The organism is Hymenobacter gummosus, assembly GCF_003970915.1.
Taxonomy (GTDB): domain Bacteria; phylum Bacteroidota; class Bacteroidia; order Cytophagales; family Hymenobacteraceae; genus Solirubrum; species Solirubrum gummosum.
In genome coordinates this window covers 1-111,111 of sequence record NZ_RXOF01000018.1, presented here as the reverse complement: position 1 = coordinate 111,111, position 111,111 = coordinate 1, and the positions used below count along the sequence as shown (strand labels likewise).

Below are 111,111 nucleotides of genomic sequence, written 5' to 3'. Positions count from 1 at the left end.
CCAGCTCGGCGGTGGCGTCGGCGGTGGGCAGGTTATCGGTGGGCAGGCTGTTGTTCGGCAGGTTGGTGCCGGCAAACACCATTCCGCCGACCAGGGCGGCGCCGGCTACCAGGCTGGTGGCCCGGCGGCGGAAGCGCAGCGGCTCGGCCTGAATGTGCAGAATCTGGCGGCGTACCCAGCTCGGGGCGGCCTCTTCGGCCTCGTTCTGAATTTGGTGCCAGCGCGTGAGCGTGTCGTGAGCCTGGTCGGCGTCGCGGCGCAGGTACTCCTCCACGGCGCGGGCCGAGGCTTTGCTCAGGTCGCCGCGCAGGTAAGCGTCGCGGTACACGGGCAGCAGCTCGCCCGTCTGCGGGTCAAAGGGGGAAGCGGTAAGTTTCATACGGGAAGTATTGAGGTGGAAAAGGGTAGATTCAGACTCTGTGGTGTTGGGTCGACAGCCCTCCGCCGCTCCCGTACGGGTGACGCCTCAGGCTTCGCAGGTGCGCAGCACTTCCCGGGCCATGCCCAGGTTGGTGTCGCGGCAGTCGGCGGCCACGTACAGCAGGTGCCGGCCATCGGCCAGCACGCGCAGCAGGTGCAGTTGGGTGCGCAGCGTGATGAGAATGTCTTCCAGGGCTTCGTCGGATTGGCGCAGGGCCGCCAGGGCTTGGCGCTGCTGCTTCACCACTTCGGCGTTGAAAGCCGCCACCTTTTCGGGGTTCAGCTCGCGCGCGGTGGTGTAGCTGGCCAGCACCTGCCCCGTGTCGATGCGCACGACGGCCGCCGCCAGCAGCTCGGGCAGGCCCGCCAGCACGCGGTGCAGCACGCGCTCGGCCACCGCCCGCTCGGCGCCCGCCGGCCCCAGGCCCACCACCTTGTGGAGGGCCGGACCAGTCAGCTTTTGGAGGAAGGGAATGTTCATGGTGGCAGGAGCGGCCCCCCGGCCGGGGAGCTGGGGCCGATGCGCGTACGCAGGGCTGGGTAGCCCGCAACGGCCTTGCAAGCCTTCTGCGGACTACCCAAGCTGCGCCGACGAGCGGCAGAGTATGTGAGCGGTAGTAGGGATAAGCGGAGCGGGTGGAGCATCGCCGGCCAGCCCTGCGCTGGTACCGGCCGACGAGTCCGTAAGCGGGTAGGCGGATTAGTTCAGGCTGGCCGAGTGGCTGCGCAGCACTTCCCGGGCAATGGCCAGGTTGGTGTCGCGCTGGTTCACCACCAGGTAGATGAACTTGGTGCCGCTGCTGTTCAGCTTGAGCAGGTGCAGCTGGTTCGACAGGGTGATGAGGATGTCCTCGATGGTTTCGCCGGTCAGTTTCAGGGCCGACATAGCCTTCTGCTTCTGCTTCACCACTTCGGTGTTGTAGGCAGCGGCGGTGTCGGGGTTGATGTTGGGCGAGTTGGTGTGCGAAGCCAGCGACATGCCCGAGGTAACGTCCACCACGGCAACAGCCATCAGGGTGGGCAGCTCGTCGATGACGTTTTGGACAATCTTACCAGCGGGGTTGTTTACAGAGTAAGCCATGGTGGTGGGGCCTGTGTGTTTATGTGAGGGTTTGTGAAGAAAATTTTTGTCCAATTTTTCAGACCAGTCAAACCAAGTAATTAACCCGCTTCGTATCTGGTCGTAGCCGCTTAGCAGGGCAAGGCGGTCATCTTTTCTGAAACAGCTATTTATCAGCTGTTTTGATAGTTCAAAGTTCAGTGTTTACCGTAGCTAAAAAAATGACGCTCATCAATTTCAGACTTGATTCTCATCAAAACAGCGCGACACCTTAAACTTTAATAATACAATTATCGTAGCGCCAATTCATCCCAAAAAGAGACGCCTATATCCCAAATTGAGACGCAACCACTCAATAGGATTATCGTCAGCGTTTTGCCTTTCCCAAGTTGAAAAAGCAGTGATTCACCCACGGCCATCAGCCCAGAAGCATACTGGAGGCGGACCGGGAATTTTCTTCGGGCGGCTGCCTCAGCCATTGGAGCTAAACCCTGAATTGATGCCGAAAAAGTGAAGACCCGCAGGCCGGCGCGCTGACTACGCCCCGGCCTGCGGGTCTTCTTCGCAGCGAATACGCTGGCCGGCTTAATCGTACTGCGTAGAAATCTGCGTGAGCGTGGCGGCGTTCAGGATGGTGATTTTGCTGCCTTTCGTGGCAATCAACCCTTCTTCCTTGAACTCCGACACCAGCCGGCTGGCCGTTTCAGTAGCCGTGCCAATCAGCGACGCCAGATCCTCGCGCGAAATCGGGATGCTGCAGTTCGAGCCATCCTGGCAGAACGTGCGGTGCAGCAGCAGCAGGGCCCCGGCCAGCCGCTCGCGCACGGGCTTGTAGGTCATGTGCAGCATGCGCGTCTCCGTGTCGTTGAGCGAGTCGGTGAGCTGCCGCAACAGGGCGCGGGTAAACTGGGGGTTGCTTTCTATCAGGCTCAGCACATCGGGGCGCGGCACGGTGCACACCACGCATTCTTCCAGGGCCACGGCCGAGCAGGCGTAGGGCGCATCGCTCATCAGGGCGCGGTAGCCCATGGTGTCGCCTTCGCGCGTGAAGCGCATAATCTGGGCTTTGCCGTCACCGCCGGTTTTGGTCATCTTCACCTTGCCCTGGAAGATGCAGTACAGGTTGTTGACGCGGCTGCCCTCGTGAAAGATAACCTGGCCCTTCTGGTAGACTTGAAAGCTCTTGCTATCCGAAATCAGGTTCAGCTCCCCTAATTGGCAGCAGCCCAGCAAGGAATTCTGGCGCCGGGGGCAGTTTTGGCAGTTGGAAGGTGCAAGCGTAGGCGTGTTTCTCATAGAATGACGGATGCCGGGCAGCTAGCAAGTGCCACTTCCCGGCGGATGATACAATTGAATCAGCTTACCGGATTCGGGTTGAACGAGCAGCTGACGGGCCCGACGTTACAATTTTGCAGCCGCAGAAACTGACCAATGTCAAAAACTTTCACCCTCCGTATAAACGCCCCTGATTATCTGCCGCTTAACCTGTCATGTTCCGTAAAAAATCTTATTTCATGAACCCTGTATAAGATATTTCCAATGCTTCACTTTCCCATATCGGTATAAATACCGGCTTTTGATTTCCCAAAAACGGACAAAACCACCCGGCTTGAGCAAGGCCTAACTTACGATTCTACTCCTGTATATAATACTACTGCATAGCGCCGACCCAAAATCCGGGCGGGCAGGACTGCTTCTTGCCTAAATAACAAAAGCCGCGCCCCCGAAACCGGAGACGCGGCTTTTGCGCAGCGTATGAAGCTCACTTACACGCCCAGCAGCAGGCGGGTCGGGTCTTCAAGCAGCTCCTTCACGCGCACCAGGAACGACACCGACTCGCGGCCGTCGATGATGCGGTGGTCGTAGCTCAGGGCCAGGTACATCATCGGGCGAATAACCACCTGCCCGTTCTCGGCAATGGGACGCTGCACGATATTGTGCATGCCCAGGATGGCCGACTGCGGCGCATTGATGATGGGCGTGCTCATCATCGAGCCGAACACGCCGCCGTTGGTGATGGTAAACGTGCCGCCGGTCATCTGCTCGATAGTCAGCTTGTTGTCGCGGGCCAGCGTGGCGAGGCGGACAATTTCCTTCTCGATGCCGTCGAACGACAGTTGCTCGGCGTTGCGAATCACCGGCACCACTAGCCCTTTCGGGGCCGATACGGCGATGCTGATGTCGCAGAAGTCGTTGTACACGATGTCGGTGCCGTCGATTTGGGCATTCACGGCCGGCCACTCCTGCAGGGCCACGCACACAGCTTTGGTGAAGAACGACATGAAGCCCAGGCCCACGCCCTTCTTCTCCTTAAACTTGTCCTTGAACTTGTTGCGCAGGTCCATGATGGGCTGCATGTTCACCTCGTTGAAAGTGGTGAGCATGGCCGTTTCATTCTTCACCGCCACCAGGCGGCGCGACACCGTCTTGCGCAGGTTCGACATCCGCTCGCGGCGCTGGTTGCGGTTGCCGCTGGCAGCCGGGGCTTCGGCCGGAGCAGCAGCAGGCGCTGCGGCCGGCTTGGCAGCCGGAGCCGCCTGCGGGGCCGGAGCGGCTTGCTGCTGGGCCTTCAGCGCGTCTTCTTTGGTGATACGCCCGTCGCGGCCCGTGCCCTGCACCCCAGCGGCGTTGATGCCTTTCTCGTCGAGAATCTTGCCGGCCGCCGGCGAAGGCGTGCCCGAAGCGTAGGTATTCGCGCTGCTGGTAGCTGCCTGCGCAGCCGGAGCGGCAGCAGCGGCCGGGGCCGGCGCCGCGGCGGGGGCAGCTGCCGGAGCACCCGCGCCAGCCCCTTCGATGCGGGCAATAACGGCGCCGATGCCGATGGTTTCGCCTTCTTTAGCCACGTGACGCAGCACGCCAGCCGCTTCTGAGGGCAGCTCAAACGTCGCCTTGTCCGATTCCAGCTCGGCAATGACCTCGTCCTGGGCTACCGTAGCGCCGTCGGGCTTCAGCCACTTGGCCACGGTCACCTCGGTGATGGACTCACCTACGGCCGGAATCTTCATTTCTTTGGTTTCGCCGCTGCCGCCGCCAGCCGCCGGAGCTGCTGCCGCGGGAGGAGTACCAGCCGCCGCGCCACCAGCGGGCGTGCCGCCGTAGCCGGCCTGGTCGCTGGCCGTGGGGTTTTCTTCGCCTTTGCTGACGGGGTCCGCCTTGGGAGCTTCCGCGGCCGGAGCAGCCGCAGGAGCTGCCGGCGCCGCAGCCGCTGCGCCGTCGCCACCGATTTCGGCAATGACGGTACCGATGCCGATGGTTTCGCCCTCGGCCACGCGGATTTTCAGCGTGCCGTCGCCCTCGGCGGGCAGTTCAAACGTAGCCTTATCCGACTCAAGCTCGGCAATGACTTCGTCGCGCTTGACGGCCTCGCCGTCTTTCTTGAGCCACTTGGCGATGGTGACTTCGGTGATGGATTCGCCGACGGCGGGTATTTTGATTTCCAGAGCCATGTACTAGCTGGTGGGAATGATGTCGATGGTGGGAAGTTAGAAAGCCGGAGCGGAATGTAGCCGCGCCGCCCGCGTCGTCGCGCGAACGGCGCGGACTCGTTTAGTCCTGCTTCTTGGCTACTTCGGCCGTAGTCTTGATGTTCTTATCGGCCACAGCGGCAGTGGGCAGCTCAAAGGCGCGGGCCACGATTTGCTTCTGCTCCTGCACGTGCACTTTGTTGTAGCCGGTAGCGGGCGAGGCGGAGGGCTTGCGCGCCACCACGTCGGCCAGCTCGCGGCGCATGAAGCGCAGCATGTAGTTCCAGTAGCCCATGTTTTCGGGCTCTTCCTGCACCCAGATCAGCTCGGCTTTCGGGTACTTCTTCAGCTCCTCGGCCAGTTGCACCTGCGGGAAGGGGTGCAGCTGCTCCAGGCGCACGATGGCCACGTCCTTGCGCTCCGACTTGGTCTGCTCTTCGAGCAAATCGAAGTACACCTTGCCCGAGCACAGCAGCACGCGCTTCACCTTTTTCGGGTCGGCGTAGGTGTCGCCGAGCACTTCGCGGAAGCCGCCGGAGGTGAATTCCTCCACCGGCGACACGCACAGCGGGTGACGCAGCAGCGACTTGGGCGACATCACCACGCAGGGCTTGCGGAACGACCACGCCAGCTGACGACGCAGCAGGTGGAAGAAGTTCGCGGGCGTAGTGATGTTGGCCACCACCATGTTCAGCTCGGCCGAGAGCTGCAGGAAACGCTCGGGGCGGGCGTTGGAGTGCTCCGGGCCCTGACCTTCGTAGCCGTGGGGCAGCTGCATCACCAGGCCGTTCATGCGCTGCCACTTGCTTTCCGACGACGAAATGAACTGGTCAATCATCGTCTGGGCGCCGTTGGCGAAGTCGCCGAACTGGGCTTCCCAGATAACCAGCGCCGTGGGGTTGGCCATGGCGTAGCCGAATTCGAAGCCCAGCACGCCGTACTCGCTCAGCAGCGAGTTGTAGATGTGCAGCTGCTCGGTGGCGCCTTCCAGGTGATTCAGCGGCGTGTACGGCGCCGACGTCACCGCGTCGTGTAATACGGCGTGGCGGTGCGAGAAGGTGCCGCGCTGCACGTCCTGGCCGCTGACGCGCACGATGTGGTTTTCGAGCAACAAGGAGCCGTAGGCCAGCTGTTCACCGGCGGCCCAGTTGAGCACCCGCGTCTCGAAGAACATCTTGTTGCGCTCCTTCAGCAGGTTCTCAATCTGCTTGATGGGCTTGAAGCCTTCCGGAATCGTGGTCAGGGCCTTGGCCACTTTCTGCACCACTTCCTCGCTCACGCCCGTCTCCGGCGACTTATTAAAGTCCTCGGCCGTGGCGCGGCGCAGGCTGCGCCACTCGTTTTCCAAGGGCTGGTACTTGTAGGGCAGCGGCTGCTGCTTCACCATGTCGAGGCGGGCCTGCAGCAGGTCGCGGAACTCGCGGTCCATCTGGTTGGCCAGCTCCTTGTCCACGTCGCCGCGCTGCACCAGCGTGGCGTTGTACACCTCGCGCGGGTTCTGGTGCTTCGAGATGATGTTGTAGAGGGCCGGCTGGGTGAATTTCGGCTCGTCCGACTCGTTGTGACCGTGGCGGCGGTAGCACACCATATCAATGAAGATATCGGCGTGAAACTGCTGGCGGTACTCGGTCGCCAGCTGCACCGCAAACACGACGGCCTCGGGGTCGTCGCCGTTCACGTGCACCACCGGCGCATCGATGATCTTGGCCAGGTCCGTCGAGTAAATCGACGAGCGGGCGTCCTCGAAGTCGGTGGTGAAGCCCACCTGGTTGTTGATGACGAAGTGCAGGGTGCCGCCCGACTTATAGCCTTCCAGCTGCGACATCTGCGTCACCTCAAAACCGATGCCCTGGCCAGCCACGGCGGCGTCGCCGTGAATCAGGATGGGCATTACCTTCTTGTAGTCGCCGCCGTACTGGTGGTCCAGCTTGGCGCGCACGAAGCCTTCGACCACCGGGTTTACCGCCTCCAGGTGGGAGGGGTTGGGGGCCAGCTTCAGGTTCACTTTCTTGCCACCGGCCGCGTCCACTTCCGAGGAGTAGCCCATGTGATACTTCACGTCGCCGTCGCCCATGGTCAGGTCCGGTACGGCCGTCCCCTCGAATTCCGAGAAAATCTGCTCGTAGGTTTTGCCCATGATGTTGGCCAGCACGTTGAGGCGGCCGCGGTGGGCCATGCCAATCATGACTTCCTCCACGCCCAGCTCGGCACCCTTTTGAATGATGGCGTCCAGCGCGGGAATGGTGGTTTCGCCGCCTTCCAGCGAGAAGCGCTTCTGGCCCAGAAACTTCGTGTGCAGGAAGTTCTCGAACACCACCGCCTCGTTGAGCTTGCTCAGGATGCGCTTCTTATACTCCACGCCGGGGTTGAAGCTCAGCGAGTCGCGCTCCACTTTGTTGCGGAACCAGTCGAGCACCTGCGGGTCGCGGATGTACATATACTCGAACCCGATGGTCCGAGTGTATATCTTCTGCAGCGCGTCGATGATGTCGCGCAGCTTGGCGCCGCTGCCGAGGCCCAGCAGCTCACCGTTCTTAAAGGTCGTGTCGAGGTCGGCTTCGCTCAGACCAAAATCCGAGAGGTTGAGCCGCGCCTTCCGGTCTTTCCGCTCGCGCACCGGGTTGGTGCGGGCCACGAGGTGGCCACGGCTGCGGTAGGCGTGAATAAGGTTGCGCACCGCCGTTTCCTTGTCGGCCGAAACCGAATCGGAGGGGGCAATGGCGGTGGTGCCCAGCGTGGAGGCCGATTTGGTCAGCACGCCGGTGCCGGTGGCTTGCTCCGCGCCGTCTTCCGGGTAGGTCTGCGAGAAATCGAAGCCCTCGAAGAACTTGCGCCAGCCGAAGTCTACCGATTCCGGGTCAGCCTTGTAGGCCTGGTAGAGCTGGTCAATGTAGTCGCCATGCGCGTTGGCGATATAGGAGTATGCGTCCATGTAAACGGCTATGGTGGGAAAGCAAATGTAAGGTGTATTCCGCCAGGCACAAATTCATATTCGCATACACGAATAAGCCTGTCTATCAAACACAACAACTAACAACCAACTTCTGTTGTTGCTCACCACGCCCATACCGCTGATAATTCGCAAGAAAAGAATTTTCCTAACGCAGCGGCCTGCCCAAAGTTGGGCAGGCCGTTAGGATTCCTACCAAGGCCGTTGTTGCTACTGCGGCAGGGCCATTTTAAGGACGCGGTAAGGCTGGTCCTTTTTGCTGACGCCCTTGTTCCAAGTCGGCGTTTTGTGGATGGCCGAGGTCGTCACATACAGTTGCTTATCAGGCGTGATGAAGTAGGTATCCGGCCATTGCAGGCGCGGGTCTTTCACCACCTCCTCAATTTTGCCGTCGGGCGTGCGGCGCACCAGCGCGTTCTGCTCGAAGGCTGTGATGTACACGTTGCCGGCCTGGTCGATTTCCATGCCGTCGGTGGCGGGCGTCCGGCCCAGGTTTTCCACTTGCTGGCCCAATTGCGCCTCGCTCAGCGCCGGGTTGCGCAGGGCGGCCGTCGGGATGCGGTAGAGGGTGTGGCCGGTGAGGGCGTGGTAGTAGAGGAACTGGTTATCATGGCTCAGGGCAATACCGTCGGAGGCAATGCGCATGGGCTTGCCCTGCGGGTCGGTCATCCGGTTGCCTTCCACCACCAGCTGAATGTCCTCGGGCTTCACCGAGGGGTGGTTGGCCAGCAGCCGGCGGGCCTTCTGCGTCTTGAGGTCAACCACCACAATACCGCCCTGCGCCGATTCGGTAATGTAGGCGTAGTTGTGCTCGTTGTCGATACGCACGTCGTTGAGGTAGGACTTCTCGGGCGCGGCTTGCTTATCGAACACGATGGTTTGCACCACCTTGTTGGTCTTGGGGTCAATCTTGACCAGCTTCACGCCGCCGTTGACCACCGTTTTCAGGCCGGGCGCGGCCGGGTCGAGCACCCACAATATGCCGGTTTTATCGACGGTGGCGGCCTGCGGGCAAATCCAGTGCTTGGCCGGCTCGTTTTTCACCGAGTCGTTCCACATGCACCAGCGGGCATCGGGGTAGGGCTGCACGGTATTGTTGGGCCCCAGGATGGCAATGGGGTTGACGGGGTTATCGTCCCAGCGCGGCGACACGATGAGCACCCGCTGGTCGGGCAGCACGGCCACGCCCACGAACTGCGGTTCCTGCAGTTCGCCAACGACTTGCAGCGGCGAGTTAGCCGGCGCGGCGGGGCTTGCCGCCGGGGTGGCGGTGGAGTCGGCCGGCGCGTTTGCGCCAGAAGCCGTACCTTTGTCGCCCCCGGAGTTGCAGGCGCCCAGCGCGGCGGTGAAGAGCACGGGCCCTATCAAGGCCCGTGCGGAAGTAGCGAAGCAGCGCATATGCAATGTGGTGTTTTGGGGCAGGAAAAAGTAGGTTGCAGCGGCCACCAGCTACTGGCAGCCAACCCTACTACGGGTGTTTTTTCTCCACGTTGGACTATTTGCGCGGGTGGTCGGCCCACCACGTTAGCTCGGCACTAACCTTTCAACCAATGGGTCGTTTAACGACTTCTTTCCTGGCTTTGTCTACGCCAGAAGCTTATTTATATAACTTATACAACAATTAATATTGCATTAATAAAACAATCCACTACCTTAACCAACTCTGAACCCGGCAAGTCAGGCCAAACGGGCCTCCTTCACTCATATGATTTCCCGACCGCGTGACGGCCGGACCTTAACCGCCCCAGGTGAAAGTGGGCGTGCACGAACCTAAACGTCATGTCTATAGCCCTTTTTCTGCTGTACCTGTTCCTCCCCACCCCCACTCCTTCCGTTCCCCGGCACTTGCCCACCGCGCACCTGGCGCCGCGCGTGGTAGCAGTGAATCCCGCGCCAGCTCCGGCGGTAGCTTATCATCCACCCCAAAAGCTGCCCACTTACCGCGTCACGGCCACCATTTATATGGCCGACGCCCGCCAAACCGACGACGAGCCGCTCGTCACGGCGGACAATTCCCGCATCCCCGCCCACGCTTCAAGTAAAATCCGCTGGATTGCCCTTTCGCGCGACCTGCTGGAGAAGTGGGGTGGCCCCTTCGCCTTCGGCGACTCCGTTCAGGTTAGCGGCATTTCGGCTGAGCTGGACGGCACTTACATTATCCACGATACGATGAACCGCCGCTTCAAGCACGGCATCGATTTGCTCGTGGGCAAGCACGAAGATTTTTACGGACGTTGGACCGACGTCCGCATTCGGCCTGTGCCTGAGCGCCCAGCGCCCGCGCCGGAGTGGCAGGCAGGCTAAGCGTATCCTCCTTTCAGTACGGGCACTTTTCACCGGCAATAAACGGCTGGCTACTACCTAATTTCCGGGCCGTTACCGCCCGACCGCCCCACCACGGGCTGGTTGGCAGGGGTATGGTCTGCCGAAAAGCATTCGGCCCTGCGGCCGCGGCGTATTGCCGCAGCTGCAGGGCCGAGCCCTTAAGGGGGCTGACTGGCCGCTTAGGCTACCGGAAACTCCGCGATGGTACGGGGGTAGCCGTCAGCATCGTAGAGGTAGCTCAGCGGCTCGCGGGGGTTCTGCAGGATGGTACGCAGGTCGATTTTCCAGGGCAGCCACAGCTCCTCCAGCGTCTGGGCGTAGGCCATATTGTCCCAGGGGTTAAACACCGAGCCGGTCACGTCGTCGAGGAAGGTATCCATCACCAGCACTTGGTCGCCGGGCTTCACGGGGCGGGGGAAGAACTCCGGGATGGCGCTGATGAGGTAGGCGCCGTAGTACACCCGGGCCTTAAACTCGGCCAGCTGCACCGGGTGCAGGGGCCGGGCACGGGCATCTTCGTACACGCGCTGCATCACGTGGCGCAGCATGTCGTTGTCGAGCAAGCAGCTGATGATGGCCACGCGGCCCAGCCGGATGCTGAACACCATGGTGGCCAGGTCGTCGTCGTAGGCAAACTCGGGTTCGTCGGGGCCCAAGTTCACGTCGAGAATGAACACGGAGCCGGGCGTGAAGTCGTCGTACTCCATGCGCACGCGCAGAGCCTGCAGCACCTGGAAAAACGAGCGGAAGCGACTGAACAGCTGGCGGTTTTCAGCCAGCGGGTAGCGCGGCTTAATCAGCGGCTCCTGCTCCCGCACCAGCTCACTCACGAAGATGCCGTAGAACATCTTGCCCAGCCACAAGAACATCGTTTGCTCATCAAGCTGGCGCAGGCCGGCGGGGTCGTCGGCGGTGGCGGCCTCCACCCGGTCTTCCAGGGCGCCGACGTGCTGCTGGTGGCAGCGCGGGCAGCAGGGAATCATCAGCTCGCCGAAAGTGGTCGTGCTTTGGTCGAGCAGGCGAATTTCCTTGTCGGCCAGGCCGTAACGCTCCAGCAGCCAGGGCGCGAAGACCGGCACGTTGTCGCGGGCCGGGTCGACGGGAGTGCCGCAGAGGAAGCACACCGGCGCCAGCAGTTGCATGCGGGCGAAGGGGTCGTAGAGGGTGAGGTCGGGCGAGGAAGAAGCGGCCATAGAATGCAAAAATACGCTGCCCGCCGCACCCGAACGGCAAGTTCGGCAGCGGCGGGCAGCGTATAACCGGCGGCGGGCCGGGTGGTTTCGGGGGCTAGCGCGAGAGCGAGGAGCCCAGCTTGATGAGCAGCTTGCCGAGCTGGGCCAAGGGCGGCCCGTAGCCGGCGCTGGCTTCGGAGGCCACCTTGCCGGTTTCGGCGCCCAGCGTGGCCAGGATTTCGGCAATGCCGTGGGCGTCGGCGTCGGGGCTGGTGAGCTGCTCGCGCAGATTGCGCAGCTCCTGAATAATCTTGGCCAGGCCCGGCTTTTCGCTGGCTTCGAGCACGGCAGCCCACCGGTCGATTTCAGTCAGGCCGTACTGGTTGGCCTGGGTAGGTACGCCTTCGTTCAGCAAAGCCAGGGTATCGTCGATCAGGGCCGAATGCTGGCCGTCAGTAACTTCCATGGGCACCTGAAAATCGGGCGTGTGGGCGGGAGTGGGCGTAAGCGAATCCATGGGTCCGGGGAGGAAAAAAGCAGGTTGAACAAGGGCGGCGGCTGCCTGCATATACTTTGGGTGCTGCCAAAAAGTTGAGGTCCGCGGCACCGCCTGCGCTTTTTGTTCCAAGCCCGCTGGCCGTGACCGTTTGCGCCCTTCGGTGGCCGCCCAGCTTGTTTCTTTTGCGGCCGCTCACTGCAGCCGCTTCGCTCTCACCGGCGCCGCGCAGACGTTGACGGGTTACCTCCGGCACCTGGGCGGTATCAAGGGCCATTCAAGCCACCAAAACAACCGACAACGATGAAAATGACCTTCAAAACCCTGCTGACCGTAGCCGCTTTCGCCGCTTTTGCTACCACCTCCTGCAGCGAGAAAACCCAGGATAACGCCGAAGCCACCGCTGAAAGCGCCGCCAACGACGCCGCCGCCAACGTGGACGCCGCTGGTAACGCCGTAGAAGGCGCCGCTGACAACGCCGCTGCCGAAATCAAGCAGGAAGCCAACGAAGCCACTACCCCCGAGAAAGGCGACACCGCCGTGGTGAAAAACCAGCCCGCCAACGGCGTAGTAGAAGAAACCCCGAAGCAGTAGTCGTAAGGACTCAGCTTAGTCCAAGCATAAAAAAGTCCGTTCCTGAGCTCAGGAACGGACTTTTTTGCTTTCGGACCGTGCTACACTGCCGCCGGCACGGCCGGCGCCACCGGGGCGGCGGCTACTTCCATCAGCACGTCGTAGTAAGGCCGGTTCATCATGCGGGCGCGCAGCCAGGCGTAGAAGCTCATGGCCTGCAAATCCTCGCGCTCCAGGGGCAGAAAGCGCGGCATTTCGGCCACACGGGCAGCAAAGGCCGGGCGGTTGGCGGCGGCCGGGTCGTCGAGGATGTCGCGCACCAGGGCCAGGTAGCTGAGCACGTAGCGGTAGTTGCCGCCGTCGTTGCCGAACCGGTCGCGCACGAGGCGCTCCACGGCGCGCAGGCGGTGAGTGGCCACGTCGGCGTTGCCCATTTCCAGCTGGGTCAGCAGCTCGCCCAGGTTTTTGTTGAGCAGCCACTCCACGCCCATTTTCTCCTCGCACCAGTGGTCGGAGCGGCCGATGGCCAGCAGCGTCTGGGCAGTACGCTGGTACTGGCCTTCGGCGAAGTAGTGGAAGCCCAGGCCCAGGCGGCCGGTCAGCTGGTCGCGGGGGTTGAGGTTGTGGGTGCGCAGCAGCTCCTCGAGCAGGCGGATGCTTTCGGTGTTGCGGCGCTGGAAGGCCAGGTTGGCGGCCAGCAGGAAGATGTAGCGCGGGTAAAACTCGTTGTGGAAGGAGCGCGGGCCGCTGTCAATCAGCCCCCGCAGCTGCTCCAGGTACTCCACCGACTCGGTGAAGCGGCGGTTGCGGTACAGGGCGTGGGCAATCATGTAGAGCAAACCAAGCTGGTACTCGCGGTGGGCCGCCTGGAAGCCGTGGCGCTTTTCCATCAGGTGGTAGCAGCGCCGCACGAAGGGCTCGAAGGAGGCAAAGTCGCGGCGCACGAGCATGGCCGAGCGGGCAATGGACAGCAGGCGGTAGAGCAGGGACGGGCGGCGGGCAAAGGCTTCCTGCAGGTCGTACTCGCGCAGGATGTCCTGCATAATCTGGTCGAAGGAGGCCCCGCCGGAGCGGCCTTGGGTGCGGGCCTGGCGCAGGCGGGCACGCATAAGGCTGTAGGCAATGGCGGCCCGCTCTTCCTCCTCGGCCGCGGGCTTGTTGCGGTTGCGGCGCCGAATGATTTCGTCCAGCGGCTCGGCGTGTTCCCCGTGGGCGTGCTCGATTTGGAGGTTGTACACCGTGTTGAGCAGCTCGTACTGCTCGTTTTGCTGGGCCAGCTTTTCGGCCTTGCGCAGGGTAGCCCAGGCCAGGCGCGGAATGTCGGCGTCGAACAGGTACTGGGCCAGGCTGAGCTGCCCACGCACGGTGCTGGCGGCGGTGAGGTCCCGGTCGCGCTGCTTCAGCAGCAGAAAATCCGTCACCTGGCGCAGCAGGCGCTTGCGCAGGGCGTAGTAGGCGGTGGCGTTGGGGTCGTCGGGCGGATAGAGGCGGGCCAGCAGCTCGGCCGTGCTGTAATCTTCCCGGTGCCAGAGCAGCTCGCAGAGCTGGGCGTCCTTGCGGCCCTTCTCCTTGCGGCGCTGCCGCTGCAGAAAGCGCAGGAACTCCTTCCGGTCGTCGGGCGAGAATGTAGCGAGGGTAGTACGTAAGTCATCCATAGTGCTGCTAAGCTACGGCGCCGGACCTGGGTTTGCCAGTACCGGCCGCCAGAGGCTGATGTCCTTGTCCTCACATGAAAATGTGAGCCGACCAACCAATAACGAGTATTTCTGCTCTGCTCGTAAAGTCAGAATGTATGGTATTTCGTCCCGACGGGACTGGATTCGTACGGCAACTTTGCTGCTGACTTCACCTGCCTCCCTCCTGCCATGAAAAACGCCCTGCTCGCTCTGCTCCTCGCCCTCCCCACCCTGGCCGGCGCCCAGCAGCTGCCCGACTCCACCCTAGCCGCCGCATCCCTTCCGCCAATGCTGGCCGCTGATTCTACCCTATCTGCCCTGGCTGAAGCTGCACGGCCCGCAGACACGCTGCGCACCGATACGCTGACGCTGCGCGCAGCCGCCCCCGATACTTCCTTGTCGGCGCTGCGCGGCCTGTCGGCTACCGAGCGGCGGCGCCTGGGCCGCGACGACGCCAAGCGCCACTACCGCCCGGGCAAGGGCGTGTTCTGGATGGGCGTGGGCGCGGGTACGGTGGCCCCCATTACCCTAATGCCCTTCACTGGCGTGCTCGGCTTTGTGGCCGGGGCCGGTGGAGCCGTGGCGGTGGGCGCTACCAAGGCCAACCAGGAACGGCTGCACGCCACGGCCCCGCAGCCGGCCCTGCTGCGCGACGCCGATTACCGTCGCGGCTACACTCAGAAAGCCCAGGGCAAGCGCATGGGCAAGGCGGCCCTGGGCTGGGGCGTGGGCACCGTCGCCACATTCGGCACGCTGATAGCGGTGCTGGCGGTACTGCTCAGCGGCTTCAGCGCAGGTTAGGCGGCAGCCCGAAGCTGCGGACCACAACCCCAAGCTCGGCAGTACGTACAAGCTCCACACTACCACCCAAAACACCTTTTCACTCATGGACCTGAATAACAATAACATCGACGACAGCACCGAACTGCGGGCCCGTAGCAACTGGAACGAAATCAAAGGCCAGACCAAGCAGAAGTGGGGCCAGCTCACCGACGACGACCTGACCTACGAGGAAGGCCGCCAGGACGAGTGGTTCGGGCGTTTGCAGGAAAAAACCGGCGAAACCATCGACGATATCAAGAACTGGTTCCGCCGCACGTTCTAGCAGAACTGCATCAGCATCAATATTTTCCAAAACCGTCCTACATTCAGTTGTAGGACGGTTTTTTTATGGTAATCTGCGGTCGGTACTGCCCCCGTCCGCTCCCCGTACCGGTTATGTATACCAATCCGCAAGAGCTATACACCCTGGGTAATAAGGCGCTGCTGCGCTTACCCAAAACGGCCTTTTTCTGCTCGCGCAACTACCCGCCGGACATCGAGCGGCCCACGTTTTTGTGGGCCATGGAGCAGCGTTACCGCGGTCAGTGCGTGCTGTCGGGCTTTCATTCCAAGCTGGAGCAGCACGTGCTGCGCTTTTTGCTGCAGGGCGACTGGCAGCCGATCATCCAGGTGCTGGGCCGGGGCATTCAGCCCAGCACCCGCTTCGAGTACGAAGTGCCGGTGACGGCCGGGCGGCTGCTGTTTGTCACGCCCTTCGAGCCGGCCGTGCAAACCGTCACCCAGGACACAGCCGACATCCGCAACCTGCTGATAGCCGATTTGGCCGACCGGTTTTTTATTCCCTTTCTCACGCCCGGCGGCAACCTCGACCGGCTGCTGCGCCAGGAGCAGTTGCTCAACAAGCCCATCCTGACGCTGGATTTGCCCGAGAATCAGCCCTTGCTGGACTTAGGAGCCCGAGTATTCTCCCCCCGCTTGGCTCTGGGGCACGGCGGCCATCCGGCTTAGGAGTCCTCGGGGCTGGTAGCGCGCCTGTTGGCCGGCGCATCCTCCTCCGATTCCGGGTAGCGGTGGCAGGGTATTGTTGCAGGCGCGCCGGGGAATATGCGCTTAGGGCTATGCGCTCCGGCGGCCCCCGGCCTAACCTTTCAGCCGATGAGCTGCGTATGCCGCTGATACCAACCTAGCACCGACCTCATTATGGCAACTCTTTCTTCTCACATTCCGGCGCACCTGCCCACCTCGCCGTCGGAGGGCATCCGCACGCTGGCCCGCTTCGGCTTCGCGGCCAAGGGCGTGGTGTACTGCATCCTGGGCGTGCTGGCCGTCATGGCCGCCACCGGCCTGAGCGGCGGCCGCACTGCCGACAAGCAACAAGTGCTGCAAACCGTGCAGGACATGCCCCTGGGCCGCTGGCTGCTGGGCCTGGTGGCCTTCGGGCTGGCCGGCTACGTGGTGTGGCGCTTCGTGCAGGCCATCCGCGACACCGAAGGCAAGGGCAATGACGCCAAGGGCATTGTGACGCGCATTGGCTACGCGAGTTCGGCCCTGGGCTACGCGGTGCTGGCCTACGTGGCCGGCAAAGCGGCCCTGGAAAACACCACGGCCGGCGCGGGCGGCGGCAACACCCGTCAGTCGTTTATTGCCACGCTGCTGGCCCAGGACTACGGCGCCTGGCTGGTGGGCGCCATTGGCCTCACGGTTATCGGCATCGGCGCGTACCAGCTGATTCGGGCTTACTCGGGCTCGTTTGCCAAGCACGTCAACCACAGCCAGCTGCCGGCCGGGCAGCAGCGCCTGGTGTACCGCATGGGGCAGCTGGGCTACACGGCCCGGGGCATCGTCTGGGGCATCGTGGGCTACTTCCTGGTACAGGCCGCCCGCCACTCCAACGCCGCCGAAGCCCAGGACACCGAAGGCGCCTTCGACCTGCTGGCCGCTATGGGCCGCGGCCCGCTGCTCATCGTGGCGCTGGGCATGGTGGCCTACGGGCTGTACATGCTGGTGCGCGCCAAGTACCCGATTCTGAAAGGAGTCTAGCTTTAGGGTAAGAGTTTGAGAGGGCGGGAGATTAGGAGTTGATAATTCCTAATCTCCCGCCCGCATTGCTTTACGCACGAGTCCGGTTTACTGCAGGATATGCTCCCGAACCAGCGTCCAGGTCTGAACGCCGATTGAACGGTATTGGCGCTGCTGTACCACTCCTAGCCCTTTGGCCCACCAATAGCGCGTAAGGAAACCAGCTCGCGTAGCTAGGTCACCGTCCCGAGTTGTTACTGACACCACCTGCTCGAATGTGCGGCCGCCACTGAGCCGTTGCGGCAGTCGGTAACGGTAAGCAGCGCCGTTCAACTCCGGCTGCCCTACCCGTAGCGCATAAGCAAACACCACAGCGGAGGCGGTTGCGAAATCATTGGCGCGGTGTTGGTGTATCAGCCAGCAGGGAACAATGTCATTATCGCTGCCGCTAAATGTGCTTGAATCAGGAATACCTATACAGGTACGCTGAGACGTGTACGTAATCTTAGCAGTCGAGGAGCTAGAAGCCATTTGTACTTCCAGCTCTTCATTACGACCGTACACGCGGTTGCGGTCTTTGGTGCTATGCACCCAAGTGCGGGCGCTGGTGACCCACACACTATCGAGCTGGCCGCTGGCCGAATCGCGGTAGATCCAGTAGGTACCAGGCAGAAAGTAGGCGTACGCTTGTAGCCCGGCTGGCAGCGGCGTGACGGCCGCCTCTTCCTCCTTGCGACACTGCACTGCCAACAGCGGTAGCAGAGCCAAGTACCATAATTGTCTCATCGGATAGGCTCTTTGCAGCTACTCCAGTAACGGTAGCAGGGGATGATTTCTACCCGTAAGAGCCTACTTTGGGCTACGAGGTTGCCAGCACATCCGCGCCCACGTAGTCGCGCAGGTACTCGTAGCGGGGCGTGAGCTGGCCGGCGCGGGCAATGGTGGCCCGCTCGATGATGCCGTCGGGGTCGGGACCGAACAGGTGGGGGAAGACGTTGTCGATAAGCTGGCGGCCGAAGTCCCGGCTGGCGTTACGCGGCAGCTCGCAGGGCAGATTGTCGACGGCCATGACGGTCAGGTTCAGCGGGTGCGAGTAGGCCTCGGCCAGCTCCCCGGTGGTTGGGTTGTAGTCGAAAGCCGGCTCGGGGATGCTGCTGCTGCGCTTGGTCACGGGGATGCTCCCGTCGATGTCGCAGGTCACGTCGGCAATGGTGTTGATGCGGAAGTTGGGCTGGCAGGTGTCTTCTTCGCTGAACAGGCGCGGGGCTTTCGGGTCCCAGTAGGCGCAGGCAATGAGCAGGTCCGTCACCGGCAAGAACTTGCCAAACGTCGACAGGTACTCTTCTGGGTGCTGGTGGAAATCGGGCGTATCCCACACGCGGCCGTCCTGGCGGGCGTTGTAATCGGAGGAGCGCAGCTGGGTGTACACCGGCTCGGCGAAGTCGAGGTAGAGGTAATCGTACACGCTCACCCGCCGGATGCCCATCTTGTCGAGCACCTGGATGGCCCCCTGTGCCACGCGGCCCGAGCCCGTCACGGCAATCTTGATGGGCGGCAGGGCTTTTACCTTGAAGTATTCCTCCTGCATGTCGTCGAGGTCGGTGCAGAGGTAGGCGGGCTTCAGCTGGTACAGGCCGTGCTTGCGGCCGTAGGTGAGCAGGCCGTTGTAGGCGCCCACCACGCCGGCCCAGTAGCCAAACGCCACAATCCGCTCACCCTTGGCATTGGTCAGTACCTCGTAGTCGATGAGCGTGATGTTTTTCTGCAGCACGGCCCGCAGCAGCTTACGGTTGGCCGGCTGCTTTTTGATGGTGTGGGAGAAGAACAGGTAAGTCTTGCTGGGAATCAGCTGCTCCACAGGCACTTCCTTCACGCCCAGCAGGATGTCGCAGTCCGTCACGTCGGCCTGCACCGCAATGCCCAGATCCTGGTACTCCTTATCCGAGTAGCTGCGGATGTCGCTGCTTTGCACCACCATCTGCACCTGGGGCCAGGTTTGCTGCACTTCCACGCACTTTTTGGGCGTGAGCGGCACGCGGCGGTCAACGGGAATTTTGCCTTCGCGGATAAGGCCAAGCTTGAGGGTAGTCATGGGGGAATGCAGAGTCAGGTGGGGAAAAGGCAAAACTAGAATTTTTGCCCGGAGCGACTCCGCAGCCCCGCCCGGCTTAACCGAATGGTAGCAACGCAAACGGCCCCGCCGGGTCGGGCGGGGCCGTTGAAGTCATCTACTACAATAGAACGTCATGTCGAGCGAAGTCGAGACATCTCGCTCGGAGACTAATCTTTTCGTTGAACGAGTCGAATGCTATCCGACGTCAGCACGCGAGATGTCTCGACAAGCTCGACATGACGTTCTAGACAAACCAGCCGTCCTACGTCGGCTGGACGAAGCGCTTGATGTCGCCGCTGGCAATGTAGGACTTGCCGTCCGGCGCGGTGTTCACGTGGTCGACCACGTAGAGCGTGTTTTCCTGGCGGATGTCGCGGGGGAAGCGCATGTTCCAGTCCGGCTCAAAACCGTCGCTGACCACGCGGGCGCGCAGCTTGCTCTTGTCCTTCACCACCTGCACCAGGATGCCGTTGCCCACGGTGTCGGTTTCCTGCAGATCAGCCAGCGTCTTGGGCGTACGCGCTACCGAAGTCGATGCGCTGCTACTAGAGCGGCTGCGGCCACTGCCACCGGCCGAGCGGCCGGCCAGCGGGTCGGTTTCGCCGGGGCGCACGAGGCGGGTGATGGTGCCCTTGGCCCGGTAGAAGGTGCCGTCCTGGCTGGTTTCCAGCGCCTCCACCAGGTAGTGGGCGCCCTCGGCGCGCAGGTCGCGGGGGAACTGCACGTTCAGGTCGGCGTACCCGTCGCTGATGACTTTCATGCGCAGCTTGCCGCCCTCGCGGAAGCAGGCCAGCTCCACGCCGCCCGCCGCGGCGTCCTGCACCACCGGCAGCGCGTAGGCCGCCGCGTCCACGCTCACGCCGCGGCCCGACAGACTCTGGCGCGCCTGCCGGCCCTGGAAAGCCTGGTCGCGCAGCTCCTTGCGGCTGGCGTTGTCGAGGTGGCGCTTGGCAATGCGCTCGGCGTAGTGGGTAATCTGGTCGATTTCCTCGGCTATTTCGAAGTGCTCGTGCAGGCCGGCGGCCGTCAGGTCCTTCACCACTTGCCGCAGCAGGGCTTCGGCCTCGGCGTGCTGGCCGGCGTCGGCCAGGTCCACGGCCCGCTCCTTGTCGCGCCCGATGCGCAGCAGGGCCAGATCCAGCGTCACACGAGTGTCGGCCGCGGCGGCCACGGCCTCGATGGCGCCGGCCGTTACCGTCACCGTGTACTCGCCGCTGACGGCTTCCACGGCGCCGTTGCGAATGGCGTCGGCCCGGAAGCTGACCTTGAGCAACTCGTGCGGGCCGGCTTTCAGGGCCGGAATGCTCAATTGGATACCCAGCAGCTTGTCCTCATTCTCGAACACGTCGCCGAGGCGCACCAGCAGCTGGCCGCCGGCCTGGGGCTCGGTGCGGGCCAGGCTCAGCACATCCTCCACCTTCACCCCGGCTACGGGCGTCAGGGTCACGGTCAGGTTTTGGGCGGCCACGGCCTTGAGGCTGTCCAGCTCGGCGGCAAACACCTCGGCCGCGTCGTCGGGCGACTGGATGAAGTAGAAGTTGCCCCCGGCGGCGCGGGCCATACCGATCAGCAAATCCTCCTCGAAATGCTCCCCGAAGCCCAGCGTGGTGGTCGAAATACCTTCCTCGGCCTTTTTCGACGCCGTGCTGATGAGCACCTTCGACTGGGTGATGCCCGCGTTGGCCTGCCCGTCGGTGAGCAGCAGCACGCGGTTTACCTGGCTGTCCTTGATATTTTTGGCCACCAGCTCGCAGCCGCGCAGCCAGCCGCCGCTCAGGTTGGTGAGGCCCCCGGCCCGGATGCCGCCGATGATGCGCTTGATGGCGTCCTTGTCGGTGACGAGTTGAGCGTCGAGCAGGGTATCTACCTGGTCGTCGTACACCACGATGCTCAGCCGGTCCTCGGGCTGCAGCCGGTCGACGAAGTTGGCGGCGGCCTGCTGGGCGTAGCGCAGGGGCACGCCGGCCATCGAGCCGCTGCGGTCCAGCACGATGGCCACGTTCAGGGGGCGGCGCTGGGGGTTGGGCACGTCTTCGCGGAAGCTCAGCAGCAGGCTGGTGGTGTCGGCCGTGTTTTCGAGCAGCACGGCCTGGGCAGGTTGCTGGGTAATCTGCATGGGCAAGGTGTTGGGGTGGAAAAGAGACGTAGCCGTTTCGGGCAGAAACGGTTCAGTTTTGAGGTACGAACGGCCGGGCCGGGAGTTAAACCCGACCGTAGCGCGGCCAAGAACGGTATTTCGGAGGAAATAGAGCTATTACTATATAACCAAGTGAGAGGCCCACAACTGTAGCGCGGGCTTGGCTTCGCCTTCCTGCGGTTTAGCCCGCGTTTGCCAGATAGTACCTTTCTTCGTCCGAACGATTATCCTTCAACGATTTCGGCCAAGCGGACGCGGGCTTAAGCCCGCGCTACACCCACGGCTCAGGTTTCGATAATCGGGCGGTAGTCCTGCTCGTTGTCGAAGCCGGCCAGCCAGGCGGCCGCGCGGCGGCAGGTGCGGATGTGCGGGGGCACCCGCAGCACGTAATTATGGCCCGTGGAGGGGCAAATCACCTTCAGGGCGTGAATGGGTTCGTCGTCGGTGAGGGGCACGCTCAGCAGCTGCCGCTCCCCGCCCGCGTCCCGGTCCCGGTCGAGTACCAGGCCGCCCAGCTCCTGCACGAAGCGCTCCAGGCCCATGCGGTCGATGAGCACGCGGCGGTGCGTGACGTTGCGCACCTGCAGCAAGTCGATGGCGCGCAGCTCGTCGGGGCGGAAGGCAGTGCGCTCGTCCACCGACGTGCCCTGCCAGCGCAGGGGCACGCGCAGGCCGGCGGGCAGGCCGCTGAGGCCGCTGCCGGCCACTTCCAGCCAGTGCGTGAGGTGCAGGCCGGCGGGCAGCTGCCGCAGCTGCGGGCAGTTGCTCACGTCGAGGGAGCGGGTGGTAAGGCGCTCCGGCAGCCGGTTCAGGCGCGGGTTGTTGCTCAAATCCAGGTGTTCCCGCACCAGCCAGTCGCCCGATACTTCGCGCACGGCCGTACCGGAGGCGCGCACGTTCACGGCCCGCAGGCGGTCGGGCAGCAGCTCCAGGTTCGGACAGTCACGCACGTCGAGCTGGGTGCATTCCAGCGAAGTGGGCAGCTCCCGCAGCCGCGTTTCGCCGCGCAGCCGCACCGGGCCAGTTACCACCAGCGCCGCCGGCACCCGCCCCGCCAGCAGCAAGGCCCGCACCTGGTCGGGCGCCACCGTCAGCACCGCGCCAGCGGGCAGCGCAGCGGCCGGGCGCAGGTACGCCGGCAGCGGCTCCTGAGCCAGGGGCGCGGCGGGCTGCGGCTCGGCGGCGGGTGGCGCGGACGTCGTCGGGGTGGCGGGGCGGGCCGGATGGCGGCCGCGGGCGTTGATGCGGAACATGGCGCGGGCGTTTGGGTTAGTCGACCACCGTGCGGATGGCCTCGGGCGAATACTCGCGCTGCTGCCAGACGCGGTACACCCCCATCGGCAGGGTGATGGGCCGGTGCTCCTCGTGTACGAGCGTGGCCGCGGGCGCGGTGACCTGCAAGTAAATCATCCGGCCGTGATTAAAGAGCCGGGCGGCCCCGGCTTCGCGGATGCGGTGGGTGTGGCCGGTGACTTCGCCGTGGGCGAGGATGAGCCCGGCCTGGGGCACGGCGCCGGCGGGCAGCGCGGCCACGGCCCCGATCAGGACGTCGCCGTGGCGGTAGAGCGGAGTGTTCATTGCTAAAACAGTTAGGTGACAAATCCGAGCACAGCCACTCGCAAGGCGCTTACCAGTGGCTGATTGCTATGCTAATATACTAAATTATTTAGCAAAATGTTCTGCGTTACCAGCCTTTGTTCGCACCTAGCCAGCAAGGCCCTGTTTCTCAAAGAGCTAGCAGAACAGTCGACTTCCGGCAACACCCGGCGCATTGGGGCCGGCAGCACTGCCGCGGAAGGCGGGCCCAGGCAGCAGGCGGCCCGGCACTTTTTCGCGGCGGAATGGTTTAAGCGTGAAGCCTTTTCGGGCTACCTTTGTTAGGGCCTAAACCCAGGGCCTATTTCCCGCCAACCATCCGTTTCCCGTATGAAGTTGTCTTTCAAGCCCGCCGACGTATTCGTTGACCGCCACAACGGTCCCGACGCCGCCGCCGTGGCCGAGATGCTGCACACCATCGGCGTAGAGTCGGTCGACCAGCTCATCAATGAAACCGTGCCGGCCCGCATCCGCCTCAAGCACGAGCTGAACCTGCCTGCCGCCCTCACCGAGCGGCAGTTTTTGCATCGGTTCAAGCAGATTGCCGGCCAGAACAAGGTGTTCCGCTCCTTTATCGGCCTGGGCTACCACGATACCTGGCTGCCCCCGGTGATTCTGCGCAACATCATGGAGAATCCCGGCTGGTACACCGCTTACACGCCCTACCAGGCCGAAATTGCCCAGGGCCGCCTCGAAGCCCTGATCAACTACCAGACCATGGTCATCGACCTGACCGGGCTGGAAATTGCCAACGCCAGCCTGCTCGACGAGGGCACCGCCGCCGCCGAGGCCCTGCACATGTTCCACGGCCTGACCAAGAAGAAGAACGCCACCAAGTTCTTCGTCTCGGAGCAGGTGCTGCCCCAGACCATCGACGTGCTGCGCACCCGCGCCACGCCGCTGGGCATCGACCTCGTTGTCGGTGACCACCGCACGGCCGACCTCTCGGACGAGGCCGTGTTCGGCGCCATCGTGCAGTACCCCGCCGCCGACGGCGAGGTGTTCGACTACACCGATTTCATCAGCCAGGCCCACACCAACGGCATCCTCGTGGCCGTAGCCGCCGACCTGCTGGCCCTCACCCTGCTCAAGGCGCCCGGCGAAATGGGTGCCGACGCCGTGGTGGGCAACTCGCAGCGCTTCGGCGTGCCGCTGGGCTACGGCGGCCCGCACGCCGGCTTCCTGGCCACCAAGGACGCCTACAAGCGCGTGATTCCCGGCCGCATCATCGGCCAGAGCGTGGACGCTACCGGCAACAAGGCCTACCGCATGGCCCTGCAGACCCGGGAGCAGCACATCCGCCGCGAAAAAGCTACTTCGAACATCTGCACCGCGCAGGTGCTCTTGTCGGTTATTGCCGGCATGTACGCCGTGTACCACGGCCCCGAGCGCCTGAAGCAGATTGCCGCCAACGTGCACCTGCTCACCCGCCAGCTGGCCGCTGGCCTGCAGGAGCTGGGCCTCACGCTGAACGTCGAGAACTACTTCGACACCATCAGCCTGACGCTGGAAAGCCCGGAGCTGCAGCAGGCCCTCAAAGCCGAGCTGGAAGCCCAGGGCATCAACCTGCGCTACTTCGCGGAGGCCAACGTGGGCATCTCGCTGCACGAAAAGGCTGAAGCCGCCGACGTGGCCGACATCCTGCGCGCCTTCGCCAAAGTACTGGGCAAGCCCGCAGCCACGGCTGCCGAAGTAGTAGAAGCCCCGGCCGACCTGGAGCTGACCTGGCCCACGGAGCTGATCCGCACCTCGGAGTTCCTGACGCACCCGGTGTTCAACACCCACCACGCCGAGCACGAGCTGCTGCGCTACATGAAGCAGCTGGAGAACAAGGACCTGAGCCTCGCGCACTCGATGATTTCGCTGGGCTCCTGCACTATGAAGCTCAACGCCACGGCCGAGATGATTCCGGTAACCTGGCCCGAAATCGGTCAGCTCCACCCCTTCGCCCCGCGCGAGCAGGCTCAGGGCTACGCCGAAATCTTCCGCGACCTGGAAGCCTGGCTGTGCGAAGTCACTGGTTTCGACGCCGTCTCGCTGCAGCCCAACTCGGGCGCCCAGGGCGAGTACGCCGGTCTGCTGGTTATCAAGGCCTACCACGAAGCCCGCGGCGACCATCACCGCAACGTGGCCCTGATTCCGGCCTCGGCCCATGGCACCAACCCCGCGTCGGCGGCCATGTGCGGCATGAACATCGTGGTGGTGAAGAGCACCGAGCAGGGTGAAATCGACCTGCAGGACCTCAAGGAAAAAGCCGAAAAGCACTCGGCCAACCTGAGCTGCCTGATGGTGACTTACCCCTCGACGCACGGCGTGTACGAGGAAAGCATCATCGACATCTGCAACCTGATTCACGAGCACGGCGGCCGCGTGTACATGGACGGCGCCAACATGAACGCCCAGGTGGGCCTCACCTCGCCGGCCAACATCGGCGCCGACGTGTGCCACCTGAACCTGCACAAGACCTTCTGCATCCCGCACGGCGGCGGCGGCCCCGGCGTGGGCCCCATCGGCGTGGTGAAGGACCTGGCCCCCTACCTGCCCGGCCACGTGGTCGTCGACGCCGACGGCCGCTCGGGCGGCGCCGTGTCGGCTGCGCCCTGGGGCTCGGCCAGCATCCTGCCGATCAGCTACGCCTACATTGCCATGATGGGCGGTGAAGGGCTGAAGGCGGCCACGCAGACGGCTATTCTGAACGCCAACTACCTCAAGGCCCGCCTGGAGGAGCACTACCCGGTGCTCTACACCGGCGCCCAGGGCCGCGTGGCCCACGAGATGATTCTGGAGTGCCGCCACTTCAAAAAGGCCGGCATCGAGGTGGAAGACATTGCCAAGCGCCTGATGGACTACGGCTTCCACGCACCCACCGTGTCGTTCCCGGTAGCGGGCACGCTGATGGTGGAGCCGACGGAATCGGAGAGCAAGGAGGAGCTGGACCGCTTCGTGGAGGCCATGATCAAGATCCGCCAGGAAATCCGCGAAGTGGAAGAAGGCCGCGCCGACGCCAAGGACAACCTGCTGAAGCACGCCCCGCACACCGCCGCCGTGCTGCTGCACGAGGAGTGGACGCGCCCCTACTCGCGCGAGCAGGCCGCCTACCCCACCGACTTCGCCCGCCGCTACAAGTTCTGGCCCTCGGTGTCGCGCATCGACTCGGCTTTCGGCGACCGGAACCTGATTTGCGCCTGCACGCCCATCGAAGCCTACGCCGACCAGGAAGAGCACTTGGTGCCGACGGACAAAGGCCCCTCGTACTAAGCAGCGGCTAACCCGCTTAGGCAAACGGCCCGGAACCAGTAGGTTCCGGGCCGTTGTCGTTTCAGGTGTTGGGGACTGATGACGGCAGCTACCGCTTGCCCTTGAAGCAGGTGCGGTACATGTAGCCGGTTTCGGTTTTGCCGGCGTTGGTAGCGCGTACTTTCACGAAGTACTGGTCGACGGTGTCCATGACCTGTACTTCGGTGCCCGAAGTAATGACCATGAGCTGCGCCGATTCTTTTTTCATGCCGTCGTAGAGGGTGCAGTCGACCACGGTGTTGTGGGCTACCGGGGCCTTGTTGCTGCGGCTGGCCGAGCCGTCGTCTTTGGCGGCGCTGCAAGCGGCCAGCAAAAGCAGCGAAACGAAGAGTACAGGTTTGTTCATAGAGGGTGGATTACGTCGGGAATATAGCAAAATACAGACGCGCCACCTACCCTTTCCCCTTGAGACAATGGGGCAAATAATTTTTCTAAGGTGTGGCCAGGCAGGCCCGGAACAGGTAACCCGACACGGTCTTGCCGTTTTTGCTGAACACGGCCCGCACAAAATGCGCCTTACTGCTCGAATCCACCACCTGCACCAGCGTGCCGGGCGGCACCACCGTAAGCATAGGCGCCTGGGAGCTGGGGCGGGCGTACAGGCCGCAGGTAGTGCCGGTGGTACGCTCTACGGGCGGCTGGGCCAGGGGCGGAATCTGGCCACGGGCCGGTCCAAAGCCAGCGGCGCCCAGCAACAGGGCGGTAGTAAGCAACAGGTGAAGCATGGGTGGGAAGGCAGCGGGGCGGATAGGACTCCTAATATGGACATTAGCTGCACTATATCAAAATAAAATTGGCTTTCTATGCTGCCATGCCCGCCGCAGAATGCAATAAAAAGGGAACGAGCCAGGGGGCGGCATTGTTGATAAAACAGCCCCGCAAACCGCCCTCCGGCGGCCTGCGCAGCGGGCTTTTCCAATCCGCCTTACTGACATGAAACGCTTCACTCAATTGTTTTCCCGCCCGGTAGCCCTGGCGGCGCTGGGCCTGAGCCTGGTGCTGGGTGCCACCGGCTGCGCCTCCGTACCCCGCGTGGGCGTTAGCACCGATTTCGACCACGCCGTGAACTTCCGGGCCTACAAGACCTGGGCCTGGTACCCCGGGCAGCCCGCCGACGCCGAGGGCGGCCCGGCCAAAGGCTACAACTCCTTTTTCGACCAGCGCATGCGCCGCTCCCTGGAAGCCGAGCTGACCCGCAAGGGCCTAAGCAAGGTGGACAAGAACCCCGACGTGTACGTGGCCTACTCGGCCCGCGTGGAAGATAAGCAGCGCACCGCCACGCCTTACTACGGCCCTTACGGCTACCCCTACTGGTACGGCTGGGGCCGCGGCCCTTACCAGACCGTGCAGGACTACAAAGCCGGCAACGTCATTATCGACTTCGTGGATGCCAAGCGCAAGGAGCTGGTGTGGCGCGGCTACGGCCAGAGCCAGGTCGACCAGCAGACCCTGACGGAGCCCGAAGTGGACCGCCTGGTGACGGGCGTGCTGGGCAGCTTCCCGCCCAATGAAAATACCGCCCGCCGCTAAGCCGCGGGGGTGGTTTTACTCCGAAAGCCTCGTCCTGCCGGGACGAGGCTTTTTTATGCGCCGCATTGCCGCCGCGGCCACCTACCTTGCCGGCAAAATCTCTGCACCTATGCTCCCGTCCGGCAGACTCACGCTCTTTCTCACCCCGTTGCTGAGTGCCGGCCTAGCTGGTTGTAGCGCCCTCTACGGCCTGCGCCGCACGCCCGAAACCGTCGATTTTGCCCTGGTGCGGCAGTATGCCCAGGATTACGGCGTTGGGCTCAGTCCGGCAACGAGCCTCGCCCTCGATACCAGTTACTACACTTTCCTGCGCCGCCAGCCCACCCCGCAGGCCCCAACGCTGCAGCTTCACGCCCAGCCGCTGCAGGTACTGTACTTTGATCGGACTGGCCGGCTGGTATCGTACTTCGTCAACTGCAACGCCGGTGGCTTTCCCAACCTGAACTGGAACCACGACAACGCCCAGGCCAATTTCCCACCCGCCTCGCAGACGCCGCCCGACAGCCTCGTGTCGTTTGCGCGGCTGGCCTCGTTTTTCCGCACCATGGGCGGCAGCCGCCTGCAAGGCCTTGAAACCACCGCCGATTATACTGTGGTGGTGTTCTGGAGTCACCGCATGGGCCGGCAGAGTAGGCGGCTACTGGCCACCGTACGGCAGAACCTGCAGCTAGTGCCCGCCGGTCAGCGCGCCCTGCTGCTCTACGTCAACAACGACGCCTACCTGAAGCGCATTGGCATGTAAGCCCACGAAAAAGCCCGCTTCCGGTCGTCGGAAGCGGGCTTTTCTATGCGGGAAGCCAGGGCTTAAATCGGCACGTTTACGTGCCGCTCGGCGTGGTAGGAGCTGCGCACCAGCGGGCCGCTTTCCACGTACTTCAGGCCGCGGCGCAGGCCTTCTTCCCTGTAGTGCGCAAAAAGGTCGGGGTGGATAAACTCGGCTACCTCGATATGGCGCTTGGTGGGCTGCAGGTACTGGCCCAGCGTGAGGATGTCGAGGCCGTTTTCAACCAGGTCGTCCATGGCCTTGTACACCTCATCCTTCTGCTCACCCAGACCCAGCATGATGCCCGACTTGGTGCGGTGGCCGGCTTCCTTGGTGCGGCGAATCTGCTCCAGGCTGCGGTCGTACTTGGCCTGCGGGCGCACGAGGCGGTAGAGGCTGCCCACCGTCTCCATGTTGTGCGACACCACTTCCTGCCCGCCGGCAATCATCGTGTCCAGCGCGGCCCAGTTGGCCTTCACGTCCGGAATCAGCGTTTCGATGGTCGTCGTGGGCGAGAGTTGCTTGGTCTGCACCACCGTCTCGTACCAGATGCTGGCGCCGCGGTCCTTCAGCTCGTCGCGGTTGACGGAGGTAATGACGGCGTGCTTCACCTTCATCAGCATGATGGCCTCGGCCACGCGGCGGGGCTCGTCGAGGTCGTACTCGTTGGGGCGGCCGGTGGCCACGGCGCAGAACGAGCAGGAGCGCGTGCACACGTTGCCCAGGATCATGAAGGTGGCCGTGCCGGCGCCCCAACACTCGCCCATGTTCGGGCAGTTGCCCGATTCGCAGATGGTGTGCAGCTTATGTTCGTCCACCAGCTTGCGCACGTTGGCGTAGGCTGGGCCCACGGGCAGCTTCACGCGCAGCCAGTCGGGCTTGCGGGGCTTGGCCGGCGCAGCCGCTTCGGGCTGAATGACGGGTAAGGTCAGGAGAGTATCCATCCTACAAAGGTAGTTGGTAGCGAGTTGTGGCGCGGCAGATAATTGCCGGCCGGTGCCGCCTTAACAGCGTAGCCCGCCGGGTAGTTGCAAATGCGGCCGGCCCGGGTCCGAAAAGCCGCGCCGGCCGCCCGGAAGCAAGGTTCCAGGCGGCCGGCGCGGGTGGGTATTGAGGGTGAAGCAGCGGCTTATTTGCGCGAACCGATGTACAGCGTCACGTACACCGAGGTGAAGACGTTGTTGTTGAGCTTGTCGGTGGGCGTGGGGGGCACTTCCAGCGTCACCAGGCGCTTGGTATAGGCTTCCACCAGCATGCCGGCTTCCACGCCCGCCACGGCGTCGCGGTAGCGGCCGTACTCGAAGTTCAGTGCCCCGCGCAGGTGCGCCCCGATGTTGGGCTTCACATCGCCGATGCCCGAGAAGATGGGTGCCCGGTCGTATATCCGGCTAACGTCGGCGTGCTTCACCGGGTCGTACTGCTCCGGCCGGATGTCCTCGCGCGGGTTAGGGTTGGTCTGCGGATCGGGCTTGGGCGTGTAGTCGAAGTAGATGTAATAAGGTAGCAGCAGGGCAATGGACGGACCCGCGCCCAGCATGCCATCCACCTCCACCCCCGACTCGGCCGCCTTGCGGAAGATGGTACGCTGCACGCCCACGGTGGGGCGCAGGGCGAAGAGGTAGTTGGTCTTGCCGCGCACGTACACCCCGCCGATGTTGTTCTGCACGCGCTGCTCCTTGCGGGTTTTCACCTCCACGCCCTCCAGAATCCAGAACCGGGCCCAGTCGTCGGTGATGCGGCGGGTGGAGCGCACGGCTACCCCGCCGATAAGGCCGGCGTTGGTGTTCAGGTTGATGCCGTAGGTGAATTCCTTCTGGTAGCCGGGGGTGTCCTGCGCCTCCTGGGCCTGGGCGGCCGTAGTGGAGGCCAGCAGGGCGGCCGTGAGCAGGAAGGCAGAGTATAGAAAGGGGCGCACGGCAACTGAAGCGGGCAGAATGGGAAGGAAACGCGCGGCCGGCCGCAGGGGGCGGGCCTGTTCGAAAGTACGTAAATTTGGGCGCATCCGACTGTAGTTTTTCTGAATTTATGAGCACTGCCACCGCCCGGTACGCCGGCCAGCTGCGCACCGAAGCCACGCATACGGCCTCGGGCACCACCATCCACACCGACGCGCCGGTGGACAACCACGGCCGCGGCGAGGCGTTTTCGCCCACCGACCTGGTCAGCGCCGCCCTCGGCTCCTGCATGATGACCATCATGGGCATCGTGGCGGAGCGCCAGGGGCTAGACCTGACCGGCGTGACGTGGAGCGTCACCAAGCACATGGCTGCGGACCCGCGCCGGATCAGCGAAATCGAGGTGGCATTCCAGATGCCCGCCGCGCTTTCGCCTAAAGAACGCACCACGCTGGAAAACGCGGCGCGCACCTGCCCGGTGGCCCTTAGCCTGAACCCGGAAATCCGGCAATCGGTTCAGTTCTCCTACGAAGCCTAACCCGCTTCGTTACAGCCGGGTTCGGCAACCCCGCCCCCGCTTGCAATAGGCCCCACGGTCGAGCCGCGGGCAGGCTCAGCTACGCGTTGAATCTGCCCGCGGCTCCTCTTATAACAGGACCTTGGATTGATCCGCCGGGCTGACCTGGCAGCGGCCTCAGCGCGTAGACTTGTTAGCTGTTTCCACCGGCCATATGCCTGGCCGATGTGGCTTGTCCTGGCGCCGGGCTTTCTTGGTAAAGCGGGCTGGCGGACAGGCCAAACACGTCGCGCAGGGCGCGGCGGGCGGCGTGGTAGCCGCACATGCCGTGCACGCCACCGCCCGGCGGGGTGGCCGAGGAGCACAGGTACAAGCCGGGCTTGGATGTGCGGTAGGGCGAGGCGCGCAAGGCCGGCCGGGTAAACAGCTGCGTCAGATCCAGCCGGCCGCCGTTGATGTCGCCGCCGACGTAATTAGGGTTGTAGGTTTCGAGCTCCGCAGTGTCGAAAGTGTGCCGGCCGATGATTCGCTCCCGAAAGCCCGGCGCAAACCGCTCCACCTGCCGCTCAATGGCCGCGGTCATGTCCACCTTCGAGCCGTTGGGCACGTGGCAGTAGCCCCAGGCCGTGTGCTGCCCCGCCGGGGCGCGGGTGTCATCGAATAAGCTTTGCTGGGCCAGCAGCACGAAGGGCCGCTCGGGGTGCCGGCCACGGGCAGCGTCTCTTTCACCCGCCGCAATTTCCGCCAGCGTGCCGCCCAGGTGCACCGTGCCGGCCTGCCGGCACTCGGGGGCCGTCCACGGCACCGGCTCGGCCAGCGCCCAGTCGACTTTGAACACGCCCATGCCGTAGCGGTAGCGGCGTAGCTGCCATTGGTACACGTCGGAGAGGCTGTGGCCAGCAATGCGCAGCAGCTGGGCCGGCGTCACGTCGAAGAGCACGGCCCGGGCGACGGGCAGCTGCTGCAGCGAGTTGACGTAGGTGCCCGTCTCAATTTTGCCGCCCAGGGCCACGAAGTGCGCGGCCAGCGCGTCGGCAATGCTCTGGGAGCCGCCTCGGGGCAGCGGCCAGCCCTGCCGGTGGGCCGCAATCAGCAGCACCAAGCCGATGGCCGCGGTAGTCAGGTTTTCGAGCGGCTGAATGGCGTGGGCGGCCATGCCCGCAAACAGCCCCTTGGCCGCCTCCGCCCGGAAGCGCCGGGCCAGCAGCGTGGCGGGCTGTAGGGCCGCCAGGCCAAACCGCGCCAGGTCCAATGGGTGCTGCGGCACCTGCAGCGGCCCCAGCACATCGGCCCCGATGCGGGGCCAGCGGGCTACCAACGGCGCCAGCAACTGCCGGTAGACCTGCTCGTCGGGGCCCAGGCGGCGGGCAGTGTCCTCCAGCGAATTCATTACCGCCGCGGCCCGCCCGTCATCGAAGGGGTGGGCGGCCGCTACCGGCGGCGTGAGGTACTGCAGGCCGTAACGCGCCAGCGGCAAGGTCTGGAAGAAGGGTGAGCCGGCGGCCAGCGGGTGAATGGCCGAGCAAACGTCGTGGCGGAAGCCAGGCAGCGTCAGCTCGGCCGTGCGCAGGCCGCCGCCGATTTGCTTGTGGCCTTCGATGAGCAGCACCGCGAGGCCGGCCTGCTGCAGCACAATGGCCGCCGCCAGCCCGTTCGGGCCGGAGCCCACCACCACCGCGTCGTAGTCAGATGTGTGCATGTTGCCGGGGCTCGTGTTGAAATTACGCTCTACGAAGGTCGCCGAGCCCGCAGCCTGATATTCTTTCCGCCCCTCGCTTTCGTCGCTGCCGTTGTGGAAAGCAACCTGCCTGGCTTTGGCAGGACCTGAAAACAAAAATACCCGCCGATTGGCGGGTATTTCATTGCTGCGCTCCCTCCTGGGTGCGCAATAACCGCTTATAGCGGCTAATAACGCAGTTTTATCAAATTTTGTCCCGGTTTGTGTCCCATTGCTGGTGGCTATTAGGCAGGGCCCCGTTAATGATAAATTTTTTTGAGTTGTTCGTCTGTGGTGAAGTCGTGTTGAAACTTGTTGTCCCATCGCAAAGTCCCCTCAAACTCGCCTCTGGCACGCAGGTACTCCCTGTGTTCATTGTATGAGCCAACCCGTGCCCACACATCAACTGTGACCTTGCCATTGTCGAGAAGGTATTTTACCTCCGTTACATAGCAGCGACCTTCCAGAAATACACCGACGAAAGGCAGGCCTAGTTCCTCCCCAACTCGTGGTGTAACCGGAAGCTGGCAGTTGAACGACACAGAATCGTTGTACCCCTTCACATAGAAGTGGTGTTCTACCAGTGGAAACTGCAACAACGTCGCATCTTCCCGAATGCCTGTTGTAAAGTCTTCGTGTAACTCGTCTATTAGCTTCTTCAGCCGGCCAGAACTTAGGCCTAAGCGTTGCTGCAGGTCTTTACTTGCCGGGTACGGGTCTTCCTCCCCGAGATTCAGCAGTACATCGATTAGTTCATCGTACAGTTTCCCCTTACCTTTTAGCTTGGCCAGGGCCGGGCGGGCACTACTCAAGTCTCGGAAAATGTCGCGGGCGTAGTACGTCTTCTTCTCAGGCTCTCTGTAGCGCATAGGGATAGAATTGAGCAGCTTTTATATCACGTCGGCGTAAAAAATCCGCACCACCTTCCACACGTAGCGGATATCCTTAGCCGCTACGGGCAGGCTACCGGCGTTGGGGTTGTCGGCGTGCAGTACTAGGACGCCCCGCTCCAGGATGTCGTTGCTCTTGACCCGCTTAATCGTTAGCTGGTTGCCGAACGCCACCACGTACACGCCGCTGGTCATGTACTTCACATTTTCCAGCGCCACCCAGGTACCTACTACTTTCATACCCGTGCGAAGCTGCGGCTCCATCGAGTCGCCGTCAATCTCGAAGCCGAGCGTACCATATTTCAGCATCTCCGGAGTAGGGTCGTAGATGCGCGCAATGTCCAGGCTCTCGAACTGCTCGATGCCCCCGCCGTCGTCCATCAGGTCGAGAAAGCTACCCCGCACCTTCACGCTCACCAGCGGAATGTCCAAGAAGGTAGCGCCTTCCAGGTCGCGAATCACTTTGACGTTGCTACCCATGCTGGCGTGCTCTTCCATCGGGCCGGTTCCGAACCAAAGCCAGTTACGGCTGATGCCCAGCTCCCGCACGATGCTTTCCAGCACCTCGGCGCTGGGCTGGTGCCGTTCGCTTTCCAGCTGAGCCACGGTTGCCCGGGCAATACCCGTTACATCGGCCAGCTGCTGCTGCGTGAGGCCCCGCGCCCGGCGCACATGCTTCAGCCGCTCGCCCATTTTCAGGTCGGCCGCCGGCGACAGCGGAATGTTTTTTTTGGTTTCTATTGTAGTCATTTTGCTACTTTTAGTAGGTAATACCTACATTTGGGCTGTGCAACTGCACCCGAAGGTAACAGAATAAAGTCGAAATGCAACCACCTGAAACCACGCCTACGCCGAATGACCTGCGGACGTTGCTGCCGCACGGTGCAATTTCAAACATCGCCCGTACGCTGCGCCTGTCGCACACGGCCGTTGCCAAAGCCCTGCAGAAGGCCAAGCCTTCCCACCCCGCCGTGGCCGAGGCCGTGCGCCTCATCAAAGAGTCCGGCAGCCAGAACGTGCAGGAGGACCTTAACCAGCTGCTGAAATCCAATGGTTGAGTTGTCCACTACCACCGCCGAAGGGCTGGAAGTCACAGTACGCCTGCCCGACACGCACGAGTGGGTGCGCGAGTCGCTAGAACGCGCCTGTGCCGCCGAGGCCCGCCGCCAACTCGACGCGGCGCCCGCTCCCGACCCGGCTTACTCGGTGCCCCGCACCGCCGAGCTGCTGGACCTGCACCCCGAGACGCTGCGCGACTACATGCGCCTGCCCGAGACCCACCAGCGCCGCCTGCACTACCTGCCCGGCGAAAGCAGCCGCGGCGACCGGGTACTGCTCTCCCAGATTCACGACTGGCAGCGCCGCAACCGCACCGACGCGCCGCCCGTGGCGCCTGCCCCGCCGCGCCCGAAGCGCGGCCGGCCCTCCCGCTTCGCGCAGCAGTAGTCCAGTCCCCGCTACTACCAGCTTTTCATCTGTAACCCACTTGCCGCCGTGGCTCCTCGCTCTTTTGGCTTCGCGCCTCAAGCAAACCGGGACCGGGGGTGAGGCTTCCATTCCCACTATGTCGCAGCTACTGCCCGTCGTCGGCCCCGACAGCGCCGAGGCCACCCCGTCCATCATCACCATTCAAAAGGCCAGGCTCAAAGATCAGCATCTGGTATGCGAGTTCACCGAGCAGCGCAGCGAGGAGGCACCGGCCCGCGCCTTCGCCCTGACCTGCCACGAACAGGCCCATCCCGACCTGACCCACCGCTTCAGCCGCCTGGTACCTCACCTGTGCCTGCTCACCGAGCAGTTGACCGAAACGCCCGACTTCTGGCCCGACGCAGCCGAGGAGCTGCCTGCCCGCTTTGAGGCTTTCAGCGTCACGGGCTTCTCGCTGGGCAAGGGCCAGGGCGGCGTTACGCTCATCGGCCAGCGCACCCTGACCGGCGGCAAGGTGCTCTACCTGACCAGCCCCTACATCAGCTTCGACGACGAAACGGAGGCCGCTTACCCCTACGCGCACCTGCTGGAGGCCGAGCTGGGCGAGGCCCTGACCGAAGTAGAGGCCGCCCTGCGCGGCAAATGCGCCGGCTACCGCCAGCTTGACCTGTTCGACACGCCGCCCACCGCCACGGCCGATGTGCCGCTGCTGCCCCTGACTGCCCGCGCATGAAGTCCCCCGCCTTTCTCCTCTACACGGGCGACTTTCTCAGCTCGCCCGACGTGCAGCTGATGGAAGCCCATGAGGTGGGGGCGTATTGCCTGCTGCTGTTCAATTCCTGGCAGTCCGACCGCCCCGGCTACCTGCCCAACGACGAGGGCCGCCTCCGGCGCGTGGCCCGCCTCACCGCCGACCAGTGGGCCGAGAGCCGCCAGCTCCTGCTGGGCAAGTTCCCCGTAGCCCCCGGCGAGCCAACCCTTCGCTACAACCCCCGCCTGGCCGCCGAGGCCGACAAGCAGCAGCAGCACCGCGCGCAGAAGGCCCGCGCCGGCCAGGCTTCGGCCGCGAAGCGTGCCGCGCAGGCAACAGGCGTTGGGCAAAACGCAACACCCGTTGAACACCCGTTGCCCGAAGGCGCAGCACCGGCACCACCTTCTAGGAGCACTTCAACACCCGTTGCCGGTAGTCAAACACCTGTTGCCCCGCCGCCCAACACCCGTTGCTCAACCAGCCAGCAGAAGGGCAACCTTTCATGGTCACTTTCAAAAGACTCTTCACTACGTTCAGAGAGTGGGGCGGCGGCTGCCGCCCGGCCCGCACTCCAACCGGTCAGCTCAGGCAGGAAAATACCCACTCGCCGGCAGGCCGGCGCGCCGCCCACGCTGGCTGAAGTGCAGGCTTACGCCACCGACCAGTACCCCGGCCCCGCCGCCCAGGAGGAGGCCGCCGCCTTCCTCGACCACTTCGAAAGCAACGGCTGGCTGGTGGGCGGCAAGACCCCGATGGTAAGCTGGCGGGCTGCCTTCCGCAACTGGATGCGCCGCCGCCCGCAGTTTCAGGCGGCCCCGTCCGGCTCTCCTCTCCCCCGAAAAGGGGCAGAGGGAGCGGCCACCCCCGCCCGCGCCCGAACCGCCCCCAGGCCCGCCGACCCTACCCGCTGGAGCTAAGCCGCCATGCCAACCACTAACCTCACCCGCCGCGCTGCCACCAGCGCCCCCGCCCCAGGCCACCTGCCGCCCCAGGCCCTCGACCTAGAGGCGGCCGTACTCGGCGCGGCCCTGCTCGAAGCCCCCGCCCAGCGCACTTTGCTGGCCCTGTTGCCCGACGAGCAGGTGTTTTACAGCACCGCCCACCAGCAGGTGTACGCCGCCATCCGCGACCTGAGCGCCGAGGGCCTGGGCGTGGACATGCTCACCGTCACCCGGCAGCTCAGCAAGCGCGGTGTCCTGCAGCGGGTCGGCGGCCCGGCCTTCGTAGCTGGGCTCACCGCCAGAATCAACTCCGCTGCCCACCTCGAAACCCACTGCCGGGTGTTGCAGCAGTACCACGCCCGGCGCGTGCTCATCCGCACCGGCACCGAGCTAAGCAGCTACGGCTACGACGACACCCGCGACCCGCTCACCCTGCTGGCCGACGCCCAGGCCCACCTGACCAGCCTGCACCGCACCCTGGAAACCCGCCCCGGCCAGACCGCCGCTGCGGCCTTCGCCGCCACCTTCGACCGCCTGGCCCAGGCCGTACAGCAGCGCGGGCTAACCGGCGTACCCACCGGCCTTGCCCAGCTCGACGGCCTCACCGGCGGCTGGCAGCCCGGCGACCTGGTAATCCTGGCGGCCCGGCCCGCAATGGGCAAAACCGCCGCCCTGCTGCATTTCGCCCGTACTGCCGCTCTCGACCACGGCCACCACGCCGCTGTTTTCTCCCTGGAAATGCCCACCCTGCAGCTCATGCAGCGCATGGTGGCCAGCGAGGTTCCCGGCTACTCCAACTCCGACCTGCGCCGCGGCAACCTCCCCGGCGGCCTCGACCAGGTAGCCCACATTCAGCGGCAGGCCCAGCGCCTCCACACCCACGGCCACCGCCTGCACCTCGACGACACGCCCGGCCTGAGCATCCAGCAACTGCGCGCCAAGTGCGCCCGCCTCCACGCCCAGCACCCCCTGGGTCTGGTACTGGTCGACTACATCCAGCTTATGCGCGGCGACCAGAAGGGCAACCGGGAGCAGGAGGTAGGCAGCATCAGCCGCGGCCTCAAAGAGCTGGCAAAAGAGCTGAACGCCCCCGTCATTGCCCTCAGCCAGTTGAGCCGTGACGTGGAAAAAAGGGGAGGAGAGAAGCGCCCCCTGCTCAGCGACCTGCGCGAGTCCGGCAGCCTGGAGCAGGACGCCGACTGCATCATCTTCCTCTGGCGCGGCGAATACTACGACATCACGGAATACGACGACGGCAGCCCCACCCGGGACACCGTTTTGTTCGATGTAGCCAAACACCGCAACGGCGCCACCGACGAAGTAATTGCCGCCTGCAACATGCGCCGCGGCACCTTCCACGACCTCACGCCCGCCGGCCCCGCCCGCACCCTGCCCGCCTCCACCTTCTACCAGCCCCCTTTCTGACCCCATGCCAGTAGCTACCCGTCACCAGCAGACCCCACTTGAGTTGGCCCCGCCCACGGCCGGCGAAACCACCAGCGCCATCTTAGCCTACCTTACCCTGCAGGGCTTCGCCGTGTGGCGCCAGAACAACAGCGGCATCTACGACCCCAAAACCGGCCGCTACCGCTTCAATCCCCAGGGCCGCCGCGGCGTCCCCGACATCATCGGCTTCCGCAAGCGCGACGGCGTATTTATCGGCGTGGAAGTCAAAGCCGGCCGCGACCAGCTACGCCCCGAGCAAAAGCAGTTTCTCGATGAGTTGAAAGCCGCCGGTGGCCTGGCCTTTGTCGCCCGCAGCTTCGCGCAGTTTCAGCAGTCGTTTGAGGGGCGGGAGATGTAAATTTATTTCTTAAGATGGATAAACTTATCTGGAAGGCTCAACTTTTCGATGACACATTTATCATAATTTTCAATCAGTGCAACTACCTTGGTCCGGGCTGCCGACACCACCTCAAAAGTCAACTTTATACTTTCGTCTTCAGTAGCCCCCATTTCTGGATAGGTAGTGCAGAAATTTTTATCTGCCTTGCCGTCTGCGTGAACTAATAAGTGGCGCAGTTCCAGATACGGCATTGCTTCCCGCCTTACGACCTCGTCAGCACCCAAATTGAGCTTAGAATCAATAGATTCTAACACGTACAAAGTGCTTTTCTGCGTGTTCTGTATCTTTCTAAACAACTCTTTGCTGAGCAGATGTATTAATCCGTCCCAACTCCCACACTTCAGAATTTCGTTTATATCCAGTGTGACCTTATGCTGCCCTACGAGCCTATCAGGGGCAATATCGGTAGCAGTAACAGCGACAAGTAAATCGATTAAGTACAATTCAACCTCTTCGAACAGATCTTTTATATAAGAACCGTAAACGTTTCTTCTCAGGTGGGAAACCGCTGCTGCTCGGCCGCCAGATGAGGGAGTCCTTTTTGCAAGGGTTTTGTGTTTGTCCGGGTTGACATGCCTTAATATCAACTTGCCATCTTGAGGTGTCAATTCATTCTTGTGAACAGACTGAATAAATACATCAACCAACTCCAAGTCAGCATCATAATGGGCGACGCGGCTCGTAAATCTGTGTAGCGCTTTGGTTATCATTCCTTTTGCTGTTTATTAACTGCTTGTTACCACCAGCACCGGCCCGCACAAAATAGTATCCTCGTCGTCCAGTTCGAACCCAACTCCCGACGCCTCGGCCAACGCTACCATTGCTGCCTGGTTTATCTTCCCCTCGCAGTCGAACACCGAGTAAGCCACGTACTGCGGCCCGCTAGCCAGCACATCAACCAACCCCCGGGGGCATCCCATCAGCGCTGGTACAGGCTCCGGTATCCGTACAAGCCCCGTCGTCGGGTCCGGTAAAGTCAGTCCCTCGACGGACACCGCCCGCGGTGACTGGTGAGGGAGGTAAAGCGTGGCGTTCATAGTGTCGTAGCTGGTGGGCCGCAAAGTTCGCACAGTTTACCTGCTTACTTTTGACCTCCGGCAATATAAGGCCGACACCCGGACTCGCAGCCTATGAAATACCACGAGTTGTATGACAGCATCGTACAGAAGCTAAATCTTACCACCATACACCCGCTACACAAGGCGCTGCTGGAAGAATGCTGCGAAAATGCAGTTGCCAACGAGCAAGGCGTAACAGACCCCGAACAGTTACGGTACGCCGTTTATCTGGCTTTCTCCGCCGCATTACCAGCGTTGAAAGGAGTTTTGCGCGGCTCAATCGAAGCAGCACAGGCCGACCAGGCAACCTTGCAGTACCGGGGCCAGAAATTTGTCATTCCGGCCGATTCTGACTTTCTGAAAGACAGTCTATAATTGCCGCTAATAAAAACGGGCGGACCATGTGGCCCGCCCGTCTTACCCTACCGGCGCTACCACACCCGTACCCAGGCGAACCAGGGAATGACGTAGGTGTCAGTACCGGGCAAGGGTAGCACCCGGAACATATTTATGTTATCGGCACCTGCCTCAATCACGGCGTGAGGCCGGAGGTTTGGGTGAAGATGCCTGACGACATCACTCAATTGGAGTAGTGCGTCAACAGAGCTGTTTGCCCTGAAACGGACCTCTCCCCAATTGATTATTTGGCGTTTTACCATGAGTGGGTTGGGTTGTTTTTATTCCGAGGGGTTCCCTCCGGCGCCCCTTATAGCATCGGCCGAAGCATTAGTTTTCGGCTCACACCTCAAAGTGCGGCCGGTCCCTGAACCCCGGCCAGTCGCCGCCCCACCGCACCCCCGGCGCCCGCTTCATCAGCGCCGCAAACCGCGCCAGCAATTCGGCCGACCAGCTCACCTGCCCGTTGGCGAGCAGAAACGCCACGTCCAGCGCCCGCGCCGGCACCAGATTGTGCTTTGATTCGCCGCCGCGCTTATATGTTACCACCGGCCCCGGCTTCGTCCGGCCTTGCTCGTACAGGGCATCCTGCGCGGCCGGGCTGCGGTAGCCTTCCGTCACAATCGGCCGCCCGAGCCGCGTCAGCTCCGGCTTGCCCAGCCACGCCAGCAGCGCGGCGGCATACGCCGCCCGCAGGTCGGCCCGCACGCCCGCCAGCCGCGCCGCCTGCCGCCCGGCCTGCGCCTCACTCAGCCTTACCATCGGTGCTTACCGAAGTCACGGGCGCCGTTTCTGCTGGTGCGGAAGCCGGAATCTTTACCACTGCCTCGGGCTTCTGCAGCGCCTTCCGCACCGTGGCCCAGATGGTCACGATGGCCACCAGCGCCTGAATTACAAGGTGGCCGTACTGCTCGACGGTGCCGGGGTCGGGCGGGGTCAGCTGGTTGCTGGCTACCTGGCCGAGTAGCGCCGTCAGAATGATGTGGGCCATGTGCCCGGTTTTGGTGCTGCTGAACATGATGTTTGCAAGTGTATCTTGTGGCTGTTACGGTTGCAAATTTACGTTACAAAATCAAACATAGTTCATTGACCGTCCAAACACCGGTATTGTACTTTTGTGGGCGCCCCCTTCGGGCCGGGCTGTACGCCACTCCGCTTCGCTGCGGCCCTTCGGGCAGCCTTCCGTTGGTCGGCTTGGCTCCCATCCCTGGCGCATTCCGCCGATGCCTCAGCTACTCACCGCGACATCTACCCCCCATTCTGTCCCGCCTGTCCACTCTCTCGGCCGCGTTTCAGGCAGTGGCGGCCCCGATGCAGCAAATTCTACACCCTGACGCCAGCCTACACGGGCCCGTCAGGCCGGGGCAGTGCCAGCTGGTCGGCGGGCGGTGGAAAAAGCCAATCCGCGCCACCCACAACCTTTTTTCCACCGCCCGCCGCCCACCTGCCGGCAGCTGTGGAAATGTGCAAAAGACCCCACACCAAGCCGCCCGCGCTTTTACACATTTCCACAACACGACAACCCCGCGCGAGGCTGCAGGGGCGCTGTGAAGGGCGCCCGGCGGCCTCGCTTACCGCCTCCGTTGAAACGACAGTTGCTCCCGATGCAGCCCAAGCGCCTACCCGCCGCACGGCCGGCCACGGCGTAAGCTCCCGCTCCCGCCGCACCACCAGCCCGTCGCGGGGCCCACGCCGCGCCGCCCTGCCCGCCCCCTGACGCCCGCCAGCCGCACCCGCCGCCCCGCAGCCTGGCCTCCCTTTCCACAACCTGCCCACGCCAGGCAGCGCGTCGGCTCCTGCCCAGGCCCACGCCCCGGCGCCGGCTGCCGCCAGCCTCCGCACCATCCCCGCTGCCCGTCAGCCCGCGCCTCGACCTGCCGCACGCCGAGGTGCCTGCGGCGCAGTGTCTACTGGGGGCGGCCCCCCAGACCCCCTGTCCTCATGCCCAGGCTAGCGCCCGGTCATCTGCCTCGGGCCCTTGCACCCAGCCAGCCGCACCGCCCTCATAAGGCGCCCTTCGGGCCGGTCCACTGAGGGCCTCAGCCCGGCCCCCAGACCCCCTGGGCAAGGCATCTAAGGGTTCTGGCGGGGCGGGGCCGGCATGGCAGGTGTTTTAAAATTGTACTTTATATGTAGTGACTGCCTGAAAATATTTTTCAGTCGCGAGCAAAAACGGTTGTACTTTGTTTGATATACAAACATTTTGTTTGTATCTTTAGTAAGTTGTTCGGGAGAGGCCCGGACGCCAGCCCTACCCGGAGGCCTACGGTAAGGGGAACCCCACGGCTAACACATACAGCCATGCAACCCACTCAGCTTCTGCGGCTCGCCGCTGCCGCTTGGCAGGGCCCTGCCCTGTGCCCGTTCCAGGGCATCTACGTTTCACAGTCCGCAGCCACTTACGACCAGGGAGCCGGCCCGCGCTGGTACGTCAGCTTCTCGCTGGCCGAGCGCCCGGAGTGCCAGCCTGCCGGGGGCTTTGCCGGCTCCGGCCGCTGCCCTTTCGAGGCCTTGAAGGGTGCTTTTCGAGCCCTCCGCGCTGCAGCGCCCGCGCACGCCTTCGCTGCTGTGTGGGAGGTAATGAAAGCCGAGGATGAGTACGCCGGCCTTCCCGCTCATGGCTAGGTCATCCGTCGCCACCCCGGCCGCTTCCGCATCGGAGGTGGCCGGGCCCGGGCCGCTCAGCCTGGCCGCCCGCCGGCTGCTGGGCGTCTGCCGCGCCCACCACGGCCGCGCCGTAGGCCTCTCGTTTCTGGCGTTGCGCGCCGGGCTGGGCCGCGGGCATGTGGCTGAGCTGCTGCCGGAGCTGGCCGCCGCGCACCTGGTCCACTACACCAGCTCCGCCGCCCCGCTGTGGGCCCCGCGTGAGCCTTGGCACCCGGCTTTGCGCTTCGCTGCCGGCCCGTGCTCGTGGGGGTTGGTCTGCGAAGTGCCCACCGGCCAGCCGCACTGCTACCAGCAGGTAGCAGGTCCCGGCTGCTTCGCCACCGAAGCTGCGGCCCAGGCCGCCGCCGACGAGCTGAACGAGGTAGCGCCGCCGCGCCTGCGCGCGGCCGACCGCTACGCCGCGCTGCCCGCGCCGGCGTGGGATGAGGCCCCGCACCCCTGGGAGGTAAAATAAGCCGCCGCGTCATGTCCACCTCCACACCCCGCCGCCTGAAAGTCGCTCCGCACTTCAAGCGCCTGCACCCGCGCCCGGCCGTCACGGCTTCGCTTCGCCTGCAAGGCGACTGGCTGCAAGCCGCTGGCTTTGCCCCTGGCACCACGGCACTTGTCCACGTCGAAGCCGGCCGTCTGGTCATCACCCCTGCCACCTGATTCAATCATCGGCCCGCGCCCCGGCGGCGCGGGCCACTTCTGCCCGCCATCATGCCCACAACTGCTACCACTTACCAGCCCCATTTGCTCGACCCGCACAGCGCCGAGCCCCAACCCGTCGCCCCAGCCAACGGCCGCAGTTTCAGGCTGGCCGAGCTGTATCAGCTGCTCGATTGCCAGACCGTCGACGTGGTACGCCTCACCGACGAGCTGATTCTCATCATCGACGACGAAGGCAAGTTTCGCGAGCCGGCCTACCTCAACCTGCTGGCTACCTACCTCTGGCACCAGTACCAGCCCGCCGCCCGCGGCGTCGATTGCATCGTGGGCAAGGCCCTGCTGTGCCACGATAAGCAATTCAGATAACCACCACGGCAAAGGGGGCCGGCCGCCAGTGGCCCCCGCTTTTCTCCTACCTCCTTTCTTCTTCACCTCATGCCTTCCAAAGTAAAAGCCCAGCGCAGCGCCACGGCCGAAGCCCCCGCCGCTACCCTTGAAACCACCCTGCCAGCCCCAACCCGCCCGGCCTACCTGATGGAGAAGCTGGACGATACTACCGGCGAGCTGGTAAGCGTGTCGCGCTTCCGCTACCTGCCCGGCCACCCGCGCCAGGTGCGCTTCGATGCCAAGGCCGGCCAGTTCAACATCGGCGGGACCGTGCCGCTAGGCCCCGCGCTCAGCTTCATTCCGCTGGCGTGGCGCATCTTCCAGGACGACATCCTGAACATGGGCCGCAAGCTGTGGGCCGAGCTGTTCTACGCCGACGAGAAGGGCGCCGTCTGCGCCGTGCTCTTTCACGGCTACTCGGTCGAAAACCTGTACCGCCTCATCGAGCCGCTGTTTTACGACGACCTGACCCTGGCCGACGTGGTGGTGAAGGTACAGGCCAGCAAGAAGGAGACGACCAAGGACGGCAAGAAGGCCACTTACTACATCGCCGAGTTCAGCTACGAGCCGGCTCCGGCCGACGAAGTAGCCGCCCGCCGCGACTATGCCCGCGACCTGCCCATCTGGCGCGCCGAAACCTATACCGGCGCGGCCGATACCCGCATCCAGCACGGCTACACCGTGCCCGACCAGGGCGACGACCCGCACACGCCCGCCGCAGGGGTAGCCGAGCTACCCGCCGCTTAGCCCTGCTCACCGGCCGCCCGTCCCGCTCAGGGCCGGGCGGCCCTGACGGGCCGCGCTTCCTCCTACACCTTTCAGCTCATCTTCTCATGTTTCACGACCTCACCGCCTACCCCGGCCTCACCCAGGAGCAGCACCGCGCCCTGCCTCACGTCTCCAACACCGACCTTTCGGACCTCAAAGCGCAGGTGCTGGGCCAGCTTCGCCGTCCCAACCCGCAGGCGCTGGCCTTCGGCGCCCATTTCCACGCCGCCACCCTGGAGCCGGCCACCTACGCCCGCACCGATGAGCGCGGCATCAGGTGGGCCGACCTTGAAACGCTGGCCCGGCAGGTGCGCCGACAACGCTACTGCCGCGACCTGCTTTACCGCGGCACCGCCGAGCTGACGCACACCGCCACCCACACGGCCACCGGCGTACAGGTCAAAATCCGCCCCGATCTGCTGGTGACGAGCCGCGCCGGCCGCCGAACTACGCTGGTCGACTTCAAGACCACGAGCTGCCCCGATTTCGCCCACTTCCTGACCAGCACTTACCAGTACGACTACGACCGCCAGGCCGCCCTATACCTCGACGCGCTGGGCGCGTCCCGCTTCCTCATCATCGGCGTGCAGAAAAAGGCCCCGCACGAGGTTTGGGTGTTCGACGCCACCGCCTCCCCCGGTTTCATCGAGCAGGGCCGCAAGAAGTATACGGCGCTGCTACGGCGCTATTCCAATAACACACAAGGCGATGCAGCGTAGCTAGGCTGTAAAGGGGGATGCAAAAGGTTGCAGGTGGTCTTGTATGCTCACGCCAGCTCACTTAGCTTTGTAAGTAGCCCAGCTTTGCTAAAATTGCTAGCATAGGCCTAATTGCAAATGCTAACCCGGTAAAGGAGTACAGGAGTGGCTATTAAGTACAGAGTTCCAGAGAGTGGCTATCCAATGCCAAAGTCCCAGGCCGTTACCAAAACGATGCAAGGGAACAAAGGCAAGGATTCTAAGCCCGAGCTGCTGCTGCGCAAAGCCCTTTGGGATGCTGGAGTGAGGGGCTACCGACTTCATCGTAAAGACTTGCCTGGCAAGCCCGATCTAGTATTCCCTGCTAAAAAGCTTGTGGTGTTCGTTCACGGCTGCTATTGGCATAGCTGCCCCATCTGCGCCATCGCGCGTCCTCGACACAACGCCACCTACTGGAACGAAAAGCTAAGCGGCAACAGCCGCCGCGATGCTGCCCACACCGCCAAGCTGGCTGAAGCCGGATGGCGGGTCCACACTGTTTGGGAATGCCAAGTAAAAAGCTCGCTGAGCGAGGCTGTTCAACACATTCAAGACTTACTGGCCGATAACGGCTAAGAGCATAATGCTGACTTTCATCGATTTATTTGCCGGACTAGGCGGTTTTCATGTAGGCTTAGAGCAGCTTGGCATGAAATGCGTTTTCGCCTCAGAGTTGAACAAAGACTTGCAAGAGCTTTATCACACTAACTATGGCCTTGATAGGAGCCTGATTCATGGTGACATCCGAAATGTGAGGGTGGAGGACATCCCACCCCATAGCCTACTTTGCGGCGGCTTCCCTTGCCAACCCTTTTCCAAAGCGGGCGCACAGGAAGGAATGAAGGATAAGGAGCGCGGGAACCTGTTTGACAACATCATGCACATTGTCAGACATCATAAAACTCCTTATGTGCTTCTTGAAAACGTCGCCAATCTGCTCAAGCACGACAACCACAATACTTGGAGGGTTATCAAGTCCACGCTAGAGGCCGAGGGTTACCAGGTCGACTACAAAATTCTTTCGCCTAATCAGTTCGGGGTGCCGCAGCTACGTCAGCGGATGTTCATCGTAGCAGCACGCAAAGACATGGGGGGACTTAGCCATTTTCAATGGCCGGAGGCTGAGTGTCATGCAAATATGACGGTACGCAGCATACTGGAAGAGGAGCCAACCGAAGCTCGGTCATTCACCAAGCGCGAGCTTAAGGCGCTGGCGGTGTGGCAGGAGTTTCTGGACTGCATCCCCGAGAACACCCCACTTCCATCTTTTCCAATTTGGGCAACCGAGTACAAAGCCACCTACCCCTACGAGGCGACAGTACCCAGCCGGCTGAAGAAACAACAGCTTGAAGAGTTCAAGGGAGCATTCGGAGTCAAGCTAGCGGACCTAAGCAGTGTCGAGCAGCTTGAGCACATTCCCACCTACGCGCGTGGAGAGGAACTCTTTCCCGTGTGGAAGCAGCAGTTTATTCGTAACAACCGAGCTTTCTTTAAGACGCATAAGCAGGCGCTAAAGAAGGTGATGAAGAAGATTCGCAAGCTTCCGTTTAGCTGGCAAAAATTCGAGTGGAACTGCAAGGGCGCAGACCGTAAGCTAGATAAGCTAATCATCCAGTTTCGTCCTTCAGGCATTCGTGTTAAGCGCGACAACTTCTTTCCGGCGCTTGTGTCCTCAACCCGTACCCAAGTGCCAGCCATTGGCTGGCTTGGTCGCTACATCACTCCGACTGAAGGTGCGCGCCTACAGTCGCTCGGCAACATTAAGCTACCCACTAACGACACCGCAGCATTCCGGGCCCTTGGCAACGCCGTCAACGCCGAGGTTGTTAAGCAAATTGCTGCCCGCCTTGTTCCTTTGCCCCAGCCCATCCCGAAGTATCAGCCCTCTCAGCAGCGACTGGCCTTAACGGTGGCCCCTAGCCTAGTTGCTGTATGAAAGAAACCATTGGAATTAGCCCTGGCGTAGGCATTCTTTCTGTCTTTCGCTATATCAAATACAAGTCCTGGTACGCTCTAGCCGAATACGTTGACAACGCTATCGATAGCTACCAGAAGAATCGTGCGTTGCTTGAGGCCACCTCACCCGACTACCAATTGCGGATTGAGTTGGAACTCAATCAAGAGGGCAACTTTATTCGCATTTCGGATAATGCCTTCGGTATAAGCAGCACCGATTTGCAGCGGGCGCTGCGCATGGCCGTGCGCCCGCCCGACCGGACTGGACTCTCCGAGCATGGCATGGGGATGAAAGCCGCGAGTTGCTGGTTTTGCCCCAAATGGTCGGTGGAGACGCAGGCGCTTGGCGACAGCGTAAAGCGCAAAGTCACGTTCGATGTTGAGCGAATCGTCAGCGAAGGCGTCGAGACTCTTGAGGTAGAAGTACTGCCCTCGGTGCCCAAAGCTCACTTCACCAATATTCTTCTGCAGGGTGTTTACAGCTTGCCTACTGGACGGGCCGTTGGCAAGATTCGTGACCACTTGACGAGCATCTATCGTGCCTTCTTGCGCGATAAGCAGGTTGAGATAATAGTAAACGGCCAGGCTCTGAAATATAAGGCTCCTACCACCCTAACAGCTCCGCCTTACTCTGACAAGTCTGCGCCGCCTATACTATGGCGTAAGGAAGTCGATTTCGTTTGCGCCGGCGGCCAGCGCGTCACAGGGTTTGCTGCCATCTTCGCAACAGCCTCAACCAAGGAGGCTGGCTTTGCTCTCTTTAGACGCGGGCGAGTAGTCGAAGGCAGCTTTGATGAGGGATACCGCCCAGCCAAGATATTCGTCAATACCAACAGCTATTACTATCAGCGCATCTTCGGAGAGCTTCATATTGACGACTTTACGGCTAGCTTTACCAAGGACGGTATCCAATGGGAAGACACAGAAGAGGATTTTCTCGCCCGGCTTAAAGAAGCAATAAAGGCCCCCGGCTTGGATCTGCTTAAGCAGGCCAATGGTATGCGTGTGCGAGAGGCCGCAGGCGGTAAGGATAACGACCCTCCGGGCGGAGCGCCACCCCCCGGCGGCGCGGGGCCGGCTGGCGGTGGTAGCCCCGGAACTAGCAGCGGGGGCAACGCTCAGCCGGGCAAAGGGGGCACGCCTGCCGGCGGCCAGCCGCCGGGGGGTGGCCTGTTCGGCGGGCCGTCAGGTAACAAGCCCAAGCCGAACGAGACTGGCAAGACGAACACACGGGTACTTTCTGCCATGCTGAACGGGGTAAGCTGGCGTGTCTATATCGAATTGAGCAGCAACCCTGCTCACACCGACTGGCTCTGCATTAGCAAGCTTTGCATACCGGCCGACGCTCAACCAGGCCCCAATGAGCGTCTGCTTGGCGTGCGGGTTTCGATGGCTCACCCCTTCACCCAGCAGTACGACCTGCTCAACAACGAGAGGCTAGAGCCGCTGCTCCGGTTGGGCGCTGCCATCGCACTTGCAAAGACTGTCGCCAGCGAGGGAGGGGCCCATAGCTCCGGCCTGCTGATGGATTACATAAATGAGTTACTGATAAAGCTGTAAGCACTCTTTTACCCATCGAACCAATGGACGCTTCTACCCCCACCTGGACAGTTAAGCAAGACGGAAGCCAAGTTGAGCTTCTCAAGCACCAGCTTAAGCTGCCAGCCGATGCTACTGACAAGCTAATAAAAGATACTGCCGAGATACTAGGGCTTTGCGGCTCGCCGAGCGCCCCCACTAGCGCAGAGACTGGCCTTGCCCTGGGCTATGTACAGAGCGGCAAAACAATGTCTTTTACCACGCTAATTGCAATGGCCCGCGACAACGGGTACCAGGTGATTATCGTCTTGGCCGGTACCCAAAACGCCCTAGTTGACCAGTCAGTAAAGCGTCTAAAAAAAGACCTGCAAATTGATGACGATAATTCTCGTGAGTGGCGCATTCTGCCAAACCCCGATGTTACCAACAGCCTGGATAATATTGGCTCCACCCTCAAAGAGTACAAGCGCGGTAGCGGTTCCCGCCTTAAGCAGCGCACAACTATTGTCGCAGTAACCAAAAACAGAACCCAGCTTGATAAGCTAATCGAGGTTATTGAGCAGCTACGTGATGAGTTTGAGGGGGTGCCGACGCTGATAGTTGACGACGAGGCGGACCAGGCCGGCATGAACACGGAGAACAAGAAGAACCGTGACCGGGACGCCAAGGGACTGACAAGGAAGAAGAGCCCGGTTTACGCCCAGTTGCTGCGCCTGAAAAATGCGCTGCCGCACCACACCTACGTACAGTACACAGCCACGCCCCAAGCGCTGCTTTTTATCGAGCGTCAAGACGACTTATCGCCCAATTTTATTAAGCTGCTCACCCCTGGGGTAGGCTACACAGGCGGTAAGGAGTTTTTTACGCCTCCAATGTTCGACAAGCTGGTGTACCCGATAGCCGACGACGAGGTACACTCTCGGGACCATCATCTTGCATCACCACCTAACTCCCTCAGAGAGGCCCTCTGCGTCTTTTTCCTTGGTGCGGCTGACTACCTAATCACAGGTGCGACAGACCGTAACCGCTCGATGATGGTTCACCCGTCACAGTACAAAGCCATTCACCTCGATTATTACAATTGGGTGAACACCCTGAAAGCTACCTGGGAGCGACTGCTTGAGAAGCCTGCTGATGACGTTGACCGTCAGCAGTTGGTAGAGGAGTTCAGGAAGGTGCACTCGCAGCTGCTAGATGTTAACCCCAAGCTGGCAGCTTTCGAGGAGCACTTGGACGCCCTACATGAGGCCATTTCGGCCACGCAAGTTAAGCTACTCAATACTTCGCCTAACTCGGCACCGTCCATTGAGTGGAAAAGTAACGAGTTTTTCATTCTTGTAGGCGGTCAGGTGCTTTCTCGTGGCTTCACGGTAGAGGGCTTGACAGTTACCTACATGCCGAGGAGCATCGGCACGGGCACTGCTGATACGATGCAGCAGTGGGCTCGTTTCTTCGGGTATAAGCAGCGGTACTTGCACCTATGCCGCATCTACCTTACCGAAGACGTTATTGAGGCCTATGTTGGGTACGTTCGTCATGAAATAGATATGCGCAGCCGCTTAAAGGCTTATGATGCAGGCCGTACTCTAAACCAGTATGAGCGGGTTGTTGAGCTTCCCGTCTCCTTGCGTCACTTGACGCGCGGAACAGTCATTTATGATGAGCTTGAGCGCTACCGCTTCGGCGGGGCCTGGATAACAACCTTAACTGTTCAGGGCACCAAGTTTGAGATTGAGCAGAGCCAAGCCGCTGTACAAGATTTTATTAAGAAACAGGGAGCAAATTGGCATAACGACCCCGGCCACAAGCTTCGCACAGCGACCCAGCGGCACTTAAAGGCAGAGGTGCCTTTGGCCGACATCGCCCAGCTTCTACGCAGCTACAAATACTTTTCGACGGATGACACCCATACATTCGACCTTCTCGCTAACAGCTTGGAGCGGTATATTTCGGCTAATGCTGACGCTAAGGGAGCTGCGTACCAGATGTCGCCTTCAGTAGAGAGAAAGCGTACTGCGAGAGACGGAAAGCTGGGTCAAGGCCCTTTGTTTCAAGGCAGCAACCCAGCCAAGGATGGTGGCGAAGACGTGTATAAAGGTGACCGCAGCATAAAAGAGAATAGCCGTTTCACCGTGCAGATTCATCAGTTGAAGGTTATTAATAAGGACCAGGACGGTAGCAGCACCGAGTTTGACACGCTCGCTTTAGCAGTGTGGGTTCCGCTAGAAGCCGGCGTGGAAATGGTCAAGCTAGCTAACGACTAAGTAGATGCCTCATGCTTCAAGCTCCCGGTTCGCCTCTGAGCAGCTTGCCGAGGGCCAGATTTACACCATCGATGAGTTGCAGCGGCTGCTTCACATTACCGACGCTACAATTGGCCGAGAGGTATTTAGGCCCAGCGGCTACAATTCCGTCTGGCTTTCAATCACTGGCCAGCAGCCAGGCCAGGAGCCCCATAGCCAGCTTATCGATGGCAATACCCTAATATGGCGTGGGCAGCCAGCCGGACGTAACGACCATTATATAATCACCCATGAGCTAAGCGGCTTGGAGTTGCTGGTGTTTTACCGCGAGACGCCAGGCCAATATAGCGGCGGTGGCTACCGCTACTTAGGTCGCTTCGAGTACCATAGCCACAGCGGCGCCCACCCAGCCCTTTTCACGCTAGCGCGCAGCGGCACTATTCCTAGCCTAGCAGAGGTGCAAGCCAGGCAAGATAAGGAGGCCGGATTCAACCCTGCTACCATCCGCGACGGCCGCGAGTGGGTGTTAGCTAGCATCGTTCGTCGTCGCGGCCAGGCGGCCTTTCGCAATAGTCTGCTCGCTGCCTATGACAGCACCTGCCCCGTCACCGGCTGCCAGGTCGAGCCGCTGCTTGAGGCCGCTCACATCATCCCTTACCTAGGCCCTTCAACCAACCACGTTCAAAACGGCCTACCGCTGCGAGCCGACATTCACACGCTCTTTGACTTGCAGCTTCTCGCCATTGACCCTGTAACGCTGAAAGTGGAGCTTTCTCCCTTGCTAGCCGGCTCCGAGTACACTACGCTAGCCGGGCAGCAGCTGCGGCTGCCGGCCTCCGCTGCCAACCACCCTAACCGTGACGCATTGCGGGCTCATCGCATCCGCTGCGCATTTTAACGCGTCCTCCTAAGTCGTCGTTTATCCTTCGATATGATTTGTTTTAATACTGGGAAGAGAGTACGCACGTTTGTGTAGTATTCAAATATCCTTCGGTAGCTGATGCCTCCAGGATCAATACCATGTGCCAATTTGTTGCGTAGGCCGACAATTGAGTTTAGTGCACCCGCTGCCTCTTCGCTGATATTCGCCACGTACTCATCCCGCCAACTCTCGCTAAAGGACAGTAGCAGTTCAACCAGCTTGTCATTGGGCAGGTTTGCTATTCTGTCTGTCTTTCCCTCAACGTATTTTGCCACCTCAGCAGCCGACGTGCTTTTGGCGTACTCCTTTAACAGGTGCTTGACCACCTGCTCCATCAGCCCGGAGGTTCGGATACATAGATACTCAGCTAGCCGGGCTTGCGGCTCATCGGGGGGCATATTGGCCGCCAGTTGAAACAAGTTATCTAGCTGCCGCTCCATTGCTTCAATTCTCATAGCAAGGGCGCACCATAATAGTCCTTATCGAAGTATTCGCGCGCTACCTCAATCCTTGTTTCGATAGAAGCCTTATCCGATGTGCCAGCTCGCACCGCGCCAACATATCTATCGTCTCGTAGCAGTTGACTATATGCCTCGCTTACGTGGCCTGGTGGCATTTCCGGGTCACGCGCCAGGCGCATAGCCAGTGCTATTACAACAGAGTCAAAAACTGCAGCGTTAATGCCGCCGCCTAGTCGGAACGCGCGTCTGCCCAGTACGCTCGCCACACGAGTTAAAGCGGGCAGAAGCAAAGCGTCAAGCTCGGCCCGCGGGTGGAGTTGAAGGTTCCTGTTTTCCGACATAAACTTGTTCAGAAACAAGGACATTGGCTTTTCATAGGCGGACCGATTATAGTACAACGCAAAAAATCGAAGGATTAGCTCTTGGTTGCGGAAGCGGTTTGAGTAGCCGAAAATCTCCACCCAGGCCGGAGCGTTAGTCAGCTCATTCAGGTAGTCGTTAAAAGCACCATAGTACATGCTTGCCCTAATCTCCTGCGCCGTTAGCTTTTGGCCGCCTGTATTTAGGCGCTCAAAAAGCGTGTATACTCCTGCTGAGTCCTCTACTGGGTCGTTCGGCTTGATTATAATTGCGTGAATAGTCTGATTGTCAAGTCGGCTTTGGTCATCTGCTGTGAGATTATTGTATCCTTTCCCCTCCAAGTCAGGAGCTACCCCTTTAAGGGTAAATTTGTCGCCGCGTAACAGCCCGGAGTAAAATGCCCGCAAGCTCAGGAGCCGCTGCTGTCCATCAACAATAATTAGCTTGTCACTGCTGTCATGTGCGAGGACGACGCTAGGCACTGGTAGGCCCAGGATAAGCGACTCGATAAACCGTGAGGCCGTCTCACGAGTCCAAATAAACTGCCGTTGAAAGCTAGGCACATAGATGTTTCCTGTCTCTGGGTTAAGCCTCTTAACCAAAGAGTCAATGGGGTAGTCAACACCGTAGCTTGTTAGGGAGTACCGGCGGCTGCTTGGCTCGTCCTCTCCTAAGTCAACGTAAGTGCCCTGCTCAACCTCACTGTTAAAGTAGCCGGCATGAATAGCATCGTGATTCTTTAGGTAGGTCAGCGCACTCTCTTTGCTGAACACTACAACCTGCTCGGCGTTTTCCTTCCCTTTAACGGTTATGCCTTCTATTACTGCCTCATGAAGTGCCTCCTCGCGGACTTGCAGCGAGACAGACGTTCCAAGTGGAGCATCGTGCTTTTTGAAGTCGTAGGCAACAAATAGTTCAAGAGGGGCCCAATAACCAAGTATCAGCGTTGTCTCTCCTTCCCCCTGCTGGAATGCCTCGACTCCTGTTACCTGGATGCGGTACTCCCAGCTTGGTCTACTATTACCACCACGGGATAGGTTCCAGATGTAAATGCGAAAGCGTCCCGAAAACTCGCTTGTCTTGACATCCAGCACCGCTGGGTGCGCCTCATGTGGGGTGATATATTCAACCTGAGCGCCTTCCCCTTCAATGGTTTGCGCAAATATTGCCACTAGCTTCTGCTTGGAGTGCTTCGCCATCGGGTGCGTTATAGGAGATTGTAGCTGAAAACGCTGCGAAGCTAATATAATTAGACGGCCCGGCCTGTTTAAGCCGTTTTCTTGCAAAAAGGCCGGCCCCCGTTGCAGAGGCCGGCCTTTACCTAACTTTTGCGGTGATTAGCTACCTCGGCTCAGAGGTGGCTGCCGGGGCTTCAATAACCTCCGCGGCATTTTTGACTACAGCTTCCCTCGGCAGCGCTTTGCTGTCCGTCTGCGCCGGCGGGGTGGTAGGGGTACCTGTCGCCGGTTCACCAAACAGCGGGTTGTTGGGAAGGGGCTGCCCGCCGTTGGCATCAGGAATCTGGTTGAAGATTACCAGCTCCTCGCCCGGCGTGCTGGCAGCCAGCGCGTCCGTCAGCTGTGTGCGCGTCGCCAGCTGCTGCACGTCGTGCACCAAGATGGTTTGCGTGCTTACGTCCACGTTGTAGAGCTGATTCAGCGCGTTCATCTGCGTAGCCGCGTCCTCGGCCGCCCCGATGGCTTCCGCCAGCAGCTGGGTGTAGCGCCGGGCTTTCCTGTCGGCCCTGGCCCGCAGGCTGATGGCGCGCTTCATGCGCCGCTTGAATTGTTGTTGATAGGCCGTGAGTGCCATGGTGATAAGAAGTTGGAGGTGAGAGAAAAACGGCCGGCCACTTTCGGCCGGCCGCTCTGTGCCAGGGTGCCCCAGGGCTAGGCCACGTACTCGATAGCCAGCGGGTTGGTGCTGTTGTTGTTGAGGGCGTAGAACTTGCCATTCAGTTGCTGGTAGAAGTTGATGCCCACCACGCCCACCACTAGGTTGGCGGCGGCCGGCGCAGCCGGGAAGCTGGCTACCATCGACTGGTTTACCAGCGCCGCGCCGCTGAGGGGCAGAATGCCCAGCGGGGCGGCCACCACGGCGTTGGTGAAGGTCATTGCCTCCATGTCGAGGTCAGCGGCAGCGAAAATCACCTCGAAGTGCGTGGCGCCCTGCGGGGCGGCAATGTCGGTGGCCGGGTTCAGGGACGGGATGCTCATCGTCACGTCCGCCCCGTTACCCGTTACCTCGTAAGGGAAGTACATGGTCTGCCCGATGCCGGCCCCGGCGTTGAAGTTGAAGCCCAGCAGAGGCGCTGAGTTACCCGAGTCGAACACCCGCTGGCCCCGGTCGTTGGTGTCGTCGAGGCCGATGACCTCGCGCATCACCTTGGTGAGGCGGGCCGCCACCTGACTGTCGCTGGCCGACGCAATAGCCACGCGCAACGAGTCGCGGAGCAGCTTGCTGTACTTGGCGGCTAGGCCGAACTCGGCCGCGTTTTCGCGGGTGCGCGCCCGGCTGGGCGAGTTGGCGAAGGCGGCCTTGTCGCTGGCCGGCTTCTGGGAGATGTTCCCGTTTTTGCTGAATACCAGGCCCCCAACGGTGCCCTGGATGCCGATGATGCCCGTCTGACGTGCCATCTTGGTAAGTGGTTAAAAGTGAAAAGTCGTTGGTGTTGGCTGCTGATGTCTGCGCGGCTACCAAGTACAGCCCGCCCCGTAGCGCCGCTTGTTCCTGTAGTTGAGCTGCCGCCACTGTCGCGGCGTGAGCACGCCCACGGCTCCGCATTTCCAGAGCCCACGCCGGGCGGCCACCGCCGCGGCCTGCTGCGCAGCGCGGCCCGCTACCCGGTGCTTCGGGTCCCATGCCCAGGCCCAGCCGCGCGCTACCAGCAGCGAATCCAGCGCGTGTGCCGGCCGGCCCGCTACCGGCAGCCGCACGACGGCCAGCGTCCGCCCGTACAGGTCCGTACCCCGGCGCGTAAGCAGCACTGTTCGGTGAGCGGCCAGCAGCTGCGTTACCGAGTCGGCAGCCTGGGGCCCGAAAGGCTGGTCCGGCTCCGGCGCGTCTACGCCCAGCAGCCGTACCCGCCAGGTCACACCCCCGGCCAGCAGGTCGTAGGTGTCACCGTCCACGACCCGCACCACTCGGCCCGGCACCTCCTGCGGGGCTGTGCCCGCTGAGCCAGCCATCAGGCGATGAGGAGCAGTTTCGCCTGAACTGAACCGAAGGAAGCCACTGGTCAAACCAACCGCAACCATCAGCAACCACCCGCTGAAATACAGTGCTTTAGCTTTCATAGCACGAACCTACAAGCGGCTTTTATCCGTTGTATATTCGCCTGTCCCAACCGCCCCAGACCGCCCCCAAATGTCCCAGGTTTGCCTTTACCCCAAAGACGTTGCCCGGCTTACCGGCACCGGCTATGACGCCGGCAAGCGCCTGTTGCAACGCATCCGTATTCACCTGCGCAAGCCCGCCCGCGCCTACGTTTCCGTCGCGGAGTTCTGCGCGTACACGAGCCTGCCGGAGGCCGAAGTAGCCGCCGCGCTAAACCGTAGCTGAAGGCAGGACGGAGGCAGTCTGCGGGCACCCTGCAGCCACCCTGCCGCCGGTCGGTTGCTACCTCACCGGCACCCCGTCGAACCACTCGCCCAGCACCCCCCGCCACGCTTCCAGAATAGCCGGGGCCAGCTGCTGCGCTTTGTCTTTGGCGTAACGGTCCGTTACGTCTTCCTCAGCGTGGCCTAGCACCAGCTTTGCCAGCGCCTTGTTGCCGTTGCTCACCTGCTTGAGCAGGGTGCCGGCCGTATGTCGCGCCGTGTGGGTGCTGATGACTTCGTGAATCGGCCGCCAGTTGTGGACCACCTTGCCGCCCGTAATCAGCCGGTCATCCCACTCCCGCGACAGACCCGCCTCGCGGGCAATTTCTTTTATCCAGTCGCACCGCTGCTGCCACGTCCGGGCCGGAAACTGCCAGTTCCATCGTTCCCCGATGTTCACGGCAATAGGGGGTAGGGGAACGGCCGCGTCATTGCCCGTTTTGCCCTGCGCGTGAAGCAGCGCGGGCACCTTGCTACCGTCGGGCAGGCTTAGGGTAATCCGCTCCCGCTTGTCGAATTTTTCCAGGTCCTCGTACCGCCGCCCGCTGAACAGCTGAAACAGCCACCGGTCCCGTTCCTCGGCCAGGTGCCCGGCCGTGGGCTGCCACCGCACCAGCTTGCGCACTTCCTCGATTTCCAGGTCCAGCTGGGGCGCGTTCTTGGCCGAGTATTGCAGCCAAGCCATGTCGGCCTTTAGCTCCAGCTGCTCCAGGCACTTGCGGATGCCGGCGAAATGCACCTTGATAGTAGCGTCTGACTTCTGCAGGTCCAGCAGGTGCTGCAGGTATTCCTTGGCCACCTTCTGCGTTACCTGCTCCGGCCGCAGGTCGGGCCGCCAGCTTTCCATCATCGTTGCCAGCTGGTCGTACTTGCGCAGCGAGTCTTTCGCCAGGTTGCGGTTTTCGTGCTTCCACTGTTCCAGAACCTGCCGGAAGGTGGGCAGCTCCACCGGCTTCGCCGACACCGGCGCCGGGACGGGCGCTGCTTTGCGGGCCGCGTGCCCTGGCAGCAGCTCCGCCAGCAGCGCGGCTTTGGTGACTTTCTGATCAGGCGCGGCGTCGTAGAGGCGGTTGAAGGTATCCGTCACCTGCTTCACCATCTTCATCAGCCGGGCGTTGATGTTGACCGCCGTATCCGGGTGAGTCGGCAGGGTACCCTTCTCCCGCTCGGTCGGCCGGCGTCCCTCCACGACCCCCTGCCCGTTCCACAGCATCTCCACCTCTCCGTCTTTGCTCACGCGCCGGGGCAGGATGATTTCGCCCGTGTCTACCTGCAACTCTTCCCCATGCCAGCGGGCCGTCAGGCGCACCGGGCACAGCCCTTCCTGGTTGGTGGCCGCCAGCCGCGGGTATAGCCGCACGCTGATTTTCTTTTTGTAGAGGGTAGGCAGCAGCATGGCCTTTGGTCGGTTATGTCCCGGTTTCGTTCCCGGTTTATGTCCCGGTTTCCTCCCGAAGATAGCCGAAAACAGCCGAACAGCCAAGTAGCAAAACCGCCAAAACAGGCCAAAAACAAAGAAAGCCGCCCGGTTAAGGCGGCTTTCCATCGGTTGTGCGCTCCCTCCTGGGCTCGAACCAGGGACCCTCTGATTAACAGTCAGATGCTCTAACCGGCTGAGCTAAGGAAGCGGTTATGGCGGCGTTTGATTGCCGTTGCGGGTGCAATATTAGATACTGAAACGGCCGTACGCAAGCTTTGGCCAAATATTTTTTCTGTCTTTTTGGCTAATTACTGATGTACAGCAGGTTGCCGCTAAGCGAAGTAATGTACTGTCGGAGCGGACGGGTGGCCGGACCGCTGGTAAGCTGCCCGCGCAGGTCGAAACGGGAGGAGCAGCAGGAGTCGGCGAGGAAGAAGCCGGAGCGGTCCATGCTGACCTTGGCGCAGGCGTCGTAGGGCCGGTAGGGGCAGTTACGCTCAAAGGCGAGGTACTGCTGGGCGTTCTGGCGAATCACCACTACACCGCGCACGCCCGCATTCAGGTAGATGTAGCCGTTGTCGAAGCGCAGGGTGGCGGCCTGCACGGTGCTCAGGTTGATGACTTCGTTGACGAGGGCCGTGGGAATGGCGGGCTGGGCATCGGTGCCGGAGTCGCCGCAGCTGCCGAGGGGGAGCAGGACGGCGAGGACGGCAGCGGGGGCAAACAGCGGGCGAAGGTGGGCGTGCATAAGGAGCTTAACGCGGAACGGCGGTTTTTATGTTCACCACCCAGACTGGAATCAGCCGGCGCCGGTAATCAAACAACTGTACGGTAGTAACCACCGCTGCTGGCAGACGGCTTCGGCTTATGGGCGGCGCCAAAGCAGTAGCGGCCGGCTGCGCAGGGCAACCAGCCGCCGGTGACTTAGTGAATGGCCTCGAACTGGCGCAGGAAGCGCATATCGTTATGGGTAAACAGGCGCAAATCCTTGATCTGGTACTTGAGCATGGTGGGGCGCTCCAGGCCCATGCCGAAGGCGAAGCCCGAGTACCGCTCCGGATCGATGCCGCAGTTGCGCAGCACGTTCGGGTCGACCATGCCGGCGCCCATGATTTCCACCCAACCGGTGTACTTGCAGATGTTGCAGCCGGCACCTTTGCAGATCAGGCAGGAAATATCGATTTCGGTGCTGGGCTCGGTGAAGGGGAAGTACGAGGGGCGCATCCGCATCTTCACGTCCTGGCCGTAGAACTCCTGGGCGAAGTAGTAGATGGTCTGCTTCAGGTCGGCGAAGCTCACGTTTTCGTCGATGTACAGGCCCTCAATCTGGTGGAACACCATGTGGGCGCGGGCCGAAATGGCCTCGTTGCGGTACACCCGGCCGGGCATAATCGAGCGAATCGGCGGCTTCTGGCTCTGCATCAGGCGCACCTGCACGGTGCTGGTGTGCGTGCGCAGGAGGCGGTTCTGTTCTTCCTCCCCGGCGGGCGGCAGGAAGAAGGTATCCTGCATTTCGCGGGCCGGGTGGTTTTCGGGGAAGTTCAGGGCCGAGAAGTTGTGCCAGTCGTCCTCGATTTCGGGCCCCTCGGCCACGTTGAAGCCGATGCGCGAGAAGATGCGCACGATTTCGTCGCGGGTCAGGCTCAGCGGGTGGCGCGTGCCCAGGGCACCGGGCACGGCGGGCAGGGTGTAGTCGTAGCCGGCGTCGGCGGGCTGCGCGGCGGCTTCTTCCTCCAGCTGCTGGCGGCGCTGGTCGAACTTGTCCTGGGCCAGCTGCTTCAGGGCGTTGAGCTGCTGCCCGACGGCGCGGCGCTGCTCGGCGGGCACACTCTTGAGCTGGTCGAAAAGGTCGGCAATGCGGCCCTTGCGGCCGGTGTAGGCAATGCGAAACTGGTCGAGGCCGGCCGCCGTGGTGACGTCGTAGGCCTCGATTTCCTGCTGAAGCTGTTGGATCGTGTCCTGCATAAGTAAGGGCAAAGATAACCCGCCGGCGGCACTGATGGCGCACCAATACCTTCCCGGGCCAGGCGGGGGCGTCCATCGGCAGCGGCCTTGCGTATGAGGAAGATACCGCATCCACCTGGTTCCGTTTTTCCATGCGTCGTCTTCCCCTGTTTTTGCTGCTGCTCTCGATGACCTCGGCCGCCGCCGCCCAGCAGCCGGCCAAGCGCCCAGTGCCGGCTAAATCAACCCGCACCACCGCGCCCAAACCGGCCGCCAACGCGGGCGACGCCACCGTAGCCCCCGGGGAAACGGTGGAGCTGGGCCGCGCCAGCACCGATTACAACGGCCGCCCTTCTACCTATAAGAAGCCCGCCCGCAAACCCATGCCTTCCGACTCGGCCCGGCTGCCCGGTGGGCAGGGCCTGAACGTGGCGCCCGGCCAGCCGGTGCCGCCCGTGGAGCGCGCCCGCGACGATTACGACGGCCGCCCCCTGCCCGCTCGCAAACCGGCTGCCAAGCCCGCCCCCCGCTCTTCATCTTCCCACTAGCGCGCCCGCCTGGCAGCCGCAGCCGGCTATTGTTTCACCCGTTTTTTCCTTCGCCATGCTTCGCCGACTACTACTTCCGCTCGTTATTACCGGCCTGTTGCTCGCCGCCGAGCTGCCCGCCCAAGCCCAGCAGCGCAGGGCCCATTCCGGCCGCGGCACCCGCGCCCGCGTGCAGCCCAAATCATCGGACGACGTGAAGCTGGCCCCGGGCATGCGCCTGGGCCGGCCGCTGGCCCTCACCACCGATTATATGGGCCGGCCGCTCAAGCCCAAGGCCAAACTGACCTCCACTCCTACCAAAACCACCAAGGGCAAAGCCACTTCCATGTCGGCCGGCGGCAGCACGGCTTCGGGGGGAAAAGCAACGCCGGCTAAAAAAAGTAAGCGGCGCTGAACTCCGCGCAGCTGGGTCTGGTTGGGGGGTACTCGTCGCAAAATGGGAGACAATTATCTAGCCATCAGCGGCTTTACCGCGTAAAAAGAGTACAATTCCATCCACCCACGCTTACAAAAGTTCAGACCATGAAGAAGTTGGCAATGTTGGGCCTGGCGCTGGGCTTGCTTACCCTGCAGGCTCAGGCGCAAACCACCAAATCGAAATCGACCACCAAGCAAACCAAGAGCAACGACGGCTGGGGCAGCAGCGACGGTTGGGGTGGCGGCGGCTGGGACGCTCCCAAGAAAAAAGCCACCGCTCCTGCAGCTACTAAGCCCGCTGCCACCAAAGCGGCCGTAGCGCCCACCGAGGCCGCCGCTCCGGCCGCCTCCGACGCCGCGGCCACGACGCCTACCTCCCCCACCGCCGCGCCGGCCACCGCCGCCGGCGCCGACGCAGCTGCCGGCTTCGGCGGCGCAGCGGGTGGCTACAGCGGGGGCAGCACCCCCGAGCGTGGTATCGAAGGCACGAGCGTGGCCCCGGGCTCGGCCCTGCGCCCCATGAGCCGCACCCGCTACGACTACCGCGGCCGGCCCATCGAGCAGAAGCCCTCGATGCGTCCGCGTCAGTAGCTTGTCTTTCCCCTGCATTGCCGCAACAAAAAAGGCTGCCACAATTGTGGCGGCCTTTTTTGTTGGTGTAGCGGCGCTAAACGGCGGCTTCCTCCTCTTCGGCTACGGGGGCGGGCGCTTCTTTGGGGCGGGCCTGGTAGCGCAGGGTAGAGCAGTTGTCGGGGCGCAGCACTTCCTGGGCGGCCCGCTGCACATCGGCGGGCTGCACGGCCTGCACCCGGGCGCTTTCCTCGTTTACGAAGTTGGCGTCGCCCATGAGCTTGGCGTAGGCCAGGTTCATGGCGCGGTTCAGCAACTCCACTTCGCTGAACACGATGCTGGCTTCGGCCTGGTTTTTCACCTTTTCCAGCTCTTCGGCGTCCACCAACTGCTCGCGCAGGCCGGCCACCACGGCTTCCACGGCCGCGTCGGCCTGGGCCAGGCTCACGCCCTGGTTGAGCTTGCCGCTGATGACCAGCAGACCGGGCTCCAGGGAGCCCATGACGGAGGCCGAAATCGAGTTGAACAGCTTCTGCTCCTGCACCAGTTGCTGGTACAGGCGCGAGGACTTGCCGCGGCCCAGCAGGTCGGAGAGCAGGTCAGCGGGGTAGTAATCCTGGTCGGTGCGGCCGGGCATGTGGTACACCTTGTAGAGGGCGCTCAGCGGCACGTCGGCTTCGACTTCCAGCAGGCGGGCTTCGGTCTGGCGCGGCTCGCGGGGCAGTTGCCGCTCGTAGCGGGTGCCGGCCGGAATGGGCCCGAACCACTTTTCGGCCAGCTGCTGGGCTTCGGCCAGCGTGACGGCCCCGGCCACCACCAGAATGGCATTCGACGGGGAGTAGTGCTTGGCAAAAAAGTCGCGCACCTGCTGCATGGTGGCGTTTTCGATGTGGCTGATTTCCTTGCCGATGGTGGCCCAGCGGTACGGGTGCTGCTGGTAAGCCAGGGGGCGCAGCTTCAGCCACACGTCGCCGTAGGGCTGGTTGAGGTAGGTTTGCTTGAACTCTTCCACCACCACCTTGCGCTGCACTTCCAGGCCGTTGTCGGAAAAGGCCAGGCTCAACATGCGGTCCGACTCCAGCCAGAACGCGGTTTCGATGTTCTGGGCGGGCAGGGTGAGGTAGTAGTTGGTGATGTCGGGCGAGGTGAAGGCGTTGTTTTCGCCGCCCACGCGCTGCAGGGGCTCGTCGTAGCTCGGAATGTTGACGGAGCCCGAGAACATCAGGTGCTCAAACAAGTGGGCAAAACCGGTGTGCTCCGGGTCCTCGTCGCGGGAACCGACGTTGTAGAGCACGTTCAGCACGGCCATGGGCTGGGTGAGGTCCTCGTGCACGATGCAGCGCAGGCCGTTGGGGAGGCTGAATTCCTGAAAGTTGATCATAAAGCAATAGGTGCGGGGCGCGAAAGTAGGGTAACCTACGAAAACGGCGCGAGGTTCGGCGCGCCGGGAGCAAATGCGGTTACAGCGTGGCCGATACCCCCAGCGCGACCGTCCGGGCCACCGGGTAGGCATTGTTGTCGATACCAGCTTGCGACGGATCGGCGCCGGCGCTGCTCACGTTGGGGTCGAAACCGCGGTAGCGCGTCAGCACCAGCAGATTGTGCCCGGCCAGCCAGATATCGGCCTGCCGGGGCCCGCGGCGCCACACGCTGAACGAGAGCTGGGCCGCCGACAGGCGGACGTTGGTGCCGGGCTGCAGCTGGTAGTCGCCGAAATTACCGCTGGCCCCGCCCGCCTTCACCACGTCCGAGTCGAGGTTGGTGGGCGTCCAGCGGTCCAGCACGCGTGTGCTGCGGTTCGAGCCGTCCGCGGCGTAATCCAGGGAGGCCAGGAGCGCGTTGTGCACCTGGTAGCCAAACATGCCGTCTAGCTGCAGGCTCAGAGCCCAGCGGCCCGCGCGGGCCTGCTGCCCCAGGCTCAGCAGCTGCGGCGGAATGGCCGTTCCCAGGGCCTGCTGGTCGTCGAAGGTGAGGCGCCCGTCGCCGTTGAGGTCCGCGTAGCGGTACTGCCCGGTGCCCGGATCAACCCCATTCTGGTAGCGGAACCCGTAGAAGGCCGACAGGGGCTGGCCGCTGGCGGCGCGGGTCTGGCCAAAAGTGCCCCCGAACCCAAAGTTGTCCGTGTAGCGGTTGGCGTTGTAGGCCGCGGCCAGGCGCGATACGCCCTGTAGCCGGCCCAGCTGCCAGTGCCCCTGCAGGGTAAGCTCCGCCCCGCGGTTACGAATCTGGTGGCTCAACACCGCCACGGAAGCGGGCATGCCGCTGGGCAAGCCGCTCAGCAGCAGGCTCAGATTGCCTTCGGTGTAGCGGCGGTAGGCGGTGGCGGTAATGGTCAGCGCGTTTTGCCACAGGCCCAGCTGCAGGCCCACTTCCTGCTGCGTGGTGCGGTTGGCGGGCCGCTGGTAGGCCACGTTGCCCTGCACTATGCGCATACCATCGGCCGAGCCGGTGCCGGTGCGGCCCCAGCCCGCCCAAACATCGAGCGTGGAAAGGCGCGCGGAGCCGCTGAGGAAGCCTTCCCGCGCCGCGTGCCAGGTGAACTGAGCGCCCGGCAGCCACCACCAGTAGCTGTCGGAGAAGAGCGGGGTAATGCGCTCGGCCCGCAGCGAGGCCTGCAGCTCGTAGCGGTCGGCGTAGCGGTAGCCGGCCGTCAGCAAGTCGTTGTGCTGGTTGAGGCGGAGGTAATCGGAGGAGCGTTGCTGCCCCATGCCGCCGTAGTCTTCTTCTACCGACTGGCGCTGCCGGCTTATCCACTGCTGCCCCTCCAGGGCCGCCGTGAGGGTGTGCTGCTCGCGCCAGGTGCGGGCAAAGCGCAGCGCCGGGTAGAGAATCCACTGCTGGTAGCTATGGCGCTGGTGCAGCGTCGGCACCGCGGGCGTAGCCGCATTGGGGATATAGAAGGAGCTGGTGTACTGGCGCGCCGTCAGCTCGTGGCGCTCCAGGGAGCCGCGCAGCTCGGCGCTCAGGCCGGGCAGCAGCTGGTAATAAGCCCCTACCTGAGCCAGCAGCCGCTGCTCGCGCGGCCGGCGGTAGCTTTCGGCCACCAGCTGCGCCGCGTTGGGCATGCGGAGGGAAGAGAAGATGCGGATGGGGACGTACTGCCCGTTGGCGTCGCGCACGGGCAGCGTAGGCAGGTTGGTTAGGGCCGCGGGCACCACAGCGCTTGAGGGGCGCCGCTCGTCGGACTGGCTGAAGCCCACGCGGCCCTCCACCCGCAGCCGCGTCCCGATTGTCTGGGCCACGTTGAGGCGCAGGCCGTAGCGCCGCAGAAACGCGTAGCGCACCACGCCCTGCTGCCCGAGGTAGTCGGCCGCGGCGTAATAGCTGGTGCCCCGGGCGCTGCCCCCGCTCACGCTCAGGTGCTGTTGCTGCCCCAGGGCGGCGGGGCGCAGCACTTCGTTCTGCCAATCGGTGCCCAGGCGGGCCAGCTCGGCGGCCGGGTACGCCGGGGGGCGGTTGTTGTTGGCGGCGGCTTCGTTGGCCAGCTCGGCGTACTGCCGGGCCGTGAGCAGCTCAAAGCGCCGCAACGGCTGGCTTACCGTGCCGAAGCCTTGGTAGCGCACCCGCAGCGGCTGGCCTTCGGCCCCCAGCCGCGTGCGAATCAGCACCACGCCATTCTGCCCGTACAGGCCGTAGCGGGCCGTGGCCAGGGCCCCCTTCAGCACCTCCACCGACTCGATGGTCTGCGGCGGCAGCGTCAGCAGGGGGTTGGCGTTGGTTTCAGCCGACAGCGAGAATATCGGGCTGGTTTCGCTCGGGTCGGCTACGGACGCCGTAAACACCGGAATACCGTCGACTACGTACAGCGGGCGGGTGTTGCCATTGGCCACCGAGCCGGCCCCCCGGATGCGCACCACTGCCGGGCTGCCGGGCGCCCCCGAGTAAGGCGTCACCTGCACGCCGGCTACTTGCCGCAGCCGCTCCTGTACGGGCAGCAGGGGCAAATCGGCCACGCGCACCGTACCGGCCCCGTCGTGGGCGCCCTCCAGGGGAGGCAAGGTCAGGGAATCGGGGGCCGAAACGGCAGCCGGCGCGGGCTGCTGCGCCCAGGCCATGGGGGCAGGCAGGACTATTAGCGCCCCGGCAAGTAAACGTGCGTGCATAGCACCGAAGGAGGATAAGAATTACTAAAATGCGAAGCTACTAACTCGCGCGACAGGCCCTACTCCGGCTCGTTTTTTGGCCGGCCGGGCCGCACGGCAGTCCACCGAGGCCAGCTCAGCGGCGCTGCAGCAGGCGCATGGTCACGCAGGAGTCAGTCTGCAGCAGGGTTTCGACCTGGTAGCGGGCCAGCCAGGGGCGCCGGGCGGCCGCGCCGCAGGTCACCACCACCGTGCCCGGCTCGGGCTGCCCGGCGAAGGTGGAGTGCACCCAGCCGCTGCGGTGGCCGTAGCGTCGCTGGGCCGCCACGCGGTAAAACTCCGGGCTGTCGTTGTGCAGGCTGTCGGTGGCCACCAGGTACTCTTGCAGCTCGGGCCGCTGGGTGGCCTGGGCGGTGAGGTGGCGGCCGTAGAGCAGGGTGGCATTCTGGAAGCGGCGCTGGTGCAGCTCGCGCAGGTGGGCCAGGCGGTCGGCGTAGGGGCCGGCGGCCACCAGCAGCGGCAGCAGCAGCCAAGCCGGCCGGGGCTGCCAGCGGTAGTGCGCGGCCAGCGCCCGGCCCGCCCATACGACGCCCGCGGCCGCCAGCAAGGCCAGCAGCGGGTACAGGGGCGCGTCGTACCAGGCCAGCTTGGTGCGGGTGAGGGACAGAATCAGCAGCTGGGTGCCGGCCACGGTAGCCGCGCCGCGCACCAGCAACTGGGCGGGGCTACCGTCGGGGCGGCGCCAGGCCAGCACCACGGCCAGCAGGGCGGGCGCCAGCCAGGCCGAGAAGTTGGCTTCCAGCAGGTGGCCCACGTACCAAAGCAGCGGCTGCCCGTTGTTTTCCACGTTGTCGGTGGCCATGCGCAGCTCAAACTCCCGCACGGCCTCCAAGTAGCCCGGCGACAAAGCCTCGCGCAGGCCGTACCAGCCCAGGGCTACGGCCAGCACCAGCCCCGCCGCCAGCCAGGGCGCCGGGCGCCGCAGCCGGGCGCTTCGCCCGGTGGCCCACACGGCCAGCACCAGCCCCGGCCCGGGCAGCAGGGCGGCTATGCCTTTGGTCATAAAAGCCAGGGCGTAACTGCCGCCCGTAAGCCAGGCCAGCCCGGTGCGGCCGCTGCGCAGGTAGCCCAGCCAGGCCAGCGTGCCGGCGGTGGTCCACAGGGTGAGGGTGGCGTCGAAGTCGCCGGCGCGGGCTACGTGCAGGGTGGTGAAGCCCCCGGCCGTGACCAGGGCCAGGGCGGCCAGCAGGCCGGCGGCGGCGTGGCCCAGCCAGCGGCGGCCGGCCGCGTACACCAGCCCGACGGTAGCCAGGGCCGCCAGCGCGGCAGGCAGGCGCAGGGCCAGCTCCGAGGGCCCGAGCGAGGCGAAGCTCAGCATCAGCAGCCACACGTGCAGCGGGGGCTTGGCGTTCCAGAGGTCGGGCTGGCCCCGGTAGTAGGGCACCAGGTATTCGCCGCGGGCCAGCATTTCCAGGGCGTTGAGGCCGGTGCGGCACTCGTCCCACTGCTGCACGGGCAGGCCGCCCAGCTTCCAGAACAGTAAAAACCCAGCGGTAACCAGGGTCAGCAGCAGCGCGGCCAGGGAAAGCGGACGGGACACGGGAATAGAAATTGGTGGCAATACGGTGAACCGACGAGCAACTTACGGCTTAAAGTCGGGGCCCCAAGGGCGCGCCGGCCCTGGCTGGCCTTGGTCGGTGTCGACGCGGGCCGGGCTGGCCGGTACCGGCGGGCGGGTTGGAGGGCCTCGTTTCCGGAAGCCGCCCAACCGCCTACCTTTGCCGCCACTTTCCCCCGAACCCTCTCCTCCCCATGCAATTCGACCGCAAAGACTACTCCAACGACGACCTGCTGCGCCTCTACGAAGGCCTCGTGAAGCCGCGCATGATCGAAGAGAAAATGCTCATCCTGCTGCGCCAGGGCAAAGTGAGCAAGTGGTTTTCGGGCATCGGGCAGGAGGCTATTTCGGTGGGCTCGACGCTGGCCCTGCACCCCGACGAGTACATTCTGCCCCTGCACCGCAACCTGGGCGTGTTTACCTGCCGGCAGCTGCCCTTGGACCGTCTCTTTGCCCAGTGGCAGGGCAAGAAAACCGGCTTCACCAAGGGCCGCGACCGGTCGTTCCACTTCGGCACCAACGAGCACCACATCGTGGGCATGATCAGCCACCTGGGCCCGCAGCTGGCCGTGGCCGACGGCATTGCCCTGGCCTCGAAGCTCAACGACGAGGGCAAGGTAACGGTGGTGTACTCCGGCGACGGGGGCGCTTCCGAGGGTGACTTCCACGAGGGCCTGAACGTGGCCGCCGTGTGGCAGCTGCCGGTCATCTTCATCGTCGAAAACAACGGCTACGGCCTCTCGACGCCCTCGAACGAGCAGTTCCGCCACGGCTACTTTATCAACAAGGGCCCGGCCTACGGCATGGAAGCGGTGCAGGTGGACGGCAACAACGTGCTGGAAGTGTACGACACGGTGCGCCGCCTGGCCGAGGACCTGCGCCAGAACCCGCGCCCGGTGCTGCTGGAGGCCCTCACGTTCCGCATGCGCGGCCACGAGGAAGCCTCGGGCACCAAGTACGTGCCCCAGGAGCTGTTTGACGAATGGGCCCAGAAAGACCCGGTCGAGAACTTCGAGCGGTACCTGCTGGAGCAGGGCGTGCTCGACGAGGAAGCCAAGCAGCGCTACCGCCGCACCATCAAGGACGAAATCGACGAGGCCTGGCGCGTGGTGTTCGACACCCCGGAAGTCACGGCCGACACCCGAGAGGAAGTGGCCGACATGTACATGCCTTTTGTGCCTAGTGCTGAGTACCTAGTGCTTGGTCCGAACGAACCAGGCACTAAGCACCAAGAACTAAGCACTACGGACCGCCGCTACGTCGACGCCATCAGTGACGGGCTGCGCCAGAGCATGGAGCGGTACCCCGAGCTGGTGCTCATGGGCCAGGACATTGCCGAGTACGGCGGCGTGTTCAAGATTACCGACGGCTTCGTGCAGCAGTTCGGCAAGGCCCGCGTGCGCAATACGCCCCTGTGCGAGTCGGCCATCATCGGTACCGGGCTGGGGCTGAGCATCCGCGGCAAGAAGGCAATGGTGGAAATGCAGTTTGCCGACTTCGTGACCTGCGGCTTCAACCAGATTGTAAACAACCTGGCCAAGAGCCACTACCGCTGGGGCCAGAACGCCGACGTGGTGGTGCGCATGCCCACCGGCGCCGGCTCGGCCGCCGGCCCCTTCCACTCGCAGTCGAACGAAGCCTGGTTTGTGCACACGCCGGGCCTGAAAGTGGTGTACCCCGCCACCCCCTACGACGCCAAGGGCCTGCTCTGCGCCGCCCTCGAAGACCCCAACCCGGTTATCTACTTCGAGCACAAGATGCTCTACCGCAGCATCTCGGGGCCGGTGCCGAACGACTACTACACCCTGCCCATCGGCCAGGCCCGCCTCGCCCGGGAAGGCGCGGAGCTGAGCATCATCACCTACGGCATGGGCGTGCACTGGGCCGCCAAGCTGGCCGAGGAAATGAGCCTGGACTGCGACATCCTGGACCTGCGCACCCTGCTGCCCTGGGACGAAGAAGCCGTGCGCCGCACGGTGGAGAAAACCGGCCGCGTCATCATTCTACACGAGGACACGCTGACCGGCGGCATCGGCGGCGAAATCGGCGCTTGGATTGCCGAGCACTGCTTCACCAAGCTCGACGCCCCCATTCAGCGCGTAGCCTCGCTGGATACCGCCATTCCCTTCGCCCCGAACCTGGAGCACAACTTCCTGGCCGACAATCGCCTGCGCGCCTGCGTGGAGAAGCTACTGGCTTATTAAGGAGAGCCTCTGATTGGCGCACGATGCGGAGCAGGTCCTTGGCGGCTGACTCCGCATCGTCATATAGTAGCCTATCCAACCTACCCCTATCATCATCGATGGATAATAACGAACGATTCGGCCAACTTGACGGCATGATGGCCGATATGCTTCGCCGCATGGACCGCATGGACCAGCGCCTGGAAAGCCTGGACAACCGCCTGGAAAACGTTGAAAACCGCCTCGAAGGCATTGACTACCGCCTGGAAGGCATGGATGAGCGGTTTGCACGCATGGAGCAGGTGCAGCTGCGGATGCTGGACGTGATGCAGCAGATGTCCGGCAACGTACTGGGCGTGCTGAACCGCATGCCCCAACTGGAGGACCACGAAGCGCGGCTGCGGCTCGAAAGTATCGTGCTGCCCAAGGCTGGATAGCAGAGGCCGGAGCGAATATTCTCCGGCCTTTGTATTTTTGACCGAATACCGCCGTCCTTACCCCGCTGCTTTGTGATTGAGTTTCTGCGTTTGCGCCGGCTGAGCTGGCAGCTGCTCGTGCTGGTGTTGCTGGCTGGCCCCGCGCTGAGCGGCTGCCGCCTGTTTCACCCGTACCGCATCCCCAATCCGCAGGGGCCCACCGTCAAGAAAAAGAAGGTGAAGAAGGCCGACCCCGACGCCACCGAGGCGGCCGACGGCTCGACCACCGACACGTCGGCGGAGCCGCCCAAAGTGCAGAAAAACAGCTACGACAAGAACGGCCTGCTCAAGAAACCCAAGCTGAACCGGCGCAAGCTCAAAAAGAAAATCGGGCCGCGCCGCATCTTGGGCATTCCGGTTCCCTTCTAACTCCGCCTTTTCCCTGCGGGCTGCGTACAATCACCGCGTGCCAGTCCCATTCTCCCACCCGTATACCGTTAGCCATATGCTGCTTCGCGTTGTTACCGCCGGGTTGCTGCTCTGGGGCTTGGCCACGCTGCCCGCCGCCGCCCAAACCGACTTCGTCTCGCACAAGCGGGCCGCCCGCAAGTCGCTGAAGGAGGCCAAGAAATTCACCGCCCCCGAAGACCTGCGCCAAACCCACCTGGCCGTGGACAAGCGCGACCTGCGGGCCGGTGAGACGCCCACCCGGAACTCGGTGGAGGGCGTGGCGGGTTACCCGTTCGACAACACCGGCACGCCGCGCGTGAGCGACCAGAAAATGGTGACCAACGCCCGCAAAGCCCGCAAACAATCCAAAGAAGCCCAGTAATGCAGTGGACCCCGCTAACCCAGCTTGAGCAGCTCACCGACATCGTGCGCGAATCGGCTGAGCACCCCGTCGTCATCTTCAAGCACAGCACCAGCTGCTCCATCAGCGCCATGGCCAAAACCCGCCTGGAGCGCCAGTGGGCCGACGCCGGCCTCACCGACGTGAAGGCTTACTACCTGGACCTGCTGCGCTACCGCCCCATCTCCAACCAGATTGCCGAGCAGTTCGGCGTGCGACACCAGTCGCCGCAGTTGCTGCTGATTCAGGACGGGGAGTGCAGCTACGACGCCTCGCACATGAGCATTCAGCTGGGCGACGTGAAAAAGAAAGTGGCCGCCTAACCGGGCCTCACCCCGCCAAGTACCCCGAGTGCGCCGCGCATCCTGCTGGATGCGCGGCGCACTTTTTTTGGCTCTGTGCAAGTACGTCATTCAGAGCGCAGCGAAGAATCTCGCGTGCTGACGGCGGATAGTCAATTCTTGTTCAACGAGTAGATTACTATCCAGCGAGATTCTTCGCTGCGCTCTGAATGACGTGCTAAATCGGCCTTTATGAACCCAACTGCGGACGACATTCGCGCCACCGAAAAAATATTTCGCCGGCGGCTGTAACCTCTGCCAAAACGCGCAGTTTCCACCGCCGAATCAGCTCCCCCCCCTCACCGACCCCGCGCTTGAACTCGCTCACCGACAACTCGCTCATGCTGCAGGTGAAGGCCGGCCAGGTCGACAAGATGGGGCTGCTGTTTGAGCGGTACCACCGGCCGCTGTACGCGTTTTTCTACCACTCCAACGGCAACGCCGCGGCCAGCGAGGATCTGGTACAGAACGTGTTCTACCGCATGCTCAAGTACCGGCACACCTTCACCGGGGAGGGCGAGTTCCGGACCTGGATGTACCACTTGGCGCGCAACGTGCTAGCCGACGCCGCCAAGAAAAACAAGCCCGCCCTGCACCACCAGGACGTGGCCGACTGGGCCGAGCGCCTGCCCGGCGGCACCACCGCCGACGCCCAGCTGCAGCAGACCCAGGACGTGGCCCTGCTGCACCGGGCCCTGGCCCGCCTCAGCCCCGACCACCGCGAGGTGCTGGTGCTGAGCCGCTTCCAGGAGCTGAAATACGAGCAGATAGCCCAGCTGCTCGATACCACCGTGGGGGCCGTGAAGGTGCGCGCGCACCGGGCTCTGGGGCAATTGAAAGACATCTACCTGAAACTGGAAAATGGAAGCAAAGTCCGTGAACTGTGAAGCCGTGCAAGGGGAGCTGATGGACTGGCTGGCCGGCACGCTGCCCGCCGAGCAGTGCTGGCTCCTCGAAAAGCACCTCGGCCAGTGCCCCGCCTGCCGGCAGGAGCTGGCCGCCGCCCAGGCCCTGTGGACCAGCCTGGGCCAGCTGCCGGTGCCCGAGCCCAGTGAGCAGCTGCGCCCCCGCTTCTACTCCATGCTGGCCGATTTTCAGGCCCAGGAAGAGCGGCGCCAAAGCTGGTCGGTGGCGGGCTGGCTGGAGCGGCTGCGCCAGTGGTGGCAGCCGGCCTACGCCCTGCGCCTGGCCTACGGGCTGGCCCTGCTGACGATTGGCCTGGTAGGCGGCTACAGCCTGCGCAGCCGCCCGGAGACGTCCGGAGCCGGCGGCCAGGAGCTGGCCGCCACCGAACAGCCGGCGGCCGACACCCGGCGGCAGCAAGTGGTGCTGGCCATGCTGGCCGACCCCTCGGCGGTGCAGCGGCTGCGCGCCGTGGGCTACGCCGGCGAAGAAGCCCACACCAACGAGCACGTGGTGGCCGCCCTGCTGAGCACGCTCAACCAGGACCCAAACGTGAACGTGCGCCTCGCCGCCCTCGACGTGCTCAGCGGCCTCACCAACGACCCGGTGGTGCGCCAGGGCCTGGTCCGCTCCCTGCCGCGGCAGGACTCGCCCATGGTGCAGGCCGCGCTGGCCGACGTGATGGTGCAGCTGCAGGAGCGCGGCGCCAAAAAGCCCCTGCAGCAGCTGCTGCGCCAAGACGACCTGAACGAGCAGGTCAAAGACAAGCTGGAGCAAAGCCTGGAAACGCTGTCCAACGACCCGGCTCCTCCCCCATCCTCAACTCCCACGACTTCCCATGAAACCCCAGACGATACTCGCACTGCTTAGCCTGCTGCTGTGGCTGCCCAGCTGCTCCCTGCAGGCCCAGGACCGCTCCTCCACCGACAAGATTACCCGCAGCTTCACTATAGCCGGCGACGTAAGCCGCGCCACCCTGGCCCTCTACAACGTGAACGGCTCGGTGACGGTGCAGGGCTACAGCGGCAAAACCGTGCAGGTGGAAATCAGCCGCACGGTGAAGGCCCCCAGCGCCGAGCTGCTAGCCCAGGGCCTGAAGGAAGCCCAGCCCGGCTTCGAGCAGCGCGGCGACAGTGTGCTGCTGTACGTGGCCGGCCCCTACGACTCGCGTCCCAACCAGCAGAACCGCAACAACCGCTTCCAGGACAACTGGAAAAACGACGGCCCGCGCTACTCCTTCACTTTCGACTACGTGGTGAAAGTGCCCGCCGGCATGGAAGTGCGCGCCTCCACCGTGAACGGCGGTAAAATGCTGCTGGAAGACGTGACCGGCCCGCTGCAGGCCCGCAACGTGAACGGCGGGGTGGTGGTCCGCAATGCCCGGGAAGTGACCGTGGCCCGCACCGTCAACGGCGACGTGGAGGTGAGCTACGCGGCGACGCCCACCAAGGCGGCCAGCTACCACACCATCAACGGCAACATCACGGTAAGCTACCCGGCCAACGTGTCGGCCGACCTCTACTTCAAGAGCATGCACGGCGAGCTGTACACCGACTTTCCGAAGGCCGAAGTCATGCCTGCCCGGGTGACGCAGAACCAGCAGCGCCAGGGCGAAGGCACCAAGTATAAACTCAGCAAGGAGACGGCCGTGCGGCTGGGCCAGGGCGGAACGGATTTCCGCTTCGAAACCCTCAACGGCAACGTCACCATCAAACAACAGACCCGATGAATACGACCCTACTGCGCACTCTGCTGGCCCTGCTGGTGCTGGCCTGGGGGCGGCCCGCGCTGGCCCAGCAGGCCGGCAAAGAGCAGCTGACTGTGGCCCTGAGCAACCCCGGCAAGCCCGGCACCCTGCACCTGAAGCTGGTAGGCGGCTCCATCCGCGTGGAAGGCGGCAGCGGCAAAGACGTGGTGATTGACGTGGCTCTGCGCAGCAGCACCCGCGACACCGGCTCCGAACCCGCGCCCAACGCTATGCGCCGCCTCTCCCAGGTGAACGGCCTCGACGTGACGGCCCAGGAAAAAGACAACCACGTGTACCTCAAAACCCAGTCGCACCAGACGCCGGTGGACTTCACCATCCGGGTGCCGCGGCAGTTTTCCCTGCAGATTGGCACCGTCAACAACGGCAGCATCACGGTGCAGAACGTGACGGGCGAGCTGGAAATATCCAACGTCAACGGCTCGATCCGGCTGGAGGACGTGGCCGGCTCGGCGGTGGTCAACACCGTCAACGGCGACATCACGGCCGACTTCCGCGAGGTAACCGGCGGGGCGCCGATGGCCTTTTCCAACATCAACGGCAAGATTGACCTCACGCTGCCGGCCAAAACCAAGGCCGCGCTCAAGCTCAAGTCGGACCGCGGCGAAATCTACACCGACTTCGACCTGGCGGTGGACAACAGCACTCCGAAGGTGACGCGCACCAGCAAGGACGGCACCTACCGCGTGAGCCAGGACAGCTGGACCAGCGGCAAAATCAACGGCGGCGGGGCGGAGTTCATGCTCAAGACCCTGAACGGTAACATCTACGTGCGCAAAGCGAAATGACGCACGCGGGAGCGGGTGGTGAATGAGTGTCCAAGCCTGCTTAGCGGGGCCCGGGGGAGTCCGGGCCCCGCTTATTTTTTGGCCCGGCGCTGGCTGCCGCCTGCACTTGGAGCGGTTCTGTTTGCCGGCCCCACAGCCGCCGCGCAGCGCCATATTAGTAGAAGTATCCGCCTGAAAGCCCGGTTGAGCTGCAGCGCAGCGGCATTCGTTGCGCGGGTTGGTGGTGGCCCCTGGCTGGTCACGCGGCCCCTCGGCCATGCCGCTGCGCTGCAGCTCGGATGTTCTGGCGCATCGGTTGCTCTACCAACATAGCGCCGCGCGGCGGCTGTGGGGCCGGCAAACGAAGCCGCCTTGCCTATGCTTGCCCGGCCCCGCGAAAAAAAAGTTGACGGCGGCTGTAACGCTCCGCCGAAAGCGCAGTTTCCACGCCTGAATCCCCGGCTGCGCCAGCTTTCCTGGCCCTGGCCGGCTTCCCGGAGCGGGCCTTAGCCTTGCGCCGGCGCTACCGCTGCTTTTCTGCTTACCCGCCTGCCCGGCTGCCGCTTTTGCGGTGGCGCGGCCCGCTGTTGCCCTTACCGTTCCGCTCCCAAACCCTTTCTGCGCTTTGAAAACGAACTTTTACCTCCGCTGCCTGCCGGGGCTGAGCTTGGCCGCCACCGTGCTGCTGGCCGCCCCGGCCGCCCAGGCCCAAAGCACCGTCACGGGCGCGGTGCGCTCGGCCGCCGGCCCGGCCATCGACTTCGCTACCGTGACCCTGCACCGCGCCCAGGACTCGGTGGTGGTGAAATCGGAGTTCAGCGACGCTACGGGCGCTTACCGCTTCGAGCAGCTGGCGGCCGGGCGCTACCGGGTGTCGGCGTCGCAGGTGGGCTTTGGGCGGCAGTGGAGCGCGGTGTTTGAGCTCCCGGGCGCCGCGGCGCTGTCGGCGCTGGTGCTGCCCGTCAGCCAGGCCACCCAGCTCAAGGAAGTGCAGGTGGTGGGCCAGAAGCCCCTGTACGAGCGGCTTTCCGACCGCACCGTGGTGAACGTGGAAGGCTCGACGCTGGCCACCGGCAACACCACCCTGGACGTGCTCAGCCGGGCTCCGGGCGTGTCGGTGGACGGCAACTACAACCTGGCCCTGCGCGGGCGCACCGGCCTGCTGGTGCTCATCGACGGCAAGCGGCAGCCCATGACCGGCTCGGAGCTGGCCGACTACCTGCGCGCCCTGCCCGCAGACCAGCTCAAGAGCATCGAGCTGATAACCAACCCGCCGGCCAAGTACGACGCCCAGGGCTCGGCCGGCATCATCGATATCAAGCTCAAGAAGGACCAGCGCCAGGGCGCCAACGGCAGCGGCAGCCTCAGCTACGGCCGCGGCCACTACGGGCGCTTCACCGGCAACCTCAGCGGCAACTACCGGCAGGGCGGGCTGAACCTGTTCGCCTCCACCACTTACGCCAGGCGCGAGTATTTCAACGTGCGCAACACGCTGCGCTCCTACTACGAAACCCGCGACGGGCAGCCGGTGCTCCTCAGCCGCGCCGACCAGCGCAACGACAACACGGGCCAGGACCACTTCGTCGTCTACCGCCTCGGGGCCGACTACGAGCTGTCGAAAAACACCACCGTGGGCGGGGTGGTGACGGGCTTTGCCGTGCCCAAGCCCCACCCCGGCGGCACCAGCAGCAACGTCAGCACTTTCTATGACTCGCTCGGGCGCGTGACGGACTACTATACCGCCCGCGGCACCGGTCTGGGCTACAACCCCAACATCACGGCCAACTTCAACCTCCGCCACGCCTTCGCCAACACCGCCGCCGGCAAGCGGGAGCTGACCACCGACGCCGACTACGCCTACTACTACACCAACCGCCTGCAGACGCTCACGACCTTCGGGCGGCCCGGCCGCCCCGAAACGCTGCTCAGCGGCGACCAGACCGGCACGCTGAGCATCCAGGCCATCAAGGCCGACTACCTGCAGGCCCTGAGCGCCAAAACCACCCTGGAAGCCGGCGCCAAAACCAGCCGGGTGTACTCCGACAACGATTTGCAGTTCACCAACACCGTGGAGGGCATCACGACGGTGGATGCGGGCCGCAGCAACCGGTTCCGCTACGACGAGGTTATTTCGGCCGGCTACCTCACCTTGAGCCACAACCGCGAGAAGCTGAACCTGCAGCTGGGCCTGCGCGGGGAGCAAACCCACGCCAAGGGCGTGCCGCTGGACGAAACGCAAACCTTCCGCCGCGACTATTTCCAGCTCTTCCCGAACGCCTCGGTGAAGTACACCGCCAGCCCCCAACACGAGTGGACGGCCGCCCTGAGCCGGCGCATCAACCGTCCCTCCTACCGGCAGCTGAACCCCTTCCGCTTCGTCATCGACCCGACGACTTCCTTCTCCGGCACACCGGAGCTGCTGCCCGAAACCTCCTACAACCTGGAGCTGGGCCACACCTTCAAGCAGAAGTTCACCGCCGCCTTCAGCTACAGCCTCACCGACAACCCCATTACCGACGTAGCCGCGCCCGAATCGACCACCTCCACCGTGTCGCGGTACGTGAACCTGGACCGGCAGCACTACGCGGCCCTGACGCTGACGGCCCCGCTGAACCCGACGAAGTGGTGGCAGGTGTACAACAACGCGGTGTTTTTCTACATCCACTACCAGGGCGAGCTGTCGGGCACCAGCCTGAGCCGCGGGCAGGGTGCCTTCAACGTGAGCAGCAACAGCACCTTCGTGCTGGGCCAGGGCTGGGGCGCCGAGCTGAACGCCAACTACTACTCGCCGCAGCGCGTGGGCTTCTTCGTCTTCCGCGACTTTGGGCAGCTGGGCCTGGGCGTGAAAAAGGACCTCTGGGACAAGAAAGCCACCCTCAAGCTGGCCGCCACCGACGTGCTGATGACCTCGCCCCTGCACGCCCTTTCCCGCTACGCCAACTACGAGGAGCGCCTCTACCTGCGCCGCGACTCCCGCGTGCTGACCCTCTCGCTGAACTGGCGCCTGGGCAACGACAAAATCAACGGCACCAACCGCCGCCGCGGCGCCGAGGACGAAATGCGACGCGCGCAGTGATGCAGAAGGACGAAGGAAGAATGAGGAAGAACATCATGCCGAGGGGCAGCCGAAGCCTTTCCCACTACTCATTACCCCACTCTGAACCCCAGCCGCGTAGCGGCGCCACGTCAATAGCAACAGACCGGTAAGAACGTTTCGAGCTCCGTAGGAGCGGCACCTCGCCCGCGCGGGTAAGGTGCCGCTCCTACGGAGCTCGGGTTTACTTCCTCAGACGTATGCTATTGACGTGGCGCCGCTACGCGGCTGGAGTTCCGCTAAGGAGGCGCCTGACCCCAAGCAACCAGAACCAGCCCCGGCAGCCAGTGTGGCTGCCGGGGCTGGTTGCGCGTTTCGTCGGGTTTACTTACCCGCCTCCAAGATGCTGATGGCGTAGCCGCCGCCGGGGGCGCAGAGCTGCGTCAGCTTGGTTTTGCTGGTCACGTTCAGCTTGCGGATCTGGTAGGCCTGCGGGTTCTTCTCGTAGTGCGCGTCCGGGGAGTCGGCGTAAATGGTGGCCACGTACTTCTTGCCGCGGTCGAGGAAGCTCAGGTCAATTTTGGAGGTGCGGCCGTTTTCGTCGCAGGTGCTGCCCACGAACCAGCTGCTCTTGCCTTTGGCCTTGCGGGCGTAGGTGATGTAGTCACCGGGCTCGGCTTCGAGAACCTTCGTGTCGTCCCAGTCCACGGCCACGTCCTTGATGAACTGGAAGGCGTCGAGGTGCTGGTTGTAGTGCTCAATCATGTCGGCGGCCATCTGCAGGGGCGAGTACATGGTCACGTACAGGGCCAGCTGCCGGGTCAGCGTCGAGTGCACGAAGGAGTTGTTCTTGGGATTGAACGTACTGATGCGGGTCTGGAAGATGCCCGGCGTGTAGTCCATCGGGCCGCCGATGAGGCGGGTGAAGGGCAGGATGGTGGTGTGGTCGGCGTTGTTGCCGCCAAACGACTCGTACTCCGTGCCCCGGGCGGCCTCGTTGCCGATGAGGTTGGGGAAGGTGCGGGCCAGGCCGGTGGGGCGCACGGCTTCGTGGCCGTTCACCATGATTTTGTGCTCAGCGGCTTTTTCCAGCACGTACTGGTAGTGGTTGTTTACCCACTGGTCGTAGTGGTGGTGGCCCAGCGGCACGATGTCGCCCACGTAGCCGGTTTTCACCGCGTTGTAGCCGTACTTGTTCATGAACTGGAAAGCCGTGTCGAGGTGCCGCTCGTAATTGCGCACCGAACCGGAGGTTTCGTGGTGCATGATGATGCGCACGTTCTTGCTCTGGGCGTAGCGGTTCAGCTCCTGCACGTTGAAGTCCGGGTAGGGCGTCACGAAGTCGAACACGTAGTCCTTGTGCTTGCCGAACCAGTCTTCCCAGCCGATGTTCCAGCCCTCCACCAGCACCGCGTCGAAGCCGTGCTGGGCGGCAAAGTCGATGTACTGCTTCACGCGCTGGTTGTTGGCCGCGTGGGTGCCGTTGGGCGTCACCTTCTGGAAGTCCACCGAGTCGAGCTTGATGTTTTCCATGTTGGTGTACGACCAGGTGCCCTTGCCCGTAATCATTTCCCACCACACGCCCACGTACTTCACCGGCTTGATCCACGACACGTCCTTGAACTTGGTGGGCTCGTTGAGGTTCAGCACCAGCTTCGACAGCAGAATGTCGCCGGCCTTGTCACTGACGATAACCGTGCGCCAGGGCGAGTTGGCCGGGGTCTGAATCAGGCCCTTGTCGCCCGCCGCGTCGGGCGTCAGGTGCGACTCCAGCGTCATCGTCTTGTCGTCCAGCTCCAGGTGCATGCAGCTGTAGTCGATGAGGGCCGCCTCGTGGATGTTGATGTAGAGCCCGTCCTGGCTTTTGAGCATGAGCGGCGTCTGCACCCCGGTAGCCGAAAACGGCGTCTGCGAGGCGTTGCCCGTTACGGCCGATTTCATCAGCCCGCGCACTTCCGAGAGCTTGGAGGTGACGGTGCTGTACTCCTGGGTGTCGTAGTCGCCGGGTAGCCAGAAGGCTTTATGGTCGCCGGCCAGGGCAAACTGGGTGCGCTCCTCCTTGATGGTGAAGTAGTCCAGCTTGGGCTGGCGCGGGAACTCGTAGCGGAAGCCCAGCCCGTCGTCGAACACGCGGAACCGCACGCGCATGGTGCGCTGGGTTTCGGGCTGCGTGAGCGTCACGGCCAGCTCGTTGTAGTGGTTGCGGATGGTCTTCGATTCGCCCCACACCGGCGTCCACGTCTCGTCGAACGAGCGGGTCTGCTTGTCGGTCTGGGTGAAGCCCGTCTGCAGGCTGGTGCTGCCCTTCAGCTCCAGGCCCAGCTTGCTGGTTTTGATGACCTCGCGGCCCTTGTAGCGCAGCCGGTAGGTGGGCACGCCGCCCTGCTGCACGTCGAAGTTCAGCGTCAGCTGCCCGTTCGGCGACTTAATTTCCTCGGCGCGGGCCTGCAGGCCCAGCAGCGCGAGGCAGAGCAGCGTCAGCAGCTGCTTGGGACGGAAAAACGGCGTGGTCGGGGGTGGGGTAGCGCGGTGCTTCATAGGGAAAACGCGGCCGGGCTGGTTGGGAAAAGGCCGGGGCAAAGGTGGGACAAGCGGGAAACATAAAAAAATCACGCAAGAATAAACCCCGCTTTTCCGCGTAACCGCTTACTCACCCGCTCATCCAGGCCGCCCTGCTGTAGAGACGCAACCTTGGCTGACGCCTTCCTGCGGTTGCGTCTGCGGGTCCGCGCCGTGCGAACGGTGCAATTCGTTTTCGGCCCATTCGCCTCCGCACCGTTTATGCTCCATCGTTCAACAGCGAGGCGCAACCGCAGGAAGGCGTCAGCCAAGTATTGCGTCTCTACACCGCCCTTTAGAAGCTCAGCGCGATGCTACTCGTCAGGTTGCCATACGTCCGGGTGGGCCGGCCCGCGTCGGCGGTGAACAGGCGGTCCTGGCTGCGCAGGGCGCGGCCTTCCAGGCGCACCAGCACGTGCGCGGTGGGGGCGTAGTCGAGGTTCAGCGAGGCGCCGCCGACGCGGAAGTTGGCGTCCGTCGGGGCCGGGGAGATACTGCGGATGATGACGCCGTGGTCGGCGCGGTAGTACTCGTAGCGGGTGCAGGCGGCCCACTTATCTGTGAGCTGGTAGCGCAGCAGGGCGGCGGCGCTGTGCCAGTTATCGGGCCGGCGGCCGCGGGCGGCCTGCTCCTGCCAGCCCACGTCGAAGATGCCGGCCAGGCTGAGCCGCTCGGTGGCGGCGTAGCTGAGGTAGAAGTTGTGGAAGTAGCGGCGGCGCCGGGCCGAGTCCTGGGGCTGCTCGTTGCCGTAGAAGGTGCTGCTGTTGAGGAGCAGCTTAGCGGTGGGCTTCCACTGCAGCTGCGTGCCCAGGGCCTTGGCGCGGTTGGTGTCGCGGATGTTCTGCCAGCCGTTGAGCAACAGCCCGGTCAGCGTCAGCCGCTGCCCGGCCTCGTACGTGAGGCGCGCCCCGCTTTCGTAGTAGGGCGAGTTTTCGGCCATCAGGGAGCGGGTCAGCGTCCAGTTGTCCTTGCTCAGCGCCGACTCGAAGCCGATGTGCGAGGGGAAGATACCTACGTCGAGCCAGGCCCGGCGGAAGGGGCGGAACCCGGCGTAGGCTTCGTACAGGTGGCGCAGGGCGGCGGGCTCGGCGGCGTAGTTGGCCTCCACATAGGTGCCCGCGTGCAGGGCCACGGCCCCGCGCACCCGCCCGTCGTCGTAGCGCAGGCCCAGCACGGCGTTGTTCAGGGCAAACTCGTTGGCGCGGTGGTGGGCGTAAATAAAGCCGGGCCGCGTCGGGCACTGCCCGGTCAGCTCGTAGCCGTAGTAGCCGTCGGCAAAGCCGTAGAAGGTAAGCGGCTCGGCAGCCGCGGAGTCGGCGGGGCTGGTGGCGGGAGTTTGGGCCAGGGCGGATGCGGCCGTCAGGCAGGCCAGGGCGAGTAAAGCGGGGGCTTTCATCGGGAGGAGAAAATAGCGCCGGGCCGGAAGGCGCCGCGCGCAGCAGAAAAACAACCGGCCGCGGGCTGGCCCGCGGCGCATGACGGCTCTTATTCAACTTTGGCGCCCTGCCGATTCCGCCTCTCTCCTCTCGCTCGTTTTTGCCCTCACAATCAACCACAAACACCAACGCCACCCCCGGTTAAGGAGGTGGCGCGCCGCGCCGGCCTACCAATCTGGCAAGCCCGGATTTTCACTCTGAAAAGCTGCTGCGCCGCTGTGAGCTACATGCGCACCAGCTCCACGCGGCGGTTTTTGGCCTTGCCTTCCTCGCTGCCGTTGTCGGCCAGGGGCTTGGTCTGGCCCAGGCCGGCAGGCTTCAGGCGGGTGGCGGCCACGCCCTGACTGGTGAGAGCCGCCACCACGGCCTGGGCGCGCTGCTCCGACAGCTGCTGGTTGTGGGCCGCGGTGCCGGCGTTGTCGGTGTGGCCTTCCACGGTTAGGCGCAGGGCGGGGGTGGTTTGCAGCAGCTTGAGCACCTGCGCCACCGCCGGCTCCGACTCGGGCTTGATCGAGGCCTTATCGGTGTCGAAGTTGATGTACACGGCCACGTGCCCGTTGGCGTCCAGCTCCTTTTTGAGCTGCTCGGCGGGCAGCACGGCGGCCTGCATGGGCAGGGCCTTCTTCTCCACCACCGTCAGCCAGTAGTTGTCCTTGTCGTCCCACTGCTTGTAGGCCTCCACCCAGATTTCGCGGTCGGGGGTGCGCACCATGTACACGCCGGCTTTTTCCGAGTCCCACATGTTGTAGCGGCCCCGGTGGCGCTGCTCCTCGAAATTGAGCTTGGCGTCCTTGAATTTCTGCATGCTGCCTTCCCACACCGTCACGCCGCCCATGTCCTTGATGAGCTTCTCGTAGGTTTTCTGGGCCTGGAAAAAGGAGGCGCCCTCGCCCAGCGCCTTGGTGGTGTACAGCCGGCCTTCCACCGGAATGATTTTCACCCCGTCGAAAAACTCGTACCGGTCGAAGGCCACGTCTTTCAGCAGGTTCTTGGACTCGGTGCTCATCATGTTGCCCTTGGCGTCGCCCTTCTCGTAGCCGTCAATCAGACTGAAGAACGGAAAGGCCCCGACCGTCGGGTTGGCCACCGGCACGGCGGCCGCATCGAAGCCGGCGGCCGCGGGCGGCGCAGCGGCTTCGGCGGGCGCGGGGGCCGGGGCGGCGGGCTCAGCCGGTTTCGGGGCCGCGGCCGTGGGTACCACGGGCGCGGCCGCCGCTTCCTCTGCCGGTTTCGATTCGGAGGAGCAGGCCAGCAGCGCGGCCGAGGTGCCCAGCAGCAGGCCAAGGCGGCGCAGGGCAGAAACGAGGGTAAACGTCATGGCGAGAAACGGGGAATAGGTGTCGGAGGCAGCGGCAGGTAGTTTATTTCGGCACCACCGTCTGGCCCCACTGAATGCTGGTGAGCTGGGCGGCCGGCGTGGTGGGCGTGCCGGCGGGGAAGGTGTAGCCCCCGGCCGAGAGAATGAGGCCGCGGATCAGCTGGCCCTCCGAGCCGCCGCCGCCGGCCACGGCCTGCTGCACCTGCGTCTGGTTGTAGCGGTAGCCGAACGACACCTTGTCCTTGCTCAGCTCGAACACTTCGTAGGTCTTGCTGGTCGAGCCGTTGTTGATGACCAGTTGGGTTTCGTTGCTGGCAAAGGCCCAGGTGCCGCTGCTGGCCGGGCCGCTGGGCGGGGTCACGGTCAGCTTGCCGTCGCGGGCAAACTGGTAGGTATTCACGCTGCCGGCGGCCGTGGCGCGGGTGCCCGTCGCGCCGTTCAGCTGCAGAAAATCCTGGCTGTCCTTCCAGGTGGTGTTGGTCAGGTTATCGGTTTTGGAGGGCTCTTTGTCCTCGTCTTTTTTGCAGGCGGCCAGGCTCAGCAGCAGGGCCAGCGGCAGCAGGGTAGCGGGCAGCGTTTTCATAGATGGGCGTAGTTGAATGATGGCGAAATGAGCGGCCGGCGCGGCCTAGCGAAACTTGGTGAAGGAGAAGGAGCCGTTGCTGACCGTCTGAGTGCCGACGGCGCCGGTGTTGGCCGTGGGGCCGGCCGTGAAGCTGAACGTGCCGCTGATTTTCTGCGCGGCTTTATCGTACTGGGTCACGCTGAGCGTGCCATTGGAGGCGGCCGGCCCGTAGAGCGTGCTGTAGATGCCGTTCGGCCCGCTGCCGCCCGAGAGGGTCAGCGCGCCGATGGGCAGGTCGCTGAGCGAGGAGCCGCGGGCCAGGTCGTAGTTGGCCGCGCCGCGGGTGTCGAGGTTGTAGATGACCAGCGACACCGTCTGGGTGTTGTTGCCATCGGGCGCCGCGGTGATGATGAACTTGGTGGGGCTGTCGACGATGGCCGAGGCGTAGGCCTTGCTGGTGTAGCTCTGCCCGTTGTGGGTCCAGGTGACGGTGCCGTCGTAGGCGGAGGAGCCGTCCTCGTCGTCGTTGCCGCCGCAGGCCCCAAGCAGGCTCAGCGACAGAAGCCCGGCCAGCAGGCCGGCGCGCGAGAAGCGCAAGGTGGAGAAAGTGGCAAGCATGTGCATGGCGCAGTGGTTGGGGTGATGAAGTCAGGGAGAAGCCGCTGGCCCGATGTGGTAGGCGGTGGTGCTGGCAAAGGAAGATTGAGGGGCCGCCGCGGCCGTTTCCGCAGGTCGCAAAGGCTTGTTCGGACGTCGCGTCCCACCGCGCCCCGGCTTGCCCGCATGGTTTTGCGACGAAATCAGATGACGCTGGCGCTGCGCACCAGCCCCCAGCAGGGCACCGGCCCGGCGGGCGTCGGCACCTCGTCGTAGCTGGCCACCTCGAAGCCCTGCTGCCGGGCCAGGCTCAGCCCCCGCAGCGAGTACACTGGGGCGTAGCAGGGCAGAAACCGCCCACCCACTGCCGCCACCGAGGCCCGCAGCAGCGACCGGCCGGCCCCCTGCCCCTGCTGCCCCGGGCGCACGCCCAGCGCCAGCAGCTGGTGGTGAGGCATGGGCAGCGCCCGGTGGCGCCGCTCGTCCTGTTGCTGCTGCCAATGCATAAGTTGCCGACAGGCGCTCCAGCCCAGGTGCAGGGGCAGCGCCAACTGCCCCCGCCGCAGCAGGCTGGCCCACGACAGCGCCGCCGCCTCGGCCGGCAGCCACACGGCCACGCTGCGGTCGGCCGGGCCGGCGTATACGCTGCCGGCGTGCAGGGCGTAGCGCAGCAGCAAGCGCAGCCAGGCCCGGCTGTGCGCGGCCCCGCCGGGCCACGCAGCGGCGGCCGGCGCGGCGGTGTAGGCGGCTACCAGCAGCTCGGCGGCCCAGTCTTCATCGGCAACGAGCAGGCGGCGGGCGGGCAGGGTCAGGGTTTGCATGGCACCAACGGGGTTGAGCATCGGGGTGCAGCAAAGGACGCCGGGCCGCCCGCCCCGGGCATTCGGGCAGGTCGCAAAGGCTTGTTCGGACGTCGCGGGGCCGAGTTCAGCCCCCGAAGCCAGCCGGTTCGGCGCGGCGGCTGGCTGCCAATCCTTATTCCAGCACCAGCGCAGGCACTTCGCTGGGCGCGTAGCCGAACTGCCGCGAAAAGCTGGTGCTGAAATGCGCCGGGGAGTTGAAGCCCACCTGGTAGGCCACTTCCGACACGGTGCCGGCGCGGGCGGCCAGCAGCACGTGCGCCCGGCGCAGGCGCAGGCCGCGGATAAAGTCGCTGGGGGCTTCGCCGGTCAGGGCCTTGAGCTTGCGGTGCAACTGAGCCCGGCTCAGCGCCACCTCGTCGCTGAGCATTTCCACGCTGAACTCCCCGTTGTCGAGGTTGCGCTCCACGGCCTGCTCCACGCGCTCCAGAAACGTCTTGTCGAGCGAGGGCAGCGCCGCCACGGCCGCCGCGTAGGCCTCAAATACCTCCGGCATGGGCGCAATGGGCCGCCGGGCGTTGCCGGTTGCGGGCGTTGCGGGTTCGGGCGCTGCATCCGGGGCCGCAGTGGGAGTAGCCGCCGGGCCTACGGGGGCATCCACGGTGGTGGACGCGGGCAGCAGGCGGACCTGGGTGCGGTGGCGCAGCGCCAGCAGGTTGCGCACCTGGGCGCGCAGCTCCCGCGGGTCGAAGGGCTTGGCAAGGTAGGCGTCGGCGCCGGTTTCGAGGCCGGCCAGGCGGTCGGGGGCGGCACTGCGGGCCGTAAGTAGCACCACCGGGATGTGCGAGGTAGCCACGTCGGTTTTCAGCTGCCGGCACAGCTCGTAGCCATCGAAGCCCGGCATCATCACGTCCGACACCACCAGGCTGGGCACGGCCTCCCGGGCCAGCGTGGCGCCGCTGGGGCCGTCGGCCGCCAGCAGCACCCGGTAGCCCGCCGTCGTCAGCGCCGCCCCAATGTACTCGCGCACCTCGGCGCTGTCTTCCACCACCAGCACCACCTCGGCGTCGGGGGCCAGTTCGGGCACCGGCTCGCTGGGCAGGGGCAGCATATCGGCGGCCAGGGCCGGCGGGACTGGCGGCGTTTCAATCCGCACATCAGCGGCGGGCAGCGTCCGCGGCAGCCGTACCACGAAGGTGGAGCCCGCGCCGGGCGTGCTCAGCACCTGCACGCCGCCGCCGTGGCGCTCGGCCAGCTCTTTCACCAGGGCCAGGCCCACGCCCGAGCCAGTGGCCTCGGCCCCGTGCCCGGGCACCTGGTAAAACCGGTCGAACAGGTGGGGCAAATGCTCGGGCGCAATGCCCACGCCGGTGTCCTGCACGCTCAGCAGCACGGCCCCGTGCGGGGCGGCGGGCGTGGGCGCTTCCTCGCGCACGGCCAGCGTCACGTGGCCGCCGGCCGGGGTGAAGCGCAGGGCATTGGCCAGCAGGTTGCTCACGATTTCCTCCAGCCGGCCCGCGTCGTAGACCAGCGGCACGGGTGCGGGCGGCACGGCCACGTGCAAGCCTACCTGGCGCACGGTGGCCAAATCCAGGAAGGCGGCTACCCAGCCGCGGGCGGCGGCGGCCACGTCACCGGGCTGCGGGTACAGGGTCAGGCCGCCGGCGTCGAGCTTGCTCAAGTCCAGAATCTGGTTGATGAGGTGCAGCAGCTTGCGGGCGTTGCCCAGGATGCGGCTCCCTTGCTGCCGGGTGGGCGCCGGGGCCGCTTCGTCGCGGGCCAGCTCCTCGGCCGGGCCCAGGATGAGGGTGAGCGGGGTGCGCAGCTCGTGGCTGAGGTGGGTGAAGAAGTCGTTTTTGACCCGGTCCATTTCCTGCAGGTGGCTCAGGGCCTGGTACTCCAACTGCTGCCGGGCCCGGTCCCGCTCGCGGCGCTGGGTGTTGCGGCGCACGGCCCAGAAAGCTCCGCCCAGCAGCGCGGCGTACAGCCCGTAGGCCCACCAGGTGCGCCACCACGGCGGCCGGATGTGGAAGCTCAGCCGGGCCGGCGCCTGGTTCCACACCCCGTCGTTGTTGGCCGCTTTTACCTCGAAGGTGTAGTCGCCGGGGGGCAGGTTGGTGTAAGTGGCGGAGGTGGCCGCCGCCGGCCGGCTCCAGTCGGCATCGAAGCCCACGAGGCGGTAGCGGTAGCGCACCTTGGCCGGGTTGGTCAGGCTCACGCCCACGAAGTCGAAGGTGACCTGGTTGAGGGCGTGGGGCAGGCTAAAATTCGGGCCCAGCGCGGTATCCTGGCCCAGCACCCGCACGGCGGCCACGCGGGTGCGCGGGGCCGTGCGGTTGGGGCGGGCCAGGGCCGGCTCGTAGCGCATCACCCCGTTGACGGTGCCCACCCACATGCGGCCGCCGGGCTCCAGCAGCACCGCGTTCTGGTTGGTTTCCTGGCCCAAAAAGCCCTCGGCCGGCCCGTAGCTCACGGTGCGCCCGGTGGCGGGGTCAAATCGGTCGAGGCCGCGGTTGGTGCCCAGCCAGAGCTGCCCGTCGGCGGCGCAGCGCACGAAGTAGGGGTTGTTCGACTGCAGCCCGGTTTCGGGCCCGAACGCCCGCAGCCGCCGCCCGTCGAAGCGCAGCAGCCCCTCGCCGATGGAGCCCAGCCAGAGCTGCCCGCGGGCGTCCTCGGTGATGGAGCCGATGCTGAGCCGGTCCCGGCGGCCGTCGGCGCGGCGCAGCTGGTCGGGGCCGGTGGCCTGCACGTCCACGCGCACGAGGCCGTGGTCGTCGGTGCCCAGCCAGAGCGTGCCGGCCTGGTCGCGGTAGCCGGTCCACAGCGCGTTGGTGCCGAGGCCGGTGGCGGCGTTGTAGGTGCGGCTGGCGCCGGCCTCGGCGTCGAGCACCACGGTGGCGCCGGCCCCGCCCGTCAGCACCCACACCCGGCCCAGGCCATCCTCCACGAAAGCGCGCACGTTCTGGCCCGCCACGCCGGGCAGGTGGCTCAGCTCCTGCCAGCGGCCGGTGGCGGGGTAATAAATGGCCGCCCCGCCGCCGCGGCTGCCGGCCCACACGCGCCCCTGCGAGTCGCGGAACAGCGGGCGGATGAAGTTGGCCGTGGCGCCGCCGGGTCGGCGGTGCCCGGGCCGGAACTGCTGCCCGGCCGGGGCGCCGGGCCGAAATTCCCACAGTCCTTCGCGGGTGCCCACCCAGTACAGCCCGCCGCCCATGTTCAGCAGGGCCTGCACATCTGTGCTGGGCAGGCCTTCGGCGGCCCCGAACAGGGCAAACCGCTCGTCGGCCACGCGCTGCAGTAGGCCGTCGACCAGCACCACCCAGAGGCTGCCCTCCCGGTCTTCCAGCAGCCCGCAGGCCGTTTCGTCCGAAAGCTGGTTGGGCAGGGCAAAGCAGCGCAGCTGGCCCGTGGCCGGCTCGTAGCGGCTCACCCCCGTGCCCGACAGGGCCCAGACCCGGCCGCGACGGTCGGGCAGCACCCGCTCCACGGCGCCGCCGCAGAGCCCACCGGCAGGGCCCAGCACCTGCAGCTGCCAGGGCGCGGCGGCGTGCGGGCGGTGCAGGCGGCCCAGGCCCGTCGGCAGCCCCACCCAGTACAGGGTATCGGCCAGGCGGTGCACGGAATACACGCGGCCGCGGCGCAGTGCGGGCGGCAGTTCGGCGGCTTCCACGCGGCCGGTAGCGGGATTGAGCACGACCAAGCCGCCGGCCGTGGCGGCCCACAGCTGCCCGGCCGGCCCGGCGGCCAGCTGATATATCGAATCAGAAGGCAGGCCCTGGGCGCGCCGCCAGTGCCTGACGGGGCGTTTCGGGGTGCTGAGCGGCAGGCGGTAGAGGCCGTCGCCGAGGGTAGCCACCCACAGTCCGCCGGGGGCGGGCAGCAGGGCGCGCACGGCGGCCTGGCCGCGCCAGCCCGCCGGCCCCAGCGGGTAGATGTGGTTTTGCGCGTCAATAGCCGACACAGCCCCGTACTTGTGGCCCAGCAGCATGCCGCCGCCGGGCCGGGGCAGCAGGGCCGTGACGTGGTTGTCGGGCAAGCCGCTGCGGGTATCGAGGGTGTGGAACTGCCGCCCGTCGAACCAGGCCACCCCACCCTGGGTGCCGGCCCAGAGCTGGCCGCGGGCGTCCTGGCCCAGGGCGTACACGGTGCTCTGGGGCAGGCCGTCGGCCAGGGTGTACACGCGCGTCGCCAGGGCCTGGGCCGCAGCCGGCCCTTGCGGAGCCAGCGCGGCCACCAGCACCAGCGGCAGATGGCGCAGAAGTAGCAACAGGGTACGGTGGAGCATAGGCGGCAGCAGTTGGCCCGATTGGCGCAGCCTGTTTCCGAAGGGAGCGAAACGCCCCGGCGCAGGCTCCCTAAAAAGCCCACGCCTGGCGCTTAGCAAAGAAACAAGCCGCAGCCAACCGCTTCAATCACACGATGATGTGAATAACAAGCCTCGGCATCATCGCCCCGGCAAGCTAGGTGCGGCCGGCTGCCCGCAAATGAGTAATATTACCTAGCCGCCCCGCCGCGACCCGCCTATCTCGGCCACCACCACCACGCCATGCAACGCCCCCGCACCACCGACCTCATCCGCTTCAGCGAAGCCCTGGAAATCCTGCACGCCGACGTGGAGCCCGCCACGCTGTTCGACCGCCTGTCGGAGGCCACGGCGCACGCCATTGTAGCCGAAACGGCCTGTTTCGACGGCTTTAGCCCGGAAGGTCGCATCGGGCATCTGGGCTCGTTTCCGGAGGATACCTTTATGGCAGCCACCTTCCCGTTGCTGCAGCAGCTGCTGACCCAGCACCCGCTCTTCGCCGAAATCTTCGAGCACCGTCGCCGGGAGCCGCTGCGTACCAGCGACTTTTGCCGCATGCCGCAGTTTTTCCGCACGGCGCTGTTCAACGAGTTTTACCGCCCCGTTTCGCTCACCCACCAGCTCATCGTGGGCTTCGACGTGCCCGGCCACGGCCTGATTACCAGCGCCCTGAACCGCCGCCACCGCGACTTTTCGGAGTCGGAGCGCACGGTGATGAGCCTGCTGGTGCCGCACTTCCGCACGGCCGTGCGCCACGCCCGCACCGTGGCCGCCCTGCGCCGCCCCGCCGCCGGCAAAGCCGTGACCCTGGTGCCCGACCCCAACCTGACGCGCCGGGAGCTGACGGTGCTGGGCCTGCTCGGCCAGGGCCTCAGCGACAAGGAAATCAGCCGGCGCTGCGGCATCAGCCCGCGCACGGTGCAGAACCACCTGCAGAACATCTACGCCAAGCTGGGCGTGACGGGCCGCACGGCCGCCGTCAGCTGGTCGTTGCGCCTGCCGGCTTGATTAGCAAGAACGGACTTATTAGAACGTCATGTCGAGCGAAGGCGAGACATCACGCGTGCTAACGCCCGAGAGTAAAATTTTCGTAGCAGGCCGGCGAAGCTGCCGGTCAGTAGCCCGACGCGCGACAGGTATTTCTCAGGGGGTGTGCCGGAACCAGCTGGTAAGTCAGAAAAGCTAATCGGCTTGCCCAGTCTTCTGCGAAGAAGCAGCGCCGCCTACCAAGGTCCGTGGTACCGACTGCTGCCGGTGCCAGCCGCGGCCAGCGGGACAACAAAAAGGCCCTGGCAGTAGTGCCAGGGCCTTTTCAGTAAGCTACTCCACGCCGCCTGCGCGGCGTGGATCCGGCCGGGCCGGAGTTGCTGGGGCGCTATTCCAGCACCACTTTGCGGGTCATTACGTCGGTGCCCACCTGCACGCGCAGCGTGTACAGACCAGCCGCCAGGCCGCGGGTCGATACTTGCTGCTCGCCGGCCGTAGCCAGGGCTTCGCGGCGCACCGTCTGGCCCAGGGCGTTGAGCAGCTCCACCGTACCGGTTTTGCCGCCCAGGCCGTCCAGCTTCAGGGTGAAGGAGCCGGTGGCCGTCGGGTTCGGGAATACCTTCAGAGCGGCCGCGTTGGTTTGCGTGCGGGTGCTCAGGGCCGTGGTGCTGATGGTGAAGGGGCCCGTCTGGTCGCCCGAGGAGAAGCCCGACACGGCCACGTAGTAGCGCTGGTTCGGCGTCAGGCCCGTTACCGTTACGGCGCCGATGTTCAGGCCGGGGCCGGCGCTGGCCTGGCAGAACACCTGGCTGAACGAGGTCGAGCAGTTGGCGGCGGTAAACACGCGAATCTGGCCGGCAGCGTCGCCGCTGGTGTAGAGCGTGGCCGTAGCCGTGGTGGGCGTCCAGAGGAACCACACGTCCTTAGGCGCCAGCGCGCCCGAGCAGGTCGGGGTCGAGTTGACCAGGCCGCCGCCCTGGCTGGTGGTCGAAGCACTGTTCGAGCTGTTAACCACGCCATTGAGTACCACGGCGGCGCAGGGCTCGTCGTTGGGCGGGGTCAGCTGGTCGAAGGTGACGGTCTGCGAGTTGTTGGCGGCGTTGCCGTCGGGCTGGCCGTTGGGCAGGCTGCCGGTGACCGTCAGCGTGAAGGTGCCAATCTGGGTGAGCGTGATGCCGGTGCCGAAGGTCAGCTGGCGGTCCTGGCCGGCGGCCAGGTTCAGGTTGTTGAACACCTCCGAGTTGGTGGCCGGCGTGGCGCCGTTGTTCACCGTGTAGCTCAGCGTCACCGAGTTCAGCACGGCCGTGCCGCCGTTGCGGATGGTTACGCGCACCGGGTTCGAGCCCAGCACCGCCGGCGTCACCGGCGCATCAATGCTGATGACGGCCACGTCGTTGGCCACGATGGTCAGCTCGTAGGCCCCCACGTCGGGCGGGCTCTGGCGGGTGGTGCCCACGATGTCACGCGGTACGCGGGTGAGCAGGGCCGGGGCGCCGGTGCCGTTCAGCTGCACCGAGGTGGGCTGCAGGTTGCCGGTGGCCGGGTCGCGGAAGATGGGGTCGAACTGCGTGCTGTTCTGGTCGTAAGCGCTGCTGTTGACGGCCTTCCAGGCGGCCAGGGTGGCCTGGTTGCCGCCGTAGTAGCCCGTGAAGTAGTTCGTGCCGCTGCCGATGTACAGGTTGTTGTAGTCCGACGTGATGGTGGAGGCAGCGGTGCTGAAGTACATGGCAAAGCGGCTGCCCGAGCCCCCGCGCGTCACGCTGATGAGGTTGTTGCGGAAGTCGATGCCCGTAGCCGAGGTGACCTGGTAGAAGCCGTAGCTGGCCGAGCCCGAGGTCGACGCCGCGTTGTCCAGCGCCACGGTGTTGTGGTAGTAACGGGCCAGGTCGGAGCCGCTGTTGTAGATGCCGTACTCCACGCCCGCACCGTTGAAGTTGTACACCACGTTGTTGATAACCTCGTTTTCGGCGCCGGCCGTGGCGTCGCTGGTGGCGAAGTAGATGCCGTACGCCGTCGAAGTGCTGGCCCCGCCGTTGCCGGTAAAGCTGTCGTGAATGCGGTTGTTTTCCAGCAGCAGGCCCAGGTTGTAGGTCAGATAGGTGCCGTAGAACACGCTCACGCCGGCCCGGTTGGTGCGGTGGATGTTGTTGCCGATCAGCCGCGCGCCGGTGGTGTACTCCACGTTCAGGCCGTAGTAGTAGAAGTCCCGGATTTCGTTGTTGCGGATGCGCAGGCCGGTAGCGCGCGTGGTGGCGCTCAGGCCCGTCACGGCCAGGCCGTAGTAGCCGCCCGTAAACACGTTGTTTTCCAGCAGCAGGTTGTTGGCGTCGCCCGAGGTGGAGGCCGAGGTCAGCGAGCCGCTGGCCGCAAAGGCGGCGTTGATGGAGTTCGTGGAGGTAGTCGACGAGGTGACCACGCAGCCGCGCACGCGGTTGCCGTTGGCCTGGCCCACCAGGTGGATGCCGATGCCGTAGGTGGCGCCGGTGGCCTGTACCGTCAGGTTCTGCAGGGTCACGTAGTCGGTGCCGTTCAGCACGATGGTGCCCAGTTCCGAGGTGGCGCTGCTGGCGAAGCTGATGGCCTGCTTGCTGGCGCCGCCGTCGAACACGAGGGTGTCGGTGGCGCTGGTGCCCGGCACCACGCCCAGCACCATGCGCTCGGTGTAGGGGCCGTTCAGCACGTTGAAGCGCACCGGGCCCGCAATGCCGGCCGCGTTCAGGGCCGTGGCTACCTCCGTAAAGCTGGCGAAGTTGCTTCCGCCCGTAGCGGCGTTCTTATTGATGGTGTAAGTGCCCGACAAGGCCGTGTACACCGTCGTGCTCTGGCTATTGTTGCCGGGGTTGGCGTCGGTGCCGCCGTTGGGCTGGCTGGCCGTTACCGTCACCGTGTTGGCACCCACCACCAGTGTGGCCTGGGTGGTGAAGGTGAGGCTGCGCGTGGCGCCCGAAGCCAGGTTCAGGGCGGTGAAGTTCTGCACCACCGGCGTGCCGTTGTTGAGCACGTACTCCAGGCGCAGGGTGTTGAGCGTCGTCGCGCCGTTGTTGAGGATGGTTACCGTCACCGGGCGGGTGCCGGCCCCCACGGGCGAAACGGGCGAGTCGATGCTAACCACGGCCGCGTCGTTGGCGGGGGGCGTAAACTCATAGGCGCCCATGTCGGGCGTAGCGCCCCGGGTGGCGCCGGTAATGTCCTGCGGCACGCGCGTGAGCGGGGTGCCCGTGCCGTTGAGGGCGCCGGCCGTGGGGCGCAAATCCGAAGCCGGGTTCACGAACTGCGGATTGGCGTCGGTGCTGTTCTGGTCGAAGGCGCCGCTGTTGGCGGTGCGCCAGTTGGCCAGCGTGGCGTAGGACGTGCCGCTGTAATACCCGGTCACGAAGTTGCCGCTGCCCGACAAGTTGTTGTAGTCCGAGGTCGTGGTGCCCGTGGTCGAAGTCAGGTAGATGGCGTAGTTGGTCCCGGTGCCGGCGCGCGCCACGCGAACCACGTTGTTCTTGAAGTCCACGTTCAGGCCCGTGGTCTGGTAGAAGCCGTAGGTGGAGCTGCTGCCGGTGTAGCTCTGGTCTTCGATGCTGACCGTGTTGTGGTAGTAGCGCACGAAGTCGCCGCCGGGGTTGTAAATAGCATACACCGACCCGTTGGCGTTCAAGTCATACACCAGGTTGTTTACCACGTCGTTGGGCGAAGTAGCCGTACCCGTCGAGCTGGAAATGTAGATGCCGTACACGGCGCTGGTCGAGGTGGAAGCCGCCGGAAAAGCCTGGTGCAGGCGGTTTTTCTCCACGTCAGCCCCGTCCACGCTCGTGGTCAGGTAGATGCCGTAGAAGGTGCTGGTCGAAATGCCGGCCGTAGCGCGGGTCAGCTCGTTGCCGATAATCTGCGGCCCGGTCTGGTACGCCACGTAGATGCCGTAGAAGTAAAAGTCGCGCACCACGTTGTTGCTGATAACCAGGCCCGCGGAGGGCGAAGCCGTGCTTACCCCGATGCCGGTGATGCCGTAGTAGCCCCCGGTGATGGTATTGCCCGTGATGGTTACGTTCTGGTTCGAGGCGGTACCCGAAGTGGTAGCCGCGGAGGTCGAAGCGCTGGTCACGATGCCGCAGAAGTTCGACGAGGTGCTGCTCGTGCTGCTGGTAATCGTGTTGTTGCTGATGACGTTGTTGTCCGCGTTGTTCACCAGCTGCACGCCCCAGCCGTAGGTACCCGGCGCGCCACCGTTGGTAGCGTCGATGACCAGGTTGTTGACGGTCACGTAGTCGGCCCCATCCAGAGTCACCACGGCGCGCGACGTGGAGGTGCTGGAAGCAAACTTGATCGTGCGGCCACCGCCGTTGAAGGTCACGCGGTTGGTGGCGCTGGCCCCGTTGATGGCCGTCAGGCGCAGCTGCTCGGTGTACGGGCCGCCGCTCACGGTAAACGTCACCGGACCGCTCACCCCGTTGGTAGTCAGGGCCGTGGCCGCCGCCGTGAAGGACGTGAAGTTGGCGCCGCCCGTGGGCTGGCCGTCGTTGATGGTGTAGGCGCCGCTCATGGGCGTTTGGGCCCAGGCCCCGGTGGCGCCAGCCAGCAGCAGCAGCCATAAGGCCCCGAAAACCGAAGTCCGGCGGCCCTGGCGGAACCAGCCTCGCTGTCGACCCGGAGCGGACGTCGAGCTTGATAAAGTTGTTTGCATCAGGTGTGAAAAAGGGTGAAGAATGGAGGAAATATCATACCCAAAATCTGCAAATAATCCAAATAAAACCCCCTCCAGAAGGAAGCCTTACGGACTACTCGCAAATAGGGCGGACAGCAGGGCTTGGGGGTGGGTTAGCGCTGCCCGCTACGGGTGGTGACAGTGCAACTTATGAAAAAAACATGAAGATTCGCCGCATAGTATAACTTTAGGCTGCATGCATAGCATCCTGATTCACTCGGCAAGGGCATAAAAAAGCCGAAGCCCGCTACGTAGCGGGCTTCGGCGGAGAAGTAGGGGGCCGAAATAACCACTCCGGCACGCAAGTTTTTAATCTTAATTTAACCATACTTCGGCCACCACTTCAAAGCGGTGCGGGCCGAACGCGTTGTAGTACGGGGCGGCGCCCTCAAAGCCCAGTACGTGCACCAGGGGCATGCCCTCGAGGCGGCTGGGTACCAGACGTACGGGGTACACGCGGCCCTGCTCGGGCCAGTCGCCGGCGTGGTTGGCCGGGCGGTTGCCCGCGTCGACGCAGTAGGCGTAATGCAGCACGGGCTCGGTGCGCGTGGCTGCCGACAGGCTCAGGTTGGCTACTTCGTTGCTCATTATGCCAAGATACACGAAAGTCGCGCTGATGGTTCACCGCCGGCCTCCCGGGCTGACCAATCCGGGCCTCAACTTTTTCCGCGGGCAGGCAGTATGCGCACTTATCACGGCGGCCCAAACGCGGCCGCCCGCATTGCACCCTCCTTCCCCTTTCTGACATGAAACGCTCCCTTCCCTGGCTGCCACTGGTCCTGGCGCTGCTGCTTCTGCCCCTCACCGGCTGCGACCTGGCCGAGGGCATCTTCAAGGCCGGCGCCTACACGGGCATTATCGGCGTAGTGGTGGTTCTGATCCTGCTGTTCTGGCTGTTCACCCGCTTCTCCCGCCGCCGCTGATTCCGGCCTAAATCTTTCCGATACAAACAGCGCGGCCGGCCCCTGACAAGTGCAGGAGCCGGCCGCGCTGTTGGCGGGGTGCCGCAGGGCTTACTTGGCCGCGCTTTTCTTATCGGGCATGGTGCCGATAATGTGGTCCCAGATGGTAGTCGACACGCCGAAGGCCACTTCGTCCTGCCGGTAGTGGTGCATGGCGTGGTGGTGCCACCAGAACTTGAGGAAGTTCTTGGGCGGGTTGTACACGTGGATGGCGTAGTGCACAAACAGGTACAGCGCGTAGCCGAACACGAAACCGGCCAGCACGCCAAAGCCCGCGTTGCCGAACACGAAGCGGAAGATGAAAAACAGCAGCGAAGCCACGAATACCGTCAGGATGGGCGGCATGGCCAGGCGGGTTTCGTCCTTGGGAAACTCGTGGTGCACGCCGTGCATGGTGTACTGAAACTTGGCCTTGCGGGGCGTATCCGTCTTCATGTGGTACAGGAAGCGGTGCATCAGGTACTCCACCAGGGTGAAGCCAAACCAGCCCGCCAGAAACAGCCCGAAGGCCGACAGGCCGCTCAGCAGGCCCCGGCTCAGGCTGTAGTACAGGCTCACGGCGGCAACGCCGAAGAAAATCGAGAGGGGCGCGGCAATGTGCGTGTGCGTCATACGCTCCAGCACAGGGTTGTCAAACAATTGCGCCGAACCTTTGTGCTTGGGCTTGTGCAGTTGGCCCGACGCCGGAGCAGCCTTTTGTTCCATGATACTCTGGATGGTGTGATTCAGGGGGCAAAAATAGCCACCAGCGCGCAAACGCAGCCCCGACCGAAAGGTTTAGCCGGTGGTGCGGTAGCGCTGGATCAACGCAAACACGGCTTCTACAGTACAGGCGGGGCCGTGGCAGCGCAGAGCGGCCTGCTCGTAAAACTCCCGGCGGGCGGCCAATGTTTCACTTAGGCGCTTTTCCAGCGCGGCCGCGCCCGGGGGTAGGGCAGCCAGCAGGGGGCGCGCAGCGGCGGCGTGCTGCAGGCGGGCCCGCAACTCAGCCACGGGCACCTCGAGCCAGAGGGTGAGGCCGCTCTGCGTGAGCACCCGCATGTTGTGGTGAAAGCAGGGCGTACCGCCGCCGGTGGCCAGCACCAGCCGCTCGTGCTCGGCCAGCACGGCCCGCAGAGTATCGGCCTCCAGCTGCCGGAAATACGCCTCCCCTTCCGCCGCGAAGATATCGGCCACGCTACGGCCGGCGCGCTGCACCAGCTCCTCGTCCAGGTCGCGGAAGGGCAGCTGGTAGTGGGCAGCCAGGGCGCGGCCCAGGGTGGTTTTGCCGGCCCCGGGCATGCCAATGAGGAACAGACGGTCCATCAATTACTAATTGATAATTAATAATTAAGAATGCCCGCAGCCCCGCGGTTTAGCCTTCATCAGCGGCTGCGGCCCCCCCAACTATTAACTGTTCATTATTAATTCAATTTCACCCGCGGGTCGAGCACGGCGTAGAGCACGTCCACGGCGATGTTGATGACCACGAACAGAAAGGCTACGAACAGCGTGGCGCCCATCACCACCGGGAAATCCAGGTTCTCGACGGCCCGCAGCGTGACGGTGCCCAGGCCCTTCCAGTTGAAGATGTACTCAATGAAGAAGGCGCCGGCCATGAGCGAGGCCAGCCAGCCCGACACGGCCGTTACCACCGGGTTCAGGGCGTTCTGCAGGGCGTGGTGCCATACCGTGCGGGCCTTCGACAGCCCCTTGGCCCGGGCCGTGCGCACGAAATCCTGCGACATCACCTCCAGCATGGAGCTGCGCGTGAGCTGCACAATCACGGCCAGGGGCCGCACGCCCAGGGCCAGGGCCGGCAGCAGCAGGTTGCGCCACACCACGTGGGGCTCGGCCGTGAAGGGGTCCGCTTCGAACAGCTGCCCCGTCAGGCTCAGCCCGGTCCAGCGGCTCCAGTAGAAGCCAAACGTCATGGCAATGAGGATGGCGGCCACGAACGAGGGCACTGAAATACCCAGCACCGAGACGGTCAGCAAAGTCCGGTCGACCCAGGTGTGGGCCCGCAGCGCCGCCACGATGCCGAAGGCTATGCCGAGTACCGCCGCCAGCAGCATGGCCGCCAGGGCCAGCCACAGCGTGCCGTCGAAGTGGTCGAGCAGGATGTCGAGTACGTCCTTGTTCGACTGAAACGAGCGGCGCAGGTAGGGCTTCTTGAGCACCAGGGCCCGCTCGCCGCCCAGCGGCAGCAGCTGCACGCCGCCGTAGCGGGCCAGGCCGGCCGAGTCGCGCGGGTGCACGCCCAGGGGCGACACATCGTTGAGGTAGCCCACCAGCTGCACGGGCACGGGCTGGTCGAGGCCGAGGTCGGCGGCAATGGCGGCGCGGGTAGCCACGTCGCTGCGCTGCCCGGCCAGCAGGGCCACCGGGTCGCCGGGCAGCACCTGAAAGAGCAGGAACACCGTCAGGGCCACGCCGGCCAGAATCAGGATGCCGTGCAGCAGGCGCCGCAGGATGAAGGTAATCATGGGTCTTGGGAGCTTGGGGTCTTGGGGTCTTGGTGGTCGTTCAACTTGCTCTGGTTACACCAGCCGTCTGCTCCACTCGGCATCGACCCGGTTTGGCCGCTACGCAGGTGGCTTGGTCAGCCAAGACCCTAAGCCCCCAAGCTCCCAAGACCCCGCTACAGCATTTCCTCCAGCTTGGCGCGGCTGGGAATGTCGTGGTAGTGGAACTTGCCCTTCACCACGCCGTCCTTGAGCACCAGGAAGCCGGGGTTGGAGCGCACCACCGACTTGAGCACCGTGCCGTCGGCGAAGTAGTACTTACCGGGCAGGTTCACCTCGTGGCGGAACACGTCGAACTCGCCCGCCGACGAGCTGGTAATAATCATCGGCGTGATGTCCTTCTTGGAGGAGTCCACCGAAGCCAGCAGGGCGTTGATTTGCGGGAACCGGTCCCGGTCGGCCTTGGTCACGTTCTGGATGACGACCAGCAGCTTGTTGCCGGTCAGCACTTCCTTAGTGAGGTCGGTCTGGTCGGCCTCCCACACCCGAAAGTCGGTGATTTTGGGGCCGTCCTCGGGGTTCAGGGCCACCATCTGCTTAAACTTCCAGAGCGTATCCGTGGGGTACTCCGTGAATTCCTGGGTGGTGCCGCCCTTTTCCATGATGTACTTGTAGCGCAGCGGCGCCGAGGGCTGCATGAGCTTGCCGATGTCGTTGCCCACCTTGTAGGGCAGGAAATCGAAGTAGGGCAAATGGCCCAGGGCGTACACCCCGATGCCCACGGCCACGGCCAGTGCAAACGTCACGTACATGGTGCCCAGGGTGCCCTTGGCGAAGACGCGCCGCAGGAAACGTTGGTTGAAGTACACCACCGCCCAGAGGAAGAGCAGGAACAAGTCCTTGAAGAAGGAGTGCCAGGGCTTGAGCTTGATAAAGTCGCCGAAGCAGCCGCAGTCGGTGACCTTGTTGAAGGCCGCCGAGTAGAAGGTGAGGAAGGCGAAAAACACCAGCAGCGCAAACAGGCTCCAGAGCGTGAAGCGCAGGTTCCAGCGCAGCAGCAGGGCCACCCCCAGCACTACTTCCAGGGAGCTGAGCGTGATGCTCAGCAGCCGGGCAATGCTCTTGAAATACAAGAAGAAAGGCGCGAAGTCGATGGCAAAGACCTCGAAGTACTCCTCCAGCTTGTAAGCCGTGCCGATGGGGTCGTTCAGCTTGATCAGGCCCGAGAAGATGAACAGCGCGCCGAGCAGAAACCAGCAGAGCCGGACAAAGGTGCGCAGCAGGTGGGAAGGCTGACGGCCGGCCGTCATGGCCGAGGTAGCAGCAGCGGAGTCGGAAGTGGACATGGTACAAAGTAAGCGGCTGACAAACGGCCGGGCAACGCGGAATGTTCAGGGAATGGAAAGAAGAACGTCATGTCGAGCTTGTCGAGACATCTCGCGGGCTGATGCGTGATAGTAGCCTTATCCGTTCCACGTTCGCGGGTCAATCGGCTCCCAGTTAGGGTTGAGGGTTCCAATCAACCATTCTTTCTTGGCTCGGCTCCAGTTCTTGAGCTGCTTTTCACGAGCAATAGCCTGCACGGCATCCGGGCTGATTTCAAAATAAATTAACAGGTTACATTGATACCGTCCGGTAAACTTACCCGCTTCGCCGAGCCCTTGACCATGTTCATACAGACGCCGCTCCAGATCATTGGTCACCCCAATGTAGAGTACGGTTCGGGCTGGATTGGTCAGGATATAGATGAAGAAGCTCATGTAGGGAAGATACTATCCAGCGTCAGCACGCGAGATGTCTCGACAAGCTCGACATGACGTTCTTTCCTCTCTCCTACCCCACCTGCGCCGCCGCCCCGCGCAGAATCAGGGCGAAGACGGCGTAGTTGAGCATGTCGCGGTAGTTGGCTTCCACGCCTTCCGAGGCCAGGGTGCGGCCGTGCAAATCTTCGATCTGCTTGGTACGGTGCAGCTTCATCAGGATGATGTCGGTGATGCTCGATACGCGCATCTGCCGCCAGGCCTCGCCGTAGTCGTGGTTTTTGGCGAAGAGCAGCTTGCGGTTTTCGGCCACTTCCTCGTCGTAAGTAGCAGCTACGGCGTCCACGTCCAGATCCAGGGGCGCGTCGGCGGGCAGGTGCAGCTGCATCAGGGCAATGACGCAGTAGTTCACGATGGCCACGAACTCGTCGTCAATCGGCTCCTGCACCAGCTGCACGCCCTTTTCCTGGATGGAGCGGATGCGCTGGGCCTTGATGTAAATCTGGTCGGTGATGCTGGGCAGGCGCAGGATGCGCCAAGCCGTGCCGTAGTCGTGGGCTTTGGCCAGAAACAGCGTGCGGCACTGCTCAATCACCCGGTCGTACTGCCGCGGAGTTTGGTCGTTCAACGTGAAAATGCTATTTTTAAGACAGTGCTTGGTGCTTTGTGCCCAGTGCTTAGGCCGGGGCCGCGCCCGCCCCTTGAGGGCCGCGCCGATACCACCTGCTCACTAAGCACCAAGCACCAGGCACTAAGCACCAAAAAACCATGACCAGCCTGGCCGTGCAAGATACGCTATTTCGGGGGCGGCAAACGCTGCGTTGCCCCGGCGGCACCGTGCTCGATCTGAGCCGCCCGCAGGTCATGGGCATCCTCAACGTCACGCCCGACTCGTTCTTCGCCGGCTCCCGCCTGGAAGGCGAAACCGACGTGCTGCAGCGCGCCGAACAGATGCTGCAGGCCGGGGCCGCCATCCTCGACCTGGGTGCCTACTCCTCCCGCCCCGGCGCCGAAGACATCAGCCCCGACGAGGAGCTGCGCCGTCTGCTGCCGGCCGTGCAGGCCATCCGGAAACGCTTCCCCGAGGTGTTTCTCTCCGTCGACACCTTCCGGGCCCGGGTGGCCGAAGAGGCCGTGCAGGCCGGGGCCAACATGATCAACGACATCGGCGGCGGCCTGCTCGACGAGGCAATGTTTGCCACGGTGGCGCGTTTGCGGGTGCCCTACGTGCTCATGCACATGCGCGGCACCCCGCAAACCATGACCCAGCTCACCCACTACGACGAAGACCTCGTGCTTAGCGTCACGCGCTACTTCCGCGACCGGCTCACGGCCCTGCGCGCCCTCTGGCCCGCCGCCGACGTGGTGCTCGACCCCGGCATCGGCTTTGCCAAAACTCCGCAGCAGGGTTACGAGTTGCTTAAGCGCCTGCCGGAGCTACGCGCGGTGTTGGACTTGCCACTTTTGGTAGGACTTTCCCGTAAAACCCTGGTCTGGAAACCCCTGGGCCTTACGCCCGACGCCGCTTTGCCCGGCACCATCGCCCTGAATACCCTGGCCGTGCTCGGCGGGGCCCGCCTCGTGCGCGTGCACGACGTGGCCGAAGCCGCGCAGACCATCCGCCTCATCGAAAACACGCTTAGCTCCTGACCCTTAACCACCCACCCCATGTTTAACCCCGTCGCCATCGGCTTCCTGCGCATCGGCTGGATCGACGTCGTCGACGTGGTGCTGGTGACCATTCTGTTCTACCAGATTTACAAGCTGCTCACCGGCTCGGTGGCCCTGCGCATCTTCCTGGGCTTTCTCTCCATCTACCTGTTTTACCTGGTGGTGAAAGCCGCCGGCATGGAGCTGCTCACCATGATTCTGGGGCAGTTTATGTCGGTGGGCGTGCTGGCGGGCATCATTTTGTTTCAGCAGGAAATCCGCCGCTTCCTCTTGAATATCGGCAAGGTGACGGCCCTGGAGCGGATGCGCATGTTTTCGTGGCGGCGGGAGCAGCCGCTGCAGCGCATGTCCGTGACGCCCTTCGTGGAGGCGGCCAAGAGCCTGGCCGGCAAGAATACCGGCGCCCTCATTGCCTTTCAGCAGGCTACGGATCTGAAGTTCTTCGCCGAATCCGGCGACCTGCTCGACGCTTCTGTGAGCAAGCGTCTGCTCATGAGCATCTTCAACAAAACCTCGCCCCTGCACGACGGGGCCGTCATCATTGCTCAGGGCCGCATCAAGGCTGCCCGCTGCATTCTGCCGGTGAGCGAAAATCCCGACGTGCCCGCTTCCATGGGCCTGCGCCACCGCGCCGCCATCGGCCTGACGGAAGTCACCGACTCGGTGGTGCTGGTGGTGAGCGAGGAAACGGGGCAGATGTCGTTGGTGCGCGGCGGGGAGGTGTACCGCAACCTGTCGTCGGCCGATCTGCGCGCCAAGCTCAACGAGTTCCTCTTCGACGCCCAGCCCCGGCCGGCGGCCTCGGCTTCGTCGGTGGGCTCGGCGGCTGAAGTGGCCGCGTGAGCAACTCCCGATACTCCATTCTTCTGTGAGGCTATTACTCATCTATTGGCTGCCGGCCGCCGCGCTTCTGCTTATCCATGCCGGGCCGGCCTACGGCCAGGCAATGATGGGTACGCGCGCCCGAAAGGGCGAAGTCCAGTGGATGAACACCTACTTGGGCTGGGCCCCGCAGACATGGGTGAAAGACCGCACCCCGCTCACGGCCGAACTGGCCAGCCAGGTCCCCAACCACTCAGCCGACAGCCTGGTGCTGGTAGTGCCCGCCGACGGCCGCATTCAGCATCCCAGCGGCGCCCAATCCCTGCGCCTGCACCTGCTCAACCCCACGGCGCGGCCGGTCCCCATTGAGCGGGCCGACGCGACGCTGATGGGCCTCAGCCTGCTGCTCTGGGTGGATGGCCGGTGGGTGCAGCCGGTTTTCCCGATGCAGACCTACTGCGGCAACAGTTTCTGGCAGGATACCCTCGCGCCGCGCTCCGTCCTGACCCTGGAGCTGGACGCGGATAACTTTTACCGGGGCACCGTGCCCGTCGACGCCCGGGCCCGGGCGCAGGTCGGAAAGGTGGTGGTAAAGTCGGCGGTGTTTACCGTGCAGCTTTCCCCGCTGCAGCTCTACTACCTGCGCCACCCGCGCGTACCGCTGCCCACCATCAATTGACCACGCCGCTATGGAAGAGCCTACCGTCATGGGCTTTTACGACTTCCCGCGGCCCCACGGCACCCGCTACTACGCCGCCGACCTGGCTACGCCCGAGCAGGTACAAGGCCTGTTCGATTACTGCCAGATTCTGCGGGCCCATATTACTGCTGCGGGCTGGATTTTTCTGCTGGAGCGCTACGGTCTGGCCGAGCTGTACCGCCTCGACCGGCAAAGCGGCTGGTACGACGACCCGACGCTATTGGACTACTGCGTGACCCTGCGCGACCTGCACCATATTCCGCTCCGTTACCTGACGCCGCTTCACCCCTACCTGCCGGCGCCACCCCCTGGCACCGCTGGTGCTTGACCACGTTATGCCCCGCTCCGCACAGTGCCCCATCTGCTTCGGCGCCCTGGAAGTGCGCCTGTGCGCCCCCTACCACGCGTGCGGCGGCGACGTTCCCACGGAGCTGGAGCATCTGCACGCCGGCCGGCACACCTACGCGACCTACGAAGTACGCCCCGGCCGGCGCCTGACCCTGTGCGACTTCTGCGTCCTAGATTTAGGCTCCTACCGCCCCGAGGCGCTGGGCCTGCCCGCCGGGCAGCGGCTGCGCTTCGCTGATGTTCAGTTCGTGGCGGCCGTGGCGCATCCGCGGGCCGCGTACGACCAGTACTGCCCGGGCTGCGGACAGCGGCTGGCGTTTCTGCGGTTGCTGCGGGCTCCTGGTCAAGCTTCCTAAATACTCCTGCTGCCCGCGGGCGCTGGGGGCAATGCTTTAGCGCGGGCGGTAGAGCAGCTGCAGGGTCAGGGAAGGCCGGCCCAGCTTCCAGGGCGCCGGGGCGGGTGCCTCGTCGACCAGGGCGGTGGCGTCGGCGGTGGGCAGCGGCAGCTCGACTTGCTTGCGGGTAAGCAGGAAGCCGCGCTTTTCGGCCACGTACAGCTCGTCGCGGGTGCGGGTGGGCAGCAGCCAGCCGGCGTCGGCGGCCAGCTCCAGGCGGTGCGTCAGCTCCAGGCCGAAGCCCAGGTGGGGCTGCCAGGCCCGAAACGCCCGCTGCCAGGCCACCTGCAGCCGGTCGGCGTCCAGCCGGGTGCCGTCGAGGCGCAGCTGGGCGTCGGGATTGTCGAAGGTGCCCAGGGCGTAGCGCAGGCGCTGCCGTACGTGCGAGGCGCCCACCCGCAGCCGCAGCGGGCGGTGGTGGGGGCGCAGGTTGTAGGCGTAGGTGGCCCCCAGCCCGTAGCCCTGCCCGCGGAAGTCGCCCACGGCCCGGCGGGTCAGGTAGTCGATGGAGAAGGACTGGCCCACGCCCAGCCGCAGCGCAAAGGAGTAGTACGGCACCCATTGCGGGGCCGGGCTGCGGCGCCGGGCCTCGGCCCGAAACGCGGAGCCGGCCGGCGCGAACGTCAGGGCCAGCTCGGCGGGGCGGGCCTGCAGGGGCAGCACGCCCAAGCCCGCGCCGCTGTGCAGGGTAATGGTGATGCTGCGGCCGGGCGGCGGGCCGCCGATACGGGCCGGGCGGGCGCCGGGAGCCGCCCGGCCCGTATCGGCGGCGGGGGCAAAAGCCTGCTCGGCGTGGCGCTGCCGCTCCTGCTCGCGCAGGGCCTGGCGCAGCTGCGCGGGCGGCAGCAAGGTGGTGGCGGCTTGCCAGAACGTGGAGTCGTAGCGCACGGTATTCTGCAGAAACACGTCGCGGTACTGCGCCCGCTCGACGTACTTGGGCGCCGCAGCCTGGGCGGTGTCCACGGCCGTGGTCAGAAACTCGCTCAGGTGCTGCACGCGCCGGCCGCCGCTGAGCCGGGCCAGCGTCTTGTACCACACGTTCTTCACGTGCCAGCGCTCGGCGTAGGGCTGGTAGTCGATGCGGTAGGCGCGCAGCTCGGCGTCGATGTTCAGGTGCTCGTTGCGGATGCCCACCGGGGTGCGGTGCCACTCGGCGGCCACGAAGGCGTAGCTGTCCTGCGCGATGTAGAGCTGGCCCTCAAACTCGGCGCGGGTGTTGCCGGTCCGGGGCCCGAAGCTGATGACGTACACCGGCTGGTCGCGGAAGGTGGTCAGGTCGCTGAGGCGGTAGTCGTAGTCGCGGAAATCGGCCTCGTTGATAAAGGCCAGCCGGTTGTGCACGAAATCGAAGCGGTGCGGGATAAACGGCCCGGCGTACCAGCCGAAGCTGCTGAAGCCGCGCACCGAGTCCAGGGCCACCTTGCGCGACTGGCGAATCACGATGTCGCCGTCGTCCTTGGGGCGGGTGTAGGGGGCTTTATAGGCCGTCAGCACGGCTTCGGCCAGGTAGCGGTAGGCGCCCTGGGGCAGGTAGTTGTCCGACTCCCGGAAGAAGCCTTCCAGCCGGGTGGGGCGCACGGGGTAGTTCCGCGGGATGCGGGCCACCGCCTCGCGCACGATGCCCAGCACCGAGCCCTGCACCGTGACTTCGCGCAGGGAAGTGGGCCGCGGGCGCAGCTCAATGCGCAGCTCCGGCCCCGGCAGCGGCGGCAGCGCCTGCCGGTGCTTCTGGTAGCCCATCATCACCACTTCCAGCTGCCCACTCTGGTGGGCGGCCGGCACCAGCAGCGAAAAGTAGCCGTCGACGCTCGTAACGGTGCCCAGGCGGTTGTCGGCCACCCCGATCTGGGCGTTGGGAATGGGCTGCCGGGTTTCGGCGTCGAGCACGCGGCCGCGCAACATCACGGATTGGGCCGGCGCGGCCAGGGCCAGCAGCCAGGCGCCGGCCAGCAGCCAGATAATCTTGGAAAACATGTCGAGCAAAGGATAAGAATCAAGTGGAAAAATAGCAGGCGGCGGGCAGGCGGCCTATTAAAGGTTGCTAATGCTTGGGGGTGGGGTATGCGGGCAGCGCGGGCAGGCCCCGTTGGCTTTGCCAATCTCGCGCTGGCGTGTGTCGGCGAGGCGTATCAGCGGACGGGCCCGAAGGGTGCAAGCGGTTCAGGTTTGAGTTTGTCGGGCAGTAAAACGGCTGTCAGACCCCATTCCGCATTTCGGAACGGGGTCTGACAGCCGTTTTTAGTTATTCCGCATTTCGGAATGGGGTCTGACAGCCGTTTTTGCTCGTTCCGAAATGCGGAACGGGGTCTGACAAGTGTTTTCGGCCGTTCCAGATTTCGGAATGGGGTCTGACAGCCGTTTTTGCTTACTCCGCGAAAAGGAACCGACGAACCGGTTGCCGAACTCTTTCGCGGTGTTTTAGCCGGCCGTGGTTGTCGCCTTCTTCTTCTGTTGCTTGGCCGGCAATGCCCCCAGGTTAAAGTAAAGCTCTGCTTTCTCCGGCTCGGCGGCAAAGGCGTGAATAAAGGCCCCGAAGTTGGCAAACAGATGTACGGCCAGGGCTTTCTGGTCTTTGCCAATAGCCTGCCGGCCATCTTTGTTGATTTTTTCTGCTTTGCCCTGCTCGGTGCCGGCGTCCTCAAAGGTTTTCAAACGGGTTTGCAGCTCCGTCACAACGGCCGCCGGCACTAGCTCGGCGTATTTGCGGGCCGTCAGAATAAAGGCCCGGATATCGGTACCGATGGCCTTCTGCGATGCTCCGGAAAACGCCGTACGCCCCTTGGGGAAAAACTCCTTGTACACCGCCGACTTCTCATCGTGCTTGGGCAGAATATGCACGCGGGCAATTTCGGCCGGGTAGCTTTTCAGCGCTTCAAACGCCTCCCCGACGGAAGTAGTCTGGTTGCCGCGGGCGGCCAGGCCGGCCTTGCCCGTACCCAGCCCCACCTGAAACTGCTCGTACAGGGGCCGCAGCTTGGCGGCCATGGCCTTGGTGTCGGGGGCGCCTGCGGGCTGTTCGTCGGCTTCCAGCGCGTCGAGGTGGTCACCCACCAGCTGCTTCATGGTTTCGCGGCTGATGCTTTTGCTCAGGAAGAAATTCCTGGAGCGTTTTTTGAATGGCGAGGCCATACGTGGGAATAGTGAAAGGTGGAAAGATGGACGACTTGCAATAGGTAATGGTAGGTATGCGGGGCGTGGAGGAAATATAGAAAAATAGCTTTTAATACGCCCTTTATTTTAGCACTGACGTAGCTCTAAATTTTCTAACACGGACACTCTTTTTCTTTCCATCTTCTGCGTAGGAAATATGTTTTTGGCGATTAACCAGGCCAAAAAGAAGATAGATTTTACGTGTTACGCTAGATAGTTGCCCAGCAAGTGAGTAATGCCGCGTAAATCCTGTATACACCGGAAATATTCCTCCCCCGTACCAGCGCCCTCTTTCAATCGAACTCACTCGGCCATCAGGATGATAATCGATTGTTCGGCCATTTTTCTCTGCCCTGACAAATTTCTGCAGCCGGCCCGTATCGTAATAATCCCGGGTCACTGCCGCGCGGAACACATGATAGCCTGGCGCGTCGCCATTACGCTTTACGCTGAATTCTTCTTCCTTGCTCGGCACAAATCCCTGGTCACCGACCAAGACGTAGGCTCGCCTTATTAGTAGCTTTTTCTTTTCGTCCAGACGCTGTTCGTAGCGCCGGGTTTGTACCAGCTGACCGGCACTAGTGTAACAGCGCCAGATACCCGTTTTTATATAGGTGCCGCGCTCCTGTCGTTTGCGTATATCGGTGACCGTGACAACGACTTCTTCGGCCCCAATACTGCACGGCCCCACCGCGTAGCTCCCATCCGAAAAGCGCACCTTCCATTCGCCGACCGGCCAGCCATCTTTGAAGTAGCCGGTAGTAGTAGTGCGGATTTGACTGCTGGAATAAACGTGTTCACCCTGGTATAGCCCCTGCTTATCTACCTGGCTCAGGGTATCTCCGGCAGCAGTAATAAAGGTGTCGTGATGAGAGCCGCCAACCCAGTAGGCCCCGCACTGATAATCCGGTGCCTGAGCTAGTAATAGCAACAGCGCTGTAGAAAGCATGGCTCCGGTTTTCAGGTTAATTAAACGGGTAAAATAAGCAGGACCGCTATTAACGTCCCCGCTGGCGGGCGGGCGTCTCTGACGCGTGCCCACCGGCACCGCGTCAGAGACGCGAATCGTGCGGGCTACTCCAACGACCAGCGTTCTGGCGGGCGCGTCAGAGACGCGCGCCAGCGGAGTTAGGCCCTACTTATACAGCAGATACCGTTGCCGCATCTGCTTGTACTGGCCCAGGGCCGGCTCCCAGGAGGCGCGGATCTGCGCCGGCGTTTTACCGGCTTCGATTTGAGTTTTGAAGTCGGTGGTGCCGGCCAGGCCGTTGATGTTGCCGATTTCCTTGCTCTGGGTGCGGTCGAAGAACTTCGCCTTATCGGGGTAGGCCTGGTAGAGGGTAATCATCCAATCCAGGTTGAGGCGCCCGGTTTTGCGCCACTGCCGCACGTCGTACTGGCGCAAATCGAGGCCGTAGCACTCCTGGTTCATATGTAGCGGTGTCTCGCTCATACCCGGGATGCTGACGGGCGTGTAGGCGAAGCTGAACTTGCCTTTCAGGGCCGGGCTGCCGAGCACGGTGAAGGGGAACTGCGTACCGCGGCCGTGGTTGAGCACGGTGCCCTCGAACAGGCAGGTAGCGGGGTAGAGCAGGATGCTCTGCTGGGTGTTCAGGTTGGGCGAGGGTTTGACGGGCAGCACGTACTCCAGGTCGTGCCGGTAGTTCTTGACGGGAATGATGCGGAGCTTGCAGGGCTTGCCGCCGGGCAGCCACATTTCGCCGTTCACCATCTGGGCAAATTCGGCCACGGTGAGGCCGTGGGCAATGGGAATGGGAAACTGCCCGATGCCCGATTTGAGCTTCATATCCAGCACCGGCCCGTCGACGAGGTAGCCGTTGGGGTTGGGCCGGTCGAGGATGAGCAGCTCCTTGCCGTTCTGGGCGCAGGCGTCCATCAGGTTGCGCAGCACGTTGATGTTGGTGTAGAAGCGGCAGCCCACGTCCTGCACGTCGTAGAGCAGCACGTCCACGTCGGCCAGATCCTCGGCGGAGGGCTGCCGCTTCGGCCCGTAGAGTGAAATGATGGGAATACCGGTGGCCGGGTCCTTTTCGTCGGCCACCTTCATGCCGGCGCTGGCGTTGCCGCGGAAGCCGTGCTCCGGCCCGAACACCTTCACGATGTTGACGCCCCGCTGCGGCAGGCTGTCCACCAGGTGCTTCTTACCGATGATGGTGGTGGGATTAGCCAGCACGGCCACGCGCTTGCCTTTGAGGTAGGGCAGGTAGGCTTCGGTCTGGTCGGCGCCGGTGACGATGCTGGTTTTGGCCGCCGGGCGGAGTGCGGGCGGTTCGGCGGGCCAGAAGGTGATGTAGGCGGAGGCGCTGCCGGCTACCAGGAGCGGAACGAGGAACAGGGGCAGTTTCATGACGCGGGCGGGAATGGGTGGGAAACGGCTTAAATTAATGCTTCCCGACCGGCCTCTTTCTATCTTCCGCCATGAGCCCATTCCGTTTGCTGACGCTGATACCGCTGTGGGTGGCCTGCCAGTCCACTTCTCCTACCGTTATCGACTCACCAGACGCCGTCGCGGCCCCTCAGACGCAGGAGGCGCAGGAGGTGCGCTGGGCGCAGGAGTTTTTCCAGCAGCACTACCGCTACCACGAACAGCCCCGGTACACGGGCACGCTGGGCGTTATCGGGCGGAAAGGCGAGTTACTGGTTGTCTACAATCTTAGTGACACATTGCGAATCGTCGATGTCGACCCGACTTATTACAGCCTGTTTACCCAAGGCATCATCCATCCCGACCAGCCGGATTCGCCTTTTTACGAAGTCTGTAACATCGAACCGCACCCTATTCCGACGGATTCCCCTCAACGCAGGCGATTTACGCTCTGGCATTTCAGTCGCTGGGAGCTTCACCCTGAAGTATACTTGTTTGAATTGACCAACCTGCAAGCCACGACGACTACCGACCAAAAGACGTTCGTGGCGGGGGCGACTCTTACCTTCATGCAAAGAGGCTGGGGTGTTTTGTAAGAACGCGCCCAGTGCGTAACAGCACTGAAAACAACAAGGCCCGCCGAAGCTTCGGCGGGCCTTGTTGTTTGATCAAGCGGGTAGCAAGCCTCACGGCGTGTTCGTCACCACCTGCCCGGCTTCGGGCTGCTGGGCCTCCGGCGCCTTGATGGTGCCCAGCTCCCGGCCGACTTCGATAAAGGCGTTGATGGCCTTGTCCAGATGCTCCCGGGTGTGGGCGGCGCTGAGCTGCACCCGGATGCGGGCCTGGCCCTTGGGCACCACGGGGAAGTAGAAGCCCACCACGTAAATACCCTTTTCCAGCATCTTGGCCGCGAAGTCCTGGCTGAGCTTGGCGTCGTAGAGCATGACGGGCACGATGGGATGCTCGCCGGGCTTGATGTCGAAGCCGGCGGCGGTCATCTTCTCGCGGAAGTACTTGGTGTTTTCTTCGAGCTGGTCGCGCAGCTGGGTGCTTTCCGTCAGCAGCTCCAGCACCCGCAGCGAGGCGCCCACGATGGCCGGGGCCAGGGTGTTGGAGAACAGGTAGGGGCGGCTGCGCTGGCGCAGCATGTCGATGATTTCCTTACGGCCGGAGGTGAAGCCGCCCATGGCCCCACCGAGGGCCTTGCCCAGCGTGCCGGTGATAATGTCGACGCGGCCCAGCACGTCGCGGTACTCGTGGGTGCCGCGGCCGGTTTTGCCGAGGAATCCCATGGAGTGGCACTCGTCAATCATCACCAGGGCCTCGTACTTGTCGGCCAGGTCGCAGATTTTATCGAGCTGGGCAATAGTGCCGTCCATCGAGAACGAGCCGTCGGTGACGATGATGCGGTGGCGGGTGCCCTTGGCCTGGGCGTCCTGGAGCTGCTTTTCCAGGTCCTGCATATCGTTGTGGGCGTAGCGGTAGCGCTGGGCCTTGCACAGGCGCACCCCGTCGATAATGCTGGCGTGGTTCAGCGCGTCCGAGATGATGGCGTCCTGCTCGTTGAACAGGGGCTCGAACACCCCGCCGTTGGCGTCGAAGGCGGCGGCGTAGAGAATGGTGTCCTCAGTGCCCAGAAACTCGGCCAGCTTGCGCTCCAGCTCCTTGTGAATGTCCTGGGTGCCGCAGATAAAGCGCACCGACGACATGCCGTAGCCGTGCGAGTCGATGGCTTCCTTGGCGGCCTTGATAACCTCGGGGTGCGATGAGAGGCCTAGGTAGTTGTTGGCGCAGAAGTTCAGCACTTCGCCCGCCTCCGAGGTTTCGATTTCGGCGCCCTGGGGCGAGGTAATGACGCGCTCCTTTTTGTAGAGGCCGGCGTCCTTGATTTCCTGGAGCTGCTGCTGCAGGTCGGGCTGAAGGGTGGTGTACATGGGGAATGGATTGCAGTGACGGGGAAACTGCTGGCGAAGGTACGGCGGCGGGGGCAGTAGCGGTGCTAGTTTAGAACGGGGTGAGTAGGTTCCAACTAGAGCTAAGGTTAGTTCCCCTCCTCAGCTGAGGAGGGGCTAGGGGTGGTTGAAAGATTAGAATTAGAAAGCTAAAAGCTAACTGACGTTCCAAAACGAAGTCAACCACCCCTTGTATGATTGCACTGCCCTATCTTCTGGGTAGCCAGCCAAGGAAGCGGAGTCACCTACCATCCCTAAATGCGGGGCTTCGGCCTCGACCTTGTGGGTTAGAGCCAGTGCTCCGC

Annotated in this window: 106 protein-coding genes and 1 tRNA gene (1 of these 107 only partly in view); 49 read left to right on the top strand and 58 right to left on the bottom strand. The window is 63.8% G+C overall.

Annotated elements, in window-relative coordinates; all coding sequences use genetic code 11:
- From EJV47_RS23980 to EJV47_RS23950, 7 genes are all read right to left on the bottom strand, one after another.
- On the bottom strand, positions 1-379 hold the 5' portion of the coding sequence (locus tag EJV47_RS23980) for a carboxypeptidase-like regulatory domain-containing protein (protein WP_126695746.1). It extends 293 nt beyond the left edge of the window; 379 of the gene's 672 nt are visible here — the first part of the coding sequence; it begins with the start codon at positions 377-379; its stop codon lies beyond the left edge, outside the window.
- 87 nt (positions 380-466) lie between these two features.
- On the bottom strand, positions 467-901 hold the full coding sequence (locus EJV47_RS23975; RefSeq protein WP_126695745.1) for a hypothetical protein: 435 nt from the start codon (positions 899-901) through the stop codon (positions 467-469).
- 219 nt (positions 902-1,120) lie between these two features.
- Positions 1,121-1,501 carry a hypothetical protein gene (locus tag EJV47_RS23970; protein ID WP_126695744.1) on the bottom strand — a complete coding sequence of 127 codons (381 nt, stop codon included), beginning with the start codon at positions 1,499-1,501 and terminating at the stop codon, positions 1,121-1,123.
- A 564-nt stretch (positions 1,502-2,065) separates the two neighbouring features.
- Complete coding sequence (locus EJV47_RS23965; protein ID WP_126695743.1) at positions 2,066-2,776, bottom strand: Crp/Fnr family transcriptional regulator; 711 nt, start codon at positions 2,774-2,776, stop codon at positions 2,066-2,068.
- A gap of 470 nt (positions 2,777-3,246) precedes the next feature.
- Positions 3,247-4,926, bottom strand: coding sequence for a 2-oxoglutarate dehydrogenase complex dihydrolipoyllysine-residue succinyltransferase (gene odhB, locus EJV47_RS23960; protein ID WP_126695742.1), 1,680 nt, complete (start codon positions 4,924-4,926; stop codon positions 3,247-3,249).
- A gap of 100 nt (positions 4,927-5,026) precedes the next feature.
- Positions 5,027-7,876: a 2-oxoglutarate dehydrogenase E1 component gene (locus EJV47_RS23955; protein WP_126695741.1), complete on the bottom strand. Its 2,850-nt coding sequence runs from the start codon at positions 7,874-7,876 to the stop codon at positions 5,027-5,029.
- 228 nt (positions 7,877-8,104) lie between these two features.
- A complete protein-coding gene (locus EJV47_RS23950; RefSeq protein WP_126695740.1) occupies positions 8,105-9,292 on the bottom strand; it encodes an L-dopachrome tautomerase-related protein in 1,188 nt (395 codons plus the stop codon).
- A 381-nt stretch (positions 9,293-9,673) separates the two neighbouring features.
- Between EJV47_RS23950 and EJV47_RS23945 the strand changes: the two genes are divergently transcribed.
- Positions 9,674-10,198 (top strand): RlpA-like double-psi beta-barrel domain-containing protein, encoded by a 525-nt coding sequence (locus EJV47_RS23945; protein ID WP_126695739.1) that lies wholly within the window; start codon positions 9,674-9,676, stop codon positions 10,196-10,198.
- Between the two features lie 200 nt (positions 10,199-10,398).
- Here the strand turns inward: EJV47_RS23945 and EJV47_RS23940 are convergent, their stop codons facing one another.
- Both EJV47_RS23940 and EJV47_RS23935 read right to left on the bottom strand, forming a co-directional pair.
- Positions 10,399-11,412 carry a hypothetical protein gene (locus tag EJV47_RS23940; protein ID WP_126695738.1) on the bottom strand — a complete coding sequence of 338 codons (1,014 nt, stop codon included), beginning with the start codon at positions 11,410-11,412 and terminating at the stop codon, positions 10,399-10,401.
- A gap of 94 nt (positions 11,413-11,506) precedes the next feature.
- Positions 11,507-11,908, bottom strand: a complete 402-nt coding sequence (locus EJV47_RS23935; RefSeq protein ID WP_126695737.1) for a hypothetical protein — start codon at positions 11,906-11,908, stop codon at positions 11,507-11,509.
- A 282-nt stretch (positions 11,909-12,190) separates the two neighbouring features.
- Between EJV47_RS23935 and EJV47_RS23930 the strand changes: the two genes are divergently transcribed.
- On the top strand, positions 12,191-12,481 hold the full coding sequence (locus tag EJV47_RS23930) for a hypothetical protein (RefSeq protein WP_207895983.1): 291 nt from the start codon (positions 12,191-12,193) through the stop codon (positions 12,479-12,481).
- Positions 12,482-12,561: 80 nt separating this feature from the next.
- Here the strand turns inward: EJV47_RS23930 and EJV47_RS23925 are convergent, their stop codons facing one another.
- Positions 12,562-14,115, bottom strand: a complete 1,554-nt coding sequence (locus EJV47_RS23925; RefSeq protein WP_126695736.1) for a hypothetical protein — start codon at positions 14,113-14,115, stop codon at positions 12,562-12,564.
- A gap of 210 nt (positions 14,116-14,325) precedes the next feature.
- Here EJV47_RS23925 and EJV47_RS23920 point away from each other — a divergent pair, with 210 nt between their 5' ends.
- From EJV47_RS23920 to EJV47_RS23905, 4 genes are all read left to right on the top strand, one after another.
- Positions 14,326-14,937 (top strand): hypothetical protein, encoded by a 612-nt coding sequence (locus EJV47_RS23920; RefSeq protein ID WP_126695735.1) that lies wholly within the window; start codon positions 14,326-14,328, stop codon positions 14,935-14,937.
- Positions 14,938-15,022: 85 nt separating this feature from the next.
- Entirely contained in the window at positions 15,023-15,241 is a 219-nt protein-coding gene (locus EJV47_RS23915) for a CsbD family protein (protein ID WP_126695734.1), read from the top strand.
- A gap of 113 nt (positions 15,242-15,354) precedes the next feature.
- Positions 15,355-15,927 (top strand): DNA-binding protein, encoded by a 573-nt coding sequence (locus tag EJV47_RS23910; RefSeq protein WP_126695733.1) that lies wholly within the window; start codon positions 15,355-15,357, stop codon positions 15,925-15,927.
- A gap of 192 nt (positions 15,928-16,119) precedes the next feature.
- Positions 16,120-16,959: a DUF1206 domain-containing protein gene (locus EJV47_RS23905; RefSeq protein WP_126695732.1), complete on the top strand. Its 840-nt coding sequence runs from the start codon at positions 16,120-16,122 to the stop codon at positions 16,957-16,959.
- An 87-nt stretch (positions 16,960-17,046) separates the two neighbouring features.
- Here EJV47_RS23905 and EJV47_RS23900 read toward each other — a convergent pair whose 3' ends face one another.
- From EJV47_RS23900 to EJV47_RS23880, 5 genes are all read right to left on the bottom strand, one after another.
- Entirely contained in the window at positions 17,047-17,724 is a 678-nt protein-coding gene (locus tag EJV47_RS23900) for a hypothetical protein (protein ID WP_126695731.1), read from the bottom strand.
- Between the two features lie 73 nt (positions 17,725-17,797).
- Entirely contained in the window at positions 17,798-19,030 is a 1,233-nt protein-coding gene (locus EJV47_RS23895; RefSeq protein WP_126695730.1) for an NAD(P)-dependent oxidoreductase, read from the bottom strand.
- A 283-nt stretch (positions 19,031-19,313) separates the two neighbouring features.
- Positions 19,314-21,167 carry a vWA domain-containing protein gene (locus tag EJV47_RS23890; RefSeq protein ID WP_126695729.1) on the bottom strand — a complete coding sequence of 618 codons (1,854 nt, stop codon included), beginning with the start codon at positions 21,165-21,167 and terminating at the stop codon, positions 19,314-19,316.
- Positions 21,168-21,472: 305 nt separating this feature from the next.
- On the bottom strand, positions 21,473-22,441 hold the full coding sequence (locus EJV47_RS23885; RefSeq protein WP_126695728.1) for a DUF6745 domain-containing protein: 969 nt from the start codon (positions 22,439-22,441) through the stop codon (positions 21,473-21,475).
- Between the two features lie 16 nt (positions 22,442-22,457).
- Positions 22,458-22,766: a hypothetical protein gene (locus tag EJV47_RS23880; protein WP_126695727.1), complete on the bottom strand. Its 309-nt coding sequence runs from the start codon at positions 22,764-22,766 to the stop codon at positions 22,458-22,460.
- Between the two features lie 348 nt (positions 22,767-23,114).
- On the opposite strand from EJV47_RS23880, the gene gcvP reads away from it, so the two are divergent.
- Positions 23,115-26,042, top strand: coding sequence for an aminomethyl-transferring glycine dehydrogenase (gene gcvP / locus EJV47_RS23875; protein ID WP_126695726.1), 2,928 nt, complete (start codon positions 23,115-23,117; stop codon positions 26,040-26,042).
- Between the two features lie 88 nt (positions 26,043-26,130).
- Here the strand turns inward: gcvP and EJV47_RS23870 are convergent, their stop codons facing one another.
- On the bottom strand, positions 26,131-26,427 hold the full coding sequence (locus EJV47_RS23870) for a hypothetical protein (protein ID WP_126695725.1): 297 nt from the start codon (positions 26,425-26,427) through the stop codon (positions 26,131-26,133).
- Positions 26,428-26,512: 85 nt separating this feature from the next.
- On the bottom strand, positions 26,513-26,806 hold the full coding sequence (locus EJV47_RS23865) for an SH3 domain-containing protein (RefSeq protein WP_126695724.1): 294 nt from the start codon (positions 26,804-26,806) through the stop codon (positions 26,513-26,515).
- Positions 26,807-27,014: 208 nt separating this feature from the next.
- Between EJV47_RS23865 and EJV47_RS23860 the strand changes: the two genes are divergently transcribed.
- Both EJV47_RS23860 and EJV47_RS23855 read left to right on the top strand, forming a co-directional pair.
- On the top strand, positions 27,015-27,611 hold the full coding sequence (locus EJV47_RS23860; RefSeq protein WP_126695723.1) for a DUF4136 domain-containing protein: 597 nt from the start codon (positions 27,015-27,017) through the stop codon (positions 27,609-27,611).
- Between the two features lie 109 nt (positions 27,612-27,720).
- Positions 27,721-28,353 carry a hypothetical protein gene (locus EJV47_RS23855; protein ID WP_126695722.1) on the top strand — a complete coding sequence of 211 codons (633 nt, stop codon included), beginning with the start codon at positions 27,721-27,723 and terminating at the stop codon, positions 28,351-28,353.
- 62 nt (positions 28,354-28,415) lie between these two features.
- Here EJV47_RS23855 and lipA read toward each other — a convergent pair whose 3' ends face one another.
- Both lipA and EJV47_RS23845 read right to left on the bottom strand, forming a co-directional pair.
- On the bottom strand, positions 28,416-29,318 hold the full coding sequence (gene lipA, locus EJV47_RS23850; RefSeq protein ID WP_126695721.1) for a lipoyl synthase: 903 nt from the start codon (positions 29,316-29,318) through the stop codon (positions 28,416-28,418).
- A gap of 185 nt (positions 29,319-29,503) precedes the next feature.
- Positions 29,504-30,289, bottom strand: coding sequence for a hypothetical protein (locus EJV47_RS23845; protein WP_126695720.1), 786 nt, complete (start codon positions 30,287-30,289; stop codon positions 29,504-29,506).
- A 110-nt stretch (positions 30,290-30,399) separates the two neighbouring features.
- Between EJV47_RS23845 and EJV47_RS23840 the strand changes: the two genes are divergently transcribed.
- On the top strand, positions 30,400-30,807 hold the full coding sequence (locus EJV47_RS23840) for an OsmC family protein (protein WP_126695719.1): 408 nt from the start codon (positions 30,400-30,402) through the stop codon (positions 30,805-30,807).
- Positions 30,808-30,979: 172 nt separating this feature from the next.
- On the opposite strand, the gene EJV47_RS23835 is transcribed toward EJV47_RS23840, so the two are convergent.
- From EJV47_RS23835 to EJV47_RS23825, 3 genes are all read right to left on the bottom strand, one after another.
- On the bottom strand, positions 30,980-32,485 hold the full coding sequence (locus EJV47_RS23835) for a phytoene desaturase family protein (protein ID WP_126695718.1): 1,506 nt from the start codon (positions 32,483-32,485) through the stop codon (positions 30,980-30,982).
- Positions 32,486-32,763: 278 nt separating this feature from the next.
- Positions 32,764-33,372 (bottom strand): hypothetical protein, encoded by a 609-nt coding sequence (locus EJV47_RS23830; RefSeq protein ID WP_126695717.1) that lies wholly within the window; start codon positions 33,370-33,372, stop codon positions 32,764-32,766.
- A gap of 21 nt (positions 33,373-33,393) precedes the next feature.
- Positions 33,394-34,143 carry an XRE family transcriptional regulator gene (locus tag EJV47_RS23825; protein ID WP_126695716.1) on the bottom strand — a complete coding sequence of 250 codons (750 nt, stop codon included), beginning with the start codon at positions 34,141-34,143 and terminating at the stop codon, positions 33,394-33,396.
- 74 nt (positions 34,144-34,217) lie between these two features.
- Here EJV47_RS23825 and EJV47_RS23820 point away from each other — a divergent pair, with 74 nt between their 5' ends.
- The 6 genes from EJV47_RS23820 to EJV47_RS23795 all read left to right on the top strand — a co-directional run bounded on the left by EJV47_RS23820 (position 34,218) and on the right by EJV47_RS23795 (position 38,317).
- Positions 34,218-34,451, top strand: a complete 234-nt coding sequence (locus tag EJV47_RS23820) for a hypothetical protein (protein WP_126695715.1) — start codon at positions 34,218-34,220, stop codon at positions 34,449-34,451.
- Positions 34,444-34,839, top strand: a complete 396-nt coding sequence (locus tag EJV47_RS23815) for a hypothetical protein (RefSeq protein ID WP_126695714.1) — start codon at positions 34,444-34,446, stop codon at positions 34,837-34,839. The genes EJV47_RS23820 and EJV47_RS23815 overlap by 8 nt, the downstream gene beginning before the upstream one ends.
- A 118-nt stretch (positions 34,840-34,957) precedes the next feature.
- Positions 34,958-35,554, top strand: a complete 597-nt coding sequence (locus tag EJV47_RS23810) for a hypothetical protein (protein WP_126695713.1) — start codon at positions 34,958-34,960, stop codon at positions 35,552-35,554.
- Positions 35,551-36,489, top strand: coding sequence for a DUF1376 domain-containing protein (locus tag EJV47_RS23805; RefSeq protein ID WP_126695712.1), 939 nt, complete (start codon positions 35,551-35,553; stop codon positions 36,487-36,489). Before EJV47_RS23810 ends, EJV47_RS23805 begins: the two co-directional genes overlap by 4 nt.
- Before the next feature lie 6 nt (positions 36,490-36,495).
- The gene (dnaB, locus tag EJV47_RS23800) at positions 36,496-37,938 is read left to right on the top strand and encodes a replicative DNA helicase (RefSeq protein ID WP_126695711.1); all 1,443 of its coding nucleotides are present in this window, start codon (positions 36,496-36,498) and stop codon (positions 37,936-37,938) included.
- 4 nt (positions 37,939-37,942) lie between these two features.
- Positions 37,943-38,317 carry a VRR-NUC domain-containing protein gene (locus EJV47_RS23795; protein ID WP_126695710.1) on the top strand — a complete coding sequence of 125 codons (375 nt, stop codon included), beginning with the start codon at positions 37,943-37,945 and terminating at the stop codon, positions 38,315-38,317.
- A 2-nt stretch (positions 38,318-38,319) separates the two neighbouring features.
- On the opposite strand, the gene EJV47_RS23790 is transcribed toward EJV47_RS23795, so the two are convergent.
- Both EJV47_RS23790 and EJV47_RS23785 read right to left on the bottom strand, forming a co-directional pair.
- Positions 38,320-39,069 (bottom strand): hypothetical protein, encoded by a 750-nt coding sequence (locus tag EJV47_RS23790; protein ID WP_126695709.1) that lies wholly within the window; start codon positions 39,067-39,069, stop codon positions 38,320-38,322.
- A gap of 15 nt (positions 39,070-39,084) precedes the next feature.
- The gene (locus tag EJV47_RS23785; protein ID WP_126695708.1) at positions 39,085-39,396 is read right to left on the bottom strand and encodes a hypothetical protein; all 312 of its coding nucleotides are present in this window, start codon (positions 39,394-39,396) and stop codon (positions 39,085-39,087) included.
- A 93-nt stretch (positions 39,397-39,489) separates the two neighbouring features.
- On the opposite strand from EJV47_RS23785, the gene EJV47_RS23780 reads away from it, so the two are divergent.
- The gene (locus tag EJV47_RS23780; protein WP_126695707.1) at positions 39,490-39,792 is read left to right on the top strand and encodes a hypothetical protein; all 303 of its coding nucleotides are present in this window, start codon (positions 39,490-39,492) and stop codon (positions 39,790-39,792) included.
- Positions 39,793-40,155: 363 nt separating this feature from the next.
- Here the strand turns inward: EJV47_RS23780 and EJV47_RS23775 are convergent, their stop codons facing one another.
- Both EJV47_RS23775 and EJV47_RS23770 read right to left on the bottom strand, forming a co-directional pair.
- Positions 40,156-40,575, bottom strand: a complete 420-nt coding sequence (locus EJV47_RS23775) for a M15 family metallopeptidase (protein WP_126695706.1) — start codon at positions 40,573-40,575, stop codon at positions 40,156-40,158.
- A complete protein-coding gene (locus EJV47_RS23770; protein ID WP_165903911.1) occupies positions 40,559-40,804 on the bottom strand; it encodes a hypothetical protein in 246 nt (81 codons plus the stop codon). The genes EJV47_RS23775 and EJV47_RS23770 overlap by 17 nt, the downstream gene beginning before the upstream one ends.
- 1,626 nt (positions 40,805-42,430) lie before the next feature.
- Between EJV47_RS23770 and EJV47_RS23765 the strand changes: the two genes are divergently transcribed.
- The 10 genes from EJV47_RS23765 (at position 42,431) to EJV47_RS23720 (ending at position 51,659) form a co-directional block, all read left to right on the top strand.
- Complete coding sequence (locus EJV47_RS23765) at positions 42,431-42,934, top strand: hypothetical protein (RefSeq protein ID WP_126695704.1); 504 nt, start codon at positions 42,431-42,433, stop codon at positions 42,932-42,934.
- A gap of 11 nt (positions 42,935-42,945) precedes the next feature.
- The gene (locus EJV47_RS23760; protein ID WP_126695703.1) at positions 42,946-43,131 is read left to right on the top strand and encodes a SymE family type I addiction module toxin; all 186 of its coding nucleotides are present in this window, start codon (positions 42,946-42,948) and stop codon (positions 43,129-43,131) included.
- Between the two features lie 51 nt (positions 43,132-43,182).
- Positions 43,183-43,497 (top strand): DUF3846 domain-containing protein, encoded by a 315-nt coding sequence (locus EJV47_RS23755; protein WP_126695702.1) that lies wholly within the window; start codon positions 43,183-43,185, stop codon positions 43,495-43,497.
- 69 nt (positions 43,498-43,566) lie between these two features.
- Positions 43,567-44,265 carry a hypothetical protein gene (locus tag EJV47_RS23750; protein WP_126695701.1) on the top strand — a complete coding sequence of 233 codons (699 nt, stop codon included), beginning with the start codon at positions 43,567-43,569 and terminating at the stop codon, positions 44,263-44,265.
- An 86-nt stretch (positions 44,266-44,351) separates the two neighbouring features.
- Positions 44,352-45,005 carry a PD-(D/E)XK nuclease-like domain-containing protein gene (locus EJV47_RS23745; protein WP_126695700.1) on the top strand — a complete coding sequence of 218 codons (654 nt, stop codon included), beginning with the start codon at positions 44,352-44,354 and terminating at the stop codon, positions 45,003-45,005.
- Positions 45,006-45,188: 183 nt separating this feature from the next.
- A complete protein-coding gene (locus tag EJV47_RS23740) occupies positions 45,189-45,599 on the top strand; it encodes a very short patch repair endonuclease (protein WP_126695699.1) in 411 nt (136 codons plus the stop codon).
- Positions 45,600-45,606: 7 nt separating this feature from the next.
- On the top strand, positions 45,607-46,959 hold the full coding sequence (locus tag EJV47_RS23735) for a DNA cytosine methyltransferase (protein WP_126695698.1): 1,353 nt from the start codon (positions 45,607-45,609) through the stop codon (positions 46,957-46,959).
- Positions 46,956-48,539 carry an ATP-binding protein gene (locus EJV47_RS23730; RefSeq protein WP_126695697.1) on the top strand — a complete coding sequence of 528 codons (1,584 nt, stop codon included), beginning with the start codon at positions 46,956-46,958 and terminating at the stop codon, positions 48,537-48,539. The genes EJV47_RS23735 and EJV47_RS23730 overlap by 4 nt, the downstream gene beginning before the upstream one ends.
- 23 nt (positions 48,540-48,562) lie before the next feature.
- The gene (locus tag EJV47_RS23725; protein WP_126695696.1) at positions 48,563-50,782 is read left to right on the top strand and encodes a Z1 domain-containing protein; all 2,220 of its coding nucleotides are present in this window, start codon (positions 48,563-48,565) and stop codon (positions 50,780-50,782) included.
- Between the two features lie 4 nt (positions 50,783-50,786).
- Positions 50,787-51,659, top strand: a complete 873-nt coding sequence (locus EJV47_RS23720; protein WP_126695695.1) for an HNH endonuclease — start codon at positions 50,787-50,789, stop codon at positions 51,657-51,659.
- On the opposite strand, the gene EJV47_RS23715 is transcribed toward EJV47_RS23720, so the two are convergent.
- The 5 genes from EJV47_RS23715 to EJV47_RS23695 form a co-directional block, all read right to left on the bottom strand.
- On the bottom strand, positions 51,656-52,138 hold the full coding sequence (locus tag EJV47_RS23715; RefSeq protein ID WP_126695694.1) for a HEPN domain-containing protein: 483 nt from the start codon (positions 52,136-52,138) through the stop codon (positions 51,656-51,658). The genes EJV47_RS23720 and EJV47_RS23715 overlap by 4 nt on opposite strands.
- Positions 52,135-53,703, bottom strand: a complete 1,569-nt coding sequence (locus EJV47_RS23710) for a DUF262 domain-containing protein (RefSeq protein WP_126695693.1) — start codon at positions 53,701-53,703, stop codon at positions 52,135-52,137. Before EJV47_RS23710 ends, EJV47_RS23715 begins: the two co-directional genes overlap by 4 nt.
- A 142-nt stretch (positions 53,704-53,845) precedes the next feature.
- Complete coding sequence (locus EJV47_RS23705) at positions 53,846-54,316, bottom strand: hypothetical protein (protein WP_207895981.1); 471 nt, start codon at positions 54,314-54,316, stop codon at positions 53,846-53,848.
- Between the two features lie 77 nt (positions 54,317-54,393).
- Complete coding sequence (locus tag EJV47_RS23700; protein WP_126695692.1) at positions 54,394-55,140, bottom strand: hypothetical protein; 747 nt, start codon at positions 55,138-55,140, stop codon at positions 54,394-54,396.
- 57 nt (positions 55,141-55,197) lie between these two features.
- Entirely contained in the window at positions 55,198-55,692 is a 495-nt protein-coding gene (locus tag EJV47_RS23695) for a thermonuclease family protein (RefSeq protein WP_126695691.1), read from the bottom strand.
- A gap of 178 nt (positions 55,693-55,870) precedes the next feature.
- Between EJV47_RS23695 and EJV47_RS23690 the strand changes: the two genes are divergently transcribed.
- Positions 55,871-56,065 (top strand): hypothetical protein, encoded by a 195-nt coding sequence (locus EJV47_RS23690; RefSeq protein ID WP_126695690.1) that lies wholly within the window; start codon positions 55,871-55,873, stop codon positions 56,063-56,065.
- A gap of 57 nt (positions 56,066-56,122) precedes the next feature.
- Here EJV47_RS23690 and EJV47_RS23685 read toward each other — a convergent pair whose 3' ends face one another.
- The 4 genes from EJV47_RS23685 to pheS form a co-directional block, all read right to left on the bottom strand.
- Positions 56,123-57,499, bottom strand: a complete 1,377-nt coding sequence (locus EJV47_RS23685) for a site-specific integrase (protein ID WP_126695689.1) — start codon at positions 57,497-57,499, stop codon at positions 56,123-56,125.
- Between the two features lie 158 nt (positions 57,500-57,657).
- A tRNA-Asn gene (locus EJV47_RS23680) sits at positions 57,658-57,731 on the bottom strand.
- 96 nt (positions 57,732-57,827) lie between these two features.
- Positions 57,828-58,271 carry a Rieske (2Fe-2S) protein gene (locus EJV47_RS23675; RefSeq protein ID WP_243651295.1) on the bottom strand — a complete coding sequence of 148 codons (444 nt, stop codon included), beginning with the start codon at positions 58,269-58,271 and terminating at the stop codon, positions 57,828-57,830.
- Positions 58,272-58,447: 176 nt separating this feature from the next.
- Complete coding sequence (gene pheS, locus EJV47_RS23670) at positions 58,448-59,488, bottom strand: phenylalanine--tRNA ligase subunit alpha (protein WP_126695688.1); 1,041 nt, start codon at positions 59,486-59,488, stop codon at positions 58,448-58,450.
- A gap of 131 nt (positions 59,489-59,619) precedes the next feature.
- Between pheS and EJV47_RS23665 the strand changes: the two genes are divergently transcribed.
- The 3 genes from EJV47_RS23665 to EJV47_RS23655 all read left to right on the top strand — a co-directional run bounded on the left by EJV47_RS23665 (position 59,620) and on the right by EJV47_RS23655 (position 61,023).
- Positions 59,620-60,015: a hypothetical protein gene (locus EJV47_RS23665; protein WP_126695687.1), complete on the top strand. Its 396-nt coding sequence runs from the start codon at positions 59,620-59,622 to the stop codon at positions 60,013-60,015.
- A 55-nt stretch (positions 60,016-60,070) separates the two neighbouring features.
- A complete protein-coding gene (locus tag EJV47_RS23660) occupies positions 60,071-60,409 on the top strand; it encodes a hypothetical protein (RefSeq protein ID WP_126695686.1) in 339 nt (112 codons plus the stop codon).
- A 128-nt stretch (positions 60,410-60,537) separates the two neighbouring features.
- A complete protein-coding gene (locus EJV47_RS23655) occupies positions 60,538-61,023 on the top strand; it encodes a hypothetical protein (protein ID WP_126695685.1) in 486 nt (161 codons plus the stop codon).
- A gap of 76 nt (positions 61,024-61,099) precedes the next feature.
- Here EJV47_RS23655 and EJV47_RS23650 read toward each other — a convergent pair whose 3' ends face one another.
- The 3 genes from EJV47_RS23650 to EJV47_RS23640 all read right to left on the bottom strand — a co-directional run bounded on the left by EJV47_RS23650 (position 61,100) and on the right by EJV47_RS23640 (position 66,684).
- The gene (locus tag EJV47_RS23650; RefSeq protein ID WP_126695684.1) at positions 61,100-62,383 is read right to left on the bottom strand and encodes a M16 family metallopeptidase; all 1,284 of its coding nucleotides are present in this window, start codon (positions 62,381-62,383) and stop codon (positions 61,100-61,102) included.
- 79 nt (positions 62,384-62,462) lie between these two features.
- Positions 62,463-65,105 (bottom strand): TonB-dependent receptor plug domain-containing protein, encoded by a 2,643-nt coding sequence (locus EJV47_RS23645; RefSeq protein ID WP_126695683.1) that lies wholly within the window; start codon positions 65,103-65,105, stop codon positions 62,463-62,465.
- A 115-nt stretch (positions 65,106-65,220) separates the two neighbouring features.
- Positions 65,221-66,684, bottom strand: a complete 1,464-nt coding sequence (locus tag EJV47_RS23640) for an ArnT family glycosyltransferase (protein ID WP_126695682.1) — start codon at positions 66,682-66,684, stop codon at positions 65,221-65,223.
- A 212-nt stretch (positions 66,685-66,896) separates the two neighbouring features.
- Between EJV47_RS23640 and EJV47_RS23635 the strand changes: the two genes are divergently transcribed.
- From EJV47_RS23635 to EJV47_RS23590, 10 genes are all read left to right on the top strand, one after another.
- Positions 66,897-68,906: an alpha-ketoacid dehydrogenase subunit alpha/beta gene (locus tag EJV47_RS23635; protein ID WP_126695681.1), complete on the top strand. Its 2,010-nt coding sequence runs from the start codon at positions 66,897-66,899 to the stop codon at positions 68,904-68,906.
- A 98-nt stretch (positions 68,907-69,004) separates the two neighbouring features.
- Complete coding sequence (locus tag EJV47_RS23630; RefSeq protein ID WP_126695680.1) at positions 69,005-69,322, top strand: hypothetical protein; 318 nt, start codon at positions 69,005-69,007, stop codon at positions 69,320-69,322.
- Between the two features lie 72 nt (positions 69,323-69,394).
- Entirely contained in the window at positions 69,395-69,730 is a 336-nt protein-coding gene (locus EJV47_RS23625) for a hypothetical protein (RefSeq protein ID WP_126695679.1), read from the top strand.
- 76 nt (positions 69,731-69,806) lie between these two features.
- On the top strand, positions 69,807-70,133 hold the full coding sequence (locus tag EJV47_RS23620) for a hypothetical protein (protein WP_126695678.1): 327 nt from the start codon (positions 69,807-69,809) through the stop codon (positions 70,131-70,133).
- Positions 70,133-70,474, top strand: coding sequence for a bacillithiol system redox-active protein YtxJ (ytxJ, locus tag EJV47_RS23615; RefSeq protein WP_126695677.1), 342 nt, complete (start codon positions 70,133-70,135; stop codon positions 70,472-70,474). The genes EJV47_RS23620 and ytxJ overlap by 1 nt, the downstream gene beginning before the upstream one ends.
- Positions 70,475-70,806: 332 nt before the next feature.
- Positions 70,807-71,379: an RNA polymerase sigma factor gene (locus EJV47_RS23610; protein ID WP_424321920.1), complete on the top strand. Its 573-nt coding sequence runs from the start codon at positions 70,807-70,809 to the stop codon at positions 71,377-71,379.
- Complete coding sequence (locus EJV47_RS23605) at positions 71,354-72,265, top strand: HEAT repeat domain-containing protein (RefSeq protein WP_126695676.1); 912 nt, start codon at positions 71,354-71,356, stop codon at positions 72,263-72,265. The genes EJV47_RS23610 and EJV47_RS23605 overlap by 26 nt, the downstream gene beginning before the upstream one ends.
- Complete coding sequence (locus tag EJV47_RS23600) at positions 72,234-73,124, top strand: DUF4097 family beta strand repeat-containing protein (protein ID WP_126695675.1); 891 nt, start codon at positions 72,234-72,236, stop codon at positions 73,122-73,124. Before EJV47_RS23605 ends, EJV47_RS23600 begins: the two co-directional genes overlap by 32 nt.
- Positions 73,121-73,948: a DUF4097 family beta strand repeat-containing protein gene (locus tag EJV47_RS23595; RefSeq protein ID WP_126695674.1), complete on the top strand. Its 828-nt coding sequence runs from the start codon at positions 73,121-73,123 to the stop codon at positions 73,946-73,948. Before EJV47_RS23600 ends, EJV47_RS23595 begins: the two co-directional genes overlap by 4 nt.
- A 604-nt stretch (positions 73,949-74,552) precedes the next feature.
- Positions 74,553-77,003, top strand: coding sequence for a TonB-dependent receptor domain-containing protein (locus EJV47_RS23590; protein ID WP_243651294.1), 2,451 nt, complete (start codon positions 74,553-74,555; stop codon positions 77,001-77,003).
- A 342-nt stretch (positions 77,004-77,345) separates the two neighbouring features.
- Here the strand turns inward: EJV47_RS23590 and EJV47_RS23585 are convergent, their stop codons facing one another.
- The 7 genes from EJV47_RS23585 to EJV47_RS23555 all read right to left on the bottom strand — a co-directional run bounded on the left by EJV47_RS23585 (position 77,346) and on the right by EJV47_RS23555 (position 88,521).
- On the bottom strand, positions 77,346-79,499 hold the full coding sequence (locus tag EJV47_RS23585) for a glycoside hydrolase family 97 protein (protein ID WP_126695673.1): 2,154 nt from the start codon (positions 79,497-79,499) through the stop codon (positions 77,346-77,348).
- A gap of 316 nt (positions 79,500-79,815) precedes the next feature.
- Entirely contained in the window at positions 79,816-80,916 is a 1,101-nt protein-coding gene (locus EJV47_RS23580; RefSeq protein ID WP_165903909.1) for a porin, read from the bottom strand.
- Between the two features lie 263 nt (positions 80,917-81,179).
- Positions 81,180-82,274, bottom strand: coding sequence for an OmpA family protein (locus EJV47_RS23575; protein ID WP_126695671.1), 1,095 nt, complete (start codon positions 82,272-82,274; stop codon positions 81,180-81,182).
- Between the two features lie 43 nt (positions 82,275-82,317).
- A complete protein-coding gene (locus tag EJV47_RS23570; RefSeq protein WP_126695670.1) occupies positions 82,318-82,857 on the bottom strand; it encodes a hypothetical protein in 540 nt (179 codons plus the stop codon).
- Positions 82,858-82,902: 45 nt separating this feature from the next.
- On the bottom strand, positions 82,903-83,463 hold the full coding sequence (locus EJV47_RS23565; RefSeq protein ID WP_126695669.1) for a DUF6252 domain-containing protein: 561 nt from the start codon (positions 83,461-83,463) through the stop codon (positions 82,903-82,905).
- A 176-nt stretch (positions 83,464-83,639) separates the two neighbouring features.
- The gene (locus EJV47_RS28235; RefSeq protein ID WP_165903908.1) at positions 83,640-84,278 is read right to left on the bottom strand and encodes a hypothetical protein; all 639 of its coding nucleotides are present in this window, start codon (positions 84,276-84,278) and stop codon (positions 83,640-83,642) included.
- Between the two features lie 133 nt (positions 84,279-84,411).
- Complete coding sequence (locus EJV47_RS23555; RefSeq protein WP_126695668.1) at positions 84,412-88,521, bottom strand: two-component regulator propeller domain-containing protein; 4,110 nt, start codon at positions 88,519-88,521, stop codon at positions 84,412-84,414.
- A gap of 261 nt (positions 88,522-88,782) precedes the next feature.
- Between EJV47_RS23555 and EJV47_RS28980 the strand changes: the two genes are divergently transcribed.
- A complete protein-coding gene (locus EJV47_RS28980; RefSeq protein WP_279389075.1) occupies positions 88,783-89,547 on the top strand; it encodes a helix-turn-helix transcriptional regulator in 765 nt (254 codons plus the stop codon).
- 367 nt (positions 89,548-89,914) lie between these two features.
- Here EJV47_RS28980 and EJV47_RS23545 read toward each other — a convergent pair whose 3' ends face one another.
- A complete protein-coding gene (locus EJV47_RS23545; protein WP_126695667.1) occupies positions 89,915-94,195 on the bottom strand; it encodes a beta strand repeat-containing protein in 4,281 nt (1,426 codons plus the stop codon).
- 336 nt (positions 94,196-94,531) lie between these two features.
- Positions 94,532-94,804 carry a hypothetical protein gene (locus EJV47_RS23540; protein WP_126695666.1) on the bottom strand — a complete coding sequence of 91 codons (273 nt, stop codon included), beginning with the start codon at positions 94,802-94,804 and terminating at the stop codon, positions 94,532-94,534.
- A 158-nt stretch (positions 94,805-94,962) separates the two neighbouring features.
- On the opposite strand from EJV47_RS23540, the gene EJV47_RS28230 reads away from it, so the two are divergent.
- Positions 94,963-95,139 carry a hypothetical protein gene (locus EJV47_RS28230; protein ID WP_165903907.1) on the top strand — a complete coding sequence of 59 codons (177 nt, stop codon included), beginning with the start codon at positions 94,963-94,965 and terminating at the stop codon, positions 95,137-95,139.
- A 90-nt stretch (positions 95,140-95,229) separates the two neighbouring features.
- On the opposite strand, the gene EJV47_RS23535 is transcribed toward EJV47_RS28230, so the two are convergent.
- The 6 genes from EJV47_RS23535 to EJV47_RS23510 all read right to left on the bottom strand — a co-directional run bounded on the left by EJV47_RS23535 (position 95,230) and on the right by EJV47_RS23510 (position 100,010).
- Positions 95,230-95,883, bottom strand: a complete 654-nt coding sequence (locus tag EJV47_RS23535; protein WP_126695665.1) for a sterol desaturase family protein — start codon at positions 95,881-95,883, stop codon at positions 95,230-95,232.
- 72 nt (positions 95,884-95,955) lie between these two features.
- Positions 95,956-96,483, bottom strand: coding sequence for a shikimate kinase (locus EJV47_RS23530; protein ID WP_126695664.1), 528 nt, complete (start codon positions 96,481-96,483; stop codon positions 95,956-95,958).
- Between the two features lie 98 nt (positions 96,484-96,581).
- Positions 96,582-97,643 carry an ABC transporter permease gene (locus EJV47_RS23525; protein ID WP_126695663.1) on the bottom strand — a complete coding sequence of 354 codons (1,062 nt, stop codon included), beginning with the start codon at positions 97,641-97,643 and terminating at the stop codon, positions 96,582-96,584.
- 155 nt (positions 97,644-97,798) lie between these two features.
- A complete protein-coding gene (locus EJV47_RS23520) occupies positions 97,799-98,968 on the bottom strand; it encodes a BT_3928 family protein (RefSeq protein ID WP_243651293.1) in 1,170 nt (389 codons plus the stop codon).
- A 117-nt stretch (positions 98,969-99,085) separates the two neighbouring features.
- Positions 99,086-99,382 (bottom strand): GIY-YIG nuclease family protein, encoded by a 297-nt coding sequence (locus EJV47_RS23515; RefSeq protein WP_126695662.1) that lies wholly within the window; start codon positions 99,380-99,382, stop codon positions 99,086-99,088.
- A gap of 73 nt (positions 99,383-99,455) precedes the next feature.
- Entirely contained in the window at positions 99,456-100,010 is a 555-nt protein-coding gene (locus EJV47_RS23510) for a DUF1599 domain-containing protein (protein WP_126695661.1), read from the bottom strand.
- Between the two features lie 140 nt (positions 100,011-100,150).
- Here EJV47_RS23510 and folP point away from each other — a divergent pair, with 140 nt between their 5' ends.
- The 5 genes from folP (at position 100,151) to EJV47_RS23485 (ending at position 103,279) form a co-directional block, all read left to right on the top strand.
- Positions 100,151-101,032: a dihydropteroate synthase gene (gene folP / locus EJV47_RS23505; RefSeq protein WP_126695660.1), complete on the top strand. Its 882-nt coding sequence runs from the start codon at positions 100,151-100,153 to the stop codon at positions 101,030-101,032.
- Positions 101,033-101,050: 18 nt separating this feature from the next.
- Positions 101,051-101,896: a diadenylate cyclase CdaA gene (gene cdaA, locus EJV47_RS23500; protein ID WP_126695659.1), complete on the top strand. Its 846-nt coding sequence runs from the start codon at positions 101,051-101,053 to the stop codon at positions 101,894-101,896.
- Positions 101,897-102,038: 142 nt separating this feature from the next.
- Entirely contained in the window at positions 102,039-102,554 is a 516-nt protein-coding gene (locus EJV47_RS23495) for a hypothetical protein (RefSeq protein WP_165903906.1), read from the top strand.
- A 10-nt stretch (positions 102,555-102,564) separates the two neighbouring features.
- Positions 102,565-102,903, top strand: coding sequence for a hypothetical protein (locus EJV47_RS23490; RefSeq protein ID WP_126695657.1), 339 nt, complete (start codon positions 102,565-102,567; stop codon positions 102,901-102,903).
- 7 nt (positions 102,904-102,910) lie between these two features.
- Positions 102,911-103,279 carry a hypothetical protein gene (locus EJV47_RS23485; protein WP_126695656.1) on the top strand — a complete coding sequence of 123 codons (369 nt, stop codon included), beginning with the start codon at positions 102,911-102,913 and terminating at the stop codon, positions 103,277-103,279.
- A 36-nt stretch (positions 103,280-103,315) separates the two neighbouring features.
- Here EJV47_RS23485 and EJV47_RS28975 read toward each other — a convergent pair whose 3' ends face one another.
- From EJV47_RS28975 to EJV47_RS23465, 4 genes are all read right to left on the bottom strand, one after another.
- On the bottom strand, positions 103,316-105,292 hold the full coding sequence (locus EJV47_RS28975) for a carboxypeptidase-like regulatory domain-containing protein (protein WP_126695655.1): 1,977 nt from the start codon (positions 105,290-105,292) through the stop codon (positions 103,316-103,318).
- A gap of 444 nt (positions 105,293-105,736) precedes the next feature.
- A complete protein-coding gene (locus EJV47_RS23475) occupies positions 105,737-106,447 on the bottom strand; it encodes a hypothetical protein (RefSeq protein WP_126695654.1) in 711 nt (236 codons plus the stop codon).
- Between the two features lie 103 nt (positions 106,448-106,550).
- Complete coding sequence (locus EJV47_RS23470; protein ID WP_126695653.1) at positions 106,551-107,417, bottom strand: hypothetical protein; 867 nt, start codon at positions 107,415-107,417, stop codon at positions 106,551-106,553.
- A 186-nt stretch (positions 107,418-107,603) separates the two neighbouring features.
- Positions 107,604-108,836, bottom strand: a complete 1,233-nt coding sequence (locus tag EJV47_RS23465) for an exo-beta-N-acetylmuramidase NamZ family protein (RefSeq protein WP_126695652.1) — start codon at positions 108,834-108,836, stop codon at positions 107,604-107,606.
- A gap of 71 nt (positions 108,837-108,907) precedes the next feature.
- On the opposite strand from EJV47_RS23465, the gene EJV47_RS23460 reads away from it, so the two are divergent.
- A complete protein-coding gene (locus EJV47_RS23460; protein WP_126695651.1) occupies positions 108,908-109,450 on the top strand; it encodes a hypothetical protein in 543 nt (180 codons plus the stop codon).
- Between the two features lie 90 nt (positions 109,451-109,540).
- Here the strand turns inward: EJV47_RS23460 and kbl are convergent, their stop codons facing one another.
- Positions 109,541-110,788, bottom strand: coding sequence for a glycine C-acetyltransferase (gene kbl, locus EJV47_RS23455; RefSeq protein WP_126695650.1), 1,248 nt, complete (start codon positions 110,786-110,788; stop codon positions 109,541-109,543).
- Positions 110,789-111,111: the final 323 nt, after the last annotated feature.

Bases quoted from the DNA above. Each gene is read 5' to 3' on its own strand.
- EJV47_RS23790 (WP_126695709.1), bottom strand. From the start codon at position 39,069: ATGATAACCAAAGCGCTACACAGATTTACGAGCCGCGTCGCCCATTAT.
- EJV47_RS23765 (WP_126695704.1), top strand. From the start codon at position 42,431: ATGGCTAGGTCATCCGTCGCCACCCCGGCCGCTTCCGCATCGGAGGTG.
- EJV47_RS23600 (WP_126695675.1), top strand. From the start codon at position 72,234: ATGAAACCCCAGACGATACTCGCACTGCTTAGCCTGCTGCTGTGGCTG.
- EJV47_RS23825 (WP_126695716.1), bottom strand. From the start codon at position 34,143: ATGACTACAATAGAAACCAAAAAAAACATTCCGCTGTCGCCGGCGGCC.
- EJV47_RS23830 (WP_126695717.1), bottom strand. From the start codon at position 33,372: ATGCGCTACAGAGAGCCTGAGAAGAAGACGTACTACGCCCGCGACATT.
- EJV47_RS23540 (WP_126695666.1), bottom strand. From the start codon at position 94,804: ATGAGCAACGAAGTAGCCAACCTGAGCCTGTCGGCAGCCACGCGCACC.
- EJV47_RS23665 (WP_126695687.1), top strand. From the start codon at position 59,620: ATGCGTCGTCTTCCCCTGTTTTTGCTGCTGCTCTCGATGACCTCGGCC.
- EJV47_RS23890 (WP_126695729.1), bottom strand. From the start codon at position 21,167: ATGCAGATTACCCAGCAACCTGCCCAGGCCGTGCTGCTCGAAAACACG.
- ytxJ (WP_126695677.1), top strand. From the start codon at position 70,133: ATGCAGTGGACCCCGCTAACCCAGCTTGAGCAGCTCACCGACATCGTG.
- EJV47_RS23465 (WP_126695652.1), bottom strand. From the start codon at position 108,836: ATGAAACTGCCCCTGTTCCTCGTTCCGCTCCTGGTAGCCGGCAGCGCC.
- EJV47_RS23920 (WP_126695735.1), top strand. From the start codon at position 14,326: ATGAAAAACGCCCTGCTCGCTCTGCTCCTCGCCCTCCCCACCCTGGCC.
- gcvP (WP_126695726.1), top strand. From the start codon at position 23,115: ATGAAGTTGTCTTTCAAGCCCGCCGACGTATTCGTTGACCGCCACAAC.
- EJV47_RS28230 (WP_165903907.1), top strand. From the start codon at position 94,963: ATGAAACGCTCCCTTCCCTGGCTGCCACTGGTCCTGGCGCTGCTGCTT.
- EJV47_RS23460 (WP_126695651.1), top strand. From the start codon at position 108,908: ATGAGCCCATTCCGTTTGCTGACGCTGATACCGCTGTGGGTGGCCTGC.
- EJV47_RS23770 (WP_165903911.1), bottom strand. From the start codon at position 40,804: ATGGCCCACATCATTCTGACGGCGCTACTCGGCCAGGTAGCCAGCAAC.
- EJV47_RS28975 (WP_126695655.1), bottom strand. From the start codon at position 105,292: ATGTTTTCCAAGATTATCTGGCTGCTGGCCGGCGCCTGGCTGCTGGCC.
- EJV47_RS23485 (WP_126695656.1), top strand. From the start codon at position 102,911: ATGCCCCGCTCCGCACAGTGCCCCATCTGCTTCGGCGCCCTGGAAGTG.
- EJV47_RS23580 (WP_165903909.1), bottom strand. From the start codon at position 80,916: ATGAAAGCCCCCGCTTTACTCGCCCTGGCCTGCCTGACGGCCGCATCC.
- EJV47_RS23515 (WP_126695662.1), bottom strand. From the start codon at position 99,382: ATGAGCTTCTTCATCTATATCCTGACCAATCCAGCCCGAACCGTACTC.
- EJV47_RS23965 (WP_126695743.1), bottom strand. From the start codon at position 2,776: ATGAGAAACACGCCTACGCTTGCACCTTCCAACTGCCAAAACTGCCCC.
- EJV47_RS23710 (WP_126695693.1), bottom strand. From the start codon at position 53,703: ATGGCGAAGCACTCCAAGCAGAAGCTAGTGGCAATATTTGCGCAAACC.
- EJV47_RS23690 (WP_126695690.1), top strand. From the start codon at position 55,871: ATGTCCCAGGTTTGCCTTTACCCCAAAGACGTTGCCCGGCTTACCGGC.
- EJV47_RS23725 (WP_126695696.1), top strand. From the start codon at position 48,563: ATGGACGCTTCTACCCCCACCTGGACAGTTAAGCAAGACGGAAGCCAA.
- EJV47_RS23945 (WP_126695739.1), top strand. From the start codon at position 9,674: ATGTCTATAGCCCTTTTTCTGCTGTACCTGTTCCTCCCCACCCCCACT.
- EJV47_RS23915 (WP_126695734.1), top strand. From the start codon at position 15,023: ATGGACCTGAATAACAATAACATCGACGACAGCACCGAACTGCGGGCC.
- EJV47_RS23685 (WP_126695689.1), bottom strand. From the start codon at position 57,499: ATGCTGCTGCCTACCCTCTACAAAAAGAAAATCAGCGTGCGGCTATAC.
- EJV47_RS23645 (WP_126695683.1), bottom strand. From the start codon at position 65,105: ATGCACGCACGTTTACTTGCCGGGGCGCTAATAGTCCTGCCTGCCCCC.
- EJV47_RS23530 (WP_126695664.1), bottom strand. From the start codon at position 96,483: ATGGACCGTCTGTTCCTCATTGGCATGCCCGGGGCCGGCAAAACCACC.
- EJV47_RS23595 (WP_126695674.1), top strand. From the start codon at position 73,121: ATGAATACGACCCTACTGCGCACTCTGCTGGCCCTGCTGGTGCTGGCC.
- EJV47_RS23950 (WP_126695740.1), bottom strand. From the start codon at position 9,292: ATGCGCTGCTTCGCTACTTCCGCACGGGCCTTGATAGGGCCCGTGCTC.
- EJV47_RS23620 (WP_126695678.1), top strand. From the start codon at position 69,807: ATGCTGCTTCGCGTTGTTACCGCCGGGTTGCTGCTCTGGGGCTTGGCC.
- EJV47_RS23520 (WP_243651293.1), bottom strand. From the start codon at position 98,968: ATGTCCACTTCCGACTCCGCTGCTGCTACCTCGGCCATGACGGCCGGC.
- EJV47_RS23525 (WP_126695663.1), bottom strand. From the start codon at position 97,643: ATGATTACCTTCATCCTGCGGCGCCTGCTGCACGGCATCCTGATTCTG.
- EJV47_RS23840 (WP_126695719.1), top strand. From the start codon at position 30,400: ATGAGCACTGCCACCGCCCGGTACGCCGGCCAGCTGCGCACCGAAGCC.
- EJV47_RS23585 (WP_126695673.1), bottom strand. From the start codon at position 79,499: ATGAAGCACCGCGCTACCCCACCCCCGACCACGCCGTTTTTCCGTCCC.
- dnaB (WP_126695711.1), top strand. From the start codon at position 36,496: ATGCCAACCACTAACCTCACCCGCCGCGCTGCCACCAGCGCCCCCGCC.
- EJV47_RS28235 (WP_165903908.1), bottom strand. From the start codon at position 84,278: ATGCTCAACCCCGTTGGTGCCATGCAAACCCTGACCCTGCCCGCCCGC.
- EJV47_RS23925 (WP_126695736.1), bottom strand. From the start codon at position 14,115: ATGGATGACTTACGTACTACCCTCGCTACATTCTCGCCCGACGACCGG.
- EJV47_RS23900 (WP_126695731.1), bottom strand. From the start codon at position 17,724: ATGAGACAATTATGGTACTTGGCTCTGCTACCGCTGTTGGCAGTGCAG.
- EJV47_RS23545 (WP_126695667.1), bottom strand. From the start codon at position 94,195: ATGCAAACAACTTTATCAAGCTCGACGTCCGCTCCGGGTCGACAGCGA.
- pheS (WP_126695688.1), bottom strand. From the start codon at position 59,488: ATGCAGGACACGATCCAACAGCTTCAGCAGGAAATCGAGGCCTACGAC.
- folP (WP_126695660.1), top strand. From the start codon at position 100,151: ATGACCAGCCTGGCCGTGCAAGATACGCTATTTCGGGGGCGGCAAACG.
- EJV47_RS23970 (WP_126695744.1), bottom strand. From the start codon at position 1,501: ATGGCTTACTCTGTAAACAACCCCGCTGGTAAGATTGTCCAAAACGTC.
- EJV47_RS23780 (WP_126695707.1), top strand. From the start codon at position 39,490: ATGAAATACCACGAGTTGTATGACAGCATCGTACAGAAGCTAAATCTT.
- EJV47_RS23865 (WP_126695724.1), bottom strand. From the start codon at position 26,806: ATGCTTCACCTGTTGCTTACTACCGCCCTGTTGCTGGGCGCCGCTGGC.
- EJV47_RS23910 (WP_126695733.1), top strand. From the start codon at position 15,355: ATGTATACCAATCCGCAAGAGCTATACACCCTGGGTAATAAGGCGCTG.
- EJV47_RS23605 (WP_126695676.1), top strand. From the start codon at position 71,354: ATGGAAGCAAAGTCCGTGAACTGTGAAGCCGTGCAAGGGGAGCTGATG.
- EJV47_RS23870 (WP_126695725.1), bottom strand. From the start codon at position 26,427: ATGAACAAACCTGTACTCTTCGTTTCGCTGCTTTTGCTGGCCGCTTGC.
- EJV47_RS23745 (WP_126695700.1), top strand. From the start codon at position 44,352: ATGTTTCACGACCTCACCGCCTACCCCGGCCTCACCCAGGAGCAGCAC.
- EJV47_RS23955 (WP_126695741.1), bottom strand. From the start codon at position 7,876: ATGGACGCATACTCCTATATCGCCAACGCGCATGGCGACTACATTGAC.
- EJV47_RS23570 (WP_126695670.1), bottom strand. From the start codon at position 82,857: ATGAAAACGCTGCCCGCTACCCTGCTGCCGCTGGCCCTGCTGCTGAGC.
- EJV47_RS23820 (WP_126695715.1), top strand. From the start codon at position 34,218: ATGCAACCACCTGAAACCACGCCTACGCCGAATGACCTGCGGACGTTG.
- kbl (WP_126695650.1), bottom strand. From the start codon at position 110,788: ATGTACACCACCCTTCAGCCCGACCTGCAGCAGCAGCTCCAGGAAATC.
- EJV47_RS23535 (WP_126695665.1), bottom strand. From the start codon at position 95,883: ATGGAACAAAAGGCTGCTCCGGCGTCGGGCCAACTGCACAAGCCCAAG.
- EJV47_RS23785 (WP_126695708.1), bottom strand. From the start codon at position 39,396: ATGAACGCCACGCTTTACCTCCCTCACCAGTCACCGCGGGCGGTGTCC.
- EJV47_RS23935 (WP_126695737.1), bottom strand. From the start codon at position 11,908: ATGGATTCGCTTACGCCCACTCCCGCCCACACGCCCGATTTTCAGGTG.
- EJV47_RS23705 (WP_207895981.1), bottom strand. From the start codon at position 54,316: ATGGCACTCACGGCCTATCAACAACAATTCAAGCGGCGCATGAAGCGC.
- EJV47_RS23815 (WP_126695714.1), top strand. From the start codon at position 34,444: ATGGTTGAGTTGTCCACTACCACCGCCGAAGGGCTGGAAGTCACAGTA.
- EJV47_RS23655 (WP_126695685.1), top strand. From the start codon at position 60,538: ATGAAGAAGTTGGCAATGTTGGGCCTGGCGCTGGGCTTGCTTACCCTG.
- EJV47_RS23695 (WP_126695691.1), bottom strand. From the start codon at position 55,692: ATGGCTGGCTCAGCGGGCACAGCCCCGCAGGAGGTGCCGGGCCGAGTG.
- EJV47_RS23555 (WP_126695668.1), bottom strand. From the start codon at position 88,521: ATGCTCCACCGTACCCTGTTGCTACTTCTGCGCCATCTGCCGCTGGTG.
- EJV47_RS23755 (WP_126695702.1), top strand. From the start codon at position 43,183: ATGCCCACAACTGCTACCACTTACCAGCCCCATTTGCTCGACCCGCAC.
- EJV47_RS23730 (WP_126695697.1), top strand. From the start codon at position 46,956: ATGAAAGAAACCATTGGAATTAGCCCTGGCGTAGGCATTCTTTCTGTC.
- EJV47_RS23700 (WP_126695692.1), bottom strand. From the start codon at position 55,140: ATGGCACGTCAGACGGGCATCATCGGCATCCAGGGCACCGTTGGGGGC.
- EJV47_RS23650 (WP_126695684.1), bottom strand. From the start codon at position 62,383: ATGATCAACTTTCAGGAATTCAGCCTCCCCAACGGCCTGCGCTGCATC.
- EJV47_RS23630 (WP_126695680.1), top strand. From the start codon at position 69,005: ATGGATAATAACGAACGATTCGGCCAACTTGACGGCATGATGGCCGAT.
- EJV47_RS23905 (WP_126695732.1), top strand. From the start codon at position 16,120: ATGGCAACTCTTTCTTCTCACATTCCGGCGCACCTGCCCACCTCGCCG.
- EJV47_RS23740 (WP_126695699.1), top strand. From the start codon at position 45,189: ATGCCAAAGTCCCAGGCCGTTACCAAAACGATGCAAGGGAACAAAGGC.
- EJV47_RS23495 (WP_165903906.1), top strand. From the start codon at position 102,039: ATGAACACCTACTTGGGCTGGGCCCCGCAGACATGGGTGAAAGACCGC.
- cdaA (WP_126695659.1), top strand. From the start codon at position 101,051: ATGTTTAACCCCGTCGCCATCGGCTTCCTGCGCATCGGCTGGATCGAC.
- EJV47_RS23940 (WP_126695738.1), bottom strand. From the start codon at position 11,412: ATGGCCGCTTCTTCCTCGCCCGACCTCACCCTCTACGACCCCTTCGCC.
- EJV47_RS23720 (WP_126695695.1), top strand. From the start codon at position 50,787: ATGCCTCATGCTTCAAGCTCCCGGTTCGCCTCTGAGCAGCTTGCCGAG.
- EJV47_RS23635 (WP_126695681.1), top strand. From the start codon at position 66,897: ATGCAATTCGACCGCAAAGACTACTCCAACGACGACCTGCTGCGCCTC.
- EJV47_RS23835 (WP_126695718.1), bottom strand. From the start codon at position 32,485: ATGCACACATCTGACTACGACGCGGTGGTGGTGGGCTCCGGCCCGAAC.
- EJV47_RS23490 (WP_126695657.1), top strand. From the start codon at position 102,565: ATGGAAGAGCCTACCGTCATGGGCTTTTACGACTTCCCGCGGCCCCAC.
- EJV47_RS23675 (WP_243651295.1), bottom strand. From the start codon at position 58,271: ATGCACGCCCACCTTCGCCCGCTGTTTGCCCCCGCTGCCGTCCTCGCC.
- EJV47_RS23930 (WP_207895983.1), top strand. From the start codon at position 12,191: ATGAAAATGACCTTCAAAACCCTGCTGACCGTAGCCGCTTTCGCCGCT.
- EJV47_RS28980 (WP_279389075.1), top strand. From the start codon at position 88,783: ATGCAACGCCCCCGCACCACCGACCTCATCCGCTTCAGCGAAGCCCTG.
- EJV47_RS23975 (WP_126695745.1), bottom strand. From the start codon at position 901: ATGAACATTCCCTTCCTCCAAAAGCTGACTGGTCCGGCCCTCCACAAG.
- EJV47_RS23475 (WP_126695654.1), bottom strand. From the start codon at position 106,447: ATGGCCTCGCCATTCAAAAAACGCTCCAGGAATTTCTTCCTGAGCAAA.
- EJV47_RS23575 (WP_126695671.1), bottom strand. From the start codon at position 82,274: ATGACGTTTACCCTCGTTTCTGCCCTGCGCCGCCTTGGCCTGCTGCTG.
- EJV47_RS23565 (WP_126695669.1), bottom strand. From the start codon at position 83,463: ATGCACATGCTTGCCACTTTCTCCACCTTGCGCTTCTCGCGCGCCGGC.
- EJV47_RS23855 (WP_126695722.1), top strand. From the start codon at position 27,721: ATGCTCCCGTCCGGCAGACTCACGCTCTTTCTCACCCCGTTGCTGAGT.
- EJV47_RS23735 (WP_126695698.1), top strand. From the start codon at position 45,607: ATGCTGACTTTCATCGATTTATTTGCCGGACTAGGCGGTTTTCATGTA.
- EJV47_RS23795 (WP_126695710.1), top strand. From the start codon at position 37,943: ATGCCAGTAGCTACCCGTCACCAGCAGACCCCACTTGAGTTGGCCCCG.
- lipA (WP_126695721.1), bottom strand. From the start codon at position 29,318: ATGGATACTCTCCTGACCTTACCCGTCATTCAGCCCGAAGCGGCTGCG.
- EJV47_RS23895 (WP_126695730.1), bottom strand. From the start codon at position 19,030: ATGACTACCCTCAAGCTTGGCCTTATCCGCGAAGGCAAAATTCCCGTT.
- EJV47_RS23805 (WP_126695712.1), top strand. From the start codon at position 35,551: ATGAAGTCCCCCGCCTTTCTCCTCTACACGGGCGACTTTCTCAGCTCG.
- EJV47_RS23760 (WP_126695703.1), top strand. From the start codon at position 42,946: ATGTCCACCTCCACACCCCGCCGCCTGAAAGTCGCTCCGCACTTCAAG.
- EJV47_RS23860 (WP_126695723.1), top strand. From the start codon at position 27,015: ATGAAACGCTTCACTCAATTGTTTTCCCGCCCGGTAGCCCTGGCGGCG.
- EJV47_RS23810 (WP_126695713.1), top strand. From the start codon at position 34,958: ATGTCGCAGCTACTGCCCGTCGTCGGCCCCGACAGCGCCGAGGCCACC.
- EJV47_RS23470 (WP_126695653.1), bottom strand. From the start codon at position 107,417: ATGCTTTCTACAGCGCTGTTGCTATTACTAGCTCAGGCACCGGATTAT.
- EJV47_RS23750 (WP_126695701.1), top strand. From the start codon at position 43,567: ATGCCTTCCAAAGTAAAAGCCCAGCGCAGCGCCACGGCCGAAGCCCCC.
- EJV47_RS23775 (WP_126695706.1), bottom strand. From the start codon at position 40,575: ATGGTAAGGCTGAGTGAGGCGCAGGCCGGGCGGCAGGCGGCGCGGCTG.
- EJV47_RS23660 (WP_126695686.1), top strand. From the start codon at position 60,071: ATGCTTCGCCGACTACTACTTCCGCTCGTTATTACCGGCCTGTTGCTC.
- EJV47_RS23885 (WP_126695728.1), bottom strand. From the start codon at position 22,441: ATGTTCCGCATCAACGCCCGCGGCCGCCATCCGGCCCGCCCCGCCACC.
- EJV47_RS23715 (WP_126695694.1), bottom strand. From the start codon at position 52,138: ATGAGAATTGAAGCAATGGAGCGGCAGCTAGATAACTTGTTTCAACTG.
- EJV47_RS23880 (WP_126695727.1), bottom strand. From the start codon at position 22,766: ATGAACACTCCGCTCTACCGCCACGGCGACGTCCTGATCGGGGCCGTG.
- odhB (WP_126695742.1), bottom strand. From the start codon at position 4,926: ATGGCTCTGGAAATCAAAATACCCGCCGTCGGCGAATCCATCACCGAA.